At 73.9% G+C, this 115,343-nt stretch carries 83 protein-coding genes, 1 rRNA gene and 2 pseudogenes (1 of these 86 running past the window's edge); 65 read left to right on the top strand and 21 right to left on the bottom strand.

Going from position 1 to position 115,343, the window contains the following annotated elements:
- Nucleotides 1-9: 9 nt before the first annotated feature.
- Nucleotides 10-125: ribosomal RNA gene (gene rrf, locus AB0Q99_RS20665) — 5S ribosomal RNA — on the top strand.
- Nucleotides 126-186: 61 nt separating this feature from the next.
- On the top strand, nucleotides 187-1,032 hold the full coding sequence (locus AB0Q99_RS20670; RefSeq protein ID WP_363573820.1) for a phosphatase PAP2 family protein: 846 nt from the start codon (nucleotides 187-189) through the stop codon (nucleotides 1,030-1,032).
- A gap of 12 nt (nucleotides 1,033-1,044) precedes the next feature.
- Here AB0Q99_RS20670 and AB0Q99_RS20675 read toward each other — a convergent pair whose 3' ends face one another.
- On the bottom strand, nucleotides 1,045-1,608 hold the full coding sequence (locus AB0Q99_RS20675; protein WP_363573822.1) for a GPR1/FUN34/YaaH family transporter: 564 nt from the start codon (nucleotides 1,606-1,608) through the stop codon (nucleotides 1,045-1,047).
- Between the two features lie 258 nt (nucleotides 1,609-1,866).
- Entirely contained in the window at nucleotides 1,867-4,428 is a 2,562-nt protein-coding gene (locus AB0Q99_RS20680; protein WP_363573824.1) for a SpoIIE family protein phosphatase, read from the bottom strand.
- A gap of 511 nt (nucleotides 4,429-4,939) precedes the next feature.
- Here AB0Q99_RS20680 and AB0Q99_RS20685 point away from each other — a divergent pair.
- The 9 genes from AB0Q99_RS20685 to AB0Q99_RS20725 all read left to right on the top strand — a co-directional run bounded on the left by AB0Q99_RS20685 (nucleotide 4,940) and on the right by AB0Q99_RS20725 (nucleotide 18,268).
- Nucleotides 4,940-9,520 (top strand): HAMP domain-containing protein, encoded by a 4,581-nt coding sequence (locus AB0Q99_RS20685; protein ID WP_363573978.1) that lies wholly within the window; start codon nucleotides 4,940-4,942, stop codon nucleotides 9,518-9,520.
- Between the two features lie 329 nt (nucleotides 9,521-9,849).
- Complete coding sequence (locus AB0Q99_RS20690) at nucleotides 9,850-10,488, top strand: response regulator (RefSeq protein ID WP_363573980.1); 639 nt, start codon at nucleotides 9,850-9,852, stop codon at nucleotides 10,486-10,488.
- A 147-nt stretch (nucleotides 10,489-10,635) separates the two neighbouring features.
- Complete coding sequence (locus AB0Q99_RS20695; protein WP_363573826.1) at nucleotides 10,636-13,314, top strand: DNA translocase FtsK; 2,679 nt, start codon at nucleotides 10,636-10,638, stop codon at nucleotides 13,312-13,314.
- A gap of 299 nt (nucleotides 13,315-13,613) precedes the next feature.
- Nucleotides 13,614-14,477, top strand: coding sequence for a RodZ domain-containing protein (locus AB0Q99_RS20700; RefSeq protein ID WP_363573828.1), 864 nt, complete (start codon nucleotides 13,614-13,616; stop codon nucleotides 14,475-14,477).
- A gap of 97 nt (nucleotides 14,478-14,574) precedes the next feature.
- Nucleotides 14,575-16,080, top strand: a complete 1,506-nt coding sequence (gene rimO, locus AB0Q99_RS20705) for a 30S ribosomal protein S12 methylthiotransferase RimO (RefSeq protein ID WP_363573830.1) — start codon at nucleotides 14,575-14,577, stop codon at nucleotides 16,078-16,080.
- The gene (gene pgsA / locus AB0Q99_RS20710) at nucleotides 16,077-16,715 is read left to right on the top strand and encodes a CDP-diacylglycerol--glycerol-3-phosphate 3-phosphatidyltransferase (RefSeq protein ID WP_363573831.1); all 639 of its coding nucleotides are present in this window, start codon (nucleotides 16,077-16,079) and stop codon (nucleotides 16,713-16,715) included. The genes rimO and pgsA overlap by 4 nt, the downstream gene beginning before the upstream one ends.
- Before the next feature lie 37 nt (nucleotides 16,716-16,752).
- Entirely contained in the window at nucleotides 16,753-17,226 is a 474-nt protein-coding gene (locus AB0Q99_RS20715) for a CinA family protein (RefSeq protein ID WP_363573982.1), read from the top strand.
- Between the two features lie 318 nt (nucleotides 17,227-17,544).
- Complete coding sequence (locus tag AB0Q99_RS20720; protein WP_049660741.1) at nucleotides 17,545-17,913, top strand: helix-turn-helix transcriptional regulator; 369 nt, start codon at nucleotides 17,545-17,547, stop codon at nucleotides 17,911-17,913.
- A gap of 55 nt (nucleotides 17,914-17,968) precedes the next feature.
- A complete protein-coding gene (locus tag AB0Q99_RS20725; RefSeq protein WP_363573834.1) occupies nucleotides 17,969-18,268 on the top strand; it encodes a hypothetical protein in 300 nt (99 codons plus the stop codon).
- Nucleotides 18,269-18,367: 99 nt separating this feature from the next.
- On the opposite strand, the gene AB0Q99_RS20730 is transcribed toward AB0Q99_RS20725, so the two are convergent.
- On the bottom strand, nucleotides 18,368-23,134 hold the full coding sequence (locus AB0Q99_RS20730) for a DEAD/DEAH box helicase (RefSeq protein WP_363573836.1): 4,767 nt from the start codon (nucleotides 23,132-23,134) through the stop codon (nucleotides 18,368-18,370).
- A gap of 246 nt (nucleotides 23,135-23,380) precedes the next feature.
- On the opposite strand from AB0Q99_RS20730, the gene AB0Q99_RS20735 reads away from it, so the two are divergent.
- From AB0Q99_RS20735 to rny, 6 genes are all read left to right on the top strand, one after another.
- A complete protein-coding gene (locus AB0Q99_RS20735) occupies nucleotides 23,381-24,934 on the top strand; it encodes a S8 family serine peptidase (RefSeq protein WP_363573838.1) in 1,554 nt (517 codons plus the stop codon).
- 121 nt (nucleotides 24,935-25,055) lie between these two features.
- Nucleotides 25,056-25,250: a DUF3046 domain-containing protein gene (locus AB0Q99_RS20740; RefSeq protein ID WP_363573840.1), complete on the top strand. Its 195-nt coding sequence runs from the start codon at nucleotides 25,056-25,058 to the stop codon at nucleotides 25,248-25,250.
- Nucleotides 25,251-25,458: 208 nt separating this feature from the next.
- Entirely contained in the window at nucleotides 25,459-26,592 is a 1,134-nt protein-coding gene (locus AB0Q99_RS20745; protein WP_363573984.1) for an AI-2E family transporter, read from the top strand.
- A 195-nt stretch (nucleotides 26,593-26,787) separates the two neighbouring features.
- Nucleotides 26,788-27,900 (top strand): recombinase RecA, encoded by a 1,113-nt coding sequence (gene recA, locus AB0Q99_RS20750; RefSeq protein ID WP_363573842.1) that lies wholly within the window; start codon nucleotides 26,788-26,790, stop codon nucleotides 27,898-27,900.
- A 4-nt stretch (nucleotides 27,901-27,904) separates the two neighbouring features.
- Entirely contained in the window at nucleotides 27,905-29,032 is a 1,128-nt protein-coding gene (gene recX, locus AB0Q99_RS20755) for a recombination regulator RecX (RefSeq protein WP_363573844.1), read from the top strand.
- A gap of 139 nt (nucleotides 29,033-29,171) precedes the next feature.
- Nucleotides 29,172-30,662 (top strand): ribonuclease Y, encoded by a 1,491-nt coding sequence (gene rny, locus AB0Q99_RS20760; protein ID WP_363573846.1) that lies wholly within the window; start codon nucleotides 29,172-29,174, stop codon nucleotides 30,660-30,662.
- A gap of 36 nt (nucleotides 30,663-30,698) precedes the next feature.
- Here rny and AB0Q99_RS20765 read toward each other — a convergent pair whose 3' ends face one another.
- The 5 genes from AB0Q99_RS20765 to AB0Q99_RS20785 form a co-directional block, all read right to left on the bottom strand.
- Entirely contained in the window at nucleotides 30,699-32,504 is a 1,806-nt protein-coding gene (locus tag AB0Q99_RS20765) for an FAD-dependent monooxygenase (RefSeq protein ID WP_363573848.1), read from the bottom strand.
- Nucleotides 32,505-32,626: 122 nt separating this feature from the next.
- Nucleotides 32,627-33,478, bottom strand: coding sequence for an amino acid ABC transporter permease (locus AB0Q99_RS20770; protein ID WP_363573850.1), 852 nt, complete (start codon nucleotides 33,476-33,478; stop codon nucleotides 32,627-32,629).
- A complete protein-coding gene (locus tag AB0Q99_RS20775; protein WP_363573852.1) occupies nucleotides 33,475-34,125 on the bottom strand; it encodes an amino acid ABC transporter permease in 651 nt (216 codons plus the stop codon). The genes AB0Q99_RS20770 and AB0Q99_RS20775 overlap by 4 nt, the downstream gene beginning before the upstream one ends.
- Before the next feature lie 50 nt (nucleotides 34,126-34,175).
- On the bottom strand, nucleotides 34,176-35,081 hold the full coding sequence (locus AB0Q99_RS20780) for a glutamate ABC transporter substrate-binding protein (RefSeq protein ID WP_363573854.1): 906 nt from the start codon (nucleotides 35,079-35,081) through the stop codon (nucleotides 34,176-34,178).
- 119 nt (nucleotides 35,082-35,200) lie between these two features.
- Nucleotides 35,201-35,974, bottom strand: coding sequence for an amino acid ABC transporter ATP-binding protein (locus AB0Q99_RS20785; RefSeq protein ID WP_363573856.1), 774 nt, complete (start codon nucleotides 35,972-35,974; stop codon nucleotides 35,201-35,203).
- 391 nt (nucleotides 35,975-36,365) lie between these two features.
- On the opposite strand from AB0Q99_RS20785, the gene AB0Q99_RS20790 reads away from it, so the two are divergent.
- Nucleotides 36,366-37,124 (top strand): response regulator transcription factor, encoded by a 759-nt coding sequence (locus tag AB0Q99_RS20790; protein ID WP_363573858.1) that lies wholly within the window; start codon nucleotides 36,366-36,368, stop codon nucleotides 37,122-37,124.
- Nucleotides 37,125-37,130: 6 nt separating this feature from the next.
- Nucleotides 37,131-38,555: a HAMP domain-containing sensor histidine kinase gene (locus AB0Q99_RS20795; RefSeq protein WP_363573860.1), complete on the top strand. Its 1,425-nt coding sequence runs from the start codon at nucleotides 37,131-37,133 to the stop codon at nucleotides 38,553-38,555.
- Nucleotides 38,556-38,645: 90 nt separating this feature from the next.
- Here AB0Q99_RS20795 and AB0Q99_RS20800 read toward each other — a convergent pair whose 3' ends face one another.
- Complete coding sequence (locus AB0Q99_RS20800) at nucleotides 38,646-39,665, bottom strand: TAXI family TRAP transporter solute-binding subunit (protein ID WP_363573862.1); 1,020 nt, start codon at nucleotides 39,663-39,665, stop codon at nucleotides 38,646-38,648.
- Nucleotides 39,666-39,862: 197 nt separating this feature from the next.
- Between AB0Q99_RS20800 and miaB the strand changes: the two genes are divergently transcribed.
- Nucleotides 39,863-41,365, top strand: coding sequence for a tRNA (N6-isopentenyl adenosine(37)-C2)-methylthiotransferase MiaB (miaB, locus tag AB0Q99_RS20805; RefSeq protein ID WP_363573864.1), 1,503 nt, complete (start codon nucleotides 39,863-39,865; stop codon nucleotides 41,363-41,365).
- A 78-nt stretch (nucleotides 41,366-41,443) separates the two neighbouring features.
- Entirely contained in the window at nucleotides 41,444-42,142 is a 699-nt protein-coding gene (locus AB0Q99_RS20810) for a class III extradiol dioxygenase subunit B-like domain-containing protein (RefSeq protein ID WP_363573866.1), read from the top strand.
- Between the two features lie 56 nt (nucleotides 42,143-42,198).
- On the opposite strand, the gene AB0Q99_RS20815 is transcribed toward AB0Q99_RS20810, so the two are convergent.
- Entirely contained in the window at nucleotides 42,199-42,444 is a 246-nt protein-coding gene (locus tag AB0Q99_RS20815; RefSeq protein ID WP_363573867.1) for an antitoxin, read from the bottom strand.
- Between the two features lie 218 nt (nucleotides 42,445-42,662).
- On the opposite strand from AB0Q99_RS20815, the gene miaA reads away from it, so the two are divergent.
- The 5 genes from miaA to hflX all read left to right on the top strand — a co-directional run bounded on the left by miaA (nucleotide 42,663) and on the right by hflX (nucleotide 49,419).
- Nucleotides 42,663-43,607, top strand: coding sequence for a tRNA (adenosine(37)-N6)-dimethylallyltransferase MiaA (gene miaA / locus AB0Q99_RS20820; protein WP_363573869.1), 945 nt, complete (start codon nucleotides 42,663-42,665; stop codon nucleotides 43,605-43,607).
- A 227-nt stretch (nucleotides 43,608-43,834) separates the two neighbouring features.
- Nucleotides 43,835-44,347 carry a hypothetical protein gene (locus tag AB0Q99_RS20825; RefSeq protein ID WP_363573871.1) on the top strand — a complete coding sequence of 171 codons (513 nt, stop codon included), beginning with the start codon at nucleotides 43,835-43,837 and terminating at the stop codon, nucleotides 44,345-44,347.
- Nucleotides 44,348-44,405: 58 nt separating this feature from the next.
- A complete protein-coding gene (gene dapF, locus AB0Q99_RS20830; RefSeq protein WP_363573985.1) occupies nucleotides 44,406-45,287 on the top strand; it encodes a diaminopimelate epimerase in 882 nt (293 codons plus the stop codon).
- Between the two features lie 192 nt (nucleotides 45,288-45,479).
- Nucleotides 45,480-47,711, top strand: coding sequence for an HD domain-containing protein (locus AB0Q99_RS20835; RefSeq protein WP_363573873.1), 2,232 nt, complete (start codon nucleotides 45,480-45,482; stop codon nucleotides 47,709-47,711).
- A gap of 205 nt (nucleotides 47,712-47,916) precedes the next feature.
- Entirely contained in the window at nucleotides 47,917-49,419 is a 1,503-nt protein-coding gene (gene hflX / locus AB0Q99_RS20840) for a GTPase HflX (RefSeq protein WP_363573875.1), read from the top strand.
- A gap of 93 nt (nucleotides 49,420-49,512) precedes the next feature.
- Here hflX and AB0Q99_RS20845 read toward each other — a convergent pair whose 3' ends face one another.
- Both AB0Q99_RS20845 and AB0Q99_RS20850 read right to left on the bottom strand, forming a co-directional pair.
- Entirely contained in the window at nucleotides 49,513-50,631 is a 1,119-nt protein-coding gene (locus AB0Q99_RS20845) for a hypothetical protein (RefSeq protein WP_363573877.1), read from the bottom strand.
- Nucleotides 50,632-50,703: 72 nt separating this feature from the next.
- Entirely contained in the window at nucleotides 50,704-51,906 is a 1,203-nt protein-coding gene (locus AB0Q99_RS20850) for a hypothetical protein (protein WP_363573879.1), read from the bottom strand.
- 614 nt (nucleotides 51,907-52,520) lie between these two features.
- Here AB0Q99_RS20850 and AB0Q99_RS20855 point away from each other — a divergent pair.
- The 5 genes from AB0Q99_RS20855 to AB0Q99_RS20875 all read left to right on the top strand — a co-directional run bounded on the left by AB0Q99_RS20855 (nucleotide 52,521) and on the right by AB0Q99_RS20875 (nucleotide 60,404).
- Nucleotides 52,521-54,311, top strand: coding sequence for an IucA/IucC family protein (locus AB0Q99_RS20855; RefSeq protein ID WP_363573987.1), 1,791 nt, complete (start codon nucleotides 52,521-52,523; stop codon nucleotides 54,309-54,311).
- Nucleotides 54,203-54,883 (top strand): GNAT family N-acetyltransferase, encoded by a 681-nt coding sequence (locus AB0Q99_RS20860; RefSeq protein WP_363573989.1) that lies wholly within the window; start codon nucleotides 54,203-54,205, stop codon nucleotides 54,881-54,883. Before AB0Q99_RS20855 ends, AB0Q99_RS20860 begins: the two co-directional genes overlap by 109 nt.
- A gap of 141 nt (nucleotides 54,884-55,024) precedes the next feature.
- On the top strand, nucleotides 55,025-56,476 hold the full coding sequence (locus AB0Q99_RS20865; protein ID WP_363573881.1) for a SidA/IucD/PvdA family monooxygenase: 1,452 nt from the start codon (nucleotides 55,025-55,027) through the stop codon (nucleotides 56,474-56,476).
- The gene (locus tag AB0Q99_RS20870; protein ID WP_363573883.1) at nucleotides 56,454-58,277 is read left to right on the top strand and encodes an IucA/IucC family siderophore biosynthesis protein; all 1,824 of its coding nucleotides are present in this window, start codon (nucleotides 56,454-56,456) and stop codon (nucleotides 58,275-58,277) included. Before AB0Q99_RS20865 ends, AB0Q99_RS20870 begins: the two co-directional genes overlap by 23 nt.
- Before the next feature lie 12 nt (nucleotides 58,278-58,289).
- Nucleotides 58,290-60,404, top strand: a complete 2,115-nt coding sequence (locus tag AB0Q99_RS20875; protein ID WP_363573885.1) for an ATP-dependent DNA helicase — start codon at nucleotides 58,290-58,292, stop codon at nucleotides 60,402-60,404.
- A gap of 149 nt (nucleotides 60,405-60,553) precedes the next feature.
- On the opposite strand, the gene lexA is transcribed toward AB0Q99_RS20875, so the two are convergent.
- Nucleotides 60,554-61,435 (bottom strand): transcriptional repressor LexA, encoded by an 882-nt coding sequence (gene lexA, locus AB0Q99_RS20880; RefSeq protein WP_363573887.1) that lies wholly within the window; start codon nucleotides 61,433-61,435, stop codon nucleotides 60,554-60,556.
- A 341-nt stretch (nucleotides 61,436-61,776) separates the two neighbouring features.
- Between lexA and nrdR the strand changes: the two genes are divergently transcribed.
- From nrdR to AB0Q99_RS20945, 13 genes and pseudogenes are all read left to right on the top strand, one after another.
- Entirely contained in the window at nucleotides 61,777-62,277 is a 501-nt protein-coding gene (gene nrdR, locus AB0Q99_RS20885) for a transcriptional regulator NrdR (RefSeq protein WP_350523372.1), read from the top strand.
- A 209-nt stretch (nucleotides 62,278-62,486) separates the two neighbouring features.
- Nucleotides 62,487-65,360 carry a vitamin B12-dependent ribonucleotide reductase gene (locus AB0Q99_RS20890; RefSeq protein WP_363573889.1) on the top strand — a complete coding sequence of 958 codons (2,874 nt, stop codon included), beginning with the start codon at nucleotides 62,487-62,489 and terminating at the stop codon, nucleotides 65,358-65,360.
- Between the two features lie 206 nt (nucleotides 65,361-65,566).
- Nucleotides 65,567-65,803: an RNA polymerase subunit sigma-70 gene (locus AB0Q99_RS20895; protein ID WP_363573891.1), complete on the top strand. Its 237-nt coding sequence runs from the start codon at nucleotides 65,567-65,569 to the stop codon at nucleotides 65,801-65,803.
- A 401-nt stretch (nucleotides 65,804-66,204) separates the two neighbouring features.
- Nucleotides 66,205-68,010, top strand: a complete 1,806-nt coding sequence (locus AB0Q99_RS20900; RefSeq protein ID WP_363573893.1) for an ATP-binding protein — start codon at nucleotides 66,205-66,207, stop codon at nucleotides 68,008-68,010.
- The gene (locus AB0Q99_RS20905) at nucleotides 68,010-68,516 is read left to right on the top strand and encodes a roadblock/LC7 domain-containing protein (RefSeq protein ID WP_363573894.1); all 507 of its coding nucleotides are present in this window, start codon (nucleotides 68,010-68,012) and stop codon (nucleotides 68,514-68,516) included. The genes AB0Q99_RS20900 and AB0Q99_RS20905 overlap by 1 nt, the downstream gene beginning before the upstream one ends.
- The gene (locus AB0Q99_RS20910) at nucleotides 68,513-68,881 is read left to right on the top strand and encodes a DUF742 domain-containing protein (protein ID WP_363573896.1); all 369 of its coding nucleotides are present in this window, start codon (nucleotides 68,513-68,515) and stop codon (nucleotides 68,879-68,881) included. Before AB0Q99_RS20905 ends, AB0Q99_RS20910 begins: the two co-directional genes overlap by 4 nt.
- Entirely contained in the window at nucleotides 68,862-69,569 is a 708-nt protein-coding gene (locus tag AB0Q99_RS20915) for an ATP/GTP-binding protein (RefSeq protein ID WP_363573898.1), read from the top strand. The genes AB0Q99_RS20910 and AB0Q99_RS20915 overlap by 20 nt, the downstream gene beginning before the upstream one ends.
- A gap of 44 nt (nucleotides 69,570-69,613) precedes the next feature.
- Nucleotides 69,614-70,804 (top strand): annotated as a pseudogene (locus AB0Q99_RS20920) (cytochrome P450); the annotation flags it as partial.
- A gap of 103 nt (nucleotides 70,805-70,907) precedes the next feature.
- Nucleotides 70,908-72,122 carry a cytochrome P450 gene (locus AB0Q99_RS20925; protein WP_363573900.1) on the top strand — a complete coding sequence of 405 codons (1,215 nt, stop codon included), beginning with the start codon at nucleotides 70,908-70,910 and terminating at the stop codon, nucleotides 72,120-72,122.
- Nucleotides 72,123-72,444: 322 nt separating this feature from the next.
- Nucleotides 72,445-73,779, top strand: coding sequence for an ABC transporter substrate-binding protein (locus AB0Q99_RS20930; RefSeq protein WP_363573902.1), 1,335 nt, complete (start codon nucleotides 72,445-72,447; stop codon nucleotides 73,777-73,779).
- 216 nt (nucleotides 73,780-73,995) lie between these two features.
- A complete protein-coding gene (locus AB0Q99_RS20935; RefSeq protein ID WP_363573904.1) occupies nucleotides 73,996-75,033 on the top strand; it encodes a sugar ABC transporter permease in 1,038 nt (345 codons plus the stop codon).
- Nucleotides 75,030-76,094: a carbohydrate ABC transporter permease gene (locus tag AB0Q99_RS20940; RefSeq protein ID WP_363573906.1), complete on the top strand. Its 1,065-nt coding sequence runs from the start codon at nucleotides 75,030-75,032 to the stop codon at nucleotides 76,092-76,094. Before AB0Q99_RS20935 ends, AB0Q99_RS20940 begins: the two co-directional genes overlap by 4 nt.
- Nucleotides 76,095-76,284: 190 nt before the next feature.
- Nucleotides 76,285-78,045, top strand: coding sequence for a DUF4153 domain-containing protein (locus AB0Q99_RS20945; protein ID WP_363573907.1), 1,761 nt, complete (start codon nucleotides 76,285-76,287; stop codon nucleotides 78,043-78,045).
- 141 nt (nucleotides 78,046-78,186) lie between these two features.
- On the opposite strand, the gene AB0Q99_RS20950 is transcribed toward AB0Q99_RS20945, so the two are convergent.
- A complete protein-coding gene (locus tag AB0Q99_RS20950) occupies nucleotides 78,187-79,734 on the bottom strand; it encodes an MFS transporter (protein ID WP_363573991.1) in 1,548 nt (515 codons plus the stop codon).
- A 508-nt stretch (nucleotides 79,735-80,242) separates the two neighbouring features.
- Between AB0Q99_RS20950 and AB0Q99_RS20955 the strand changes: the two genes are divergently transcribed.
- The 3 genes from AB0Q99_RS20955 to AB0Q99_RS20965 all read left to right on the top strand — a co-directional run bounded on the left by AB0Q99_RS20955 (nucleotide 80,243) and on the right by AB0Q99_RS20965 (nucleotide 82,456).
- Complete coding sequence (locus tag AB0Q99_RS20955) at nucleotides 80,243-80,794, top strand: TetR/AcrR family transcriptional regulator (RefSeq protein WP_363573909.1); 552 nt, start codon at nucleotides 80,243-80,245, stop codon at nucleotides 80,792-80,794.
- Between the two features lie 181 nt (nucleotides 80,795-80,975).
- Entirely contained in the window at nucleotides 80,976-81,674 is a 699-nt protein-coding gene (locus AB0Q99_RS20960) for a ribonuclease HII (RefSeq protein ID WP_363573911.1), read from the top strand.
- A 101-nt stretch (nucleotides 81,675-81,775) separates the two neighbouring features.
- Nucleotides 81,776-82,456 carry a hypothetical protein gene (locus AB0Q99_RS20965; RefSeq protein ID WP_363573913.1) on the top strand — a complete coding sequence of 227 codons (681 nt, stop codon included), beginning with the start codon at nucleotides 81,776-81,778 and terminating at the stop codon, nucleotides 82,454-82,456.
- 228 nt (nucleotides 82,457-82,684) lie between these two features.
- Here the strand turns inward: AB0Q99_RS20965 and AB0Q99_RS20970 are convergent, their stop codons facing one another.
- Together AB0Q99_RS20970 and AB0Q99_RS20975 are read right to left on the bottom strand one after the other, a co-directional pair.
- Complete coding sequence (locus AB0Q99_RS20970; RefSeq protein ID WP_363573915.1) at nucleotides 82,685-83,401, bottom strand: hypothetical protein; 717 nt, start codon at nucleotides 83,399-83,401, stop codon at nucleotides 82,685-82,687.
- A gap of 366 nt (nucleotides 83,402-83,767) precedes the next feature.
- Nucleotides 83,768-85,963 carry a RecQ family ATP-dependent DNA helicase gene (locus tag AB0Q99_RS20975; protein ID WP_363573917.1) on the bottom strand — a complete coding sequence of 732 codons (2,196 nt, stop codon included), beginning with the start codon at nucleotides 85,961-85,963 and terminating at the stop codon, nucleotides 83,768-83,770.
- A gap of 228 nt (nucleotides 85,964-86,191) precedes the next feature.
- On the opposite strand from AB0Q99_RS20975, the gene AB0Q99_RS20980 reads away from it, so the two are divergent.
- Nucleotides 86,192-87,724: a DUF4192 family protein gene (locus AB0Q99_RS20980; protein WP_363573919.1), complete on the top strand. Its 1,533-nt coding sequence runs from the start codon at nucleotides 86,192-86,194 to the stop codon at nucleotides 87,722-87,724.
- A gap of 31 nt (nucleotides 87,725-87,755) precedes the next feature.
- Here AB0Q99_RS20980 and AB0Q99_RS20985 read toward each other — a convergent pair whose 3' ends face one another.
- The gene (locus AB0Q99_RS20985; RefSeq protein WP_363573921.1) at nucleotides 87,756-89,069 is read right to left on the bottom strand and encodes an alpha/beta fold hydrolase; all 1,314 of its coding nucleotides are present in this window, start codon (nucleotides 89,067-89,069) and stop codon (nucleotides 87,756-87,758) included.
- A 783-nt stretch (nucleotides 89,070-89,852) separates the two neighbouring features.
- Between AB0Q99_RS20985 and AB0Q99_RS20990 the strand changes: the two genes are divergently transcribed.
- The 8 genes from AB0Q99_RS20990 (at nucleotide 89,853) to AB0Q99_RS21025 (ending at nucleotide 100,404) form a co-directional block, all read left to right on the top strand.
- Nucleotides 89,853-91,937: a glycogen debranching N-terminal domain-containing protein gene (locus tag AB0Q99_RS20990; RefSeq protein ID WP_363573992.1), complete on the top strand. Its 2,085-nt coding sequence runs from the start codon at nucleotides 89,853-89,855 to the stop codon at nucleotides 91,935-91,937.
- Nucleotides 91,938-92,130: 193 nt separating this feature from the next.
- On the top strand, nucleotides 92,131-92,889 hold the full coding sequence (locus AB0Q99_RS20995; RefSeq protein WP_363573922.1) for an NUDIX domain-containing protein: 759 nt from the start codon (nucleotides 92,131-92,133) through the stop codon (nucleotides 92,887-92,889).
- Nucleotides 92,890-93,102: 213 nt separating this feature from the next.
- Nucleotides 93,103-93,381 carry a hypothetical protein gene (locus AB0Q99_RS21000; RefSeq protein WP_363573924.1) on the top strand — a complete coding sequence of 93 codons (279 nt, stop codon included), beginning with the start codon at nucleotides 93,103-93,105 and terminating at the stop codon, nucleotides 93,379-93,381.
- Nucleotides 93,382-93,635: 254 nt separating this feature from the next.
- Nucleotides 93,636-95,147 (top strand): ATP-binding cassette domain-containing protein, encoded by a 1,512-nt coding sequence (locus AB0Q99_RS21005; RefSeq protein WP_363573925.1) that lies wholly within the window; start codon nucleotides 93,636-93,638, stop codon nucleotides 95,145-95,147.
- Between the two features lie 3 nt (nucleotides 95,148-95,150).
- The gene (locus AB0Q99_RS21010; protein WP_363573927.1) at nucleotides 95,151-96,056 is read left to right on the top strand and encodes a hypothetical protein; all 906 of its coding nucleotides are present in this window, start codon (nucleotides 95,151-95,153) and stop codon (nucleotides 96,054-96,056) included.
- A gap of 157 nt (nucleotides 96,057-96,213) precedes the next feature.
- Nucleotides 96,214-97,146: a FadR/GntR family transcriptional regulator gene (locus tag AB0Q99_RS21015; protein ID WP_363573929.1), complete on the top strand. Its 933-nt coding sequence runs from the start codon at nucleotides 96,214-96,216 to the stop codon at nucleotides 97,144-97,146.
- 471 nt (nucleotides 97,147-97,617) lie between these two features.
- A complete protein-coding gene (locus tag AB0Q99_RS21020) occupies nucleotides 97,618-99,258 on the top strand; it encodes an RNA polymerase sigma factor (protein ID WP_363573931.1) in 1,641 nt (546 codons plus the stop codon).
- A 249-nt stretch (nucleotides 99,259-99,507) separates the two neighbouring features.
- A complete protein-coding gene (locus tag AB0Q99_RS21025) occupies nucleotides 99,508-100,404 on the top strand; it encodes a serine protease (protein ID WP_363573933.1) in 897 nt (298 codons plus the stop codon).
- A 272-nt stretch (nucleotides 100,405-100,676) separates the two neighbouring features.
- On the opposite strand, the gene AB0Q99_RS21030 is transcribed toward AB0Q99_RS21025, so the two are convergent.
- Nucleotides 100,677-100,910, bottom strand: a complete 234-nt coding sequence (locus tag AB0Q99_RS21030) for a hypothetical protein (RefSeq protein WP_363573934.1) — start codon at nucleotides 100,908-100,910, stop codon at nucleotides 100,677-100,679.
- Nucleotides 100,911-101,449: 539 nt separating this feature from the next.
- Between AB0Q99_RS21030 and AB0Q99_RS21035 the strand changes: the two genes are divergently transcribed.
- The 6 genes and pseudogenes from AB0Q99_RS21035 to AB0Q99_RS21060 all read left to right on the top strand — a co-directional run bounded on the left by AB0Q99_RS21035 (nucleotide 101,450) and on the right by AB0Q99_RS21060 (nucleotide 108,790).
- On the top strand, nucleotides 101,450-103,561 hold the full coding sequence (locus AB0Q99_RS21035) for a DNA topoisomerase IV subunit B (protein WP_363573936.1): 2,112 nt from the start codon (nucleotides 101,450-101,452) through the stop codon (nucleotides 103,559-103,561).
- Nucleotides 103,562-103,716: 155 nt separating this feature from the next.
- Entirely contained in the window at nucleotides 103,717-104,202 is a 486-nt protein-coding gene (locus AB0Q99_RS21040; protein ID WP_363573938.1) for a DUF1453 domain-containing protein, read from the top strand.
- An 85-nt stretch (nucleotides 104,203-104,287) separates the two neighbouring features.
- Nucleotides 104,288-105,463 carry a histidine kinase gene (locus AB0Q99_RS21045; RefSeq protein ID WP_363573940.1) on the top strand — a complete coding sequence of 392 codons (1,176 nt, stop codon included), beginning with the start codon at nucleotides 104,288-104,290 and terminating at the stop codon, nucleotides 105,461-105,463.
- Nucleotides 105,460-106,152 (top strand): response regulator transcription factor, encoded by a 693-nt coding sequence (locus AB0Q99_RS21050; RefSeq protein WP_363573942.1) that lies wholly within the window; start codon nucleotides 105,460-105,462, stop codon nucleotides 106,150-106,152. Before AB0Q99_RS21045 ends, AB0Q99_RS21050 begins: the two co-directional genes overlap by 4 nt.
- 494 nt (nucleotides 106,153-106,646) lie before the next feature.
- Nucleotides 106,647-106,958 (top strand): annotated as a pseudogene (locus AB0Q99_RS21055) (DUF485 domain-containing protein); the annotation flags it as partial.
- Complete coding sequence (locus AB0Q99_RS21060) at nucleotides 106,955-108,790, top strand: cation acetate symporter (RefSeq protein ID WP_363573944.1); 1,836 nt, start codon at nucleotides 106,955-106,957, stop codon at nucleotides 108,788-108,790. The pseudogene AB0Q99_RS21055 and the gene AB0Q99_RS21060, both read left to right, overlap by 4 nt.
- Before the next feature lie 99 nt (nucleotides 108,791-108,889).
- Here AB0Q99_RS21060 and AB0Q99_RS21065 read toward each other — a convergent pair whose 3' ends face one another.
- Together AB0Q99_RS21065 and AB0Q99_RS21070 are read right to left on the bottom strand one after the other, a co-directional pair.
- Nucleotides 108,890-109,576: a response regulator gene (locus AB0Q99_RS21065; RefSeq protein ID WP_363573946.1), complete on the bottom strand. Its 687-nt coding sequence runs from the start codon at nucleotides 109,574-109,576 to the stop codon at nucleotides 108,890-108,892.
- The gene (locus AB0Q99_RS21070; protein ID WP_363573948.1) at nucleotides 109,576-111,183 is read right to left on the bottom strand and encodes a sensor histidine kinase; all 1,608 of its coding nucleotides are present in this window, start codon (nucleotides 111,181-111,183) and stop codon (nucleotides 109,576-109,578) included. The genes AB0Q99_RS21065 and AB0Q99_RS21070 overlap by 1 nt, the downstream gene beginning before the upstream one ends.
- Before the next feature lie 333 nt (nucleotides 111,184-111,516).
- On the opposite strand from AB0Q99_RS21070, the gene AB0Q99_RS21075 reads away from it, so the two are divergent.
- Genes AB0Q99_RS21075 through AB0Q99_RS21085 form a run of 3 tightly spaced genes read left to right on the top strand, consistent with a single transcriptional unit; the run spans nucleotide 111,517 to nucleotide 114,315 of the window.
- The gene (locus AB0Q99_RS21075; RefSeq protein ID WP_363573950.1) at nucleotides 111,517-112,341 is read left to right on the top strand and encodes an ABC transporter ATP-binding protein; all 825 of its coding nucleotides are present in this window, start codon (nucleotides 111,517-111,519) and stop codon (nucleotides 112,339-112,341) included.
- Complete coding sequence (locus AB0Q99_RS21080; protein WP_363573952.1) at nucleotides 112,331-113,200, top strand: ABC transporter permease; 870 nt, start codon at nucleotides 112,331-112,333, stop codon at nucleotides 113,198-113,200. Before AB0Q99_RS21075 ends, AB0Q99_RS21080 begins: the two co-directional genes overlap by 11 nt.
- A gap of 38 nt (nucleotides 113,201-113,238) precedes the next feature.
- Nucleotides 113,239-114,315: an ABC transporter substrate-binding protein gene (locus AB0Q99_RS21085; RefSeq protein WP_363573953.1), complete on the top strand. Its 1,077-nt coding sequence runs from the start codon at nucleotides 113,239-113,241 to the stop codon at nucleotides 114,313-114,315.
- A gap of 139 nt (nucleotides 114,316-114,454) precedes the next feature.
- On the opposite strand, the gene AB0Q99_RS21090 is transcribed toward AB0Q99_RS21085, so the two are convergent.
- Nucleotides 114,455-115,343: the 3' portion of a sucrase ferredoxin gene (locus AB0Q99_RS21090; RefSeq protein WP_363573954.1), read on the bottom strand. It continues 14 nt past the right edge of the window; only the last 889 of its 903 coding nucleotides appear in the window; its start codon lies beyond the right edge, outside the window; its stop codon occupies nucleotides 114,455-114,457.

Consider the following 115,343-nt stretch of genomic DNA (forward strand, 5'->3'; position numbering starts at 1 on the left):
TCATAGTGTTTCGGTGGTCATAGCGTGAGGGAAACGCCCGGTTACATTCCGAACCCGGAAGCTAAGCCTTACAGCGCCGATGGTACTGCAGGGGGACCCTGTGGGAGAGTAGGACGCCGCCGAACAATCATTCCAAAAAGCCCCCTTCCCATTCGGGAGGGGGGCTTTTTGCGTTAACCTCTGCCAATGCAGAACCTGACCCTGACCTGGCAGTCCGCCGGGGGCGCCGCCGCCGGCCTCTACGCGGGCGCGTACGTCGCGTCGAGGGTTCGGAAGCCGTCGCTCTCGGCGTTGTTCCGGGAGGCCGGCACGCTGCTGGCGCTGTTCGCGCTCTGGCAGCTGGTCGGGCACCTGTCGGTGATGAGCACGGACCACGCGCTGGACCGGGCGAGCTGGATCCACCACACCGAGCAGGTGATCGGCTTGCCCGACGAGGCCTCCTGGCAGGCGGCGGTGATGCCGTACCCGGTCCTGGTGCGGCTGGCGAACTACTACTACGCGATCATGCACTTCGCGGTGATGCTGGCCGTCCTGCTCTGGGTGTTCGTGCGGCACCGCGAGCGGTACGCGTGGGTGCGGAACACGGTGGTGATCACGACCGCGGTCTGCCTGCTGGTGCAGTTCATCCCGGTGGCACCACCCCGGATGCTGCCGGAGAGCGGCTTCGTCGACGTGGCCGCGGAGTACGGGCAGTCGGTGTACGGGGGCGCGGTCGGCGGCATGGTGGTGGCGGACCAGTTGTCGGCGATGCCTTCGGTGCACGTCGCCTGGTGCGTGCTGGCCGCGGTCGCGGTGATCCGGGTGTCGCGCAGTTCGCTGCGGTGGGTCATGGTGCTGCACCCGGTGCTGACGGTCGCGGTGGTCGTCGTGACGGCCAACCACTTCTGGACGGACGGCATCGTCGCCGTCGCCATCCTCCTCTTCGCCTACGCCGTCCTGGCGTTGGCGGCACGCCGACGGGGTCGGGTCTCCGTCTCGACGGAGACCCGACCCCGCGGCGCCGCCGAGGAGCGGTTGGAGCAGGTCGGTTGAGCCGTCAGCGGCTCACTTGACCGGCAGGGCGAGCTTTCCCCAGGCGCCGTTGCTCAGCGCGGAGGTGGCCCAGTACCAGGCGGAGAGCCCGGAGACGGCCGCGACCCAGCCGGCGAGCTTGGCCAGACCGCCGTAGCCGCCGAAGGTGGCGATGGCGGAGAGCAGCAGGGACAGGGTCAGCAGGCCGTAGACGGCGCGGCCGAGCAGACCGGCGCCCCAGCTCGCCGCAGTGAGGGTGAGGGCGAGCAGGGCCCACAGCAGCAGGAACAGACCGGCGGCGTTCTTGCCTGCTCCGCCCGCCGCCGACCAGGTCGCCCAGAAGGCGCCGAGGCTGGTGAAGGCGGTTCCGGTGAAGCCCTCGCCGCCGCGGAGCTGCCAGAGGCCCGCGATGAAGAGGGTGACGCCGCCGAGCAGATGGGCGAGGTGGGCCGCGTCCCCGGCTCCGGCGCCGTGCAGGAGGCCGGTGGAGAGCAGACCGTAGGCGAGTAGTGTCAGGCCGAGGGCGAGGTAGCCGAGGTTACCCGCGTCGGCTCCGGTGGAGCGGGCGTTCGTTGCCCCGGTAGCGTCGTTGCTCACCGGAGGCTCCTTTCACTCTGGGCGCGCGCAGGGCGCAGTGACGCCTGTGGCGTGGTGTCGGTGAGTGGATGCGCGCGACCGCGCCGATGGCGCACGGCTGTGAGCGTGCGTGGGCCGCGGTCGGAAGTGATGGGCCAACGGAGAGCCCGCTGGTCACGTCCCCGCCGGGTGGATTCCCCGGTGGGATCGGTTTACCCGGCGTCGGGCGCTTGTACCCTTGTGAAGATAACAATTTGTGACTGCGTCAGCCGGGAACGCTCACGGCTGGCGCTGGTCGGGCACCCGCAGGGTCAGGATCGCCATGTCGTCGGACGGCGGCTCGGGGGCGAAGCGTTCGACCGCGCGCTGCACGCGGGCTGCGACGGCGCCGGCGGTGAGACCGGTGCAGCCGGTCAGCACCTCGGCGAGGCCGTCGTCACCCAGCATCCGCCGGCCCTCGCGGCGTTCGGTGACACCGTCGGTGACGCACAGCAGGACCTCGCCGGGGGCGAGCACCAGGTGCTCGGCGGTCAGGTCGAGGTCGTCCATGACGCCGAGCAGCGGCTGCGGGGTGGCGGCGCGGTCGACCCGGCCGTCGGTGCGCAGCCGCAGCGGCAGCGGGTGGCCGGCGCAGACCAGGGAGAGTTCGGTGCTGCCGTCCGGGCGCGGCGTCAGCTCGCCGTAGAGCAGGGTGAGGAAGCGGCTGCGCGAACCCTCGTCCAGGATGGCCGCGTTGAGGCGGCGGAGCACCTGCGGGGCGTCCAGGCCCTCGCGGGCGAGCAGCCGCAGCGAGTGCCGGGCGAGGCCGGTGACCGAGGCGGCCTCGGGGCCGGTGCCGCAGACGTCGCCGATGGCGAAGCCGTAGGTGCCCTCGCGGATGGTGAACAGGTCGTAGAAGTCCCCGCCGACCTCGTTGCCCTCGCCCGCGGCCTGGTAGTAGACGTCGACCTCGACGCCCGGGATCTCCGGCAGGTCCGGCGGGAGCAGGCTGCGCTGCAGGGCCTGGCTGGTGGCGGTGCGCTCGGAGTAGAGGCGGGAGTTGTCGAGGGCCAGGGCGGCCCGGCGGGAGAGGTCCTCGGCGAGTTCGAGGATCTCCTGGCGGAACCGGACACCGGCCGGGACGCCGAGCGCCAGCAGGCCGATGACACGGTTGCGGGCGGTCAGCGCGAGGACGACGGTCTCGCCGAGCAGGCCGGCGAGTTCGGGGTTGTCGGTGGGGCCGCCGGGCCCGGCGGTCTCGGCGGGCGCCGTCCAGAAGCGGACGCCGTGGCTGGGGCCGGCCTCGGGGACGGGGGTCTTGTCGAGCAGGTCGCGCAGCGGGTCGATGCGGTCCTCGTCCTCGTGCAGGACGAAGGCGAGCCGGGTCGGTGAGGTGTGGTCGGCGGTGGTGTAGACGGCGCACCAGGAGGCGAGGGTGGGGACGGCCATCTGGGCCATCAGGGCGAGGGTCTGCTCGTGTTCGAGAGTGCCGGCCAGCAGGTCGGAGGCCTCGACCAGGAAGGAGAGCGAGCCGCGGCGCAGTCGTTCGAGCTCGGTCAGCCGGGTGCTCTCGACGGCGAGGGCGACCCGGTCGGCGGCGAACTGCAGGCGCAGCGCGTCCTCGTTGTCGTAGCGGCCGGGCGCGGTGGCGGCGATGCCGAGCGAGCCGATCAGGCGGCCCTCGACCTTGAGCGGGACGGTGAGCAGGGAGCGCATGCCGCTGTCGGAGAGCAGGGGCAGGCCGGTGGGGCGGGCGGTCAGGTCCTCGTGCACGGAGGGCAGCCGGGCGGAGTCGTAGCGGTTGCCGGTCCCGACCGGGAAGCGGGTGTGCCGGCGGTGTCCGGAGGTGAGGCCGGTGGCGGCGCGGACCTCGAACTCGGTCTCGTCGTCGGTGGTGAGCAGCAGGTACGCGGCGTCGCCGTCGAGCAGGTCGCGGGCGCGTTCCACGGTGCGCTGCAGCAGGGTGTCGAGGTCGTCGGTGGCGACCGGGCCGGCCAGCAGGTCGAGCCGGGGGCCGGCCGGGTCGGGGCGCTCGCCGGGCAGGGCGCGTGCGGGGGAGCGCAGGACGGCGCGGTCGGGTTCGAGGACGAGCAGACAGAGCGCCGAGGGGATGCCCTCGGTGTCGCGCACGCGGACCTGGACGCCGTACACCTCCACCTCGCGGCCGTCCCGGTCGCGGATCCCGTAGCTGCCCTCCCAGCGGGCCAGCCGCAGGGTGTCGGTCAGGCCGAGGCCGCGGTCGGGGGAGTGCGGCCAGACGGCGAGGTCGGCCCAGGGGCGGCCGAGGACCTCGGCGGCGGGGTACCGGAAGAGGGCTTCGGCGTCCGGGTTCCAGGCCAGGACCCGGCCGTCCTCGTCGAGTTGGACGACGGCGACGTGCACCGGGCCGGCGCTGCTCGGCAGGTCGCTGCCGGGGGTGGCCGGGACGGCGTAGCGGGTGCCGACCACGTGCGCGGGCAGCTGGAGGCGGAACCAGACGGTCTTCCGGCCGGCCGCGTACTCGACGCCCCATCTCTCGGCGAGGGCGGAGCACATCAGCAGACCGCGGCCGCCCTCGCCGTCGGGGTCGGCGTAGCGGTCGGAGGCGGTGACCGGGCCGTCGCCGAGGGTGGGCAGGCCGCGCTCCGGGTGGTGGTCGGTGACCTCGATCCGGACGGTCTCCTCCTCGCGCAGGCAGCAGACCTCGGCGGCGGTGCCGGCGTGCACGACGGCGTTGGTGACCAGTTCGCTGACCAGCACGATCGCGTCGTCGACGACCTCGGGCAGGCCCCAGCCGAGCAGCGCGTCCCGGACGAAGCCCCGGGCGGCGGCCGCGGACCGGCCGTCGGGGTCGAAGGTGGCGGCTGCGCGCGCGGTGACCACGTTGCCACTTCTCCTCTGCTGCTCTTGCCTGGGCTGTCCGGGGTGCGGCGCCGAATTCCCCGTGCGCGCCGTCGGGGTGAGCGGCGGCGCTCGGTCGGGTCGTGGCCCGGTGCAGCGCTCCACCCTACTTTCCGCTTGGTTCCCCGTGGGGGCGGGGAGCCGAAACAGGCACCAGAGGGTGATTCTGCCCACCTGTTTCGGACGGTGCGGTGCCAACCGTGCGCAACCGGGCGTGCACCGGGCGCCAGTGCTGCCAGACTGGGGGGTCCGCGAGGACCGGTACGAGCAGTACGGTCGTGTGGGTGCCGGTGCGCCGAGGGTCGCCGGTACGCAGCCCAGCCGGGCCGGTGCCCGGGCGCGTGCCGCACCGGCACGCGCGGTCACCGGACAGTTCACGATGTGTGGGAGGGGCCCGTTGAGTTCGGCCACCAAGGACGCAACCGGTACGACGCCGCCCGCCCAGCGCGGCGGCCGCTCCGGGACCGCGCCGCGGAACGCGGCCGGCCGGCGAGTGAGCCACAACCGCGGCGCGGAGCCCGCCGAGCTGCGCAAGCTGCTGTCGGCGCTGACCGCGATGCGGGACGGCAACTTCCGCCGTCGGCTGACGGTGCCGGGTGACGGGCCGCTGGCGGAGATCGCCGCGGTGTTCAACGAGGTCGCCGAGCGCAACCAGCACCTGACCGGTGAACTGGCCCGGGTGCGGCGTGCGGTGGGCCGGGAGGGCCGGCTGAACGAGCGGCTGGAGACCGGTGCGGGCGAGGGCGCCTGGATGGCGGCGGTCGACAACTGCAACGCGCTGATCGACGACCTGGCCCGGCCGATGTCCGAGGTGGGCCGGGTGCTGGCCTCGATCGCCGAGGGCGACCTGGACCAGAAGATGGAGCTGCGCTCGCTGCACAGCAACGGGGTGAGCCACCCGCTGCGCGGCGAGTACCTGAAGATCGGGCGGACCGTCAACGGACTGGTGGACCAGCTCTCGGAGTTCACCGACGAGGTGACCCGGGTGGCCCGTGAGGTGGGCACCGAGGGCAAGCTGGGCGGTCAGGCCAAGGTCCGCAGCGTGTCGGGCAGTTGGAAGGACCTGGCGGACTCGGTCAACACCATGGCGGGCCGGCTGACCGCGCAGGTGCGCAACATCGCCCAGGTGACCACCGCGGTGGCCAAGGGCGACCTGTCCCGCAAGGTCACCGTCGAGGTGGCCGGCGAGATGCTGGAGCTGAAGAACACCGTCAACACGATGGTGGACCAGCTGAACGGGTTCGCCGCCCAGGTCACCGGGGTGGCCCGGGACGTCGGCACCGAGGGTCGGCTGGGCGGCCAGGCCCAGGTGCCGGGCGTGGCCGGGGTCTGGCGGGACCTCACCGACTCGGTGAACTTCATGGCCGACAACCTGACCGGCCAGGTCCGCAACATCGCCCAGGTGACCACCGCGGTGGCGCGCGGCGACCTCTCGCAGAAGATCGAGGTGGACGCGCGCGGCGAGATGCTGGAGCTGAAGAACACCATCAACACGATGGTCGACCAGCTCTCCGGCTTCGCCGAACAGGTGACCCGGGTGGCCCGCCAGGTGGGCACCGAGGGGCGGCTCGGCGGCCAGGCGCAGGTGCCCGGGGCGGCCGGGGTGTGGCGCGACCTCACCGACAACGTCAACTTCATGGCGAACAACCTCACCGATCAGGTGCGCAACATCGCGCAGGTGACCACCGCGGTCGCCAAGGGCGACCTGTCGCAGAAGATCCAGGTGGACGCGCGCGGGGAGATCCTGGAGCTGAAGAACACCATCAACACGATGGTGGACCAGCTGGGCGCCTTCGCGGACGAGGTCACCCGGGTCGCCCGGGACGTCGGCACCGAGGGCATCCTCGGCGGCCAGGCCAGCGTGCCCGGCGTGGCCGGCATCTGGAAGGACCTGACCAACTCCGTCAACCTGATGGCCAACAACCTGACCAGCCAGGTCCGCAACATCGCCGAGGTGACCACGGCGGTCGCCCGCGGCGACGTGTCGAAGAAGATCACCGTCGACGCCCGGGGCGAGATCCTGGAGCTGGTGACGACCGTCAACACCATGGTCGACCAGCTGTCGGCGTTCGCCGACGAGGTGACCCGGGTCGCCCGTGAGGTGGGCACCGAGGGGATCCTGGGCGGCCAGGCGCGGGTGCGCGGAGTGTCGGGCATCTGGAAGGACCTGACCGACAACGTCAACTTCATGGCGTCCAACCTGACCGGTCAGGTGCGCAACATCGCCGAGGTCGCCGGTGCGGTGGCCCGCGGCGACCTCTCCAAGAAGATCTCCATCGACGCGCAGGGCGAGGTGGCGGCGCTCGCCGCGACCCTCAACACGATGGTCGACCAGCTCTCCTCCTTCGCGGTGGAGGTGACCCGGGTCGCCCGCGAGGTCGGCACCGACGGCACCCTGGGCGGCCAGGCGAGCGTGCCGGGGGTGGCCGGCATCTGGAAGGACCTGACCGACAACGTCAACCTGATGGCGAACAACCTCACCGGCCAGGTTCGCAACATCGCGCTGGTGATCACCGCGGTCGCCCGCGGCGACCTCTCGCAGAAGATCGACGTCGACGCCCGCGGCGAGATCCTCCAGCTCAAGACCAGCATCAACACCATGGTCGACCAGCTCTCCGCGTTCGCCGACGAGGTGACCCGGGTGGCCCGTGAGGTGGGCACCGACGGACGGCTCGGCGGCCAGGCCCGGGTGCCCGGCGTGGACGGCACCTGGCAGGACCTGACCGAGTCGGTGAACGAACTGGCCAACAACCTGACCCGGCAGGTGCGCGCGATCGCGCAGGTCGCCACCGCGGTGACCAGGGGCGACCTGAGCCTGCGGATCGACGTGGACGCCGCGGGCGAGCTCGACGAGCTCAAGGACAACATCAACCAGATGATCGCCAACCTGCGCGAGACCACCCGCACCAACCAGGAGCAGGACTGGCTCAAGACCAACCTGGCCCGGATCTCCGGCCTGCTGCAGGGCCGCCGGGACCTGGAGGCGGTCGCCTCGCTGATCATGACCGAGCTGACCCCGGTGGTCTCCGCCCAGCACGGCGCCTTCTTCCTCGCCCAGCCGGCCGGCCGCACCGCCGAGCTGATCACCGAGGACGACGACGAGAACGACACCGTGCTGCGCCTGATCGGCAGCTACGGTTACCAGCGACGGGCGATGCCGACCACCTTCCGCCCCGGCGAGTCGCTGATCGGCCAGGCCGCGGTGGAGAAGCGGGCGATCATCCTCAAGGAGGCGCCGCCCGGGTACCTCAAGATCGCCTCCGGTCTCGGCGAGGCCTCCCCGGCGCACATCGTGGTGCTGCCGGTGCTGTTCGAGGGCCGGCTGCTGGGCGTGATCGAGCTGGCCACCTTCAGCTCCTTCACCACCGTCGCGCTGGACTTCCTGAACCAGATCGCCGACCTGATCGGCGTCACGGTCAACACCATCAGCGTCAACACCAAGACCGAGGGACTGCTGCTGGAGTCCCAGCGGCTCACTGCCGAACTCTCGATGCGATCGGCCGAGTTGGAGGCGCGCCAGGAGGAACTGGAGCGCACCAACGAGGAGTTGCAGGAGAAGGCCGAGCAACTCGCCCAGCAGAACCGCGACATCGAGATCAAGAACAGCGAGATCGAGGAGGCCCGGCAGGTCCTGGAGGAGCGCGCCGAGCAACTCGCCCTGGCCTCCCGCTACAAGAGCGAGTTCCTGGCCAACATGTCGCACGAGCTGCGCACCCCGCTCAACTCGCTGCTGATCCTGGCCAAGCTGCTCTCCGACAACAACGAGGGCAACCTCTCGCCCAAGCAGGTCGAGTTCGCCGACACCATCCACGGTGCCGGCTCCGACCTGCTCCAGCTGATCAACGACATCCTCGACCTGTCCAAGGTCGAGGCCGGGAAGATGGACGTCCGCCCGGCCCGGATCGCCCTGGTCCAGCTGGTCGACTACGTGGAGGCCACCTTCCAGCCGGTCGCGCTGGACAAGAACCTGGACTTCGCCGTCCGGGTCTCCTCCGCCCTGCCGGTCACCCTGCACACCGACGAGCAGCGGCTCCAGCAGGTGCTGCGCAACCTGATCTCCAACGCGGTGAAGTTCACCGACACCGGGGCGGTGGACTTCTCGATCCGCCCGGCCGGCCCGGAGGTCCCGCAGCACGTGCGCGAACGGCTGCTGGAGTCCGGCTCGATCCAGGACCCGGACGACGAGCTGATCGCCTTCTCGGTCTCCGACACCGGCATCGGCATCCCGGACAACAAGCTGCGGGAGATCTTCGAGGCGTTCAAGCAGGCCGACGGCACCACCAGCCGCAAGTACGGCGGGACCGGCCTCGGGCTGTCGATCAGCCGAGAGATCGCCCGGCTGCTCGGCGGCGAGATCCACGCCGAGAGCGAGTTGGGCAAGGGCTCGACGTTCACGCTCTACCTGCCGCTGCACACCGGGGCCCCGGACCCCGCAGGGGAGCCGCGCCCGGGCGAGCGGCAGTCCGCGCCGAACGCCCCGGCGCCGCGCGCCTCGGTCGGCGTGACCCCGGTGGGCCTGCCGGTGCCGGTCGGCGAGAACCCGGCCGACCACTGGGCGCAGGAGGTCCGCGAGCTGGCCGAGGAGCGCCGTCGCGGGGCGGTGGAGCGCCGCCGCACCGCGCTGGAGAGCGCCGCCGGGCCGCGGGTGGTGGAGCCCGTGCAGCCCCGGCCGGTCAACGGCGACCGGCGCTTCGACGGCCAGCAGGTGCTGATCGTGGACGACGACGTCCGCAACGTGTTCGCCCTCACCAGCGTGCTGGAGCAGCACGGGCTGACCGTCCTGTACGCCGAGAACGGGCGGGAGGGCATCGAGATGCTGGAGCAGCACGAGAACGTGGCGCTGGTCCTGATGGACATCATGATGCCGGAGATGGACGGCTACGCGACCACCGAGGCGATCCGCCGGATGCCCCAGTTCGCCGGTCTGCCGATCATCGCGCTGACCGCCAAGGCGATGAAGGGCGATCGGGAGAAGTCGCTGGAGGCGGGCGCCACCGACCACATCACCAAGCCGGTGGAGACCGACCACCTGCTGTCGGTGATGCACGAGTGGCTGAGCGGGGACCGCGCGTGAGCGGGCGGGGGCGGGCGGGGCGAGCCGGGCGCATGACGGGCCCGGAGGCGTGAACCCCGTCGTGGGCCCGGGGGTTCACGCCTCCCGGCCGGTCGGTTTGCTGGCGGACGGGCCCGGGAACCCGGTAGGGTCACCGATCGTTGCGAACAGTGACCGGACGGCGACGCCCTGCTGAGCGTGCGCCGGGGCACTGGCTGCGCGCCGTTCCGGATCGGGTCACGACGGGGCGGTGTGCCGGGCGAGGGGGTGCGGCTAGCATGACCGGGGTAGCGGTGGGCAGTACGCGGGTGCCGGCACCGGGCGGCAGGCAGGCGACAGGAGGGCGGGCCCTGATGCAGAAGGCGAAGATCCTCCTGGTCGACGACCGACCGGAGAACCTGCTGGCGCTGGAGGCGATCCTCTCGGCTCTGGACCAGACGCTGGTGCGCGCGGCCTCCGGCGAGGAAGCGCTCAAGGCGCTGCTCACCGACGACTTCGCGGTGATCCTGCTGGACGTGCAGATGCCCGGGATGGACGGCTTCGAGACCGCCGCCCACATCAAGCGCCGCGAGCGCACCCGGGACATCCCGATCATCTTCCTGACCGCGCTCAACCACGGCCCGCACCACACCTTCCGCGGCTACGCGGCCGGGGCCGTGGACTACATCTCCAAGCCCTTCGACCCGTGGGTGCTGCGCGCCAAGGTCTCCGTCTTCGTCGACCTGTACGTGAAGAACTGCCAGCTGAAGGAGCAGGCCGCGCTGCTGCGGCTGCAGTTGGAGGCGGGCGGCGGCGAGCCGGCCCTCGGCGGGGCGCTGCTGGGCGAGCTGTCGGCGCGGCTGGCGGCGGTCGAGGAGCAATCGGAGGCGCTCGGCAAGCAGCTGGACGGGGTCGAGGACGCCGGGGTGGCGGCGACCGCCGCGCACCTGGAGCGCAAGCTCGTGGCGCTGCGCCGGGCATTGGACGCGTTGCGCCCCGGAAGCTCCTGATCCGCTGCCGCACGTTCACCCGTCCGGGTGGTTCCGTGCGGCGGCCGGGTGAATCCCGGTCAGGGTGACGGTGTGTCTGCGACACGTCCGGGCGGCCCGGCTCGGGCACATGTGCACCGGTGGTCCACACCGGTAGGCTGCTGACCCATGGCCACTCGTACGCCCGGGAACGCAGCACGTAAGACGAGTCCGGGACCGTCCAAGAAGGCCGCGGCGAAAGCCCCGGGCAAGCCGCCCGTGAAGAAGGCGGCGGCGAAGAAGGCGGCTCCCGCGAAACGGGCGGCCGCCAAGGCGGCCCCGCCGGCGCCGCCGTCGAGATCGGTGCTGATGGGCGCCCTCAACGCGCTCGCGAGCCCGATCGCCGCGATCTTCCGGGGCTTCGGCGACGGGGCCAAGAACCTCGACCCGGCCCACCGCAAGGACGGGGCGGGCCTGCTGTTGTTCGGGCTCGCGCTGGTGACCGCCGCCGGCACCTGGTTCAGCCCGCAGGGCTGGTTGGGCGGGGCCGCCACCGCCGTGGTGTCCGGGCTGTTCGGCCGGCTCGACGTGCTGGTGCCGTTCCTGCTGGCGGCGATCGCGATCCGGCTCTGGCGCCACCCGGAGCTGCCGGAGGCCAACGGCCGGATCGTGATCGGGTTGAGCGCGCTGCTGGTCGGCGTCCTCGGCCTGGTCCACATCGGGTGCGGCGCGCCGATGATGGGCAGCGGCGCCTCCCGGATACGGGCGGCCGGCGGCATCCTCGGCTGGGCCGCGTCCACTCCGATGATGGCCGCCGCGGGGCCGGCCCTCGCCGTGCCGCTGCTCCTGCTGCTGGCCTTCTTCGGCCTGCTGGTGGTCACCGCCACGCCCGTCAACCGGATCGGCGAGCGGGTCCGGTGGGCCGGGATACGGCTCGGCGTGGTCGAGCCGGGCCCGGACGACGAGCTGCGCCGGGGGCGCACGCCGGAGCGCGAGCTGTCCACCGATCCGCCGGAGGACGCTGATCCGGACGCGCTGCCGTTCACCGTGGACACCGGTGGTGACGACCCGACGGACGAGGTGGCCGCCCGCCGACGCCGCCGCCGGCGCAGGCAGGCCGACCCGGAGGACCCGGCGGAGGCCGTCCGGGTCTCCCTGGACAAGGAGCCGCTGGACCCGTACGCCACCCGCGACCTCGCCGCCGGAGCGGCCGCCGACCTGGACGGTGCGCTGGTCTACGGCGTGCCCGCCTCCTCCGCGGTGGCGGACATGATGCACCAGGTGCAGGACCACACCGCACCGCCGGAGGAGCCCGCCGTCCCGGCCGCCCGCAACGGCGGTCCGGGCGCCCCCGAGGAGCACGGTCCGGCGCCGGCGCGGATGGAGCAGCTCCGGCTCGGCGAGGGCACCGGCTACGCGCTGCCCTCCCTGGACCTGCTGGAGCGCGGCGGCCCGGCCAAGGCCCGCAGCGCCCTCAACGACGAGGTGGTCGCCCAGCTCAGCGGCACCTTCGCCGAGTTCAAGGTGGACGCCAGGGTCACCGGCTTCACCCGCGGCCCGACGGTCACCCGTTACGAGGTCGAGCTCGGCCCGGCCGTCAAGGTGGAGCGGATCACCGCCCTCGCCAAGAACATCGCGTACGCGGTGGCCAGCCCGGACGTGCGGATCATCAGCCCGATCCCGGGCAAGTCCGCGGTCGGCATCGAGATCCCCAACCGGGACCGCGAGATGGTCAACCTCGGGGACCTGCTGCGCTCGCGCACGGCCGCCGAGGACACCCACCCGATGGTCGTCGGCATGGGCAAGGACGTCGAGGGCCACACCGTGATGGCCAACCTCGCCAAGATGCCGCACATCCTGGTGGCCGGCGCCACCGGCGCGGGCAAGTCGTCCTGCATCAACTGCCTGATCACCTCGATCCTCGCCCGGGCCACCCCGGACGAGGTGCGGATGGTGCTGGTCGACCCCAAGCGGGTCGAGCTGACCGCGTACGAGGGCATCCCGCACCTGATCACGCCGATCATCACCAACCCCAAGAAGGCCGCCGAGGCCCTCCAGTGGGTGGTGCGCGAGATGGACATGCGCTACGACGACCTCGCGGCGTACGGCTTCCGGCACGTGGACGACTTCAACGCGGCGGTGCGGGCCGGCAGGGTCACCCCGCCGCCGGGCAGCGAGCGGGAGCTGCGGCCGTACCCGTACCTGCTGGTGATCGTCGACGAGCTGGCCGACCTGATGATGGTCGCGCCGCGCGACGTCGAGGACTCGGTGGTCCGGATCACCCAGCTGGCCCGCGCGGCCGGCATCCACCTGGTGCTCGCCACCCAGCGGCCCTCGGTGGACGTGGTCACCGGTCTGATCAAGGCCAACGTGCCGTCCCGGCTGGCCTTCGCGACCTCCGCGATGGCCGACTCCCGGGTCATCCTGGACCAGCCCGGCGCGGAGAAGCTGATCGGCAAGGGCGACGCGCTCTTCCTGCCGATGGGCGCGAGCAAGCCGGTCCGGATGCAGGGCGCGTTCGTCACCGAGGCGGAGATCGCCAAGGTGGTGCAGCACTGCAAGGACCAGCTGGCCGCGGTCTACCGGGACGACGTGACGGTCGGCGGCGGGCCGAAGAAGGAGATCGACGAGGAGATCGGCGACGACCTGGACCTGCTGATCCAGGCGGCCGAGCTGGTCGTCTCCACCCAGTTCGGCTCGACCTCGATGCTCCAGCGCAAGCTCCGGGTCGGCTTCGCCAAGGCGGGCCGGCTGATGGACCTGATGGAGTCGCGCGGGATCGTCGGCCCCAGCGAGGGCTCCAAGGCCCGCGACGTCCTGGTGAAGCCGGACGAGCTGGACGGTGTGCTGGTGACCCTGCGGGGCTGACGCGCCGTGCCGTCCGCCGCCGCCCCGTGCGCCGGACGGTCCCGTGCCCCGGACGTGGTGTCACTCGTTCGGAGGAGGGTGGGCGGGCCCCCGGGAACCGAACGTCCGTACACCGCGTCACAGGCCGGAAAGCGACCACCGGGTCCCCCGCGTGCCGCTCGGCTGACGACCGGTCAGCCGGGTGGCGGGCCCCGGTCGGAGCAGGTGCGCGCATTCGGCCCGCTCCGCTTGAGAAACGATCCGTCCACGCCCCTAGACTGTTCCCCAGCAGGTGGCCATCCGCTCGAAAGGCGTGCCCCGTGACCATCGGCAAGTCCCCCGACCGCGAGAACGCCCCGTCGTCCGTCGAGCCGACCGACGACGCGGTGCAGGCGGCCGATGCCCCGAGCATCGGCCGGGTGCTGTCCGCCGCCCGGATCGACGCGGGGCTCACGGTGGACCAGGTGAGTACCGCCACCCGTGTGCGGGTGCCGATCGTCCATGCCGTCGAGCAGGACGACTTCGGCCGCTGCGGCGGCGACTTCTACGCCCGCGGGCACATCCGCTTGATCGCCCGCGCCGTCGGCGTGGACGGCGACGAACTGGTCGCCCGCTACGACGCCGCGCACGGCGGCCCGCCCGCCGCCAAGCGCCCGGCGGGCGGGCTGGTCGACAGCGGCCCGATCAAGGTGCCCAGCCGCGGCCGGCCGAACTGGGCGGCCGCCATGGTCGCCGCGATCGTCGTGGTGGTCGTCCTGATCGGCTTCAACCTGGTCAGCGGCAAGGGCGGGCACGGCACCACCGGATCCGCCAGCGCGCCGCTGCCCAGCGGCTCCGGCACCGGCTCGGTCGCCCCCGCCGCGACGCCCGACGTCCAGCCGCCGGCGCCCGCGCCGAGCGCCGCCGCCATCGCCGCCGTCCCGGCCGACAAGGTCACCGTGAAGCTGGTCGCCGAGGGCACCAGCTGGGTCTCGGCGACGAACAGCAGCGGCAAGTCGCTGTTCCAGAACAACATCAGCGACGGCCAGGACCAGACCTTCACCGACCCCAAGCAGATCAAGCTGGTGCTGGGCAACGGCGGGGCCGTGCACGCGTACGTCAACGGCAAGGACCTCGGCCTCCTCGGCAAGGACGGGCAGGTGGTGCACGTCACGTACACCCCCGGAGACCCGCAGGCGGGCTGACCACAGGGGTCGCCGAGGTCCGGCGACCACCGGCTGATGCGAGGCTCACGGCCTCCGGGGCGAACGGCACCGGAGGCCGCGCGTTAATCTTGGCCCTATGCCTGAACGCCGTACTGTCGCCCTTGTCACGCTCGGATGCGCCCGCAACGAGGTGGACTCCGAGGAACTCGCCGGGCGACTGGAGGCCGACGGCTGGTTGCTGGTCGACGACGCCGCCGAAGCGGACGTCGCCGTCGTCAACACCTGCGGCTTCGTCGAGGCCGCCAAGAAGGACTCCGTGGACGCCCTGCTGGAGGCCAACGACCTCAAGGGGCACGGCCGCACCCAGGCCGTCGTCGCGGTCGGCTGCATGGCCGAGCGGTACGGCAAGGAGCTCGCCGACGCGCTGCCCGAGGCGGACGGTGTGCTCGGCTTCGACGACTACTCCGACATCTCCGACCGGCTGCAGACCATCCTCTCCGGCGGCCACCACGCCCCGCACCTCCCGCGCGACCGCCGCAAGCTGCTGCCGATCAGCCCCGCCGAGCGGCAGACCGCCGCCGAGGCCGTCGCGCTGCCCGGCCACGGCGCCGAGGCCGCCGCCGAGCCGATCGCCGACCTGCCCGAGGGCCTCGCCCCGGCCTCCGGCCCGCGCACCCTGCGCAAGCGGCTGGACGACAACCCGGTCGCCTCGGTCAAGCTCGCCTCCGGCTGCGACCGGCGCTGCTCCTTCTGCGCCATCCCGGCCTTCCGCGGCTCCTTCATCTCCCGCCGCCCCTCCGACGTGCTGCACGAGGCCCGCTGGCTGGCCGAGCAGGGCGTCCGCGAGGTCGTCCTGGTCAGCGAGAACAACACCTCCTACGGCAAGGACCTCGGCGACATCCGGCTGCTGGAGACGCTGCTCGGCGAGATCTCCTCGATCGAGGGCGTCGAGCGGGTGCGGGTCTCCTACCTGCAGCCGGCCGAGATGCGCCCGGGCCTGATCGACGCGATGACCGGGACCACCGACGTGGTTCCCTACTTCGACCTGTCCTTCCAGCACTCGGCGCCCGCCGTGCTGCGCCGGATGCGCCGCTTCGGCTCCACCGACCAGTTCCTGGAGCTGCTGGGCACCATCCGGGACAAGGCTCCGCAGGCCGGCGCCCGGTCCAACTTCATCGTCGGCTTCCCCGGCGAGACCGAGGAGGACTTCGCCGAGCTGGAGCGCTTCGTCACGAACGCCGGGCTGGACGCGATCGGCGTCTTCGGCTACTCGGACGAGGACGGCACCGAGGCCGCGACCTACGACGGCAAGCTCCCCGAGGACGTCATCGCCGAGCGGCTGGACCGGCTGAGCCGGCTGGCCGAGGAGATGACCGCCCAGCGGGCCGAGCAGCGGATCGGCACCGAGGTCGAGGTGCTGATCGAGTCGGTCGAGGACGGGGTGGTCGAGGGCCGGGCCGCCCACCAGGCACCGGAGACCGACGGCCTGACCACCCTGGAGGGCGTCGAGGCCCCCGAGGTCGGGCAGTTCTGGCGGGCCAAGGTGGTCGCCAGCGAGGGCGTCGACCTGATCGCCGAGGCGCTGGAGCAGGTGCGACTGCCCAGGACTTCGGGGGCCGAGGCCCCGGGAGCCGGGGAATGACCAACGGGCCCGGCGCCCCGGCCGCGGCCCACCCGGGGAGACCGGCGGCCGCGGCGCCGTCGACCCCGGGGATCTGGAACATCGCCAACGTGCTCACGATGGTCCGGGTGCTGCTGGTGCCGGTCTTCGTGCTGCTGCTGTTCGCCGGCGGCGGGCACGACCCCAAGTGGCGCTCGGTCGCCTGGGCCGCGTTCGCCATCGCGATGATCACCGACCTGTTCGACGGTGAACTGGCCCGCCGCAAGGGCCTGGTCACCGACTTCGGGAAGATCGCCGACCCGATCGCCGACAAGGCGATCATGGGCGCGGCGCTGATCGGCCTCTCGCTGCTCGGCGACCTGCCCTGGTGGGTCACCGTGGTGATCCTGGCCCGCGAACTGGGCATCACGCTGATGCGGTTCTGGGTGATCCGCTACGGGGTCATCCCGGCCAGCCGCGGCGGCAAGCTCAAGACGCTGACCCAGGGCACCGCGGTCGGCATGTACGTCCTGGCCCTGACCGGCTGGCTGGCCACCGGGCGGGCCGTGCTGATGGGGCTGGCGGTGCTGCTGACCGTCGGCACCGCGCTGGACTACGTCGGACAGGCGCTGCGACTGCGCCGCGAGGGACGGGCCGCGGAACGCGCGGGCCGCTGAGCGACGGGGGAGACGGGTGGCGGAGCAGGATTACCGGCTGGCCGAGCGGGCGCACGCCGCGCTGCGAGCCGAGGGCGGCACGCTGGCCGTCGCCGAGTCGCTGACCGGCGGGCTGCTGGCCGCCGCGCTGGTGGACGTCCCCGGGGCGTCCGCGACCTTCCGGGGCTCGGTCACCGCGTACGCGACCGAGCTGAAGGCCTCCGTCCTCGGGGTGGACGAGGGACTGCTGGACGTGCACGGGCCGGTCCACCCGGTGGTGGCCCGGCAGATGGCCGAGGGCGTGCGCGGGCTGCTCGGGGCCACGTACGGGCTCGCGACGACCGGGGTGGCCGGTCCGGACCCGCAGGACGGGCAGCCGGTGGGCACGGTACACCTGGCGGTCGCCGGCCCGGGGGGAACTCTGGTCAGTTCGCCCCTGCTGTCGGGAGGGCGTGCCACAATCCGTCACGGAGCGGTGACCGCCGCACTGGAGCTGCTCGTCGGCTGGCTGGCACGACGGCCCGGACGATGACGGGCCCGCTCCGACGGATCTCCACCGAACCGAGATCTGCCGATCCGGCACACGGGGACGGTACAGCTGGAGGATCGTGTTACATCCGACAGCCTGGTTGGGCAGAAACCAGGTGGCGAACGAGTTGCGTGACGGTGGCCGGGTGGCCCGCGTCGGGTACCACGAGGGGCCCGAGAACCCGGGCAGGACACCGGAACGAGGAGGGGGACAGCCTTGCAGCCCAGAGTGAACACGACCAGGGTCCCCGCACGCGAAGCGGGCAAGGCGGTACGGTGGGGGCGTGACATCTCGATCCGCAGTCCGAGGAGGGAGGCACCGATGATCCTGCTCCGTCGCCTACTGGGCGATGTACTGCGTCGGCAGCGCCAGCGCCAGGGCCGCACACTCCGCGAGGTGTCGGCGGCCGCCAGGGTTTCGCTCGGGTACCTCTCCGAGGTCGAGCGGGGACAGAAGGAGGCCTCGTCGGAGCTGCTCTCCGCCATCTGCGACGCGCTCGACGTCCGGATGTCCGAGGTCATGCGCGAGGTCAGCGACGAACTGTCGCTCGCCGAACTTGCGGCGATGGCCACCCTCTCCGAAGGTGATCTGCTGAGGCCGGTACTCGAACCGGTTCCGCTGCCCGCCCCCGGCACCGACCGGGCGAACATGTCGCCCAAGGCCGCCGCGATGGACGTGGTCGCCGCCTGATCCCGGCCTCGACTCCCGGGCGCCCCTGCCCGGGGCGAGCGAAGGGAGGGCGGTCGTGCGGAGAGACGCGATGGTGCGCCCGGTGGCCCGAATACGGGCCCGGGCGCGGCTGTTGCTCCGGCCGCGGCGTCCGCTGCGGTGGGCCCTGGCGGCGGTGGCGGCCGGGCTCGCCTGGTGGCTCCTGGTGGTCCGGGGACAGCCGGCCGACGGCGCGGCGCTCGGGTTGCTCGCGGCCGGCGGCTGGGGGCTCGGTCTGATCCCGGTCCACGCCGACCGGAACGCGACCGGACCCGCCCGTGACCGGGGCGCCGAGGCGGTACGACCGCTGGAGGCGCAGCCGCCGCCGATCGGGTGAACGAGACGTGGCCGGAGGCCGCGGGGTGCACGACCCCGCGGCCTCCGGCGTGTCCGGGCGGCGGCGGGTGCGGGTGCGCGGTCGGCCCACGGGCTCGGCCTACGGGCGCAGGCGCAGACCGCGCGGGGTGGCGTGGAAGCCGGCCTCCTCCAGGGCGCGGCCGAGCTCCGAGCCGAGGGCGGGCTCGCCGTTGGCACGCTCCACCGTGACGCTGCCGAGCGCGCCCGCGCGGACGGCGCCGGCCAGTGCGCCGGCCGCGAGTGCCCGGGTCGCCCCGTCCTCCGGCCAGGCCAGCAGGGACTTGCCGCCGCGCTCGACGTACAGCGCCAGCTCGCCGTCCACCAGGACCACCAGCGCGCCCGCCTTGCGGCCAGGGCGGTGGGCCGTGGACTCCTTGCCGCCGGGGGCGGTGGGCGGCTCCGGCCAGGGCAGGGCGGCGCCGTAGGCGTTCGCCGGGTCGGCGGCTGCCAGCACCAGCGCCTGCGGCGGCTCGGTCGCCGGCGCGGCCGGCCACTCGGCGGCCCGGGCCCGCTCCAGCCGGCCGTTGACCGAGCGCAGCCGGTCGGCCGCGCCCTCCATGGCGAACTGGGCGCCGCCGAGGCCCTCGACGAAGTAGCCCCGGCGGGCCCGGCCGCGCTCCTCCATCGCGGCCAGCACCCGGTAGACCCCGGCGAAGCCGCCGGGCACCCGCTCGGCCGCCACCGTGCCCCGGGTGAGCAGGCCGTGCCGGTCCAGCAGGTTCTGCGCCCGGGCGGTGGCCCGGACCGTCGGGTCGGCGGCGAAGGCGGGCAGCAGCGACCAGCGCCCGGCCACCGTCGGCGGGCCGCTGCGCGGCGTGCCGCCGACCCGGCCGAAGGCCCGGCCGGCGCCGCCGTAGCGGCCGCGCGGGGTGGCCCGGGGCGCGCGGTGGGCGGTGGCGCCCGCCGTCCGTCCGGAGCCGAGCAGGGCGCGCAGCGGGGCGAGGGTGTCGTTGGTGACGTAGCCGGCCCAGACCAGGTCCCAGAGGGCCTCGACGACCTCGGGCTCGGGGGTCTCCGCCGGGAGCTGCTGGACGAGTTGGCGGAAGAACAGGCCGTAGCCGCCGGCCAGCGCGGACAGCAGGGCGCTGTGCAGCGGGGTGAGCGCGGGCGGGACGGGCTCGGGGCGCAGCAGGTGGGCGTTCTCCGCGAGGTGGAGGCTGAGCCAGCCGTCCTTGCCGGGCAGCGCGCCGGCCCCGCACCAGCCGATCTCGCCGGCCGCCGTCAACTCGTCCAGCAGGCCGGGGGAGTAGTCGGCGAGGCGGGCCGGGAGGACCAGCTTCTCCAGGGCGGAGGCGGGCAGCGCGGTGCCCTGGAGCTGTTCGACCACCCGCAGCAGTCCGTCCGGGCCGCGCAGCCGGTGGCCGGCCAGGTGCTGCCACTGCGGGAGGAAGGCGGCCAGGGCGCGCGGCGGGACCGGCTCGGCCTCCTGGCGCAGGGCGGCCAGCGAGCGGCGGCGCAGCCGGCGCAGCACCTCGGCGTCGCACCACTCGGGGGCGGTGTGGTTCTCGGCGGGCCTGAACTGGCCCTGGACCAGGCGGCCGGCGGCGGTGAGGCGGTGCAGGGTGCCGGTGACGACGGCGGTGCCGAGGCCGTAGCGGGCGGCGGCCTCGGCGGCCGTGAACGGGCCGTGGGTGCGGGCGTGGCGGGCGATCAGATCGCCCAGCGGGTCCTTGACCGGCTCGGTGAAGGCCTCGGGGACGCCGACCGGCAGCGGGGTGCCGAGCGCGTCGCGCAGCCGTCCGGCGTCCTCGATCGCGGCCCAGCGCCGCTCGCCGGCGATCCGGACCTGGATCACCCGGCGGGCCGCCTCCAGCTCCAGGGCCCAGAGCGGATCGGCGCCCCGGGCGGTCAACTCGGCCTCGGTGAGCGGGCCGAGCAGGCGCAGGGCGTCGGCGACGCCCTCGGCGTCCCTGACCCGGCGCTCGGGGGTGAGGCGCTGGAGTTCGGCCTCCAGCTCGGCGAGCACCCGGGGGTCGAGCAGTTCGCTCAGCTCGGCCTGGCCGAGCAGTTCGGACAGCAGCCGGGAGTCGAGGGAGAGCGCGGCGGCGCGTCGTTCGGCGAGCGGGGAGTCGCCCTCGTAGAGGAACTGGGCGACGTAGCCGAAGAGCAGGGAGCGGGCGAAGGGCGAGGGCTCGGTGGTGGTGACCTCGACCAGGCGGACGGCGCGGGACTCCAGGTCCCCCATCAGCTCGACCAGGCCGGGGACGTCGAACACGTCCTGCAGGCACTCCCGGACGGCCTCCAGGACGATCGGGAACGAGCCGTACTCGGAGGCGACTTCGAGCAGTTGGGCGGCGCGCTGGCGCTGCTGCCAGAGCGGGGTGCGGCGGCCGGGGCTGCGGCGCGGGAGCAGCAGGGCGCGGCCGGCGCACTCGCGGAAGCGGGAGGCGAACAGGGCGGAGCCGCCGACCTGTTCGGTGACCAGCTGCTCGATCTCGCCGGGGTCGAACAGGGCGGCGTCGGCGCCGACCGGGGCCTCGTCCGGGGCCGGGGCGGGGTGCGCGGAGGAACCGGGGTGCGCGGACGGGCCGCCGAAGTCGAAGTCGACGTCGGTGGCGAACAGGTCGGCGTCGGGCAGGCGCAGCACGATGCCGTCGTCGGCGTGCATCACCTGGGGGTCCAGGCCGTGCTTCTCGCGCAGCCGGGCGCCGAGGGCGAGCGCCCAGGGGGCGTGCACCTGGGCGCCGAAGGGGGAGTGGATGACGATCCGCCAGTCGCCGAGCTCGTCCCGGAAGCGCTCGACCACGATGGTGCGGTCGTCCGGGAGGTGGCCGCAGGCGGTGCGCTGTTCGGCGAGGTAGTCGAGCAGGTTGGCGGCGGCCCAGTCGTCCAGGCCGGCCCGCTTGAGGCGCTCGGTGGCCTCCTCGGGCCGGAGGGCGCCCAGTTCGCGGGTGAACGCGCCGAGCGCGCGGCCGAGTTCGAGCGGGCGGCCGAGGGCGTCGCCCTTCCAGAACGGGAGTCGGCCGGGGACACCGGGGGCGGGCGTGACGAGCACCTTGTCGTGGGTGATCTCCTCGATCCGCCAGGAGCTGGTGCCCAGGGTGAACACGTCGCCGACGCGGGACTCGTAGACCATCTCCTCGTCGAGCTCGCCCACGCGCCGCCCGCCACCGCCCTTCCCCGGCTTCGAACCGGAGTCGGTGGAGCCGGCGATGAAGACGCCGAAGAGGCCGCGGTCGGGGATGGTGCCGCCGGAGGTGACGGCCAGCCGCTGGGCGCCGGGGCGGCCGGTCACGGTGCCGGCCACCCGGTCCCACACCACGCGGGGGCGCAGCTCGGCGAAGGCGTCCGAGGGGTAGCGGCCTGCCAGCATGTCGAGCACGGCCTCGAAGGCGGACCGCGGCAGCGTGGCGAAGGGCGCGGCGCGGCGGACCACGGTGAGCAGGTCCTCCACCGACCAGGTGTCCAGGGCCGTCATCGCGACCAGCTGCTGGGCGAGCACGTCCAGCGGGTTGCGCGGGACGCGCAGCGCCTCGATCCGGCCGGCTCGCATCCGCTCGGTGACCACGGCGGACTGGACGAGGTCGCCCCGGTACTTGGGGAAGAAGACGCCGGTGGAGACGGCGCCGACCTGGTGGCCGGCCCGGCCGACCCGCTGCAGGCCGGAGGCGACCGAGGGCGGGGACTCGACCTGGACGACCAGGTCGACGGCGCCCATGTCGATGCCCAGCTCCAGGCTGGACGTGGCGACCACGGCGGGGAGCCGGCCGGCCTTCAGCTCCTCCTCGACCAGCGAGCGCTGCTCCTTGGAGACGGAGCCGTGGTGAGCCCGGGCGATGACCGCGGGGGCGCCCTTGGCGGCGCCCGAGCCGCCCATCAGCGCGGCCGGGGCGTGCGCCTCGGGGGCGGGGGTGCCGGTGGCGCGCTCGTGGGCGATCTCGTTCAGCCGGTTGCACAGGCGCTCGGCCAGGCGGCGGGAGTTGGCGAAGACGATGGTCGAGCGGTGTGCCTCGACCAGGTCGACGATCCGCTCCTCGACGTGCGGCCAGATCGAGGCGCCCCCGGCCTGGCGGCCGGGAGGTGCCCCCGGCCGCTGCGGGTCGCTGTCGGCGGCGCCGCCGGTGGCCGGGGCGGCGGGCAGGTCGTCCAGGTCGGGGACGGGGACGACCACCGAGAGGTCGAAGTCCTTGGCGGCGGGGGGCTGGACGACGGCGGCGCCGCGCCGCGGGCTGAGGAAGCGGGCGACCTCCTCGACCGGGCGGACCGTCGCGGACAGGCCGATCCGGCGGGCCGGGCGGTCCAGCAGCTCGTCCAGCCGCTCCAGGGTGAGCGCGAGGTGCGCGCCGCGCTTGGTGCCGGCGACCGCGTGCACCTCGTCCAGGATCACCGTGTCCACGCCGCGCAGCGCCTCCCGGGCGGCGGAGGTGAGCAGCAGGAACAGCGACTCGGGGGTGGTGATCAGGATGTCCGGCGGGTGGGTCGCGAAGCGGCGGCGGTCGGCGGCCGGGGTGTCCCCGGAGCGGATGGCGACCTGGACCTCCGGCTCGGGCAGGCCGAGCCGGACCGCGGCCTGGCGCAGGCCGGCCAGCGGGGCGCGCAGGTTCCGTTCGACGTCCACCGCGAGGGCCTTGAGCGGTGAGACGTAGAGGACCCGGCAGCGGTGCTTGGACTCGGCCGGGGGCGGGGTGCTGCTGAGCCGGTCGAGGGCGGAGAGGAAGGCGGCGAGCGTCTTGCCGGAGCCGGTGGGGGCGACCACCAGGACGTCCGTCTCCCGCCCGATGGCGCGCCAGGCCTCGGCCTGGGCGGAGGTGGGGGCGGAGAAGGCACCGGTGAACCAGGCCCGGGTGGCCGGGGCGAAGCCGGCCAGGGGGTCGTCGGTGGGCGGGGTCGGGTGCTGGGGCGCCATGCCCCCATGGTGCCGGGTGGGACCGACAACCGGGCGCGGGCCGCCGACGGTGCGGGTCGCCGACGGTGCGGTGCGGGACGGTGCGGGCGGGGCGAGGAGCTAGGGGCCAGGGACCAGGGGCGGTCCGGGTGGCGGTGCGGCGAGGGTGTACGCCGGGGGGCAGAAAAGACAATCCACTCATATGGTGATGATTCGGAAGCATGATCCACCCCGTGATCCACCGGACCGACGAGCGGAGGCCGTGCGATGGCTCAGGCGCACCCGTCGGGCAGGCCCGTCCGCGCCGCCCGGCGCCGCCGGGTCCGCGGGCCCGCCCGGGCGCTGCTCGCGATGCTGCTCACGGCCCTCGTGGTGGGCGGCGCCGTCCCGTACGTCGCCGGGCCCGGGCGGTCCTACCTCAGCTACCTGGTGCTGGCCGAGCGGGAGGACGCCGCCGGGGCGGCCCTGGCCGGGGCGGAGAGCCGGGCGGTGGGCGGGCAGGTGGTGCAGGAGTACCCGCAGATCGGGGCGGTCCTGGCGTACGCGACCGGGTCGTTCGCGGACAAGGTGCGGACCCGGCCCGGGATCACCGCCGTCGGTGCGACCCGGACCACGCCGGTGGTGGCGCCGCCCCGGGCGGTGGACGGCGCCGGGGACTTCACGGCGGGCGCGGACCGGGGCGGTCGCGGGACCGGCGGTGCCGACCGGGTCGGTACCGAGCGGGCGGACGGCGGGGCCGACACCGTGCCCGACCCGGCCGAGGGCGGCGCCTGGAACCTCGCCATGCTCGGCGCGACCGCCGCCCGCGGCGGTGACGCCCCTCCGGCACCGGCCGGCGCCCCCGCGATCGGTGTGCCCGACCCCGGGGCGCTGCACCGGGTGCTGGTCGCCGTGCTGGACTCCGGCGTGGACGACACCCACCCGGACCTGCGCGCCGCCGTCGACCCGAAGGCCTCCGCCTCCTGCGCCGACGGCCGGCCCGACGCCCGGACCGGCGCCTGGCGGCCCGACCCCGGCGTGGGCGAGAGCGGCCACGGCACCCACGTGGCCGGGATCGTCGGTGCCGCCCGGGACGGCCGCGGCGTCTCCGGGGTCGCGCCGGGCGTGCGGATCGCCGCCGTCCGGCTGCTCGGGCCGCTCGGGCAGTACTACGCCGAGAACATCGTCTGCGGGCTGCTCTGGGGCGCCGACCACGGGGCCAAGGCGATCAACAACAGCTACTTCGCCGACCCGTGGAAGTACAACTGCCCCGAGGACCGGGACCAGGCCGCGCTGATCGCCGCCGTCGGCCGGGCCGCCGGGTACGCCCGGCGCAAGGGCGCGGTGGTGGTCGCCTCGGCGGGCAACGACGGGCAGGACCTCGGCGGCCCCCGGATCGACGAGCGCAGCCCCAACGACCGGGCCTCCGGACCGCCGCAGACCCGTTTCCTGGGCGCCGAGTGCGTCCGGCTCCCCGGCGAACTGCCCGGCGTCCTCACCGTCACGGCGGTCAACCGGGACGGCCACCCGTCCGCCTACACCAACTACGGGCGCGGCCGGGTCTCGCTGGCCGCCCCCGGCGGCGACCCGGACGGCGGGCCGCAGAACGCGATCGTCTCGGACTGGCCCGGCGGGCAGTACGCGGCGCTGGCCGGCACCTCGATGGCGGCCGCGCACGTGACCGGCGCGGTCGCGGTGGCGGCGGCGCTGCACCCGGACTTCGGCTCGGACGCGCTGGCGGCACTGCTCGCGACCACGGCGGCGGCCGGCTGCCCGCCGGGGCCGTTCGGCTGCGGGGACCGGCAGTACGTCGGCGCGGGGCTGCTGACGCTGCCGCGGTGAGCCCGGGCGCCGGTCGGGGGCGGAGAACCGGGTGACCGGGGCCCGACGGGGTCGGGTACGCGCTGCCGGCCGGGCGGTGGCGGGCCCGCGAGGCCTACGCCGGGTCCGCGATACTTGAGCCATGAGGCTGACGGAGTTCTGGCGACGGATGCACGCGCACTTCGGCGAGGCGTACGCGGAGTCGTTCGCGTCCGACCACGTGATGAGCGAGCTGGGCGGGCGGACGGTGCGCCAGGCACTGGAGGCGGGCTGGGAGGCCAAGGACGTCTGGCGGGTGGTCTGCCAGACCCAGGGGGTCTCGACGCTGCTGCGCTGACGGCCGTGGTTCGCCCGGAATGGGACAGACTGTCCGGGTGACAAGCAGCGCGGAACAGACGAAATCGGACAGGTCGGTGCGGGCCGCCGACGGTGCGCGGGCCGACGGCGGGGCGGTCGACCACGACGGGCCGGTCGGCGGCGGCGGGCCGGCCGACGACGCGCGGGGCGGCGAGCGGGAGCGCGGCGGAATCCTGTGGGGCGGCGGGATGCCGCGCTGGCTCCCCCGGGCGATGGTGCTGTTCCTCGTCCTGGTCGGGCTGTTCCAGCTCGCCGACTGGGCCTTCCGGCAGCTGATCGACCTCTTCGTGATGCTGCTGGTGGCCTTCTTCCTCTCGCTCGCGCTGGAGCCGGCCGTCGACCGGATGGCGGCGCGCGGGGTGCGCCGGGGGGTCGGCACCTTCCTGGTGTTCGTCGCGGTCGGGGTCGCGGTGCTCGGCTTCCTCGCGGCGCTCGGCACGCTGCTGGTCGACCAGGTGGCGAAGATCGCCGAGGACCTGCCGCACCTGGTCGACAACCTGATCGGCTGGATCAACCGGACCTTCCATCAGGACCTGTCGCTGGGCGAGCTGCAGAAGAAGCTGCTCATGGACTCCGGCACCGTCGAGAACTACGCCCAGCAGGCCGCCGACAACGTCTGGGGCGTCTCCTCCACCGTGATCGGCGGGCTCTTCCAGGCCTTCACCGTCGGGCTGTTCACCTTCTACTTCACCGCCGAGGGCCCGCGGGTGCGTCGGACGGTCTGTTCGCTGCTGCCGCCCGCCAAGCAGGCCGAGGTGCTGCGGGCCTGGGAGATCGCGCTCGCCAAGACCGGTGGCTACCTGTACTCCCGCGCGCTGCTCGCGGTGGTGTCGGCCGCCGGGCACTGGGTGATGTTCGCGCTGCTGGACCTGCCGTACTCGGCGGCGCTGGCGATCTGGGTGGGCGTCATGTCGCAGTTCGTGCCGACCATCGGGACGTACCTGGCCGGGGCGCTGCCGGTGCTGGTGGCGCTGACCGTGGAGCCGGTGGACGCGCTCTGGGTGCTGGTCTTCGTGGTGGTCTACCAGCAGGTCGAGAACTACCTGCTGCACCCGAGGATCACCGCGCGGACGGTGGACGTGCACCCGGCGGTGGCCTTCGGCGCGGTGATCGCGGGCGCGGCGCTGCTCGGCGCGGTGGGCGCGCTGATCGCCATCCCGGCGGCGGCGACCCTGCAGGGCTTCGTCGGAACGTACGTGCGCCGCTACGAGGTGGCCACCGACCCCCGGATCGACCGCGGCGAGCAGCGCCGGGCCCGGCGGGAGCTGCGCCGGGAGGCGGGGCGGCGGCTGCGGCGGATGGTCGGCGGGGACGGGGAGTGAGGCCGGGGCGGCGCCCCGGGGCGGGACCCGGGGCGCCACCGCCCGGACGTGCGAGGCTTGAATCGAACAAATGTTCTTTGTACTCTCCGGCCAAGAGTTTTCCACAGGGCGAGCCTGGTGGGGCTCGTTTGTCAGTGGGACGCGCTAGCGTCGATGACGATGAAGCGCACAGCACAGAACCCGAGGGAAAAAGCCATGGCAGGTACGGACCGCGAGAAGGCCCTGGAAACCGCGCTCGCCCAGATCGAGCGGCAGTTCGGCAAGGGCTCGGTGATGCGCCTCGGCGAGAAGGCCAACGAGCCCGTCGAGGTGATCTCCACCGGGTCGACCGCCCTGGACGTCGCCCTCGGGGTCGGCGGCATCCCGCGCGGCCGAGTGGTCGAGATCTACGGCCCCGAGTCCTCCGGCAAGACGACCCTGACCCTGCACCTGGCGGCCAACGCCCAGCGGGCCGGCGGCACGGTCGCCTTCGTCGACGCGGAGCACGCGCTCGACCCGGAGTACGCGAAGAAGCTCGGTGTGGACACCGATGCCCTGTTGGTCAGCCAGCCGGACACGGGCGAGCAGGCCCTGGAGATCACCGACATGCTGATCCGCTCCGGCGCGATCGACCTGGTGATCATCGACTCGGTCGCGGCGCTCGTCCCGCGCGCCGAGATCGAGGGCGAGATGGGTGACTCGCACGTCGGTCTGCAGGCCCGTCTGATGAGCCAGGCGCTGCGCAAGATCGCCGGTGCGCTGAACCAGTCGAACACCACCGCGATCTTCATCAACCAGCTGCGCGAGAAGATCGGCGTGATGTTCGGTTCGCCGGAGACCACGACCGGTGGCCGGGCGCTGAAGTTCTACGCCTCGGTCCGGCTCGACATCCGCCGGATCGAGACCCTGAAGGACGGCACCGAGGCGGTCGGCAACCGCACCCGCGTCAAGGTGGTCAAGAACAAGGTCGCCGCGCCGTTCAAGCAGGCCGAGTTCGACATCCTCTACGGCGTCGGCATCAGCCGCGAGGGCGGCCTGATCGACATGGGCGTCGAGCACGGCTTCATCCGCAAGTCGGGCGCCTGGTACACCTACGAGGGCGACCAGCTCGGCCAGGGCAAGGAGAACGCCCGCAACTTCCTGCGGGACAACCCGCAGCTCGCCGACGAGATCGAGCGGAAGATCAAGGGCAAGCTCGGCATCGGCCCGAAGACCGAGGAGCCGGCCGAGGGCCAGGCGGACGCCGCCGCCGACGCCGGCGCGAAGCCGATCACCGCGACCGTCGCCAAGACGGCCGCGGCGAAGAAGACGGCGGCGGCCAAGGCCTGAGCCGTTGACGCAGCACGACACGGTGGGCGGCGGCCCGGCCGGCCCGGAGGACGACGACCACGGGCCGCCGGACTGGTTCGCCGCGGTCGCGGAGGAGCCGGAGCCCGGGCCGGAGCCCGCGCCGACGGCTCCCGCACCGTCGCGCTCCCGCCAGGGGCGCCGGGAGCGCCCGCCCACCGCGCAGAGGGCATCCGGCCGGGAGCCGGAGTTCGACCGGGCCCCGGTCCGGGCGGTGCGCGGCGCGGCGCCCGGACCGGGACCGGCGGAGGTCCCGGTCGAGGCGCTCGGGCTGGTCTCGGCCTCCGAGCTGCCGACCGGCCGTCGTCGTCGGCGTTCGGCCCTGGCGGCCGAGGAGCCGGCAGCGGGCCGGCCCGCTGCCGTACCGGCGGCGGTGGAGCACGGCTGGGGCGAGGCCGAGGCGGCCGGTCACGGGGGTGCGGCCGCCCCGACCTCCCGCGCCGGCGCGCGTCGCGGCCGCGGCACCCGGCGCGGGCGTTCCGCCGAGGCACTGCCGGACGGGGGTCTGGCGGGTGAAGGGTCCGAAGGGCTCCCCGAGGACGGGATCCGCCACGCGGCCGACGGTGCCGGTCGCACCTCCCGGAGGAAGCAGGCCGAGGAGTCGGTCGATCCGGAGACCCGGGCCCGGGACATCTGCCTGCGGCTGCTGACCGGCGCTGCCAAGACCCGCAAGCAACTCGCCGACGCCCTGCGCAAGCGGGAGATCCCGGACGAGGTCGCCGACGAGGTGCTCAGCCGGCTCGAAGAGGTCGGGCTGATCGACGACGCGGCCTTCGCGACGGCCTGGGTGGAGTCCCGGCATGCCGTCCGGAGCCTGTCCCGGCGGGCGCTGACCCAGGAGCTGCGCACCAAGGGGGTGGCCGCCGACCTGGTCGAGCAGGCCGTCGCCCAGGTCGACCACGACGACGAGACGGACGCGGCCCGGGCGCTGGTCGAGCGCAAGCTGCGGTCCACCCGCGGGCTGGACCGGCAGGTCCGCACCCGGCGGCTGGTCGGGATGTTGGCCCGGCGCGGCTACTCGGAGGGGCTGGCGTTCCGGGTGGTGCGCGCCGCCCTGGACGAGGCCGCCCTGGACGAGGAGGCCGGCGAAGCGTCGGACACCGCGTGGGAGTAGTGGCAGGAGTGGCAGTTTCGTACACCTCTTGGTGCGGACCAGGTCAAGTCTTGACCGTTTCGTGACCCCCGCCTAGCCTCGCCTTCAGCGCCCGGGCGCCGCCGGACGGCGGCCCGCGCAGGGACGGGGAGTGGGCGGCATGACGATCTCGGCGGGCGCCGGACCGAGCGGCTCGCTGCTGCCGATCGCCGGGGCCACGGCCGTCCTCCTGCTGCTGCTGGCGGTGCTCGCCGGGCTGGTGGTCGGACGGCTCCGGGCCGCCCGGCACCGTGCGGCGGCCGAGGTCGAGCAGGCCCGGCGGCAGGCCGAGGAGCGGACCGCCCGGCAGCGTGCCGAACTCGCCCGCCGCGAGGAGCAGGTGGAGGAGCGGCTGGCCGGGGAACTGCGCGGGCTCCGTCGGCGGGAGGACGAACTGGCCGAGCGCTCGGCCGCGTTGGAGCGGTCGCGGGCCGAGGCCGAGGCGCTGGTGATCCGCCGGGCGGCGGCCCTGGAGCGGGCCGCCGGGTTCTCCGCCGAGCAGGCCCGCGCCGAACTGCTGCGCGCGGCCGAGGCCTCGGCCCGGCTGGCGGCCGCGGTCACCGTCCGGGAGATCGAGCGCGCGGCCAAGGAGGAGGGCGAGCGCCGGGCCCGGGCTATCCTCGCCGGGGCCATCCAGCGGCTCGCGACGGAGCAGACCGCGGAGACCGCCGTCACCGTCCTCCGGCTGCCGAACGAGGACATGAAGGGCCGGATCATCGGTCGCGAGGGCCGCAACATCCGCGCCTTCGAGGCGGTCACCGGGGTGAACCTGATCGTCGACGACACCCCGGGGTCGGTGCAGCTGTCCTGCTTCGACCCGGTCCGCCGGGAGACCGCCCGGCTCACCCTGGAGCAGCTGGTCGAGGACGGCCGGATCCACCCGCCCCGGATCGAGCAGCTGCACGAGCGCAGCCGCGCGGAGGTCGAGCAGCGCTGCGTCCGGGCCGGCGAGGACGCCCTGCTGGACGCCCGGATCGGCGGGATGCACCCCGAACTCGTCCGCACCCTCGGCTCGTTGCGCTATCGGGCCTCGTACGGGCAGAACGTGCTCGGGCACCTGCTGGAGTCCGCGCACCTCGCCGGGATGATGGCGGCCGAGCTCGGCGTGGACCCGGAGCCGGTGCGCCGCGCCGCGCTGCTGCACGACATCGGCAAGGCGCTCACCCACGAGGTCGAGGGCAGTCACGCGGCGGTCGGCGCCGAACTCGCCCGGCGGTACGGCGAATCCCCGGAGGTGGTGCACGCGATCGCCGCCCACCACAACGAGGTGGAGCCCGACAGCGTGACGGCCGTGCTGACCCAGGCCGCGGACGCCTGCTCGGGCGGCCGGCCCGGGGCGCGCAAGGAGCCGCCGGAGCTGTACGTCCGCCGGCTGGCGCGGCTGGAGGAGATCGCCCGCTCGCACGAGGGCGTCGCCGAGGTCTATGCCATGCAGGCCGGCCGCGAGGTCCGGGTGATGGTCCGCCCGGACGCGGTGGACGACCTCGGCGCGGAGCTGATCGCCCGCGAGGTCGCCCGGCAGATCTCCGCCGAGCTGACCCACCCGGGGCAGATCCGGGTGACCGTGGTCCGGGAGAGCCGGGCCACGGCGGTGGCGAGCCCGCTGCACTGACCACGGAGGTCGGTGCATCGGCTCACGAACCGCGGCTCACGAACCGGGGCTCACGGGCCGGTGCAGCCGGCTCGGGGGGTCGACCTGCTGCGGGGCGTGCCGGTCGTCGTCCCGGGATCCGCCCCGGGAATCGGGTCCGGCCTCGGACCCGGGCCCGGACGCCGGTGCGGGTTCCGGCGCCGGGGTGAGGGTGGCCGGGCCGCCGCGGGCGCGGTCGGCGAGGGCGAGGAGGTCCTCCGCGACGGCGCCCTGGGTGACGCCGACCAGGTGGCCGTCGGGGCGGATCAGCAGGACGGAGTGCGGGCCGGCCCCCGGGTAGTCCTCGGTGACCAGCACCTCGGCGGGGACCGGCAGGGCGGCGGCCACCTCGGCGAGCCGGGGCATCAGACCGGCGCCGAGCCAGTGCTCGGAGGACCAGACGGCGGTGCCGGGCGCGACGAGCAGCAGCAGGAAGGTGGCGCCGAGCCGGGCGTGCAGGTGGTCGGGGGTGCCGTCGGTGGCCAGCACCGGCAGGTCCGGGACGAGCACCCCCGGGGCGGTGGCGGGCAGCAGCTCGCTGAGCGAGGTGGTGCCGCGCGCGCCGCGCTGGACCGGGACCCGGCCGGGGACGCCCGAGGGCGCCGCCGGGTAGGCGGGAGCGCCGCCGAACCGGCCGGTGCCGAGCTGGCCGTCGGCGAGCAGCGGGGCGTGCTTGCGGAAGCCGCCGACCAGCAGCGAGCGGCGGGTCTGCTGCCAGCCGCGCAGCGGGCGCAGCAGCGGCATGGACTGGTCGACGGCGCGCAGCCGGGCGCCGACCGCGCCGCGCCGCTCCGCCTCGTAGCCGTCCAGCAGCGAGCCGCCGGGCTGCGGGCCGCCGGAGTGGAGGTGCCAGGCGAGGGCGAGCCGCCAGGCGAGGTTGTCGGCGTCGCGCAGCCCGTCCGTGAGGTTCTGCATGCCGAGCGCGCCGTGCAGGTGGGCGGCGTCGCCGGCCAGGAAGCAGCGGCCGATCCGGAACCGGGCGGCGAGGCGCTGCTGGGCGGTGTGGTCGGCGGCGGCGAGCAGTTCGAAGCGGGGGAGTTCGCCGCACCAGCCGGTGAGGGTGGAGGTGACCCGGGTGAGCAGGGTGTCGCCGGTGACGATGCCGGGCCAGGTGGCGTGCGGGTCGACCGGCTCGGTGGCGGCGGGGCGGCCCGGGGGCAGCCGCCAGTCGAGCCGCCAGACGCCGTCCGGCAGCGGACGGGCGGAGGCCTCGCGGTCGCCGCGCCACGGGGGCTCGCGGTGCAGCCGGGCGCCGTCGAAGGGCAGGTCGACCCGGACGGTGGCGATGGCGTTGCGGTCGACCGCCGGTCGGCCGGGGAAGCGGATCTTCAGGAGCCTGCGGACGGTGGATCTCGCGCCGTCGCAGCCGACCAGGTGGCTGCCGCGCCACCAGGTGGTGGCACCGCTCTGGGTGCCCGTGGTGCGGAGGCTGACGCCGTCCCGGTCCTGTTCGAGCTCGACGACCCGGTGCAGCGGGACCAGCTTGATCAGCGGGGTGCCGGTCAGGGCGTCGCGCAGGCCGCGCTGGAGGCGGTGCTGGGGGAGGTGGAAGGTGGGCGAGTCGGTGAGGTCGATCCGCAGCACCTCCTGGCGGCGCCGCCAGATGGTGAAGGAGTCCCACAGGGCGGAGTCGGAGACGGCCCGCGGGTAGCCGATCCGGGTCAGGAAGGCGGCGGTGTCGGCGCCGATGACGAGGCTGCGCGGGCCCTCGGGGCAGAGCCCGGAGCCCTCGTCCAGGACGATGGTCGGCACCTCGTGCCGGGCCAGGGCGAGGGCCAGGGCCAGACCGACCGGTCCGGCCCCGACCACGATCACCGGGTCCATGAGGGGACCTCCGGGCACGAACCGGCCGATGGGCCGGCGTCAGTTACCGCTGCCGCATATGCCGCGTGGATGCTCCCGGGAGGTGTCACGAAGAGCAATGCAACAGTTCACCTGCGTGTGCGTCAAGCAGCAGCTGAAGTGCGCCGGTTCGCGCCGCGACGGCCGCGTGCCTCGATCCACCGCGCGAGCGCGGTCAACAAGAGGCACATGGCGATGTAGATCGGGCCGATCACGAGCACCACGGGGATGTAGGGGAAGCCGGCGGCGTTGATCGGCTGGCTGGCGATCTTCTTGCCGATGAACAGTAGCTCGTTGTAGGTGATGATGTAGCCGAGCGAGGTGTCCTTGAGGGTGACGACCAGCTGGCCGATCATCGTGGGCAGCATCGAGCGGACGGCCTGCGGCACCAGGATGCCGTTCATCACCTGGGTCTTGCGCATGCCGAGGGCGTACGCCGCCTCGCCCTGCCCGCGCGGGACGGCGTTGACGCCGCTGCGGATGATCTCCGCCTGCACCGAGCCGTTGTAGAGGGTGAGCCCGAGCACCAGGGCCCACATCGGCTGCTTGGCGAAGAAGGCGTAGTAGAGCGCGACGATCAGGATCAGCAGCGGCATCGCCCGGAAGAACTGGACGAAGCCGACGCAGAGCCAGCGGACCGGCTTGTGGTCGGAGAGCTGACCGGCGGCCAGCAGCGCGCCCAGGGTCAGCGAGAACGCCGCCGCCAGGCCGAAGGCCTTCAGGGTGGCCAGCAGGCCGTCCAGGATCATCTGCTGGACGGTGTTGTACTGGAAGGCGTCCCACATGTCCGCGTCGAACTGGCCGTTGTCGGCGAGCGCGGTGACGGCGTACCAGAGGAGGCCGGCGACGCCGATCAGGGAGAGGACGCCGAACAGGCGGTAGCGGGCGCGAGCCCTGGGGCCGGGGGTGTCGTAGAGGACACTGGCGCCCGCAGCGGGGCGGTTGAGGATGGTCATCGGGCCACCGCCAGTCGGAATTCCAGGAAGCGGAAGAGCGTGGCGACCGTCGCGCTGATCAGCAGGTAGGCGCAGGCCACCCAGAAGAAGATCGCGAAGATCGAGTAGCCGCGCTCGGAGAAGGTCTGCTGGGAGCTGTACAGCTCGGCGACGCTGAACGCGCCGGCGATCGCCGAGTTCCTCGGCAGTGCGATGAACACGCTGCTCATCGGGGCCAGGACGGTCCGGGCGGCCTGCGGCAGGACGACCATGGTGAGGGTCTGGCCGAAGGTCATGCCGAGGCTGCGGGCAGCCTCCGCCTGGCCGAGCGGCACGGTGTTGATGCCGGAGCGGATCACCTCGCAGACGAACGAGGCGGTGTACCCGCCGAGCGCCAGCACCGCGAAGGTCAGGTGGCTGAAGTGCACGCCGAGCGGCGGCAGTCCGAAGGTGACGGCGAAGAACAGCAGGGTCAGCGGGGTGTTGCGGAACAGCGTCACCCAGGTGGTGCCGAAGGCGCGCAGGACCGGCACCGGGGAGACCCGGAAGGCCGCCAGCAGGGTGCCCAGCAGCAGGGCGAGCAGGGCGCTGAGGGCGCTCAGCTCGATCGTCTGCAGGAAGCCGTCGCGGAACAACGCGAAGTTGTCGTCCTCGAACAGGAACCCCATCCGGCGGCCCTCCTCTCAATCAGGGTCGGAAGTGTCGTGCGGAGGACGGATCAGTAGCGGTCGAGGGCCGGGACGTCCGGCGCGGCGGAGCCGGAGGCGCCGAGGGTCGCGTCGTAGGCCTTCTTCCAGTCGCCGTTGTCCTCGTGGGCCTTCAGGGCGTCGCTGATCGCGTCCCGCAGCGTCTTGTCGTCCTTGTTGAGGCCGACGCCGTAGTTCTCCTTGGTGAAGGGCTTGCCGACGACCTTGAGCTTGCCGGCGTACTTGGAGGCGTAGCCCTTGAGGATGGCGTCGTCGGTGGTGACGGCGTCGACCTCGCCGGAGAGCAGCTTCTCGACGCAGGCCGAGTAGGTGTCGAACTGGGTGATCTTCGGGTTGTACTGCTGGATGTTCTTGATCGAGGTCGAGCCGGTGGCGGTGCAGACGTTCTTGCCGCTCACGCTCTCCGGGCCGGTGATCGAGGTGTTGTCCTGCTTCACCAGCAGGTCCTGGCCGGCGATGTAGTACGGGCCGGCGAACGAGACGGTCTTCTTGCGCTCGTCGTTGATGCTGTAGGTGCCGACGTAGAAGTCGATCTGGCCCTTGGCGATGGCCGGCTCGCGCTGCGAGGAGACCAGGGTCTGCCACTTGATCTGCTGCGGGGTGAAGCCGAGGTCGGCGGCGATCATCTTGGCGACCTCGATGTCGAAGCCGCTGCGGTCGCCGCTGGTGACGTCCTCCCAGCCGAGGTTCGGCTGGTCGGCCTTGGCGCCGATGATCAGCTGGCCGCGCTTCTTGGCCTCGGCGATGATCGGGGAGTCGACCTTGGCGTCGGTCTTGACCGTGTAGGTCGGGAGCTTCGGGGCCGCGCTCGCGGTGGACGCGGCGTCGGCGCCGGGGGTGCCGTCCTTTCCGCAGGCGGCGGTGGCGGTGAGCGCGACGGCACAGAGCGCGACGGCGAGGGTGCGGGAAGTCCTCATGAGGGTTGTTCTCCTGGGGCTGGGCCGCGGTTTCCACCGGGCTCTGGCGTCTGGAAGTCGTGCACGGGCAGGGCCGACCGGCACCGTTGCCGGAGGTGGTCCCGCGTGGTCGTGGAACGTCAGTGGTGGAGGATCTTCGAGAGGAAGTCCTTGGCGCGGTCCGAGCGCGGCGCGGTGAAGAAGGCGTCGGGGGTGTTCTGCTCGACGATCCTGCCGTCGGCCATGAAGAGCACGCGGTTGGCGGCGGACCGGGCGAAGCCCATCTCGTGGGTGACCACGACCATCGTCATGCCGTCCGCGGCCAGCCGGCGCATGACCTCCAGCACCTCGTTGACCATCTCCGGGTCGAGTGCGGAGGTGGGCTCGTCGAAGAGCATCACCTTGGGCTTCATCGCCAGCGCCCGGGCGATCGCCACCCGCTGCTGCTGGCCGCCGGAGAGCTGGGCCGGGAACTTGTCGGCCTGCGCGCCGACGCCGACGCGCTCCAAGAGCTCCCGGGCGGTCTGCTCGGCCTGCGGCCGGGGCACCTTGCGCACCTTGACCTGGCCGATGACCACGTTCTCCAGCACGGTCTTGTGCGCGAACAGGTTGAAGCTCTGGAACACCATGCCGACCTCGGCGCGCAGCCGGGCCAGCTCCTTGCCCTCGGCGGGCAGCGGACGGCCGTCGATGGTGATCGTCCCGGAGTCGATGGTCTCCAGCCGGTTGATCGTCCGGCAGAGCGTGGACTTGCCCGAGCCGGACGGGCCGATCAGCACGACCACCTCGCCCTGGGCGATCCGGAGGTCGATGTCCTGCAGCACGTGCAGCGCGCCGTAGTGCTTGTTGACGTTGCTCAGCACGACCAGCGGGGCGGCTGCGGGGGTGGAGTCCTGGACCGGGCTCTCGGTCATCGCGCCTGCTCCCTCTGTATCGAAATCGTGCCTGCCGGGGAAGTCTCAACTCCCTTGGGAGGCAATGGTGGTGCGAATCCGGGAGCCGCGACCGGCGGAGCCGCGGCCCCCGGTGGGCCGACCATAGGAGCCCTGACCGCACGCCGTCAGCCGATCTGAGCGGAACTTGAGGATCACGAAACGGCCACACGTCGGGCGCGTACTGTTCGCACGGGCGCCGACGGGGCATGTCACAGCGGGAATCCGCACCGGTGCGCCCCGTCCCCCACGAGCCCGGTGCGCGGTCGAACCTGGCGCCGCGCCGTTCACTGGCCCATACTGCGCAGGACCGGGACCGGACCGATCGGTCCGGCGATCATCGGTGATCACGTGGGGGAAGGAGGAGAACAGGATGCGACTGCTGCTCGTCGAGGACGACGAACGCGTGGCCGCCGCGCTGGTCGCGGTGCTGGGCCGGCACGGCTTCCAGGTGCGGCACGCCCGCAGCGGGCACGAGGCGCTGGACGCCCTGGTGCCGGACGGCAACGAGCCGTACCGGGTGGTGCTGCTCGACCTCGGGCTGCCCGATCGTGACGGCTTCGAGGTGTGCAGCCGGATCAGGGCCGGCAGCGGCGTACCGGTGATCATGGTCACCGCCCGCGCCGACATCCGCTCCCGGATCCACGGCCTCAACCTCGGCGCCGACGACTACGTCACCAAGCCGTACGACATGGGCGAACTGCTCGCCCGCATCCACGCGGTGGCCCGCCGCGGCGCCGCCCCCTCCTCGGTGGCGGTGCCCGCGCCCGACGCCGTGCCCCAGCAGCGCGGCCCGCTGGAGTCCCGCGGCATCCGGATCGACCGGGAGCGCCGCCGGGTCAGCGTGGACGGCCGTGACGTGCCGCTCACCCGCAAGGAGTTCGACCTGCTCGCCCTGCTCGCGCAGAGCCCGGGCGTGGTCTACCGGCGCGAGCAGATCTTCAGCGAGGTCTGGCGCAGCGGCTGGGAGGGCAACGGGCGCACCCTGGAGGTGCACATCGGCTCGCTGCGCAACAAGCTGGCGCTGCCCGGCCTGGTCGAGGCCGTCCGCGGCGTCGGCTACCGGCTGATCCCCGAGTCCCCGGCGCCCGCCGTGGCGGACCCGGCCCCGAACGCCCCCGCGGAGCACTGACCGCACGTGCGCACCCGCCTGCTCGGCATCCTGATCGCCCTCATGCTCTGCGTCCTGGCCGCCCTGGGGCTGCCGCTCGCGGCGGCGGTCGCGGCGGCCGAGCAGACCACGGTGGTCGTCGACCGGCTCGACGACGCCGCCCGCTTCGCCCAGGACCTGCCCACCTCCGGAGCCGCCGACTCCGCGCGCAAGGGCGATCCGGGGCCCGCCCCCGGCGACCTCAGCCGGCAGCACTCGATCGACGCCGAGGTCCGCCGCTACTTCGACCTGTACGGCGTCCGCCTCGGCATCTTCCAGCGCGACGGCCTGCCGATCGCCGCCGCGCCCGCCGACTGGCGGGTGCCGGTCGGCGGCTGGGGCGCCCAGGCGTTCCAGGAGGCGCTGGACGGGCGGCGCAGTCACAACCCGCCGCAGGTCTGGCCCTGGACGTCGGACCGCACGATCACCGTCGCCGCCCCGGTGGTGCGCGACGGCGACGTGGTCGCGGTGGTGCTGAGCGAGTCCCCGACCGGGGCGCTGCGCACCCGGGTGCTGCACAAGTGGCTGGTGCTGGTCGCCGGCGAGGCCGCCGCGATGATCGTCGCCGTGCTGCTGGCCGTCCGGCTCACCGAGTGGGTGCTGCGCCCGGTGCGCACCCTGGACCGGGCCACCCACGACATCGCCACCGGCCGGATGGCCGCCCGGGTCGCCCCCGGCGGCGGACCGCCCGAACTGCAGCGGCTGGCCCGCTCGTTCAACGAGATGGCGGACCACGTGGTGCTCGCCATGGACCAGCAGAAGGCCTTCGTCGCGGACGCCTCGCACCAACTGCGCAACCCGCTCTCGGCACTGCTGCTGCGGGTCGAGGTGCTCGGGCTGGAACTGCCCGAGGGGCACGAGGAGGAGCTCAGCGGCGTACGGGAGGAGGGCGTCCGGCTGGCCCGGGTGCTGGACGACCTGCTCGGGCTGGCCACCGCCGAGCACGCCCGCCCGGAACCGGAGCGCACCGATCTCGCCGAGCTCACCCTGGCCCGGATGGACGCCTGGCGGCCGGTCGCCGAGCAGCGCGGGATCGAGCTGCGCTGGGACGGACCGGCGCTGGCGGTCGGCATGGCGGACCCGATCGGCTTCGGCTCGGCCCTGGACGCCGTGGTGGACAACGCGCTCAAGTTCGGGCCGGCCGGCAGCGAGGTGCGGCTGCGGGTCGCGGTGCGCCGGGACGAGGTGGCGGTGACCGTCGTCGACGCCGGGCCCGGCCTCGCCGAGGACGAGCTGTCCCGGGCCGGCGACCGGTTCTGGCGCAGCCCGCGGCACCAGAACGTGGACGGCTCCGGCCTGGGCCTGTCCATCGCCCGCACCCTGCTGGCGGCCGGCGGCGGCTCGATCGGCTTCGCGCCGGTGAAGCCGACCGGGCTCGCGGTGACGCTGGCGGTGCCGCGGCCGGAGGGGTGACGGCCCCGGCGGGCGGAGAGGTGACGGCCCCGGGCCCGGCGGGCGGGCGTCCGACGACGCCGGGCCCTACGACCGGCTCCGCGCCGGGCCCTACGGCTTCACCGAGCGGTAGTAGCGCGCCGCGCCCGTGTGCAGCGGGAGCGGGTCGGTGTAGACGGCGGTGCGCAGGTCGACCAGCTGGGCGGCGTGCACCTGGGCGCCGATCTGGTCGCGGCTGTCGATCACCGCGCGGGTCACGCCCTCGACCAGGTCCGGGTCCACGTCGTCCCGGGTGATCAGCAGGTTGGGCACGGCCACCGTGGCGACCGCGTCCTTCGGCTCGGCGTTCGGGTAGGTGCCCTTGGGCATGGTGGCCGCCCGGTAGGCGTCGGTGCCGCCGCCCTCGGCCTTGTGCAGGGCCTCGGACAGGTCGCCCAGCGGCACGACCCGGATCGGGACGTGGTCGGAGAGGTCGGTGAGCGCGCTGGTGGGCAGGCCGCCGGACCAGAAGAAGGCGTCCAGCCGGCCCGCGCGCAGCTCGTCGGCGGCGTCGCCGACCCCGGCCGGGACCGGGACCACGTCGCGGTCCGGGTCCAGCCCGGCCGCCGCCAGCAGCCGCTTGGTCACCAGGTTCACCCCGGACTGCGGCAGGCCGACACCGACCCGCAGGCCCTTGAGGTCGGCGGTGCGGCGCACCGGGGAGGAGGCCGGCACGACCAGCTGCAGGTAGTCGTCGTAGAGCCGGGCGATCGCCCGCAGCCGGTCCTTGCCGGGGCCCTGGTAGTCGGCGACCGCGTCGGCGGTGGCGATCGCGAAGGTGTCCCGGCCGGTGATCACCCGGGTGAGGTTGTCTATCGAGCCCTCGGTGTTGTCCAGGGCCAGCCGCACCCCCGGCATCGTCCCGGAGACGTGCGTCCGCAGCAGCTGCCCGTACCGGTCGTAGACGCCGCGCGGCACCCCGGTGGCGAAGCGGACCTCCCCGCGCGGGTACCCGGGCGAGCGGCCCGCCGACAGCCACCAGCCGCCGAAGCCGGCGACCAGCAGCACCAGCACCAGCACCGTCCGCCACAGCGGGCTGCGGGCCGCGGTGCGGACGGCGGCACCGAGACGGGACGGGTTGGTGGGGGTCATGCAGGGATACTGCCAGGCGCTCCGGCCGAACGGGAGTGGAACGGGACGGGGAAAGTCCTGTGAAGGGGACGGGAAAGATCGGGGAACGGCACGCGGAGGTCCCCGGGAGGCCCCCGGGAACCGGGGCGGCGGGCCGCCGGGACCGGCACCGGGAAGCTCAGGGAAAAGCGCTTCGCGGCTGCCCGTACCCTGGTCTGGTGAGCGGTGAGAGCGGATTGAAGAGCTACAAGGTCGTCACGCACGGCTGTCAGATGAACGTCCACGACTCCGAGCGGCTGTCCGGGCTGCTGGAGGAGGCGGGCTACGTCAAGGCCGGGCCCGAGGGCGACCCGGACCTGGTGGTGTTCAACACCTGCGCGGTGCGCGAGAACGCCGACAACAAGCTGTACGGCAACCTCGGCCAGCTGGCGCCGGTCAAGACCCGCCACCAGGGCATGCAGATCGCCGTCGGCGGCTGCCTGGCCCAGAAGGACCGCGACACCATCGTCAAGCGCGCCCCCTGGGTCGACGTGGTGTTCGGCACCCACAACATCGGGCACCTGCCGGCCCTGCTGGAGCGGGCCGCGATCGAGCGGAAGGCCCAGGTCGAGATCCTGGAGTCGCTGGAGACCTTCCCCTCCACCCTGCCGACCCGGCGCGACTCCGCGTACGCCGCCTGGGTCTCGATCTCGGTCGGCTGCAACAACACCTGCACCTTCTGCATCGTCCCCGCGCTGCGCGGCAAGGAGGAGGACCGCCGCCCCGGCGACGTCCTCGCCGAGATCGAGGCGCTGGTGGACGAGGGCGTCATCGAGGTGACCCTGCTCGGCCAGAACGTCAACGCCTACGGCTCCGACCTGGGCGACCGCGAGGCCTTCTCCAAGCTGCTGCGCGCCGCCGGGCAGATCGAGGGCCTGGAGCGGATCCGCTTCACCTCGCCGCACCCGCGCGACTTCACCGACGACGTGATCGCCGCGATGGCCGAGACCCCGAACGTGATGCACCAGCTGCACATGCCGCTGCAGTCCGGCTCCGACCGGGTGCTCAAGGCGATGCGCCGCTCCTACCGGCAGGACCGCTTCCTCGGGATCATCCGGAAGGTCCGCGAGGCGATGCCGGACGCGGCGATCTCCACCGACATCATCGTCGGCTTCCCCGGTGAGACCGAGGAGGACTTCGAGGAGACGATGCACGTCGTCCGCGAGGCCCGCTTCACCAACGCCTTCACCTTCCAGTACTCCAAGCGCCCCGGGACGCCGGCGGCGGAGATGACGGACCAGGTGCCGAAGGAGGTCGTCCAGGCCCGCTACGACCGGCTGATCGCCCTCCAGGAGGAGATCTCCTGGGAGGAGAACAAGAAGCAGGTCGGCCGGACCCTGGAGATCCTCGTCGCCGAGGGCGAGGGCAAGAAGGACGACCGGACCCAGCGGCTCTCCGGCCGGGCGCCCGACAACCGCCTGGTGCACTTCAGCAAGCCGGACGAGCCGGTGCGCCCGGGCGACACGGTGACCGTCGAGATCACCTACGCCGCCCCGCACCACCTGCTGGCCGAGGGCCCGGTGCTCTCGGTGCGCCGCACCCGGGCCGGCGACGCCTGGGAGAAGCGTCAGGCCAAGCCCGCCGACAAGCCGGCCGGCGTGATGCTCGGCCTGCCGTCCATCGGCGCCCCGGCCGCGCTGCCGCTCGCCGCACCGGCGGGCGGGGCCTGCTGCGGCGACTGACCCGCACGCCCGGCGGACGGCCCGGTGGGAGCTCCGGCTCCCGCCGGGCCGTTCGGCTTCCGGGCTAGAGTGATCCACATGCTGGTAGCCGCCGCCGTGTGCCCCTGTCCGCCGCTGCTCGTCCCGGAGGTCGCCGCGGGGGCGGCGGCCGAACTGGACGCGCTGCGCGCCGCCTGTGACGAGGCGCTGGCGGCACTGGTCGCGGCCGGGCCGCAGCTGGTCGTGGCGGTCGGCACCGGGCCGGTGGCCGAGGTGTGGACCGAGGGCGGGGCCGGTTCCTTCCGCCGCTACGGGGTGCCGCTGGTCGCCAAGCTGCCCGGCGACCGGGTCGAGGGCCCGGAGCTGGCGCCCTCGCTGACCGTCGGCGCCTGGCTGTTGGAGCGCGCCGGGGTGACCCTGCCGACGCACGCCTGCGCGGTGCCCGCCGACGCCCCGGCCGACCGGATGCTCGGTCTCGGCCAGGGCCTGGCCGGGCTCGCCGACCGGGTCGCCCTGCTGGTGCTCGGCGACGGCAGCGCCTGCCGCTCGGTGAAGGCCCCCGGCTACCTCGACGAGCGGGCCGAGGACTTCGACGCGGCGCTGGCCGACGCCCTGGGCTCGGCCGACCTGCCCGCCCTGGCCGCGCTGGACCCGGGCCTGGCCGCCGAGCTCAAGGCCGAGGGGCGGGCGCCCTGGCAGGTGCTGGCCGGCGCCGCCGAGGGCGCCGGCCTGACCGGGCGGCTGGGCTACCGGGAGGCGCCGTACGGGGTCGGGTACTTCGTGGCCTCCTGGTCCTAGGAGGTCCAGGAGGTCCAGGAGGTCCCGGGACGTCCCGGGACGGGGTCCGGCAGCGGTCAGGACCGCGGGGGCCGGCCGTCCCCGCCCGGCCCGGGCTTGTGGGCGAAGTCGCCGACGGCGTCCTTCGCCTTGCCGGCGCCGTGTTCGATCCGGTCGCTGTACTTGCCCTTGGTCGCCTTGTCGATCGCGCCTCCGGCCTTGTCCACGGCCTTCTCGATCTGGTCGCTGTGCTTGGCCGCGAGCTCGCCGGCCTTCTCCTTGAGCTCCTCGGCCTTGCCCTTGAGGTTGTCCATCAGACCCATGGCGGTCCCAGCCTTCCCTGTCGTCCGTCCGTCCCCGTCCCCTGCACAACGTCCGTGCCCGGCGAAGCGTTCGCCCCCCGGCCGTTCCTCCCGCCGACCGGGGGAGCGGCGGGAGGAACGGCCGGGAACGGCCGCGGTGGCCGTCGTGCTCCCCGGGCCGGCGCGGGCGAGCGGCAGCCCGGTCTCCGGTGCGGCGCGGGTTTTGGGAGACTGGAACGGTGAGCAGCCTCCGTACCCCGCGCGTCGTCTCGATCGTCGGCGCGACCGCCGCCGGAAAGTCCGACCTGGCCGTCGCCATCGCCCGCAGCCTCGACGGCGAGGTGATCAACACCGACTCGATGCAGCTGTACCGGGGCATGGACATCGGCACCGCCAAGCTCACCGTGGCCGAGCGCGGGGGAGTGCCGCACCACCTGATGGACGTCTGGGACGTCACCGAGGCGGCCAGCGTGGCCGAGTACCAGCGGCTGGCCCGGGCCGAGATCGACCGGTTGCTCGCCGCCGGGCGCACGCCCGTCCTGGTCGGCGGCTCCGGGCTGTACGTCCGGGCCGCGATCGACGAGATGGAGTTCCCGGGCACCGACCCGGCGGTCCGGGCCCGGCTGGAGGCGGAGTTGGCGGAGGCCGGCCCGTACGCGCTGCACCGGCGCCTCGCCGAGCTGGACCCGGCGGCCGCCGAGGCGATCCTGACCGGCAACGGGCGCCGGATCGTCCGCGCGCTGGAGGTCATCGAGATCACCGGGCAGCCGTTCACCGCCAACCTGCCGAGCAACACCGCCGTGTACGACGCGGTGCAGATCGGCGTCGCCGTGCCGCGTCCCGAGCTGGACGAGCGGATCACGCTGCGGGTCGACCGGATGTGGGAGGCCGGCCTGCTGGACGAGGTGCGGGCGCTGGAACTGGTCGGGCTGCGCGAGGGGAAGACCGCCTCCCGGGCGCTCGGCTACCAGCAGGTGCTCGCCCACTTCGCCGGCGAGTGCACCGAGGACGAGGCGCGGGCCGAGACCGTCCGGGCGACCAAGCGCTTCGCCCGCCGTCAGGAGTCCTGGTTCCGCCGCGACGACCGGATCCACTGGCTCTCCCGACCGGCCGGCACCGACCCCGTCGAGCTGCTGGAGAACTCCCTCGAACTGATCGACCGTCAGGCGGTTCCGGCCGTATAGGACGGGTTCCGGCCAATTCGGCGGTGCACCTGCGCGCGCAGGTGACCGTGCAGGGCGCACCGGCGGTCACGGCCCGATCACGTGATGGCCACGGATCACCCGTCGACCCCGGTCAGGCCCGGAACGACCCTCTGGACATGCCATCATCGATGCCATAGGAGTCGGCCGAACGGGCCGACCGTGCCCGGCCGCGAGTCCGCTCGTGTCGAACAGTCAGGGGAGGCCGTGTGTCGACGGGTACCGGCCCCGAGCCCGGCCAGAGCGGGAGCGTCACCGCGCCGGCCGAGCAGTTCGACGAGTCGACGATGGGTGACCTCCCCGTGCTGACCGGACTGGAGGCGCCGACCTCGTACGCGGTCGCGCTGCCCGCCCTCGACACCCGCACCCCGCCCGGCGGCGCGGTGCACGAGCGGGAGATCCGCCCGCTGCGCCGGCTGCGCTGGTGGCAGACGCTGCCGATCGCCCTGCTCGGCACCCTCGGCTCGCTGATGTTCGCCTTCCCGCTCGCCTTCGGCTCGGCCGGGGCGCGCGCCACCATGGTCGGGATGCTCGGGCTGCTGCTCACCGCCGCCTCGGTCGGCTGGGGCGCGATGGCCGCCCGGCACGCCGGCTACACCTGGCCGGGTCTGCCGCGCCGGGGCTCCGGACAGCGGGCCGGCTGGAAGGCGATCGTGGTCTACACCCTGATCGCGCTGGCCGCCTGCGCGCTCGCCGTCTGGCGGGTCGCCTACCTGCGCTGACCGGCCCCCGGCTCAGTACCATCGGGGGGTGAGCGCATCCTCTCCCCAGCAGGGCGGCATCCCCTTCTTCAAGGGGCACGGCACCCAGAACGACTTCGTCATCGTCCCGGACCCGGACGGCGCGCTGGAGATCGGTCCTGCGACCGTCGCCGCGCTGTGCGACCGGCGGGCCGGCATCGGCGGGGACGGCCTGCTGCGCGTGGTGCGCTCGGCCGCGGACCCGGCCGCCGCGGGGATGGCCGACCGGGCCGAGTGGTTCATGGACTACCGCAACTCCGACGGCAGCGTCGCCGAGATGTGCGGCAACGGCCTGCGGGTCTTCGCCCGCTTTCTGGTCGAGTCCGGCCTGGCCGAGCCCGGTGAGCTGGCCGTCGCCACCCGTTCCGGGGTGCTCACCGCGACGGTCGCCGAGGCCGCCGAGGACGGTGCGCCCGGCGACGTCACCATCGACATGGGCCGCGCCCGGCTGCCCGGACCGGACGGCATCGAGGTCGCGGTCGGCGAGCGGCGCTGGCCGGCGCTGAACGTCAACATGGGCAATCCGCACGCGGTGGCGTTCGTGGAGAGCCTGGACCACGCCGGCGACCTGTTCGCCGCGCCGCTCACCAGCCCCGCGGGCGCGTACCCGGAGGGCGTCAACGTCGAGTTCGTGGTGGACCGCGGGCCGCGGCACGTCGCGATGCGGGTGCACGAGCGGGGCTCGGGCGAGACCCGCTCCTGCGGCACCGGCGCCTGCGCCGTCGCGGTGGCGGCCATCCGCCGGGACGGCGTCGACCCGGCCGTCACCGGCGAGGCCGTCGCCTACACCGTGGACGTGCTGGGCGGCCGCCTGGTCGTCACCGAGCACCCGGACGGCCGGGTGGAGCTGGCCGGGCCGGCGGTGATCGTGGCCGAGGGACGGCTGGACGAGCGCTGGTGGGAGTCCGTACGCCAGGGCTGACGGCCCGGTTTGCCCAATTCGTGCGGTGACGAATCCCCCCGATCGGGTGATACCGCTCGCGGACGGGAACCACGGCGTCGCGGAACGTGCTCTGCTCGGTAGCATGGACCACCGGGTCGATCACCCCTGGGAGGGGTAGCACGATCACCCCCTCTGGAGGGGCCGCGCCCGGCGACGTTGCCGGAGGTGCCGATGACCATCGAAGCCGGGCAGTCCCTGACGGGACAGCCGACGACCGTACGGCAGGCCGGGGCCAGGAGGCCCCTCGGAGAGCTGGGCCGGGCCGCCCTGGGCCGGGCCGGCCGGGCCGCGTTACTGGCCACCGGCCGGCCGCTCGTGCCGGACGCCCTGGAGCCGCTCGTCCGGGTCCACCGCCTGCACCACCCGCAGGCCGACCTCGGCCTGCTCGCCCGGGCGTACCGGCTCGCCGAGGCCAGCCACCGCGGCCAGAAGCGCAAGAGCGGCGAGCCGTACATCACCCACCCGCTGGCCGTGACCATGATCCTGGCCCAACTCGGCGCCGGGACCACCACACTGGTCGCCTCGCTGCTCCACGACACCGTCGAGGACACCGAGTTGACGCTGGACCAGGTCGGCGCCGGCTTCGGGCCCGAAGTCGCCTACCTGGTCGACGGGGTGACGAAACTGGAGAAGGTCGACTTCGGCGCCGCCGCCGAGGCCGAGACCTTCCGCAAGATGCTGGTCGCCACCGGGGACGACGTCCGGGTGATGGTGATCAAGCTGGCCGACCGGCTGCACAACATGCGCACCATCCGGCACATGAAGCCGGCCAGCCAGGTGCGGATCGCCAAGGTCACCCGGGACGTGCTGATCCCGCTCGCCGAGCGGCTCGGCATCCAGGTGCTCAAGGCGGAGTTGGAGGACATCGTCTTCGCCACCCTGCACCCGGAGGAGCACGCCCGCACCCGCGCCCTGGTGGCGGCTCACGAGACCGAGCCGGGCACCGTGCTGGAGCCGTTCGCCCGGCAGTTGGCCCGGCAGCTGACCGAGGCCGGGGTGGCCGCCGAGGTGACCGTGCGGCCCCGGCACTGCGTCTCGCTGCACCGGGTGCTGCTCAAGCGGTCCGGCGTGCCCGGGCCGGACGGTCGGCCGTCGGGGCCGCGGCCGGCCGACTTCGGGCGGCTGCTGGTGGTGGTCGAGGAGAACGCCGACTGCTACGCCGTGCTCGGCGAACTGCACACCTGCTGGACGCCGCTGCCCGGGGAGTTCAAGGACTTCGTGGCCGCCCCCAAGTTCAACCTCTACCAGTCGCTGCACACCGCCGTGGCGCTGAGCGGCGGCGCGGTGGTCGAGGTGCTGGTCCGCACCCGCCGGATGCACGAGGTCGCGGAGACCGGGGTGGTCGCCCTGGGCGACCCGTCCCCGGCCGCCGCCGCCCAGGACACCGACGAGCTGGACCGCACCGACCCGGCCCGGCCGGGCTGGCTCAGCCGGCTGCTGGAGTGGCAGCAGGAGACGCCCGACCCGGACGCCTTCTGGTCCACGCTCACCGCCGACCTGGCCGGCGACCGCGAGATCACCGTGGTGACGGAGAGCGGCGAAACGCTTCAGCTGCGGGCCGGCGCCACCTGTGTGGACGCCGCCTACCTGCTCGGCGAGGAGACCGGCCACCGGTGTATCGGCGTCCGGGTCAACGGACGGCTCAGCGCGCTCTCCACCGTGCTGGAGGACGGCGACCTGATCGCGGTGCTCACCGAGACCCTCCCGGCCGGCGGCGGACAGCCCTCCGGCCCCGCCCCGGAGTGGCTGGCGCACGCCCGCACCCCCGCCGCCCGGCTGGCCATCGAACGCTGGCTGGCCGACCCGCCGGCCCGGCTGCCCGCCGTCCGCACCGGTCCGGCCGCGGCCCAGCCCGCCCCGCCCGGCCGCCGCACCGCCGAGAAGCGGGCCGCCCCGGTCACGGTGACCGGACGGCCCGGGGCGGCCGTACGGCTGGCGCGCTGCTGCACGCCGGTCCCGCCGGACGAGGTGGCCGGCTACCCGATCCGCGGCGGCGCGGTGGCCGTGCACCGCACCGGCTGTCCCGCGGGGGAGCGGATGCGGGCGGACGGGCGGGCCGCGCTGGAGGTCCACTGGCGGCCGCAGGACGCCCCGGCGGCCGGGCACCGGGTCACCCTGCGGGCCGAGGCGCTGAACCGGCCCCGGCTGCTGGCCGACCTCACCGCGGCGATCTCCGCCGCGGGCGTCGGCATCGTCTCGGCCGAGGTCGAGCCGCCGCAGGAGTCGAGGGTCCGGCACACCTACACCGTCGAACTGCCCGAGCCGCGCGCGCTGCCGCGCCTGATGCGCGCGATGCTGCGGGTCTCCGGGGTGTACGACGTCGACCGCCCGCACGCCCCGGAGGGCGGCCCGACCCCGCCCCGCCCGGCCGCGGCCCGGCCGTCCGACCGGAAATGGGGATGACCGGCCCGCGCCGGGCGTGCGACCATCATGGGGAATTCACGGCCGGTCCACGGCGTTCCAGGGCACAGGTGCCCCGGTGGCACCGAGGACCCGAGGGGTAGCTCACCCCGCCCGGCGGTAAACCGGGGCGGCAGCTGGGCAGACTCCGCAGGGGACCGCCCGGCGGTCCCCGAAGGCCACCCGTACCAGCGAGCCAAAGGACAGAATGACCTCCACGTTCGACACCCGCGACCACGCCGACGCTCCGCGCCGCTTCGACGGTCAGCGGGCGGAAGCCCTCATGGACGAGGACCTCGCGGCCATCGACGAGGACCTCGGCCACCACTACGACGGAGACCAGTACGACCGCAGCGAGCGCGCCGCCCTGCGCCGGGTCGCCGGTCTCTCCACCGAACTCGAGGACGTCACCGAGGTCGAGTACCGCCAGCTCCGCCTGGAGCGCGTAGTGCTCGTCGGCGTCTGGACCGACGGCACGCTGGAGGAGGCGGAGAACTCCATGGCGGAGCTCGCCGCGCTCGCCGAGACCGCCGGCTCCGAGGTGCTGGACGGCGTCATCCAGCGCCGCGACAAGCCCGACGCGGCCACCTACATCGGCTCCGGCAAGGCGCAGGAGCTGCGCGACATCGTCGCCTCCACCGGCGCCGACACCGTGGTCTGCGACGGTGAGCTCACCCCGGGCCAGCTGATCCACCTGGAGGACGTGGTCAAGGTCAAGGTCGTCGACCGGACGGCCCTGATCCTGGACATCTTCGCCCAGCACGCCAAGTCCCGGGAGGGCAAGGCGCAGGTCTCGCTCGCGCAGATGCAGTACATGCTGCCGCGCCTGCGCGGCTGGGGTCAGTCGCTGTCCCGGCAGATGGGTGGTGGTGGCTCCGGCTCGTCCGGCGGCGGCATGGCCACCCGCGGTCCCGGTGAGACCAAGATCGAGACCGACCGGCGCCGGATCCGCGAGAAGATGGCGAAGCTCCGCAAGGAGATCGCCGACATGAAGAAGGGCCGCGACACCAAGCGCCAGGAGCGCCGGCGCCACCAGGTGCCGTCGGTGGCCATCGCCGGGTACACCAACGCCGGCAAGTCGTCCCTGCTCAACCGGCTCACCGGCGCGGGCGTGCTGGTGGAGAACGCGCTGTTCGCCACCCTGGACCCGACCGTCCGCCGGGCCCAGACCCCGAGCGGGCGGGTCTACACCCTGGCGGACACCGTCGGCTTCGTCCGGCACCTGCCGCACCACCTGGTCGAGGCCTTCCGCTCGACCATGGAGGAGGTCGCCGACGCGGACCTCATCCTGCACGTGGTGGACGGCTCGCACCCCGAGCCGGAGACCCAGCTGGCCGCCGTCCGCGAGGTCATCGTCTCGGTCGACGCGCAGACCGTGCCGGAGATCGTAGTGATCAACAAGGCGGACGCCGCCGATCCGCACGTGCTGCAGCGGCTGCTCCGCCGCGAGCCGCACGCCATCGTGGTGTCGGCCCGCAGCGGCGCGGGCATCGAGGAGCTGCTCAAGCTCATCGACGACGAGCTGCCGCGACCGGCCGTCGAGGTGCGGGCCCTGGTGCCCTACACCCAGGGCGCGCTGGTCTCCCGGGTGCACGCGGAGGGCGAGCTGCTCTCCACCGAGCACACCGGCGAGGGCACGCTGCTGCACGCCAAGGTGCCGGCCGAGCTGGCCGCCGAGCTGGAGCACTTCACGGTGGCCCTGCAGGGCTGAGGCCGTCCGAGCGGTGCGAAGGGCCCCCGGGACCGGTTCCCGGGGGCCCTTCGCATGCGTCTCCGCGGGGCCGCGTCGCGGGGTCGGCGCGGCTCAGCGGACGTTCTTGGCGAAGTAGTCGAAGGCCTGTTTCGCCTGGTCCTGCAGCGAGGGGCCGGCCTGGTACCCGGCCGGGCCGCGGTCGCCGATCGCGCCGACGCTGATCAGGTTGGGCTTGCCGTCCCTGGTGACGAACCAGCCGCCGCCGCTGGAGCCGGCGGTCATGGTGCAGCCGATCACGTACATCGGCGGGCGGGTCCGGTCGAAGGAGAGCCGGGCGGGCGGGACCGGGGAGTCGCAGTGGTTCAGCTCGGTGCCGTCGAAGGGCCGCTCGGCCGGGTAGCCGTAGGCGGCGGCCGAGGTGATCTGGTCGCGCGGGGCGTTGAACCAGACCGGGACCGAGCCGCCGACCGTCTCCTCCAGGGACGGGCCGGCGTCGCCCTCGGCGCGCACCCGCAGGATGCCGTAGTCGAACTGGTTGTGGGCGCCGACGCCGCTCTCCTGGAGCCAGGTCGGCGACACCAGCGCGCGCACCGCCGTCCACCGGCCGTACGGGGCGGCCTGGGCGTCGGGGTACGGCTTGCCGTGGTTCGCCCGGCCGTCCCGGTTGAAGCCGGGCACGAAGACCAGGTTCTTCAGCCAGCCGCCGCCCTTGCCGTCGTGCAGGCAGTGCGCGGCGGTGTAGACGAGGTTGCTGCGGCCGGGGTTGACCGGGTCGGCGACCACGGTGGCGGAGCAGGCCGCGTCGCCCTGCAGGGTGGTCGCGAAGAGCCGGCCGACCAGGGCGGTGGCCTGGCCGTACGGGTGCGGCTGCGGCGCGGCCGGGACGGCGGCGGGCGGGGCGTCCCGTTCGACTCCGGGGGCCGCGGGGGAGGCGAGCGAGTACTCCGGGGTGGGCCGGGGCTTGGCGGCGTCCATCCGGGCGGCCGACCAGTAGCCCCGGGCCGTGTCGTTGGCGAACCTGCTGTCCGCGAGGTACTTCGTCCAGTCCTCCAGCTTCCAGCCGGTCAGGTCGCCCAGGCTGGTGGGCGCGGACTTGGGGAGGGCGGGGGGCGGGGTGGCCGGCCTGGCGGGACCGTCCGGGCCGCAGGCCGCCGCGGCGAGGGCGGTCAGGGCGAACAGCGCGGCGCCGGCCGGCCGGGCCCGGCGCCCCCGGTCGGTGGTCCTCGGCATGCTGCATCGTCCCCCGTGCTGTGCTGGTGTTCCCGTCCGGCCGCCCCCCGATGGCGGCCACTGCTCCGACGGCTACTGCTTCCTGGAGATCCAGTCCAGGGCCTGCTTGGCGACCGACTCCAGGTACGGGCCGCTGAGCGAGGTGTGGTCCTGGGTGCCGATCGAGGTGTTGCTGACCAGGGCGGTCTTCCCGTCGGGCATGGTGGCGAACCAGCCGCCGCCGCTGGAGCCCTGGGTCATGGTGCAGCCGATGGTGAGCATCGAGGGCCGCTTGGCGTCGAAGGAGAGCCGGGTCGGCTTGCCGCCGTCGCACTTGTACAGCTCCTGGCCGTCGAACGGCTTGAGCAGCGGGTAGCCGACGGCGGACACGCCGAGCTTGTCGCGCGGGGCGTCGAACCACACCGGGACGGCCGAACCGACCGTCTCCTCCAGGGACTTGCCGGTGTCGTTCTGGTTGTGCACGCGCATCACGGCGAAGTCGTACTGGTTGGCGGCGTCGCCGGTGCCGCCGCCCTCGACCATCCACTGCGGCGAGGTGGTGACCTGGTCGGCCCACCAGGTGCCGAGCGGGGCCAGGTCGGACAGCGGCGCGCGCTTGCCGCCGCTGGAGGCGCCCGAGTTGTTGTAGGCGGGCACGAACACCAGGTCCTTGTAGTAGCTCCCGCCCTTGCCCTCGTGCACGCAGTGGCCGGCCGTCCAGACCAGGTTGCTCTTGCCGGGGTGCTGCGGGTCGGCGATCACCGTCGCCGAGCAGTTGCCGCGGCCGCCCTTGGCGGAGAAGAACACCTTGCCGGAGGGCTGCTTGGTGTACGGGCGCGGCACCGCGACGGCCTTGACCACCGGCGGCTCGGGGTCGGTCACACCGTCGTCCGTGGCGGGTGAGGGGGTGGCCGGGGCGGGCTTGACGGCGGGCGGGGCCGGGTCGGCGGGCTTGGAGTCGCCCATCGTGTCCGGGTCCCAGAAGTCCTTCACCACCGGGTTGTTGAAGACGTGCTTGGAGGCCCAGCTGTCCCAGTCCTCGAACTTCCACTTCTTCAGGCCGTCCCAGGTCTTCGGCAGGCCCTCCAGCAGGCTGGTCGGCAGGCCGGACGGGAGGGTGATCCCGCCGATCACGCCGCCTCCGCCGGTGGCGCCGCTCGCCGCGGCCGAGGCGGGCGGCGGCGCGGCGCTGCCCCCGCCGTCGCCCGCCGGGCCGTCAGGCCCGCAGGCGCTCACGGCGAGCAGGCTCCCCGCGACCACGGCGGCGGCCAGGGCTGACCGGTGGATCGTAGGCATCTGTGCGCTTCCCCCTGTGCTCGGTCTGTGCTGGGTCGGTCTGTGGCTGGGTCGGTCCGTGCTGGGCCGGTCGGCGCCGGTCGGCCGGTGACGGGTCGTCCGTGCGCGGCCGGTCCGTGGTGCGGCGGCCCGCTGCCCTGGAGTCTTCCACCGCGGAGGAGGACGGCCGTGCCCGCCCCCCGGGTTGCGGTACCGGCCGGGGGTCACCGATCCGTGACGCGGGCCCGGTCGACTCGTGGGCGCAGCAGGGCCTTTCGCCCCGTTGGTGGACAATGCCCGATCTTCACCCGGACGAGTGAGTCGTCCTTGTGATCACCCCTCAGGGATAGGTAACCCTTACCTGACGCGACGGTGCGAGTGCCCGCCGACCCCTCCACCACAGTGCGCGTCCGCACCCCCACGCGCCCCAAGGAGCAGCCTTGAGCACCGCCCTCACCGGAGCCCCGCCCGAACCGCCGCAGCCCACGGAGCCCCCTCGGGAACCGGCGGCAGCGCCGACGCCCGGAGCGACGAGCGACCAGCGCACGGTGGGGGCGCCCCCGGCCGAAGGCGGGCGGAGGGCCCCGGAGGGCGGGCCGCTCCGGCCCGCGGACGGGCCGGGAGGACAGGTGCCGGTGCAGGTTCCGGTGCCTGCGCTGGTGCCGGGCCCCGAGCACCCCGACCCGCTGCTGCACCCCGACCCCGCCGTCGCCGCCGAACAGGCCGCCGTGGAAGCCCTGTTGCGCTGCTGGACGCGGGAGACCGGAGCCCGGCCCGGGCCGGACGCCCGGCTGCGGATCGCCGTCCTCGGCGGCGCCGCCCGGCTCACCGCGCCGGTCCGCTACTGGTCGCCCGGCGGCTGGCACCGCTTCGGACCGGCCACCCTCGCGGCCGGGGAGGGCGGTGTCCTGGGAGAGGGGGCCGACGCCCCGGTGGACGCCGTCACCGCCGCCGCGCTGCTCGCCGCCGCGGCCGCCGACCGGCCCGACCCCGGGCAGGTCGCCGACCTCGCCGCCCGGGTCGCCGACTCGGTCGTCCGCACCGCCGAGATCCTCGCCCACCGCCGTACCGGCGCCGTGCCCGGCGGCCCGGAGCGCTCGCACTTCCTGGCCGCCGAGCAGTCCCTCCTGCTCGGCCACCCGTTGCACCCCACCCCGAAGAGCCGCGACGGCCTCGGCCCGGCCCAGAGCGCCGCCTACTCGCCCGAACTGCACGGCTCCTTCCGACTCCACTGGTACGCGGTGTCCCACGAGCTGCTCGCGGCTGGCTCCGCCGTCTCCGAGAGCGCCGAACGGCTCACCGCCGGCCTGCTCGCCGGAGCCCTCGCGCTGCCGCCCGGCACCGCCGCCCTGCCGCTACACCCCTGGCAGGCCCGCGAACTCGCCCACCGCCCGGCCGTCGCCGCACTGCTCGCCGACGGGCTGCTGCACGACCTGGGGCCGGCCGGCGAGCCCTGGCACCCCACCTCCTCGGTGCGCACCGTCTACCGGCCCGGCACCCCCTGGATGCTCAAGCTCTCGCTCGGCCTGCGGATCACCAACTCCCGCCGGGAGAACCTGCGCAAGGAACTGCACCGCGGCCTGGAGATGCACCGGCTGCTGGAGAGCGGGCTGTCCGCCGAGTGGCGGGCCGCCCACCCCGGCTTCGACATCGTCCGCGACCCGGCCTGGATCGGCGTCGACCACCCGGACCTCGGCGACCCGGGCGGCCTGGACACCGTATTGCGCGCCCAGCCCTTCGCACCCGCCGAGCGCGCGCTGTGCGTCGCCGGGCTGGTCGCCGAGCAGCCGCTCGGCACCGGGGACACCGTGCCGTCCCGGCTCGGCGACATCCTGCGGGCGCTCGCCGCGCGGTGCGGGCGCCCGCTGTGGACCGTCGCCGCCGAATGGTTCCTGCGCTACCTGGACGCCGTCGTCCTGCCCGTCCTGTGGCTGGACGGCCGGGGCGGCATCGCCCTGGAGGCGCACCAGCAGAACAGCCTCGTCCTGCTGGACGACGACGGCTGGCCGAGCGGCGGCCGCTACCGCGACAACCAGGGCTACTACTACCGGGAGAGCGCCGCCGAGCGGCTCACCGCCCGGCTGCCCGGGCTCGGCGCCGACAGCGACACCTTCCTGCCGGACCCGGTGATCGACCACCACTTCGCCTACTACCTGGGCATCAACCACGTCCTCGGCCTGATCGGCGCCTTCGGCTCCCAGCGACTGGCCGACGAAACGGTGCTGCTGGCCGCGCTGCGGCGGTTCCTGGCCGGACCGCGGGCCGCCGCCACCGGCTCGGCGCTGCCCGGGCTGCTGCTGGACGCGCCCACGCTGCCCTGCAAGGCCAACCTGCTCACCCGGATCAACGGCATGGACGAGCTGGTCGGCCCGGTCGCCGGCCAGTCCGTCTACGTGGACATCCCCAACCCGGTGGCGGGCGACTGATGTGGGACGACCTGCCCGGGTGGGGCGCGATCCCCACCCCGGCCGGCGAGTTCCGGCTCGGCCCGGTCCGGCTGCCCGCCGACCTGGAGCTGCTCGCCGGGTGGATGAACGACCCCGAGGTCGCCGCCTTCTGGGAACTCGCCGGGCCGCCCGAGGTCACCGGCCGGCACGTGCGGGCCCAGCTGGACGGCGACGGCCGCAGCGTGCCCTGCCTCGGCCTGCTCGACGGGGAGCCGATGAGCTACTGGGAGGTCTACCGCGCCGACCTCGACCCGCTGGCCGCGCACTACCCGGCCCGGCCGCACGACACCGGCCTCCACCTGCTGCTCGGCCCCTCCGCCAGCCGCGGGCGGGGGCTGGGCGCCGTCCTGCTGGCCGCCCTGACGGAGCGGATCCTGCGCCGCCGGCCGTCCTGCGAACGGGTCGTCGCCGAGCCGGACGTCCGCAACCGGCGCTCGGTCCGGGCCTTCGAACGGGCCGGGTTCCGGGTGGCGGCCGAACTCGACCTGCCCGACAAGCGTGCCGCGCTGATGGTGCGGGCCCGAGCGCCCCGGGCCGCCTGCGCACCCTGAGTCCCCTGAGCTGCTCGAGCCGTTTGAGCCGTTTGAGCCGCGCCGGCGTGGCCCGCCCGACCCGCCCGACCCGCCTGATCCGTCCGATCCCGACCGGCCCGACCCGGCCGACCCCGACCCGCGCCTGACGAGGACTACCCCGTGAACACCCCAGCATCCCCGCCGCCCTACGACCTGCTCGGCGTCGGCATCGGACCGTTCAACCTCTCGCTCGCCGCGCTCGCCGAGCCCGTCCCCGGCCTGCGCACGCTCTTCTGCGACCAGCGGCCGGAGTTCCGCTGGCACCACGGGATGCTGGTGGACGGGGCCCGGATGCAGGTGCCGTTCCTCGCCGACCTGGTCTCGCTGGTGGACCCGACCAACCCGTGGTCCTTCCTCAACTACCTGCGCGAGCAGGACCGGCTGTTCCCGTTCTACTTCGCCGAGCGCTTCCAGCTGCCGCGCCGCGAGTACGACCACTACTGCCGCTGGGCCGCCGAGCGGCTGGCCAACTGCCGCTTCGGCACCGAGGTCACCGCCCTGCACCGGGAAGGCTCCGGCTACCGGGTCGAGTTGACCGACACCGCGACCGGGCGGCGCTCCTCGGTACGGGCCCGCAACCTCGCCCTCGGCGTCGGAACCCGCCCCGTGCTGCCCGAGGCCTTCGCGGGGCTCGCCGGCCATCCGCGGGTCTTCCACTCCGCCGACTACCTGGACCGCCGCGCCGACCTGGCCGGTGCCCGGGACCTCACCGTGGTCGGCAGCGGACAGTCCGGCGCCGAGGTCTTCCTCGACCTGCTCCGCCGCCACGAGGGCGACGGCGTCCGGCTGCGCTGGCTCACCCGCACCCGGGCGCTCGCGCCCATGGAGTACTCCAAACTCGGCCTGGAGCACTTCACCCCCGACTACACCCGCTACTTCCACGGCCTGCCCGGTCCCGTCCGGGACGCCCTGGTCACCGCCCAGTGGCAACTGCACAAGGCAGCCAGCGCCGAGACCCTCGCGGAGATCCACGACCACCTCTACGAGCGCACCATCGGCCGCCCGATCGACGCCGCCCCGGTCGAGATCACCCCCGGCACCGCCGTCACCGACGCCCGCCCCGGCCCCTGCGGCGGCCTCGAACTGCACTGCCGACACACCGACTCCGGCGCCGAGCACGTCCTGCGCACCGACGCCGTGGTGCTCGCCACCGGCTACCGGGCCGCCCGCCCGGCCGCGCTCGAACCGCTCGCCGACCTGATCGACTGGGACGAGCACGGGCGCTACCGGGTCGACCTCGACCACCGGGTCGCCACCCGGCCCGGGCTCACCGGCGGCCTCTACGTCCAGAACGCCGAGCTGCACACCCACGGTGTCGGCACGCCCGACCTCGGGCTCGGCGCCCACCGGGCCGCCGTGATCCTCAACGCCGTCACCGGGCGGACCGTCCACCGGCTGCCCGGCCGCACCGCCTGGACCGGCTTCGCGCCGCCCGTCGCGGCGCCGGCCAACCAGGCGTCGGCCAACCAGGCACCGGCCGCCCAGGCACCGTCGGTCCCCGCGTCCCCCGAGCAGACCCCCGTCCTCCCCCGCCCCCAGGAGCTGACCCGTGCCGCAACAGCCGGCCGCTGAACCGCCGCTCTACCTGCCCCCTCACCTCACCGCCGGGCACTGGCAGCGGGCCGGCCGCGCCCTGCTGGCCAAGATGCTCGGCGAGTTCGCCTACGAGGAGCTGCTCAAACCCGTCCCCGGGGCCCTCGACGGCGAGTACCTGCTGAAGCTGCCGGAGGCCGAGTACCGCTTCACCGCCCGGCGCGGCGCCTACGACGGCTGGCAGGTCGACCCGGAGTCGATCCGCTGCTCCCGCCCGGACGGCCTGGACCCGCTGCGCTTCCTCCCGTACGCCCGCGAGACCCTCGGGATGCGCGGCGAGACCACCGCCCACCTGATCCGCGAGCTCTCCGCCACCCTGACCGCCGACGCCCGCCAGCTCGCCACCGCGCTCACCGCCGCCGAACTCGCCGAACTCGACCACGCCGCGCTGGAGGGCCGCCAGGGCGGCCACCCGTGGATCGTCCCCAACAAGGGCCGGATCGGCTTCTCGGCCGGCGACGCCGCCCGCTGGGCCCCGGAGGCCCGCAGCCCCCGCCCGCTGCCCTGGATCGCCGTGCACCGCCGGCTCGCCCAGTACCGCGGCGTGCCCGGCCTGGAGCGCCCCGAGCAGCTGTACGCCCGCGAGCTGGACGACCCGGACGCACTGCGCGCCGCGCTCGGCCCGGACGCCGACGACTACCTGCTGCTGCCCGTCCACCCCTGGCAGTGGGACGAGACGGTCCTGCCGCTGTTCGCGCCCTGGATCGCCTCCGGCGAGATCGTCCCGCTGCCCTCCGACGGCGACCCACGGCTGCCCCAGCAGTCCATCCGCTCCTTCTTCAACACCGCCCGCCCCGAGCGCTGCACCGTCAAGCTGCCGCTGTCCATCCTCAACACCCTGGTCTGGCGCGGTCTGCCCACCGAACGCACCCTCGCCGCGCCCGCCGTCACCGCCTGGCTGCACGGCCTGCGCGACGCCGACCCGTTCCTGCGCGACGAGTGCCGGGTCGTCCTTCTCGGCGAGATCGCCTCCGTCACCGTCGACCACCCGTTGTACGGGGAGATGCCCGAGGCGCCCTACCAGTACAAGGAACTGCTCGGCGCGATCTGGCGCGAACCGCTCGGCCCCTTCCTCGACGACGGCGAGCGCGCCCGCACCCTGGCCGCCCTGCTGCAGACCGGCTCCGACGGGCGGGCCCTCGCCGCCGAGCTGATCGCCCGCTCCGGGCTCACCCCCGCCGAGTGGACCGGCCGGCTGTTCGCCGCGATGCTGCCGCCGTTGCTGCACTTCCTCTACCGCTACGGACTGGTCTTCTCCCCGCACGGCGAGAACGCCATCGTGGTCTTCGACGAGCGGGACACCCCGGCCCGGCTCGCGGTCAAGGACTTCGTGGACGACGTCAACCTCAGCTCGCACGACCTCCCCGAGCTGCGCGACCTGCCCGCCGAGGTGGCCGACGTGCTGCTCCGGGAAGGCGCGCAGGGGCTCTGCCAGTTCATCCACTCCGGGCTGTTCATCGGCGTCTTCCGCTACCTCGCCCCGCTGCTGGAGGCGCACACCGGACTGCCCGAGGCCGAGTTCTGGGCCCTGCTGCGGGCCGGGATCCGCCGCCACCAGGACCGCTTCCCCGAGCTGAGCGAGCGCTTCGAGCTGTTCGACCTGTTCCGGCCCCGGATCGACCGGCTCTGCCTCAACCGCAACCGGCTGCTCCTGGACGGCTACCAGGACCGCCCGCACCGCCCGCACGCCGCCCGGTTCGGGACCGTGCCGAACGCGCTGGTGGAGGTGGACGTGCGGCCGTCCGCGCGAGGGGCCCGGATTGTCACCCCCGCCCCGTAGGGTGGGAGCGTCATGACGAACGACTCCGAATCCCAGCTCGCGGCGGACCACGGCGAAGACGCCGACGAGCCCGTCGCCGTCCCGCGCTCGCGGATCCCCGACCTGCTGCACGCCGCCGTGGCGGCCGTCGGCGGCGTCGAGCGCCCCGGTCAGGTCCGGATGGCCGAGGCCGTCGCCGACGCCGTCGACCACGGCGAGCACCTGCTCGTCCAGGCCGGCACCGGCACCGGGAAGTCCCTCGCCTACCTGGTGCCCGCGCTCGCCCACGGGGACCGCGTGGTGATCGCCACCGCCACCCTGGCGCTGCAGCGCCAGCTGGTGGAGCGGGACCTGCCGCGCACCGTCGAGGCGCTGCACCCGGCGCTGCGCCGCCGCCCGCTGTTCGCGATGCTCAAGGGCCGCTCCAACTACCTGTGCCTGCACCGGGCCAACGAGGGCACCCCGAGCGACGAGGGCGAGGGCCTGTTCGACCCGGTGGACGCGCTCGGCGGGCCCACCGGCAAGCTCGGGCAGGACGTGCTGCGGCTGCGCGACTGGGCCGAGGAGACCGACACCGGGGACCGCGACGACCTCAGCCCCGGCGTCTCCGACAAGGCCTGGGCCCAGCTGTCGGTCACCTCCAAGGAGTGCCTGGGCGCCACCCGCTGCGCGTACGGGCAGGAGTGCTTCGCCGAGAAGGCGCGGGAGCGGGCCAAGCTGGCCGACGTGGTGGTCACCAACCACGCGATGCTCGCGATCGACGCGATCGAGGGCGCGCCGGTGCTGCCCGAGCACGGACTGCTGATCGTCGACGAGGCCCACGAGCTGGTCAACCGGGTCACCGGCGCGGCCACCGCCGAGCTGACCGTCGGCGCGGTCAACCGGGCCGTGAAGCGGGCCGCCCGGCTCGCCAACGAGAAGGCCGTGGACGCCCTGCAGGCCGCCGCCGAGAACTACCACGGCCTGATGGAGACCGCCCAGCCCGGCCGGGTCGAGGAACTGCCCGAGTACCTGGCGTACGCGGTCACCGCGATCCGGGACGCCTCCCGCCAGGTGATCACCTCGCTGGGCGAGACCAGGGACAAGGGGCTCAGCGACGAGGACGCCGTCCGCAAGCAGGCGATGGCCTCGGCCGAGACGCTGCACGAGACCGCCGAGCGGCTGCTGGAGGACTCCGAGTACGACGTGGTCTGGATCGAGCGCAGCGACCGCTACGGGCTGGGCACCGCCTCGCTGCGGGTCGCCCCGCTGAGCGTCTCCGGGCTGCTGCGGGAGGGGCTGTACAAGGAGCGCTCGGTCGTCCTCACCTCGGCCACGCTCAAGCTCGGCGGGGACTTCAACGGTGTCGCGGCCTCCGTCGGCCTGCCCTCCGAGACCCGGCTGCCGGACGTCCGCACGGCCGGGGACAATCCGGAGCCCGGCCCGGGGTTCGGCGAGGACGCGGTGCAGTACTGGCGCGGGATCGACGTCGGCTCCCCGTTCAAGTACCCCAAGCAGGGCATCCTGTACGTCGCCAGGCACCTGGCCGATCCCGGGCGCGATCCCGAACGGCCGGACATGCTGGACGAGTTGGCCGAACTGATCGGCGCGGCCGGCGGGCGGACGCTGGGGCTGTTCTCCTCGATGCGCGGCGCCCAGACGGCCGCCGAGGCGATGCGCGAGCGGCTGGACCAGCGGATCCTGCTCCAGGGGGAGGACACCCTGGGCGAGTTGATCCGGGACTTCGCCGCGGACGCGTCCACCTGCCTGTTCGGCACGCTCTCGCTCTGGCAGGGCGTGGACGTGCCCGGCTCGTCCTGCCAGCTGGTCGTGATGGACCGGATCCCGTTCCCGCGGCCGGACGACCCGCTGATGAGCGCCCGTCAGAAGGACGTCGAACAGCGCGGCGGGAACGGCTTCATGGCGGTCGCGGCGACGCACGCGGCGCTGCTGATGGCGCAGGGCGCGGGCCGGCTGGTGCGCGCGGCGGACGACCGGGGCGTGGTCGCGGTGCTCGACCCGCGGGTGGAGACCAAGCGGTACGGGGGCTTCTTCCGCTCCTCGATGCCCGAGTTCTGGTACACCACGGACCGCAACCAGGTGCGCCGCTCGCTGGCGGCGATCGACGCCTCGGCGGCGCCGGTGCGGCCGGTGGAGAAGCGCGGCTGAGGAGGAACGCCGGAACGGCAACGCCGGAGCGGCAAACGCCGGAGGGGCTCCCCGCGGGTGCGGTGGAGCCCCTTCCCGGTGTCCGTGGCCCGGTCCGTGTCCGGCCGGGTGCGCCGCCCCGTGCCGTGCGGGCGGCAGGCGGCGGGCGCTCAGAGGCGGCGCAGGACCGCGACGACCTTGCCCAGGATGGTCGCGTTGTCGCCGTTGATCGGCTCGTACGCCGGGTTGTGCGGCATCAGCCAGATCCGGCCGTCCTCGCGCTTGAGCCGCTTGACGGTGGCCTCGCCGTCGATCATCGCGGCCACGATGTCGCCGTTCTCGGCGACCGGCTGGCGGCGCACCGTGACCCAGTCGCCGTCGCAGATGGCGGCCTCGATCATCGAGTCGCCGCGCACGGTGAGCGCGAACAGCTCGCCCTCGCCGACCAGCTGGCGGGGCAGCGGGAAGACGTCCTCGACCGTCTGCTCGGCCAGGATCGGCCCGCCGGCCGCGATCCGGCCCACCAGCGGCACGTAGGAGGTGGACGGCCGGCCGGCCGTCTCGGCGGTGTTGGGACGGGCCACCTCGACGCCGCGGACCTCGTAGGCGCGCGGACGGTGCGGGTCCCGGCGGAGGAAGCCCTTGCGCTCCAGGGCCATCAGCTGGTGGGCCACCGAGGAGGTGCTGGACAGGCCGACGGCCTGGCCGATCTCGCGCATGGACGGCGGGTACCCCCGGCGCTGGACGGAATCCCGGATGACCTCGATCACCCGGCGCTGGCGCTCGGTGAGGCCGGCCTCGTCGGTCCGGATGCCGGGGGGGCGGCCGGGCGTCGCGCGGGCCGGCGCGGGGTGGGCGTCATCCAGGGCGGGGGAGTGTTCGATCGGCTGGTCGGGCACCCGGTTCGAGCCGGAAAGGGCCGTGCCGGAGAGCCGGTGGTCTTCGCTGCGGTCCATGCTGATGTCCACACTCTGCTGATTCGTGGTGCGCTGCCCCACCTTGAACTGGGAGTGTTCCTGCACCGGGATGGTGTTGCTTTCGATCGTGTTCACGGCGGCCCCTCTCGACGGCTGTCCTCTCCCTTTTCCAGCCCAACGCACCGCCTATCGAAAGGTTGCGCCAAACACACGTTCGAGTGAATTATTCGGGAGTTGGCTGACTCGATCAAGGCTTTGTTGTACATCGAGTAAATGTTCGACCGGAAGTCGACTCCGGCAGTCTAATCGGCGTCGACACGCCAGGGGTGGTGCTTCCCCCGAAGGCCTAGATGTAGTGGCTACAGTCCTCTCCGTGCCCAGTACTAGTGGTCGCCCGCATGATCGGCTTGCCGAGAGCGGGGGCACATCGCTTAGACTCGACCGGTCCGCACGATCTGCCAGGGAGGGATCCCGAGGTGCACTGCCCCTTCTGCCGGCACTCCGACAGCCGCGTTGTCGACAGCCGGACCACCGAGGACGGCAGCTGTATCCGGCGCCGCCGGCAGTGCCCTGACTGCGGCCGCCGCTTCACCACGGTGGAGACGGCCGCGCTGATGGTCATCAAGCGCAGCGGCGTCACCGAGCCGTTCTCCCGGCAGAAGGTCATCACCGGCGTCCGCAAGGCCTGCCAGGGCCGACCGGTCACCGAGGACGCGCTGGCCCAGCTCGGCCAGCGAGTCGAGGAGTGCGTGCGCGCCAGCGGCAGCGCCGAGCTGACCACCCACGACGTGGGCCTGGCCATACTCGGCCCGCTCAAGGAACTCGACGTGGTCGCGTACCTGCGCTTCGCCAGCGTGTACCAGGCCTACGACGGACTGGAAGACTTCGAGGCCGCCATCGCGGAACTCCGCGCCGAACGGCCCCGCACCCCGGAGACGGACGACGCCCGCGTGTCCGTCTCCGCCGCCGCGCCCTAGGAGGCGCCGGCCCATCGGCCCCGATCGGGGTCCGGCCGCACCACACCGGCCCCACGGGGCCCCGGCGTGCCCGGAAACGGGACGCAGAACACTACAAACCGTGCGCAAACAGGCAGGGTCTCCGCCTGCCCGCACACCGGAAGAACGAACCAGCGGTGCCCGGATTTTTCAGGGCACTTCGGGCGTTTGCCCAGGAGGAGGAGCGAGAAGTGACAGACACCACGAGCGGTTCCGCACGCGGGTCGAAGTCCGAGAAGGCCGCGGCCAAGGGCACGAAGGCCTCGAAGGGCGGTCTCCGGACGGAGCGCATCTACACCACTCCTGGCGTGCACCCGTACGACGAGGTCCGCTGGGAGCGTCGCGACGTCGTCATGACCAACTGGCGTGACGGGTCGATCAACTTCGAGCAGCGCGGCGTCGAGTTCCCCGACTTCTGGTCGGTCAACGCCGTCAACATCGTCACCTCCAAGTACTTCCGCGGCGCGGTCGGCACCCCGCAGCGCGAGTGGAGCCTCAAGCAGATCATCGACCGCGTGGTGCTCACCTACCGCGCGGCCGGCGAGAAGCACGGCTACTTCGCCACCCCGGACGACGCCGAGATCTTCGAGCACGAGCTGACGCACGCCCTCCTCCACCAGGTGTTCAGCTTCAACTCGCCGGTCTGGTTCAACGTCGGCACCAAGCAGCCCCAGCAGGTCAGCGCCTGCTTCATCCTGTCCGTCGACGACTCCATGGAGTCGATCCTCGACTGGTACAAGGAAGAGGGCATGATCTTCAAGGGCGGCTCCGGCGCCGGCCTCAACCTCTCCCGGATCCGCTCCTCGAAGGAGCTGCTGTCCTCCGGCGGCAACGCCTCCGGCCCGGTCTCCTTCATGCGCGGCGCCGACGCCTCGGCCGGCACCATCAAGTCCGGCGGCGCCACCCGCCGGGCGGCCAAGATGGTCGTGCTCGACGTCGACCACCCGGACGTCGAGGCCTTCATCGAGACCAAGGTGAAGGAGGAGGAGAAGATCCGCGCCCTGCGCGACGCGGGCTTCGACATGGACCTCGGCGGGGACGACATCACCTCCGTCCAGTACCAGAACGCCAACAACTCGGTCCGGGTCTCCGACGAATTCATGACCGCCGTCGAGAACGGCACCGAATTCGGCCTGCGCGCCCGGATGACCGGCGAGGTCATCGAGACCGTCGACGCGAAGAAGCTCTTCCGCAAGATGGCCGAGGCCGCCTGGGCCTGCGCCGACCCCGGCATCCAGTACGACTCCACCATCAACCACTGGCACACCTGCCCGGAGTCGGGGCGCATCAACGCCTCCAACCCCTGCTCCGAGTACATGCACCTGGACAACTCCAGCTGCAACCTCGCCTCGCTCAACCTGATGAAGTTCCTGCGCGACGACGACTCCTTCGACGCGGCGACCTTCGCCAAGGTGGTCGAGCTGGTCATCACCGCGATGGACATCTCCATCTGCTTCGCCGACTTCCCGACCGAGAAGATCGGCGAGACCACCCGGGCCTACCGCCAGCTCGGCATCGGCTACGCCAACCTCGGCGCCCTGCTGATGGCCACCGGCCACGCCTACGACAGCGAGGGCGGCCGCGCCCTGGCCGGCGCCATCACCTCGCTGATGACCGGCACCGCCTACCGCCGCGGCGCCGAACTCGCCGGTGTGGTGGGCCCGTACGACGGCTACGCCCGCAACGCGGCCGCGCACCAGCAGGTCATGAAGCAGCACGCGGACGCCTCGCTCGACGCCGTCTCGGTGGACGAGCTGGACGCCCCGGTCCGGCTGGCGGCCAACCGCACCTGGCAGGACGTCGTGCGCCTCGGCGCGCAGAACGGCTTCCGCAACGCCCAGGCCTCGGTGCTCGCCCCGACCGGCACCATCGGCCTGATGATGGACTGCGACACCACCGGCGTCGAGCCCGACCTGGCCCTGGTCAAGTTCAAGAAGCTCGTCGGCGGCGGCTCGATGCAGATCGTCAACGGCACCGTTCCGCGGGCCCTCAAGCGCCTCGGCTACCAGGACGAGCAGATCGAGGCGATCGTCGCCCACATCGCCGAGCACGGCAACGTGGTGGACGCGCCGGGCCTGAAGTCCGAGCACTACGAGGTGTTCGACTGCGCGATGGGCGAGCGCTCCATCTCCCCGATGGGGCACGTGCGGATGATGTCGGCGATCCAGCCGTGGATCTCCGGCGCCATCTCCAAGACCGTGAACATGCCGGCCACCGCGACCGTCGAGGACGTCGAGGAGATCTACTTCGAGGCGTGGAAGATGGGCGTCAAGGCGCTCGCCATCTACCGCGAGAACTCGAAGGTCGGCCAGCCGCTCTCGGCCAAGAAGAAGGACTCCGAGGCCAAGGCCGAGCAGGCCGCCGCCCCGGCCGCGGTCGAGAAGGTCGTCGAGTACCGCCCGGTCCGCAAGCGCCTGCCGAAGGGCCGTCCGGGCATCACCACCTCCTTCACGGTCGGTGGCGCCGAGGGCTACATGACCGCCAACTCCTACCCGGACGACGGCCTGGGCGAGGTCTTCCTGAAGATGTCCAAGCAGGGCTCGACCCTCGCGGGCATGATGGACGCCTTCTCGATCGCCGTCTCGGTCGGCCTGCAGTACGGCGTCCCGCTGGAGACCTACGTCTCGAAGTTCACCAACATGCGCTTCGAGCCGGCCGGTCTGACCGACGACCCGGACGTGCGGATGGCGCAGTCGATCGTCGACTACATCTTCCGCCGCCTCGCGCTGGACTTCCTGCCGTTCGAGACCCGCTCGGCGCTCGGCATCCACTCCGTCGAGGAGCGCCAGCGCCACCTGGAGACGGGCTCGTACGAGCCGCTGGAGGCCGAGGAGCTCGACACCGAGTCGCTCGCCCAGTCGGCCCCGGTGGTCGTCCAGCCGGTCCCGGTCGTCGAGGCGCCCAAGGCGGCCCCGAAGCAGGCCCACAACTCCACGGAGCTGATGGAGATCCAGCTCGGCCTCAACGCCGACGCCCCGCTCTGCTTCTCCTGCGGCACCAAGATGCGCCGTGCCGGCAGCTGCTACCTCTGCGAGGGCTGCGGCTCCACCAGCGGCTGCAGCTGACCCTGTTCGACCCGGTCTTCACCCTGAGGTGAAGACCTGAGGCGGGGCGAGGACTTCACGTCCTCGCCCCGCCTCTTTGCCGTTCCCGGAACCATCGAGGACGCGGGGCGAAGCGGAGGTGGCGCGGGGGTCGAGGTCCGGGACCGTGAAACCGAGGCTGTCAACCGGGGTTGACAGGCGGGCGGGTGTCAACCAAGGTTGACGACATGAGTGAGAGCGGAGAACTCGCGGCCGCGGCGAGCAGTCGTGACCCCGCGGTGGGGCTCCGGGCGGTCCGGGCCCTGCGTGATCTGGCGGACCGGCTGGAGGGCCTGCAGGTGGGCAGCGCCCGGTCGCAGGGCTGGTCCTGGCAGGACATCGCGGTCTGTCTCGGGGTGACCCGGCAGGCCGTGCACAAGAAGTACGCGAAGCGCGGTACCCGTGGCGACCAGGACGGAGGCTGAGAGATGTTCGAGCGTTTCACCGACCGGGCCCGGCAGGTGGTGGCCGCCGTCCTGGTCGGGGCGGGCCTGGACCGGGAGGTCGCGCGGCGGGCGGTCGAGCGGGCGCTGGGCTGAACCCTCCGGCCGGGTGCCGACTGTGAAGCGGGCCGCTCGGTCGTGCGGGGGTTGCGTCGCCAATCGGTGTGCGGCTCGTGGATGGAGGAGACTGCCCGTCAACTGGCCGCTTGAGGCCAATGTCTGAATCGATATGATCGGCCGAAAGCGTGAACCGATCAGCCGCCCGGAGACGTTTGGCTACGTCCCGGGCGGTCTGATATGCGCCCGACCAGCTGTCGGCGGTCGCGATCGTCGCCGACCCGCCGCCGTGCCGCCGCCCGCCGACGTTGCCGAGGACCGCACCGATGAGAGAAGCCACCAGCCCCGACGGCCCGCCGCGCCGACGGCCCGCGCCGCGCACCGTCGCCCTGACGGCCGCCGCCGTCCTGCTGGCGCTGGTCGCCGCACCGGTCGGCGTCACCCGGGCCCTGGGCGCGAACCAGCCGCTCACCGCCCTCGCCGTGGGCGCCGTCACCGTCCTGTGGCTGATCGCCGTCGGCCTCGCGGCGACCGGCGCCGAGCGCTCCCGCCGGCTCGCCGAGGACGTGGAGGAGCAGCACCAGGAGGCGATGACGGCGCTGGTCGTCGCCGGCTCCGCCCGGCAGGCCGAGACGGCGGCCAAGGGGCGCGCCGCCGCCGCGGAGGCCGAGCGGGACGCCGCCCGCGCGGGGCAGGCCCGCGCCGAGGCGGACGCCGAAGCCGCGCGCGCCGAGCTGGACCGGGTGCGGGCCGAGCTGGACGCCGAGCGGGCCGTGGCCGAGGCGGAGCGGGCACGGGCCGGGGCCGAGCGCGCCGAGCTGGACCGGATCGCCGAGGGCGTGCTGCCCGAGGTGGTGAAGAAGCTGCGCGACGGCGCGGCCGTGGACAGCGCGCTGGCCGCTCACCGCAAGCACCCCCAGTACGCGCTGCTGCGCGCGGTCGGCGAGGAGATCGGCCGGGGCGAGCGGCTGCGGGCCGCCGCGCTCGCGGTCTGCGCGACCGCCGCCGGGCGGGTCCAGGCGCTGGCCACGAGCATGCACGCCGAACTGCGCGAGATGCAGCACCGGCACGACGAGGAGGTCCTCGGCGACCTGCTGAGCCTGGACCACTCGACCGCCCAGGCGGGCCGGATGGCCGACAGCATCGCGGTGCTCACCGGTGCCCGCTCGGGCCGCCGCTGGGCCAAGCCGATCGCGGTGGAGTCGGTGCTGCGCGGCGCGCTCGGCCGGATCGGCGCCTACCAGCGGGTGCGGCTGCACAACGCCAGCACCGCCTCGGTCGCAGGCTACGCCGCCGAGGGCATCATGCACGCGCTGGCCGAGCTGCTGGACAACGCCACCAACTTCTCCGCCCCGCCGGCCGAGGTGCACGTCTACGTCGAGGAGGTGCCCGCCGGGCTGGTGGTCACCGTCGAGGACAGCGGGCTCGGGCTGGGCGAGAGCTGGCTGCGCCGGGCCGAACGGGCCGTCTCCGCCGATCCGTTGGACCTCACCACACTGTCCGCCGGGACCCGGCTTGGGCTCGCGGTGGTCGGCGTCCTGGCGCGCAAGCACGGGCTGCAGATCTCCTTCCGGCCGTCGGCGCGCGGCGGTACGGGGGTGGTGATGCTGATCCCCCAGCAGCTGGTCTCGCACCCGGCGCCGGCCGCGGCGCCTGTTCCGGCAGCCGGCTCGGCGTCCGTGCCGGCGTCCATGCCGGCGTCCGTGTCGAGGCAGGCGCCGGGCGCGGAGTCCGTGCGCCCCGCGCTCACTCCCGCCCGCCCGGCTCCCGCTCGTCCGGCTCCCGCGCCGCTGCCGCCGGCGGCCCCCGCGCCGACCGCGCTCACCGCTCCGGCCGCTCCCGCGGGCGTCACCGCAGCCGCTCCCGCCGCCCCCCTGCCGCCCGCGCCCACCCGGATGACCGACAGCGGCCTGCCGCAGCGTCGGCGCGGGCAGACGCTGACCACCGCCCCGGCGGCGGACCGGGCCGCGAAGCCCGTCCGCACCGACGCGGTGAGCGCGGCCGCCCGGTTCGGCGCGTTCCGCCGGGCCGCCGCCCGGCCGGTGGAGGGCGAGCAGGGCTCCACCGCCACGCCGACCACGGCACCCGACACCACACCCGACGCTTCCCCCGCCACCGAGAAGGACACCTGATGAGCAGCGCCCCCGATCGCGACCTCGACTGGCTGTTGGAGAACCTGCTGGCGGCTACCCCCGGCACCCGGCACGCCCTGGTTCTCTCCGCCGACGGCCTCAAGCTCTGCCACACCGCAGGGCTGAGTACGGACCGGGCCGACCAGCTGGCGGCGATCGCCTCCGGTCTGCAGAGCCTGGCGCACGGCGCCTCGATCGAGTTCGGCGACGGAAGCGGCGGCGTCCGGCAGTCGATGACCGAGTTCCACGGCGGCATCCTGTGCATCGTGGCGGCCGGCGAGGGCGCCCACCTCGCGGTGGTCACCGACGACGACGCGGACGTGGGCGTGGTCGGCCACAACATGCACGGTCTGATCGAGCAGATCGGCGTCCACCTCAGCGCCCCGGCCCGCGGCTCGGCGGACGGTGGGGAGGACGGCGCGGAGCACGGCGCCGGGGCGGAGGAGCGGGCCGCGGACGGGGCCGCCGACGGGAGCGCCGCCACACCGGAGGGCGCGGGGATATGACGGACGGGCCGGTGCTGCCGGGCCGTGACGACGACCCGGACCGCCTCTACACCATCACCAAGGGTCGCAGCCGCGCCCCGGAGAACGCCTTCGACCTGGTCACCCTGATCGTCGCCGAACGGCAGCCGGCGCCCGGGATGCAGTCGGAGCACGTCCGGATCCTGCGGATGTGCGAGGCCCCGACCGCCGTCGTGGAGGTGGCGGCGGAGCTGGCGCTGCCCATCTCGGTGGTGAAGATCCTGCTCGGCGACCTCCTGGAGTCCGGGGCGGTCACCGCCCGCCACCCCCGGTTCGCGCCGAACAAGGCCCGGCTGCCCGACCTCGACACGCTGAAGCAGGTGCTGCATGGCCTCCAACGGCTCTGACGTCCGGCCGGCCGCCGCGCGCACCCCGCTGCGGGCGACCGCCGACAACGCGCTCAAGATCGTCGTGGTCGGCGGCTTCGGAGTGGGCAAGACCACCCTGGTCGGTTCGGTCAGCGAGATCCGTCCGCTGAACACCGAGGAGGTGATGACCCGGGCGGGGGAGGGCATCGACCCGGCCGGTTCCTGGGGCAAGCGCTCCACGACGGTCGCCTTCGACTTCGGCCGGATCACCCTCTCCGAGCGCCAGGTGCTGTACCTGTTCGGCGCGCCCGGGCAGGAGCGCTTCTGGTTCCTCTGGGACCGCCTGTTCAGCGGCGCCCTGGGGGCGGTCGTCCTGGTGGACACCCGGCGGCTGGAGGACTCCTGGTACGCGATCGACCGGCTGGAACACCACGGCACCCCGTTCATCGTGGCCCGCAACAACTTCGGCGAGCCGACCCACAGCCTGGAGCAGGTCCGCGAGGCGCTGGACCTGTCGGCCGAGGTGCCGCTGGTGGACTGCGACGCGCGTGACCGCGAGTCGGGCAAGCGGGTGCTGATCGGGCTGGTCCACCACCTGGCTGCCCTGGCCGGAGCCGACGCGGCCGACCTGGCCCACCTGGCTGACCCGGCCGACCCGACCGGCTCCGACGTGGCTGCCGCCCCGGCAGCGGCCCCCACCGCGATGTACGAGGAGAGCACCCCGTGACCGAGCCCGCCGTCACCCCGCCCCCGGGCTGCCCGGCGCACGCCGGCGCCACGCCGCTGTACGGGCCGCGCTTCCAGACCGACCCGGCCCAGCTTTACCGCGAGCTGCGCGCCGCGCACGGCCCGGTCGCCCCGGTCGAGCTGGCCGGCGGCGTGCCGGCCTGGCTGGTCATCGGCTACCGCGAGCTGCAGCTGGTGACCGGTCAGCCGCAGCTGTTCGGACGTGACTCCACTCGCTGGAACGCCTGGGAGTCGCTGCCCGCCGACTGGCCGCTGAAGCCGATGATGGCGCCCGTCCCCTCGATCATCTACGCCGAGGGCGAGGAGCACGTCCGGCGCTCGCGCGCGGTCACCGACGCGCTGGCCGCGATCGACCCGTACGAGCTGCGCAAGCACTCCGAGGAGATCGCCGACCGGCTGATCGACGAGTTCGCCGGCCGCGGTGAGGCGGACCTGGTCGCCGAGTACGCGCACCGGATGCCGCTGCTGGTGCTCTGCCGGGTGCTCGGCCTGGACGAGGAGCAGGCGCCGCAGCTGATCGCCGCGCTGCTGTCGATGCTGGACGGCGGCCCCGACGCGCCGGCCGGCGCCCAGCGGCTGCTGGAGCTGATGCTCGCCCTGGTCGAGGAGAAGGCCGAGCACCCGGGCGCCGACGTGGCCTCGCGGATGCTGGAGCACGAGGCCGGGCTGACCCACGACGAGGTGATGCGCGACCTGCGGGTGCTGCTGATCGCCGGCCACCAGCCGTCCTCGTACTGGATCTCCAACGCGCTGCGGCTGATGCTCACCGACGAGCGGTTCGCCGCTTCGCTGGCGGGCGGGCGGCGCAGCATCAGCCAGGCGCTCAACGAGGCGCTCTGGGAGGACACGCCGACCCAGATCTTCGCCGGGCGCTGGGCGATCCGGGACACCCAGCTGGGCGGCCAGCGGATCGGCGCGGGCGACATGCTGCTGCTGGGCTTCGCCGGGGCGAACGCGGACCCGTCGGTCCGGCGGGCCGACGGCCGCCCGGCCGAGGGCAACCGGGCGCACATGAGCTACTCGTACGGCGAGCACGGCTGCCCGTTCCCGGCCCAGGAGGCGGCCGAGGTGATCGCGACCACCGCGATCGAGGTGCTGCTGGACCGGCTGCCGGACCTGCGGCTGGCGGTGGCCGAGCACGCGCTGGTGTGGCGGCCGTCGGCCTGGGTGCGGGGGCTGGTGGCGTTGCCGGTCGCGTTCACTCCGGGCCACTAGGCCTGATCCGCCGGTGGCCGCCTGCCCGGTGTCCGTGCCCGCCGGCGCCCGTGCCTGCCGGTGGCCGGGCCCGTCGATCCCCGTCGTCCGAAGGAGAGTTGCGATGACCGCTGTCCCGGCCCCGATCGTCCTCGACCCGCTGGCCCGTGACAACGCGGCCGAGGGTGCCCTGCTGCGGGCCGCCGGCCCGGTGGTGCCGGTCGAGCTGCCGGGCGGCGTGGCCGCCTGGGCGGTGACCCGGCACGCGGAGGCGCGTGCCCTGCTGACGGACGCCCGGCTGGTGAAGGACGCCGCGCACTGGGGGGCCTACCAGCGCGGCGAGGTGCCGACGACCTGGCCGCTGATCGGCCTGGCGCTGCCCGGTCCGAGCATGGTGACGACGGACGGCGCGGAGCACCGCCGGCTGCGGGCGCTGGTCGCGCAGGCCTTCACCCCGCGCCGGGTGGAGCTGATGCGTCCGCGCGTCGAGGAGGTCACCCACGCGCTGCTGGACGCGCTGGCGGCGGGTGAGCCGGAGGTCGACCTGAAGACGGCCTTCGCCTTCCCGCTGCCGATGACGGTGATCTGCTCGCTGCTGGGCGTCCCGGAGTCGGACCACGGTGTGCTGCGCGACCTGTACGAGCGGTTCTTCGGCATCAAGCCGAACCCGGAGGGCATCCAGGCGACCGTCGCCGGGCTGAACGCCTTCGTCAACGACCTGGTGGCGCAACGCCGTTCGGCCCCCGGCGAGGACCTGGCGAGCGCGCTGCTGGCGGCTGACACCGAGGGCGGGGCGCTGACCGACGCGGAGGCGGCGGCCACCCTGCGGGTGATCATCGCGGCCGGCCACGAGACCACGGTGAACCTGATCGGCAACGCGGTGCGGGCGCTGCTGGCGCACCCGGACCAGCTGGAGCTGGTGCGCGCGGGGCGGGTGTCGTGGGACGCGGTGGTCGAGGAGTCGCTCCGCTGGACGCCCCCGACCAGCAACTTCCTGTTCCGCTTCACCGCCGCGGAGGTCCCGGTCGGGGACCTGGTGATCCCGGCGGGCGAGCCGGTGCTGGTCTCGTACAACGCGATCGGCCGCGATCCGCTGCAGCACGGGGTGACGGCGGAGCTGTTCGACATCACCCGGGACCCGTCCCGCCACCTGTCCTTCGGGCACGGCCCGCACGTCTGCCCGGGCTCGCCGCTGGCACGGCTGGAGGCGGGGGTCGCGCTGCCGGCGTTGTTCGAGCGGTTCCCGGAGCTGGCGCTGGCGGTGCCGGACGCCGAGCTGCGGCCGAGCGGGTCGCTGGTGGTCAACAGTCTGCTGGAGCTCCCGACCCGGCTGTTCTGATGTGACGTCATGACACCTGCCCCGTACGGACTTTCGGGCGGGGCCCTCGGATCCCGGCAGTCGCGGCCCGCATCGCGCCGGTCGTGGGTCACGGTCGGGACACCGGCTCGTGAAGGGCGAACGCGGACCTTGGCGGAGGGCTGCCGCTGCGTTAACGTCTTCGATCAGTTCGGTCGCCGTCCGTCCGCGATCCCTGTGGGCCCATTTCCGGTACAGCGCAATGTCGTTCAGCCACCGTCGGCAGCACGCCCTGGCGAGGAGGACCACATTGACTCCCAACCCGACCGCGCCGCACCCGAGTCACCGTCGACGATGGGTCGCCGTGCCCGCCCTGGTGGCGGCACTGACGCTGACCGCCGCCTGCTCCAACAGTTCCGGCGGTTCGAGTGACGGCGGAGGCGGCGCAGCCCCGTCGCTGTCCGGCGACTGCGCCAAGTACCAGCCGTACGCCGGTCATTCGGGCACGACCGTGACGATGTTCGCCTCCATCCTGAGCCCGGAGTCGGACAACCTGGAGAAGTCCTGGGCCGAGTTCAGCACGTGCACCGGGATCAAGATCCGCTACGAGGGTTCGAACGACTTCGAGTCACAGCTTCCGGTCCGGGTGGCCGGCGGCAACGCCCCCGACTTCGCGATCATCCCGCAGCCGGGCCTGCTGGCGCAGATGGTGAAGAGCGGCAAGGTGGTGAAGCCACCCGCGGGGACCGTCGCGAACCAGGACAGGTGGAGCCCGATCTGGAAGACCTACGGCTCGGTCAACGGCACCTTCTACGCGGCCCCGATGAGCGCCAACATGAAGTCGCTGGTCTGGTACTCGCCGAAGGCCTTCAAGGCGGCCGGTTACGAGACGCCGAAGACCTGGGCGGACCTGATGGCGCTCAGTGACCGGATCGCCAAGGCGGGCGGCCCCAAGCCGTGGTGCGGCGGCATCGCCTCCGGGACGGCCACCGGCTGGCCGGCCACCGACTGGCTGGAGGAGGTGGTGCTGGGCAGCTACGGCGGCGAGGTGTACGACCAGTGGGTCGGCCACCAGGTGAAGTTCTCCGACGAGAAGATCACCACGGCGATGAAGACGGTCGCCGGCTGGATGCAGAACCCGGCCTGGGCCAACGCGGGCTTCGGCGACGTGAAGTCGATCGCCACCACCACCTTCCAGGACGCGGGCACGCCGGTCCTGAGCGGGAAGTGCATGATGCTGCAGCAGGCGTCGTTCTACGAGGCGCAGTGGCCCAAGGGCACCAAGGTCGGCCCGGACGGGGACGTCTTCGCCTTCCACCTGCCCGCGGTGAACCCCTCCGTCGCCAACCCGGTCGAGGGCGGCGGCGAGTTCCTGGCCGCCTTCGCCGGCCGGCCCGAGGTGCAGGCGGTGCAGAACTACCTGTCCAGTTCGGACTGGGCGAGCAGCCGGGTGCGGACCGCGAGCGGCTGGGTCTCGGCCAACCAGGGCGTGGACAAGAGCCTCTACACCGACCCGATCGACAAGCTGTCGGCCGACGCGCTGACCGACCCGGCGGCCACCTTCCGGTTCGACGGCTCCGACCTGATGCCGGCGGCGGTCGGCGCCGGGCAGGAGTGGAAGTCGCTGACCGCCTGGTTCGCCGAGGGGCAGTCGATCCAGAAGACCGCCGCCGACATCGACGCGGCCTGGCCGCAGTAGCGGGGCGGGGCAGGCCGGGGCCGGCGTAGCGGTTCGTGTCGGCCGTCCGTTCCGCCGTCCGTTCCGCCGTCCGTTCCGCCGTCCGTTCCGCCGTCCGTTCCGTCCGGCCGCACGGCGGGGCCGGACCCACCAGGACCACCTGTCGAGGGCGGTGCGGGGCCACCCACCCGCACCGCCCGCCCCCCTTCCCGTCGCACCCGAAGGGACGCGCAGACATTGTCCGTACCCGGATACCCGTCACCCGCCGTCGCACCGGCCGCCGAGACCCTGGCGGTCGGCTCCTGGGGCGACGCGGCGGTCAAGTTCGGCAACACCCTCGGCGCCGTCGCGGGCTTCCTCGGCATCCTGCTGGTGGTCTTCCTGGTCGCCGGCCGGGCCCGCGGCCGGCTGGCCCGCCCGCTGGCCGTCGCGGTGTTCCTCGGCCCGGCGGCGCTGCTGCTGGCGGTCGGCCTGGTGGTGCCGCTGGTCCGCACCGGCTACCTGAGCCTGCAGAACGACGACGGCACCCGGTTCGTCGGCGGCGAGAACTTCGGCTGGGCCCTCACCACCGACTCGGTGCAGAAGGTGCTGCTCAACACCCTGCTGTGGCTGGTGGTCGCACCGCTGGCGGCGACCGGGCTGGGGCTGCTGCTGGCGCTGCTGGTGGACCGGATGCGCGGCCAGTCGGTGTACAAGTCGCTGATCTTCATGCCGATGGCGATCTCGCTGGTCGGCGCCTCGATCATCTTCAAGTTCGTCTACGAGTCGCGCGGGCCCGGACAGCCGCAGATCGGCCTGCTCAGCCGAGTCGCCGTCGCGCTGGGCTGGGACGACCCGCCGAACTGGATGCTCTCGCAGCCGCTGAACACCTTCCTGCTGATGGCGGTGATGGTCTGGGTGCAGACCGGCTTCGCGATGGTGGTGCTGTCGGCGGCGATCAAGGCGATCCCGGGCGAGGTGGTGGAGGCGGCCCGGCTGGACGGCGCGAGCGGGGTGCGGTTGTTCTGGTACGTCACCGTGCCGATGATCCGCACCACGGTGATGGTGGTGCTGACCACCGTCATGATCATCACGCTGAAGGCCTTCGACATCGTCCGCACCATGACCGGCGGCAACTTCGGCACCCAGGTGCTGGCCAACGAGATGTACTCGCAGTCCTTCGTGCAGTTCAACTCCGGGCGGGGCGGGGCCCTCGCGGTGATCCTCTTCCTCGCGGTGCTGCCGCTGGTGGCCTACAACATCGTCCAGCTGCGGAAGGAGCGTGAGGTGCGGTGAGCCCGCTGTGGAAGCGCTCGGACTCGGAGCCGTCCGACTCGGGGCCCTCGGACTCGAAGCCGTCCGACTCGGGGCCCTCGGACTCGAAGCCGTCCGACGCCAAGCCCGCGGAGTCGAAGCCGGTCCTCGTGAAGGCGGCCCCGCAGGTGGCCGGAGGTCCCGGGAACCCGGTTCGCAAGGCCTTCAGCAGCCCGCTGGCCTCGGTGTTCGTGATCGCGATGACCGTGCTCTGGACGATCCCGACGCTGGGCCTGCTGGTGACCTCGCTGCGCCCCAAGCAGGACGTGACCTCCAGCGGCTGGTGGAGCGCCCTGCTCCACCCGGACTTCGGCCTCGGCAACTACCACTCGGTGCTGTTCGAGGGCGGTCCCGGCGTCTCGGCCGGCCTGATGCCGTTCCTGGTGAACTCGCTGGCGATCAGCGTCCCGGCGACCGTCTTCCCGCTGGTGCTCGCGGCGATGGCGGCCTACGCGCTCGCCTGGGTGCGGTTCCGGGGGAGCGACGCGGTGTTCTTCACGGTGTTCGCGCTGCAGGTGGTGCCGCTCCAGATGGCGCTGATCCCGCTGCTGCGCCTGTTCTCCAGCGGCGCGCACCTGGGTTCGCTGACCGTGATCCCGGCGGTGGACCTGAAGGGCAGCTACGCGCCGGTCTGGTTGGCGCACACCATGTTCGCGATGCCGCTCGCGGTGTTCCTGCTGCACAACTTCATCGCCCAGCTGCCGCGCGACCTGATGGAGGCGGCGGTGGTGGACGGCGCCTCGCACTTCAAGATCTTCCGTTCGATCGTGCTGCCGCTGAGCGCGCCGGCGCTGGCCTCGTTCGCGATCTTCCAGTTCCTCTGGGTCTGGAACGACCTGCTGGTCGCGCTGACGTTCGCGGGCGGCACGCCGGAGGTGGCGCCGATGACGGTGCGCCTGGCCCAGCTGTCGGGCTCCCTCGGCGGGCGCTGGGAGCTGCTGACGGCCGGGGCGTTCCTGTCGATCATCGTGCCGCTGATCGTCTTCTTCAGCCTGCAGCGGTACTTCGTCCGGGGGCTGCTGGCGGGGTCGGTGAAGGGGTAGTCGGAGGGCGTGCCGGAGGGATGGCCGGAGGGATGGCCGGTGGCGAGCTGGTTCTGAACGCGTTCAGAACCAGCTTTTGAACCTGTTCAGAATGGTCTACAGTCGGCGGTGACGGCGGTGCCGAGCGCGCCTGCCGGCGGACTGCCCAGAGGGCGGCTTCCGCATGCTCGTCGACCACTGAGGGGGCCCCATGTCCGGTCTGTCCGCGCCCGCCCCGGCCGATCCGCCACCTGTGTCGGGGCCGGGGCCGAAGCCGGGGCCGGGGCCGGGGTCGGGGCCGCAGAGCCCGGACGACCCGCAGGGGCCGTCGGGTCCGCAGGCGCCGGCCGGGCCGTACGCCTCCTGGGACCTGTACCGGGCGGCCGGACCGTCGGGCGCGGAAGCCCCGTACGGCGTGGCCGGTCCGCACGGTCCGCACGGTCCGCAGGGTTCGACGGGTGCGAGCTGGCTGCGCCGCAGCGACCCCGAGCGCCGGTCCGGGGCCACGCCCCGGGTCGTCCTGGCCGCTCTGCTCACCGGCCTGTTGACGGCCTGGCTGCTGTACGACGGCCTGGGGGCCAACCTGCTGATCTGTGGGGCCGCCACCGCGGTCGGGGCCGGATTCGCCGCCCGGGTGGCGGGCCGCCGGATCCGGCCCTGGACGGCCGGGTGGAGCCTGCTCTCGCTCGCCCTGCTCGCCGTCCCGGCCTGGTGGGACGCCGGTTGGCCCGCCCTGCTGGCCGTCGTGGGCGCGCTCGGCCTGGCCTCGCTGGCCCTGCACGGCGGCCGCCGTTGGCCGGGCGTCCTGTTCGCCCTGCCCGGGCTCCTCTGGCAGCTCGTGCCCGCCGTGGGGTGGGCCTGGATGAGCATGGAGGGGCGACCGCTGCCCGGCCGCGGCCGGATCGTCCCGGTGCTCAAGGCGATCGCGGTCGCCGTCGTCCTGCTGACCGTCTTCGGCCTGCTGTTCGCCAGCGCCGACGCCGCCATGGCGGACCTGCTGGGCAACCTCGGTCCGGACCTCGACCTCGGCCAACTCCCGGCGCGCGGCCTGCTGTTCGTACTCGGGACGCTCACCGTGCTCGGCTTCGCCCGGATCGCGGCCGGCCCGCGTCGCTGGGACCGGACGGTGATCCGGCCGGGCCGTGAACGGCGGCGACTGGAGTGGGCGCTCCCGCTGGTCGCGCTCGACCTGATGTTCGGCGTCTTCGCGGTGATCCAGGCCGTGGTGGTGCTCGGTGGGGCGGACGCGGTGCTCGGCAACACCGGTATGAGCCGCTCCGCGTACGCCCGGCAGGGCTTCTGGCAGTTGAGCGTGATCACCGTGCTGACGCTGGCCGTGGTGGCGGTCGCCAAGCGCTGGGCGCCGCGCACCACCGAGGCCGACCGCCGGGTGGCGCGGATCCTGCTCGGCCTGCTCTGCGTGCTCGCGCTGGCCGTGGTCGCCTCGGCACTCGGCCGGATGTGGTTCTACGTGGACGCCTCCGGGCTGACCCGACTGCGGCTCTGGGTGCTCGTGGTCGAGGTCTGGCTGGGCGTCGTCTTCCTGCTGCTGATCACCGCAGGGCTGACCCGGGGCGCCGGCTGGCTGCCGCGCGTCGTCGTCCTCAGCGGGATGCTCGCCGTCGCGGTGTACGGCCTGATGGGCCCGGACGCGATCGTCGCCGACCAGAACGTCGGCCGGTACGAGCGGGCCCTGCGGACCGATCCGCACACCGCGAGCATCGACCTGCGCAACGTCCGCCTGCTCTCGGCGGACGCGGTGCCCGCCCTGGACCGACTCCCCGAGCCGCAGCGGAGTTGCGCGCTGGAGCTGATCGGACAGGACCTGGACCGGGAGTCGAAGCCCTGGTACGCGACCAACCTGGCGGCCGCCCGGGCCCGGCAGGTGCTGGCGGAGCGGCCGCTGCGGGACTCGGCGGTGATCGGTCGCAGTGCCTGCGACCGGGCCGGGTTGCCGTACGGGGCCCGATAGCCCGACGGCGCGGGGGACCGCTGCCGATGGCGCGGCGGCAGCGGCAGCGGCAGCGGCGGCGGCAGGGCCGGCCGGGAGCGTGCTGCTCCCGGCCGGCCCTGGGCGTCGTGGCGTTGCCGTGCCGTGGCGTCAGCGCCGGTGTCAGTGCATGGCGACGGGGGAGGCGTCGCCGCTCGGCAGGTCGCTGGCCTTGGCCTTGATCACGAGGACCGCGACCACCAGGGCGACCGCCGCGAGCCCGGCGCCCGTGATGAAACCGTGCGAAATGCCCTGGGTGAGCACGGTGTTGGCGGCGTCCGTACCCGGCGGGAACTCGTGGTGCTGCTGCAGGTAGGCCAGCTGCTCCGGATTCGCGCTCTGCATGAACTTCGGCAGCTGCGTGGCGGCCTCGGCCGTGGCGTAGTGCGCGAAGACCGTGGTCAGGATCGACAGACCGAGCGAACCGCCGATCTGCTGCATCGAGTTGAGCAGGCCGGAGGCGGCGCCGGTCTCCTCGCCCGGAACTCCCGCGACGGCGAGCAGCATCACCGGGACGAAGATCAGACCCATGCCGAAGCCGAACAGCACCGTGGGGCCGAGCACCCCGTCCACGTAGCCGCTGTCCTTGCTCATCTGGGTCAGCCAGCTGAGGCCGATGGTGACCAGCAGCGCGCCGCTCACCATGAACGGCTTCGGGCCGTACTTGGTCTGGAGGTTGGACGCGAGCTGCGCGGCGATGATGATCGAGACGCTGATCGGCAGGAAGGACACGCCGGCCATCAGCGGGCTGTAGCCGAGCGGGCCCTGCACGAACAGCACCACGTAGAAGAAGATGCCGAACATGGCCGCAGCCAGGCAGAGCATCATCACCAGGCCGCCGGTGCGGTTGCGGTCGGCGAACAGGTGCATCGGGGTGATCGGCTGGTCGGTGCGGTTCTCCACCACGAGGAAGGCGGCCAGCAGGATCGCGCCGGCCGCGAAGGAGCCGAGCGTGAGGCTGTCCGACCAGCCGTCCGAGGCGGCCCGGATGAACCCGTAGACCAGGCCGACCAGGCCCAGCGTCGAGGTGAGCGCGCCGGGCAGGTCGAAACGGCCCGGGTGGCGCTCGGACTCGGCGATGTAGCGCGGCGCGGCGATCGCGATCATGATCGCGATCGGCACGTTGACGAAGAACACCCAGCGCCAGTTCAGGTACTCGGTGAGCAGGCCGCCGGCCAGCAGGCCGATCGCGGCGCCCGAGCCGGCCACCGCCGAGAACACCCCGAACGCCTTGTTGCGCTCGGGCCCTTCCTCGAAATTGGTGGCGATCAGCGCGAAGGCCGTCGGTGAACAGATCGCGCCACCGATGCCCTGGAGTGCGCGGGCGGCCAGCAGCATGCCGCCGTCCTGGGCGAAACCGCCGAGCAGCGAGGCCAGGCCGAACAGCAGGGTGCCGAAGATGAACACCCGGCGCCGACCGAGGATGTCCCCCGCGCGACCGCCGAGCAGCAGCAGCCCGCCGAAGGTCAGCGTGTAGGCGTTGATGACCCAGGACAGGTCGGTGGTCGAGAAGTTCAGCGCGTTCTTGATGTGCGGCAGTGCGATGTTCACGATGGTCGAGTCGAGCACCACCATGAGCTGGGTGGCCGCGATGACGGTCAGGGTGATGCCCTTGCCCCGCCCCTTCGCGGCCTGCGGTGGTGGTGCGTTCTTGCTGAGCGTGTCGGAGATAGCCACGAATGTGCCCCCTGCTGGCCATGTGCCCTGGTGCTGTGGACAGCGGCGGTCCGCCGGTGCCCGGGTACGGCGCTGCGCCCTTGCGCAGACCGGGAAGGAACGGGATCGTTCACTAATCCGGACGATAACCTGGCTTTGATTGTGAACGCAAGCGTTCCTTAAGGAGGTGGCGATGGAGCGGTTGGTGCGACGCCTGGTGACGGACCGGTCCGGTCGGTCGTCGGGGCGGTCGACCGGCAGGTCGGCGGGCGGGCTGGCCTCGGCGGCGGGAGCGGCGGCGTCGGGAGTTCCGGTGGTCCCGGGAGCTCCGGCCGTCCCGGGCACCCCCGTGGCCCCGGGAGTCCCGGATGCCTCGGGTGTCCCGGGCGTGGCGGGTGGATCGAGTGTTCCGGGGGTCGAGTCGGGTGCGGCCGGTCCGCAGTCGGGTGCCGGACCGGCCCCCTGCCCGGTGTGGACCGCCCGTCAGGCCCTGACCGGGCCCGGGAGGCGCCGGGGGAAGGAGTTGGAGAACGCGATCTTCGAGGCCACGCTCGACCAGCTCACCTCCGGCGGGTACGCGCGGCTGACCATGGAAGGGGTCGCCGGTGCGGCGCGGACCGGGAAGGCCGCGCTCTACCGGCGCTGGGCGTCCAAGGACGAACTCGTCATCGATGCCCTGGACGCCACTCTTCCACGCCCTTACGACACCCCCGACCTCGGGTCCGCCCGGGACGAACTCCTCCAACTCGTCGAGGCGTTCGCGGCCGCGGTGACCTCCCGGGTGGGTGCGGCCCTCCACGCGCTGATGGCCGAGATCGACCAGGAACGGGCCGAGGTCTTCAAGGGCTTCCTCGACGACCGGGTCATCGGGCCGACCGCGGCGACCATCCTGGTGATCCTCCAGCGCGGCGCGGGGCGTGGTGACGTGCGGCCCGGCGCGGCAACCCCGCTGGTGGCCGACGTGATCCCGGCGATGCTGCTCTACCAGGCCAAGATCCGCGGATTCCAGGACCTGGGGCCGGACTTCGCCACCAGGCTGGTGGAGGAGGTGCTGCAGCCGATCATCCGGGCCTGAGGCCTGAGGGCTGAGGGCTGAGGGCTGAGGATTGAGGGTCGAGGGCGGGGCCGGGTGTGGTGCGGGCGCGAGCCCGAGTGTGGGTCTCGGTGCCGAACTCGGTGCGGGCCGGAGGGCGGCGGATCCGGCGGGCGCGGGGCGGGCTTAGGCTGGAGGCTGCCCCAGTTGAACGGAAGCCGCCATGCCCATCGTCCCGCCGACGCACTCCGTCGAACGCTCGCTCCGCCGGGCCGGCGCCAGGACCGTGGTCGGCCTGGACGAGGTCGGGCGCGGCGCCTGGGCGGGACCGGTCACCGTGGGCGCGGCCGTCACCGGCCTGCGCAAGGCGCCGGAGGGGCTGACCGATTCCAAGCTGCTCACCGAACTGCGCCGCCGCGCGCTCGCCCCGGTCCTCGCCGACTGGGTCACCGCGTACGCCCTCGGGCAGGCCTCGGCGCAGGAGTGCGACGAACTCGGCATGACGGCGGCGCTGCGACTGGCCGCCGTGCGTGCCCTGGAGGCGCTGCCGGTCGAGCCCGACGCCGTGATCCTGGACGGCAAGCACGACTACCTCGGCGGCCCCTGGCGGGTGCGCACGGTGATCAAGGGCGATCAGTCCTGCATCTGCGTCTCGGCCGCCTCGGTGCTCGCCAAGGTCCACCGCGACGGCCTGATGGCCGAATTGGGCGAGGGGTGCCCGGAGTACGGCTTCGCCGACAACGCCGGCTACCCGTCCCCGGTGCACCGTGCCGCGCTGGAGGAACTCGGGCCCACCGAACACCACCGGGTCTCCTGGGCGTACATGGACGGGCTGCCGAAGTGGCGTCACCTCAAGCGCGTTCGCGAGGGCGTGGGCGAGGCCCGGGGATCCGCCGACGAACAGTTGACGCTCGGTTTCTGACGATCCGTCTGGAATTGTCCCGAGTGGGGGTCGTGGGTGTTCGGCGCCCAATGGGTGGGGTGCCCGTGCGCGTTCGACCGGCATTTGATAGATATCCGGGTATGCCTGTCTTCCCCGAGGAGCCGGAGATTCACGAGAGCCTCCCGGGCCCCGGCGTTCCCTTCCCCCGAGAGTCGGACGCACAAGCCCTCCGCGCGCCTGCCACCGGCGGCGTGCCCACCATCACACCCACCACCGTCGCCGCCCCGGCCACGGTGCCCGGCCCCCGCCCGGCGCCTCCGCGTCCGGCCCCGCCGCGCGCCGCCCGGCCCGGTCCGCCGCGGTCGGTCCCCAAGCCCGGTCCGGCGCCGCGCCGCCCGGCCGCCGCCGCGCCGCAGGTGGAGGTCCGGCGGATCGCCGCCACCCCGGCCCAGGCGCTGGAGCGCGCCGACGAGGCGGTCGACCTGCTGTTGGACTCCGGTCGCGATCCGGCCGGGATCCTGGTCCTGACGGTCGGCGAGGCGCACCCCTGGCAGCAGCACGAGCTGTCCTTCGGCGAGGAGCGCTACTGGGCGCAGCTCGCTGACGGCGGTGACGTGTTCTACGCGGACGCCGCGCTGACCCGTCCGGCCCGCCGTGAGGCGGTCGTCCTGGTGGTCAACGGCGGAACGCCCGCCCGGGCCGCCGCGGCGTACACCGAGGCGCTCGGCCGTGCGACCGCCCTGCTGGTGGTCTGCGGCGACGCCGGCCCGGCGGCCGCGGAGGCGGCCGGAGCCGCGTCCGGGCGCCCGGTCACGGCCTGACCGCAGCCCTTCCGCCTCCGGGCCCGGTGCCGTTCGACGGTGCCGGGCCCGAATACCTTTCCCGTGGCGGAAAGCCGTCGCCGGGCCGGAGCCCGCCCTGCGGCGGGTGGAGGCGCGTCCGGGCGCGTCGGGGTGCCAGGCGTCGGGCCGGCGTGCTCGCTTTCCGTCCGCCTGCACGTCCGCCGCTCGCCCGCTCGCCCGCTCGTCCGCCCGGCTGGTTCGGCCGGCTCAGCGGGTGCCGGTACGGCGGGTCGGCTCGGTCGTCGCGACCCGCGCCGGGACCCACGGGGGCTCGGACTGCGGGGAGCGCAGCACATCGGCGCCGTGGTCGGCCTGCGCCGCCGCCTGCAGGCGGGCACGCTGGCCGCGCGAGGTGTCGAGCACCGAGCGCGGTGGCAGCTCCGTCACGGTGTGCACCGGCCCGTCCGTCCACGACCCCGCGTGCGGATTGCGTCCGCCCCGGCCGTCCCCGAGGACCTGCCAGCCCGCCGGAGTGAGACCGATGTACGAGCCGCAGCGCAGTCCGTGCAGCACGGCCGCGTCCCGCAGCGCCCACATCCAGGCGCCGTCCTGTTCCGTCCAGCCGGGTGCACCGTCGCGGCAGCGCAGCAGTACGGCCGTGCGGGTCGGCTCGGGCAGCCGCAGGTCGTGCGGGACGATCCGGCGCAGGTGCGCCAGCAGGGCGTTCCGGTGCTGCCAGCCGTCGGTGTCGTGCGGCCAGGGGGTGAAGGACGCCGAGGCGACCAGGTGGTGGAGCGCGTCCAGGACGGCGACCACGACCGTGCCCGGCTGGGGCAGGTGGCGCTGGTGCAGCTCCAGGACGAACTCGCGCGGATCGCGCAGCAACGGGATCCCCGAGGCGGCCCAGGTCTCCAGGTCCAGCACCCGTCTTTGTGCCGAACTCCCGGAGAGGGGATTCTGACCTCGGTCGATGCCGTTGATCACGATCCTCCTTCCTGACCCGTGGCTAGGCGGGTGCCTGGGTACGCCGAGGAGCGGGTCCGGCGGACCGAGTTTCGGGTACCCCCCGATTCTCGGGGCATCGGGGGCGGAGCGGCAACGATGAAATGACGATCGCCACCCGATAGCCCATGGTCTGTCGGATATGTTCCACTGTCACCCGTGCATCGCCGCGGTGTGGCCAGGTCTTGATCCACAACGCCCGAAGCGCGAGGTGAGCCGTCGTCGGCACGGTGACCACCTCCTTTGGGCGTCGGCCGACCGGTGTGATCGAAATCGCTTGGCTTGATCCTTTCTGTTAGGCCATTCGAGTGATGACCGGTGTTCCCCCGACGACGTTCGGTCCTCCCGTCACCCCTGTACGGCCAACACCAGCGGCAGCACCGCGCCCGCCCCGGCCCGGCGCAGCAGCCGGGCGGCCACGGTGACCGTCCAGCCCGAGTCGACGAGGTCGTCCACCAGCAGCACCGGTCCGCCGGCGGCCGCCACCGCCTGCTCCACCTCGGGCGGCAGGACCAGCGCCCCGGCCAGCGAGTGCAGCCGTTGGGCGCTGTTGCTGCGGGCCCCGTGCGGCGGCAGCCCGCCCGCGTACTCGATCCGGCCGAGCAGCGGCAGCCGCCCGATCTCGGCGATCCGCGCACCGAGGCTGCCGACCAGTTGGGGACGGCGCGAGGAGGCCATGGTCACCACGCCGACCGGCCGGTCCAGCCGGGAGCCCTCCGCCGTCGCGGGCCCGGCCCAGCCGCCCGGCCCGCGGGCCCAGTCGGCGAGCACCGCCACCAGCGCGTCCACCGCCTCGCCGGGCACCGGCACGTCCGGCGCCTGCTCGGCGAGCAGGGTGCGCAGCCGGTTGCCCCAGCCGATGTCGGACAGCCGGCCGAGCGCCCGGCCGGTCTCGGCCTGCTCGCCCGCCGGGATCCGGCCCTTGAGCGGCACCCCGAGCGCGTCCATCCCGGTCGGCCAGAGCCGGCGCGGCTCGAAGCTCACGCCCGGCCGGCCGAGCGCGGCCCGGGCGGCGGCCAGTGTCCCGGCGGAGACGTCCGGGCTGTGCAGCGGCCCCGCGCAGTTGTCGCACCGCCCGCACGGCACGGCCTGCTCGTCGTCCAGCTGCCGGCGCAGGAACTCCATCCGGCAGCCGGTGCCCGCCGCATATTCGCGCATCGCCCGCTGTTCCGCCTCCCGGGAGGCGGCGACCTTGGCGTAGCGGGCGGTGTCGTACGCCCAGCTCTGTCCGGTGGCCGTCCAACCGCCCTTGACCCGGCGGACGGCGCCGTCCACGTCGAGCACCTTGAGCATGGTCTCCAGCCGGGCCCGGCGCAGGTCCACCCGGGGCTCCAGGGCGGCGGTGGAGAGCGGGCGGCCGGCCTCGGCCAGCGCGTCGATGGTGCGCCGCACCTGCTCCTCCGGGGGGAAGGCCAGCGAGGCGAAGTAGCGCCAGATCGCCTCGTCCTCGCGCCCGGGCAGCAGCAGCACCTCGGCCCGGTCCACGCCGCGCCCGGCCCGGCCGACCTGCTGGTAGTAGGCGATCGGCGAGCTGGGCGAGCCGAGGTGCACGACGAAGCCGAGGTCCGGCTTGTCGAAGCCCATGCCCAGCGCGGACGTGGCGACCAGGGCCTTGACCCGGTTGGCCAGCAGGTCGGCCTCGGCGGTGCGGCGCTCGGCGTCCTCGGTGCGGCCGGAGTAGGAGGCCACCGGGAAGCCGCGTTCGCGCAGGAAGGCCGTCACCTCCTCGGCCGCGGCCACCGTCAGGGTGTAGACGATGCCCGAGCCGGGGAGCCGGTCGAGGTGGTCGGCCAGCCAGGCGAGCCGGTGTGCCGGGTCGGGCAGCGCCAGCACGCCCAGGGTGAGGCTCTCCCGGTCGAGCGGTCCGCGCAGCACCAGGGCGTGCTCGTCGGAGGTGCCGGTGCCGAGCTGCTCGGCGACGTCCGCGGTGACCCGGGCATTGGCCGTGGCGGTGGTGGCCAGCACCGGGACGCCGGGGGGCAGCTCCGCGAGCATGGTGCGCAGCCGGCGGTAGTCGGGGCGGAAGTCGTGCCCCCAGTCCGAGATGCAGTGGGCCTCGTCGACCACCAGCAGGCCGGTGGAGGCGGCGAGCTTGGGCAGCACCTGGTCGCGGAAGTCCGGGTTGTTCAGCCGCTCGGGGCTGACCAGCAGGATGTCCACCTCCCCGGCGGCGACCTCGGCCTGGATCCCGTCCCACTCGTCGGTGTTGGCCGAGTTGATGGTGCGGGCGTGGATGCCGGCCCGGGCCGCCGACTCGACCTGGTTGCGCATCAGGGCGAGCAGCGGCGAGACGATCACCGTCGGCCCGGCGCCGCGGGCCCGGAGCAGGGCGGTGGCGATGAAGTAGACCGCGGACTTCCCCCAGCCGGTGCGCTGGACGACCAGGGCACGGCGGTGGTCGACCACGAGGGCCTCGATGGCCGTCCACTGGTCCTCGCGCAGGACGGCGACGGGGCCGGCGAGCTCGCGCAGGACGGCCTCGGCCCGCGCCCGGACCTCGGCTCGGTCGGCGGTGGCGGTGGTGTGGGTGTCGGGCTGCTGCATGGCGTCCATGTAACCCCGTAGTGCCGACAAGCGGCGAATGCCGGGGCGGGGAGTGAGTGTACGGCGGGGTGTATTTCATCCGCTGTTCCGCTGAACGGTAGTCAAAAACCACTCCACGGAGGGCGTGTCGCTTGCTCCGAATGGGCGAAGGGAAATTCGGAGGCCGAGTTATCCACAGAAAAAAGTCGGGTCCGGCGCCGTTCGCGGATCGCGTCCACTCTTGCGGTCATGAACGCGATGAACAACGAAAACGTCATTCTGTCCCTCGGCCCGGCCTCCGAGCACCGGCCGGTCGTCATGCGCGGTCCGGCCGACATGGCCGAGCTGTTGCCCTACTTCCTGGGGTTCTACCCCGACGACAGCATCGTGGCGGTCGGCCTCCAGGGCCCCGACCTGCACCAGGGCGGGCTGATCCGGGCGGACCTGCCGGACTCGCCCGCGCAGTGGCCGGCCGCCGCGGAGGAGACGGCCGCCCTGCTGGTCGCCCTCTCCGAGCGGAACGGCGCCCGGCCGCTCCAGGTGCTCCTCTACCTCTGCCAGGATCCCGGCGCGCCGCACGCCCCGCCGGTGGTGGACGGCCTGCGTCCGCTGGCGGACGACCTCCGGGCCGCCTTCGGACGCCGGGGCGTCGTGGTGAAGGAGTCGCTGTGCGTCTCGGACGGCCGCTGGTGGTCCTTCCTCTGCCGCGGCACCGGCTGCTGTGACCCGGCGGGCAATCCGGTGCGGCGCGGTCCGGGCCCGGCGGCCGCCGCCGCGACGGTCGCCGGACTGGTGCCGCGCGGCAGCCGGAAGGCGATCCTCGGTGGGCTGGTCCCGATCGGCCCGCCGGAGGACGCCGCCCGGCGCGAGGCACTCGCGCGGGCCGAGTCGACCGCGGACTCCTGCTCCCGGGAGCAGGGCATCGGGCTGCTCGACCAGGCCGTCGCCGAGTTCGCGGCCGGCGCCCGGGAGCTCGACCCGGACCGGACGGCCCGGCTGCTGTTCGCCCTGCGGGACCGGACCGTCCGGGACCGCGGCGTCGAGTACGCCCGGCCCGCCGAGCTGGCTCCCGCCGAGCGCCTCTGGCGGTTCCTCGCCCGGAGCGCCGTCCCGCCGTACGAGAGCTGCGCGGTGGCCCCGCTCACCCTGCTGGCCTGGGCCTCCTGGGTCGCCGGGGACACGGCGACGGCCCGGGTCGTGCTCGGCCACGTCCTGCGGCTCGCCCCGGACTGCCTGCTGGCCGAGCTGCTCCACGAGTCGCTCAACGACGGCATGACGCCGGGGGCGCTGCTGGCCGCCGTCGAGGCTCAGCGGCGGCGGCGCGAGCAGCGGCCCGCGCCGGCGCCGGCCGACGACCCGCCGCCCTCCGCCGACGGTGCGGGTCCGGCGCCCGCGTCCCCGGCGGACGAGCTCCCCGGTGAGGAGCCCGGCCGGGCCTCCGGCGGTCGCCGACGTCGCCGGGGAGCCCGGCGGAAGGGCTCGCCCGCGGCGCCGGCACCGGCCTCGGCTCCGCACGGCCCGGGCGGACCCGACGGTCACACCGGCCCGGGTGGACCGGCGCCGGACGGGAGCGCCGCAGGGCCGCCGGCCGCTCTGCAGCCCGCGCCGGGCCAGGCCCCGGCACCCGGGCGCGGTCGGCCGGCCGGGGAACGGCCCGCCCGGGGCGGCCTGCGGCTCGGCCGGGCGGTGGCGGGAGCGCACGCCGCCGTCCGCGCCGGGAGCGGACTGCACCGGTGCCGCGGGGGCCGGCGGGCGGCCAGAGGAGGCCGCCGTGCCCACTGAGCCGCTCGCCGCCGCACCGGCCGACCGCCCGCTACGCCTCGCCGTGCGCCATCGCGATCAGGCGGTCCAGCACCTTGCCGCCGCTCACCCGCAGGCCGTCGTGCTCCCACTCGTTGGTGATCCAGGTCCGCAGGCCGCGCACCGCGCGGGCGGTCTCCAGCGAGTCGGCGGTGTCCACGTACATGTCGTCGTGGTACACCGCCGCCACGACCGGCACGCGGTTGGCGGCCAGGCGCGCCCGGTCGTACAGGTCGGGCCAGTCGGTGCGGGCGGCGAGCAGCTCCGCGGTCTCCTTCAGCGGGCGCAGGGCCGGGTCGGTGTCGAACATCCAGGGGTAGATCATCTCCCCGGTGAACAGCACCGGTGCGTCGGACTCCAGCGCGGCCCGGGCGTCGAACTGCGGGAACTCCTCGCGGAGCCGCTCGGCCGACCAGGCGGTGCCGCCCTGGTCCACCGACCGCTGGCCGTAGATCGACTCGTGCAACACCGCGTACAGCGGGCCGCCCGCGAAGGAGAGCTGGGCCTGGGCGCCGGCCAGGAAGGTGTCGGAGAGCTCGGGTCCGGCCGCGCCCTCCACCCAGGCCTCCTCCAGCAGGTAGTGCAGGACGCCGGAGCCGTTGCCGCCGCCGAGCAGCATCCCGAGGGCCTGGAACGCCTCGACGGTGAGCATCCCGCCGTCCGGCAGGGCCGCGGGGGAGTCCGCGAGGTGGGCGGCGATCCGCCGCACCGCTTCGACGTCCTGCGGGAACCGGGCGTAGTGGTCCTCGTTCTTGCGGACCACACGCGGGTAGGCGGCGCGGTAGACGTCGTCGGCCGAGCTGCCGAGGCCGGCCAGGCCGCCGGTGACGAAGGCCTCGGTCAGGCCCTCGGGAGCGATGGAGAGGTAGGTGAGGGTGCAGAAACCGCCGAAGCTCTGGCCGAGCACGCTCCAGCGCCGGTCGGCGCCGAGCAGCCGGGTGCGGATCAGCTCGGAGTCCCGGACGATCGAGTCCGCGCGGAAGTGGGCCAGGTAGTCCGCCTGCTCCTGCGGGCCGCCGCGGCGGGCGAGGGTCTGCCGGGTCGCGGGAGTGGACCGCCCGGTGCCGCGCTGGTCGAGCAGGAGCACCCGGTAGTCGTCCAGGGCGCGCTCCAGCCAGGAGTCCCGGCCGAGTGGGCGGGCGGCCTTGCCGCCGGGGCCGCCCTGGAGGAAGAGCAGCCAGGGCAGGTCGTCCCGCTCGCGGCGGACGGCCACCACCTCGCGGGCGTACACCTCGATCTGCTCGCCCTGCGGGGCCGCGTGGTCGAGGGGGACCTGGAACACGTGGTCGGTCGTGACGATCCCGGGCAGCCGGCTGACGGTGGACATGGGACTCCTCGGTCTCTGCTGGTCACAGTGGTGGCGTCGCGGTTCACGGGGTCACCGGGTGCGGGGCCGCGACCCCCGCACCGTATCCTGGCGGCGATCGAGCGCCGGTTCGACCGTCCCGGTACGCCCGATCGAGCGGTCGACCCCGGCCGGCCCGGTCAGGGCAGTGCGGCCGACGGGCCGAGAAGCCCGGCACGAGGCCTCGGCCGCGGACGGCGAGGGACCCGCGGCAAAGCCCCGGCGGCACTCCGGCGGAGGCGGCACGACCGCCCGGCGGGGAGGGCCCCGACCAGGGGCGGTCGCGGCGGGGCGTGACCTGGCGGCGGTGCGCGGCGTTCACCCCGGGGGCCCTGTGCCCGGACGGAGACCGACCGGTGCCCGCCCGGCCGGGCCGTCCGACCGGTGGCACCGGACCCGGACGCCCCGGGCACCGGCGGCGGTCGGCGGCCACGAGCGGCAGCCGGGGCCGGTCGCCGTGAGGGGCCGGTCGGCCCTGCGGGTGCGGGCCACGGGTCAGGCGTCACCGGCGGTCCGGGAAACCGGACCTGACGGTGTGCCGGGTGCGGTGGCGGGCCCGGCGCGAAGGCGCGGCGAGCCGGTACCCGCCCGGGGTACCGGGCACCGCATGGCACGACCCGCCACCGGGTACGGCCAGACACGGCACACCCGCCGACGGGAAACCCCGCCGGCCTGGCACCATCAGCACGCGATCGAGCATGCTCGCGGCCCACCGGCCTGACCCGGCCACCGGACCGCCGAGGGGAGGAGAGTCCGGTGACCGCCATGAGGCCACCACAGGCCATGCCGGCCGAGAGCGTGGTCGGAGCGCCGAGACCGGTCGGACGTCCCGACCTGGTCCCGCCCGCCGCCCCGCCGCGCCCGCAGCCCCCCGCGGTCCACCACGCGGTGATCTGTGTCAACGCTCCGGCGATGGCCGCCTCCGGCCCCGACGGCCAGCTGCGCGGCCACGGCCTGCACGGCTTCTACCGCAACGGCGTCCGGGCGCTCGCCCGGATGGAGGTGCGGCTGGGCGGTATGGAGCCGCTGCCGCTCCAGGGCGCACTGACCAGCACCGCCCAGGCCCGTTTCCTCGGGGCCGTCCGGGTCCCCGGCGACCTCGACCCGGACCCTGCGCTCACCGTGGAGCGGCTGCGCCACGCGGACGGCGTGGAGACCGTCGTCGTGCGCAACACCGGCCCACGGCCCGCCCGGCTGCCGCTGGAGATCGCCGTCGGCACGGATCTCGGCCCGGTCGCCGAGATCGCCGCCGGGCACCGTCCGCCCGACCTGCCGGGCCAGGTGCAGTCCGCCGGGCTGCGCTGGACGGGCCCCGTGCACAGTGCCGTGGTCAGCGCCAAGCCCTCCCCGCACGCCGTCCTGGCCGGCGCCGGGGTGCTCCGCTGGGACCTGGAGGTCCAGCCCGGCGCCCGTTGGTCGGTCGAGCTGCGCACCGAGCTGGAGAGCGTCGCCACCGGCCCGCGCCCGCCCGGTGGGCGCGGCACCGGGGTCCCGTTGCCCTGGTCCGCGCCGGAGGTCCGCAGCGACGACTCCCGGGCCGCCCCGCTGGTCTCCCGCTCCCTGGACGCCCTCGGCGGGCTGCTGTTCGCCGATCCGGACCGCCCGACCGACCTCTACCCGGCCTCCGGCGCGCCCTGGCGCTTCGGCCTCGCCCCGGCCGACGCGCTCTGGGCCGCCCGGCTCACCCTGCCGCTCGGCACCCGGCTGGCCGCCGGCACGCTGCGGGCACTGGCCCGCCGCCAGCAGCTCTCCCCCGCCCCGGGCCGTACCGAGGGGCTGCTGCCCGGCGGTCTGCGGCACGGCGGCCCGGAACTGCCGCCCACCTGCACCGCCACCGAGGCCACCCTGCTGTTCGTCACCGTGCTGGCCGAGGCCTGGCGCTGGGGCCTGCCGAGGGCGGAGGTCGCCGAGCTGCTCCCGGCCGCCGAGCGGGCCCTGGCCGCCCTGCGCGACGGGCTGGTCGACGGCTTCGTCACCGACCTGAGCCGCCCGGCCGAGGAACGCTCGGCCCACCCGGTCGCCGCCCGCGCCGAGGTCCAGGCGCAGGCCCACCGCGCCGCCCTGCACGGCGCCGAGCTGCTGGAGGCCTTCGGCCGCCCGGGCGCCGAGGCCTGGCGGACCTGGGCCGCCGGCCTGCGCGGGCGCTTCCGCGAGCGGTTCTGGGTCGACGACCTCTCCGGCGGCCGCCCCGCCGCCGGGCTGGTCCCCGGCGGCCAGCCGCTGCCCGCCGTCGCCTCCTGCCTGGTGCACCTGCTGGACACCGGGCTCGCCGCCGACGGCGGCCGGCACGAGAGCCTGCTGGACCGCGAGCAGACCCGGCTGCTCGCCCAGCGCCTGGTCGCCCCGGAACTGGACAGCGGTTGGGGCCTGCGCACCCTCAGCGCCAAGTCCCCCCGGTTCAACCCGCTGGGCCACCGCGGCGGCGCGGTACGGGTCCACGAGACCGCGCTGGCGATCGCCGGACTGGCCGAGGCCGGCCACGAGAACGAGGCCGGCGCCCTGCTGGAGGGCCTGCTCGCCGCGGCCGCCCACTTCGAGGGGCGGCTGCCGGAGATGTACGCGGGGGAGCAGCGCACCCCCGGCTGTCCGCCGGTGCCGCACCCGGCCGCCTGCCGCCCGGCGGCGGTCTCCGCGGCCGGCGCCGCGCACGCGGTGTTCGCCCTCGCCGGGGTGCGGCCCGACGTTCCGGGCGGCCGGGTGCTGGTCCGCCCGGCCAGCACCGCGCCGCTCGGCGAGCTGGAGCTGACCGGGCTGCGGGTGGCGGGCGAGCCCTTCTCGGTCCGGGTGAGCCGGATCGGCGTGGCGATGGTCGAGGAGGCTTCCGCGGACCTGCAGCTCGTCGCCCGCTGACCGCGACCCCGGCTCCGGCTCCGGCCCGGCGACCCCGCTCCCGGTGGTGGGCGCCCGTGCACCGGACCCGGGAGCCGCCGCCCGCCCGTGCGCGAACCGTGCCGGGCGGGTGGGTGAGCGGCCCCTACGGGCCGCGTGCGCACCGTGCGCAAGGCCTGTGCTTATCGTCAGAGAGACGACTATGATCGTCGCCATGTCGCGTTACGATCCGTCGGCCTTCCCCCCGTTCGCTGTCACGGTTGACCTGGTGGTGCTGACGGTGCGCGACCACGCGCTCTGCGCCCTGCTGGTCAGACGCGGCGAGCCGCCGTTCCAGGGGTACTGGGCGTTGCCCGGCGGCTTCGTCCGGCCGGACGAGGGCCTGGCCGAGGCCGCCTCCCGGGAGCTGGCCGAGGAGACCGGCCTGCGCGCGCACTCGGCCCCGGGCCACGAAGCGGTCGGCCCCGGCGCGGCCGGAGCCCACCTGGAGCAGCTCGCCACCTACGGCCACCCGCAGCGCGACCCCCGGATGCGCGTGGTGAGCGTGGCCTACCTGGTGCTCGCCCCCGACCTGCCGACGCCCCGGGCCGGCGGCGACGCCAGCAGCGCCCGCTGGGCCCCGGTCGGCGAACTCCTCGGCGAGAACCCGGCCGATGGCGTCCCGCTCGCCTTCGACCACGGACTGATCCTCGCCGACGGCGTGGAACGCGCCCGTTCCAAGATCGAGTACTCCTCGCTCGCGACCGCCTTCTGCCCGACCGAGTTCACCGTCGGCGAGCTGCGCCGGGTCTACGAGGCGGTCTGGGGCGTGGTGCTGGACCCGCGGAACTTCCACCGCAAGGTCACCGGCACCCCCGGCTTCCTGCTGCCCTCCGGCGGCACGACGACCCGTCAGGGCGGCCGCCCCGCACAGCTGTTCACCGCCGGCGGCGCGACCGTCCTCAACCCGCCCATGCTCCGTCCGGAGTCCTGAGCACCACCGCACGGGCCCGGGCCGCGCACCACCCCGCGCGTCCGGGCCCAGCGCACCGCACCCCGCGTCGCGCGTCGCGGGCCGGTCCCGGCGGACGGTCCAGGGCTACCGAATGGCCCGGCCTGGCTGCGGCCGCGCGGGCACCGGCGCAGAGTGTCGGTGGACGCTCCGGCCGCCGGGCCGGAGGCCTTCCGGACCTCCAGGAGCCCTGCGATGGCCCTCAAGGACTGCGCCCACCAGCGATTCCTCATCGAGGGGCTGGTGGCCGACTACAAGAGCCTCGACCCGACCACCACCGCCACGGAGAAGGAACTGGCCGTGCTGCAGGCCGAGCAGGCCGCGCCCGAGACGATCGTGGGCGTGCAGGAGAGGCTGGCCGCCGAGCGCGAGCAACTCGGCCAGATCGCCGTCGAGGGCCAGGCCGCCGTCGACGAGTTCCGGGCGGTCTGCGGCGATGAGAAGCTCCCGGAGCTGCCCTGGCCGTCCCGGTAGGACGGGCGACCAGGAGCCCTCGAAGCCCCGGCCCGTGCCTCCGCGGCGCGTGGTCCCGTGAATCGCAGGATCGGATTTTCCCCTGATCGGGTGAGGTGGGCAGTCGGCGGGCCCGTGCCGTTCCCGCAATGCCCGGAATCGCCGCCGCAGCCCCCTAATGTGCTGGCGCGGAGCCGTGCGGCGGGTGCGACGCCGGCCCATCAGGGGGCGCTCCGCGTCGCGCAGGTCGGCCGAGGGCACGGGAGCAGCCAGCGATGATCCAGATCACCGGACTGACCAAGGTCTACCGCAAGGGCGCGCCGCCCGCCTTGCTGGACCTGACCTTCGACGCTCGGCCCGGCACGGTGACCGCCATGCTCGGCGCCGAGGGAGCGGGCAAGTCCACCGCGTTGCGGCTGATGCTCGAACTCGAGCGCGGCCAGGGCGTCACGCTCTTCGACGGCCGCCCCTACCGCCGGCTCCGTCGCCCCGAGCGCGAGGTCGGCGTGCTGCTGCCCGGTCCGGGCGGTGGCGCGGCCGCGGTGGCCGGGCACCCGGGACGCAGGGCGAACGGCCACCTGCGGATGCTCGCGGCGGCCGTCGGCGTCCCGGCCCGGCGGGCCGACGAACTGCTGGAGCAGACCCGGCTGGCCGCCGTCGCCGGGCAGCGGCTGCGCACCTTCTCGCCCGGGATGCACCGCCGACTGGCCCTGGCCGCCGCCCTGCTGGGCGACCCCGGCACACTGCTGCTGGACGCGCCGACCGAGGGCCTGTCGCCGCGCAACGTCGAGTGGTTCCACTCCTTCCTACGCTCGTTCGGCGTCGCCGGCGGGACGGTCCTGGTGACCACCCGCACCCCGCAGGAGGCCGCGCAGCTCGCCGACCGGGTCGTCACCCTGGACCGCGGCCGACTGGTGGCCGACCAGCCGGTCGCGGAGTTCCGACGGACCCGGCTCAGCCCCGAAGTGGCCGTCCGGGGGCCGCAGATGGCGCGGCTGGCGGACCTGCTGGTCAAGCAGGGCGCCGAGGTCCGCCGGGACGGCAGCGTGGGCCTCGCGGTGGCCGGCATCGGCCGCACCGAGATCGGCGAACTCGCCTACCGCCACGGGATCCTGCTGCACGAGCTGGCCGACCGGGTGGTCGAGCAGCCCGTGCCCCGGGTCGTCCTGCCGGCCGCCTCCGGCCGCTCCGGTCACCTCCGCGTCCGCCCCGCTCGGGACGCGAGCCCGGACGCGAAGTCGAACGCGGAGCCGGACGTCGGACCGGGCCCCGAACCGGACCCCGGAGCCCCGGCCGAGGCAAAGGCCACCGGTCCCGCCACCGGTACCGCCGTCGCGTCCGCCGCCACCTCGGCCGCCGCGCCCGCCATCGACCCGGCCACCGAGCCCGCCGCAGCCGCCACCCCGCGGCGCCGGGCCGAGCGCGCCCAGGACGACGCCTCGCTGCCCACCCGGGCGCTGCCCGTCGCCGTGGTCGCCGCCGCCCTCCCCGCCGTCGGCAGGCCCGCCCAACGGGCCGCGTCCGCCCGCCCGGCCCGGCCCGCCGGGCACACCGGGGCCGGTGAGCCGGCGCCCACCGTCTCTGTCGACCGGCTGTACCGCGACGACCCGGCCCCGGCCGGGGAAGCCGGCCGGGCCAAGCCCCCGGGCCGCCGCGAGAACACCGACCTGCGCGCCGGCGACACCGTCCGGCTCCGCCGCCTCGCCTCGGGCGCGTCCGCCGCCCCCGCCCCCGCCCCCGCCCCGACCCCCGCCCCCGCCACCACCGACGACCACCGGAGCGAGTGAATCGTGCGTGTCCTGGCCTACGAGCTGCGCCGCCTGCGCGGCCTGCGTTCCACCTGGCTGCTGCTCGCCGCCGTACTGCTCGGCGATGCCGCGGTGGCCGCCGTCCTGGCGAGCCAGACCCCGGCCGGCCCGCTGGCCGCGCCCGCCGGGGTGCGGCTGCTGACCGCCACCGTCCCGCTGATCCCGCTGCCGTTCGCGGCCCTCGGCGCCGGCGTGCTCGGCGCGCTCTCGTACGGGCACGAGGTGCGCCACCCGGGGCTGCCTGCCTCGTCGGTGTCGTACCCGCGCCGGGTGCGGCTGCTGCTGGCCAAGCTGCTGGTGGCCGGCCCGGTGGCGGCGCTGCTGGCGCTGGCCACCCTGCTGCTCGACACGGTGGCCGTGCACCTCGCGCTGCCGGACGGGGTGACGGTGACGGCCTGGGCCGAGCCCGCCGCGCTGTCGGCGCGGGTGTCCGAAGCGGTGGGCGGCGCCGGGCTGTCCGGACTGTCCGACCTGCCGGGCGCCCTCGCCCCGCTGGCGCTGGTGGCCGGCCACGGGGTGCCGGCCGCGCTGCTGGCGTTCGTCCTGCTGACCGTCGTGGCAGCCTGGACCGGTGTGCTGACCGCGTCGCTGACCCGCAGCGCCGCCGCCGGGGTGCTGCTGCTGTGCGCGCTGCCGCCGCTGCTGGAGTCCGGCGTCGCCCTTCTGCTGCGCCGGACCGGTCGGCCGTGGCTGGCGCGGGCGGCCGAGCTGCTGCCCTTCCAGTCCGGCATCGAGTGGGCCTACGGCTGGGTGTACGGCGGCGCGCGCGGGGCGGTGGCCGGGAGCGCGGCGCTGACGGACCCGGCGCTGCTCGCGGCGGTCGCGGCCCCCGCCGCCGTGCTGCTGCTCGCCGCGCTGCTCGTCCAGGCCCGGCGCCGCGCGCTGTAGGGCCAGGTGCCGCGCGCTGTAGGGCGCGTCGCCGCGGGCGACGGGGTGTCGGCGTGTCGACGGTCCCGAAGAACCAAGATCGACCAGCAGTGGCCGGAATGCGCGGTTCTTCCTGATAAGAAGTCAATTATCCAGTCACGGTCGATCACCCTTTCGTGTGCTTTTCACGAGAATTCTCAAGCCACGCCTGCCGATCGCCGACAAAGGAGGCGTGAGTACCCTTGCGCACCCCACCATGACCCCCGCCCGTTCCGCCGATGGGTCGATCCACGGCCCCGGCGACCTGGACCGCTTCTCGTACGCCGACCGGCCGACCCCGCCGGCGCCCCGCTGGGAGGGCGCCGAGTCCGATATCTCCCGGGTCGGCCGCAAGACCACCAGCAGCCGCGGCCGCGGTCTGCACGGCCAGCTGGTCCAGCAGCTCGGCCAGATGATCGTCTCCGGTGACCTCGGCGCCGACCGCCCGCTGGTGCCGGAGGAGATCGGCCAGCGCTTCGAGGTCTCCCGGACCGTCGTCCGCGAGTCGCTGCGCGTGCTGGAGGCCAAGGGCCTGGTCAGCGCCCGGCCGAACGTCGGCACCCGGGTCCGTCCGGTCGGCGACTGGAACCTGCTGGACCCCGACATCATCGAGTGGCGGGCCTTCGGCCCGCAGCGGGACGAGCAGCGCCGGGAGCTGTTCGAGCTCCGCTGGGCGATCGATCCGCTGGCCGCCCGGCTGGCCGCCGGTCACGGCCGGGAGGACGTCCAGCAGCGGCTGGTCGAGCTGGTCGAGATCATGGGCCACGCCGCCGCCCAGGCCGACCTCTCCACCTACACCCGGGCCGACGCCGAGCTGCACAGCCTGGTGCTGCAGATGGCCGGCAACCGGATGCTGGAGCACCTGTCCGGGATCGTCGCCTGCGCGCTGCAGGTCTCGGGCGGCCCGGCGATCTCCTGCGAGCGGCCCTCCGAGTCCTCGGTCGGCCTGCACGCCCGGCTGGTGGACGCGCTGGGGGCCAGCGACGGCGCCGCGGCCGAGGTCGCGATGCGGGCGCTGCTCACCGTCCACCCCGAGATCGAGCCGTCCGTCCCCGCGCCCCGGGAGCACTGAGCGGGCTGTTCCCACGAGCGGAGGCGCCGGGCCCGGCGGTCCGCTCCGCCAGGCCCTCCGGCCGCACCGCGCGGCGCAGCCGGAGGGCTTCCGCATGCGGACGGTCCTCCGGGGGCGGGTCATCCGGCCGTCGACGATCCACCTGGACATGACAAAGTGCTTCGGCGCGAGTGCGCGATGATGGAACCCGGCCCGGTGGCCGCGGGCGCCGTGTGGTGTGACCCGCGACACGAAGGCCATGCGTAACACTTGACGAGTAGCAGCGATGTCTCCTGAGCGGGAGCAGCTCCGGAATACTCCAACATGTCAGAATGCTGTGTTGGTCCGCGGCGCTGCTGCCGTCCTGCAAACCCAGTCCTCAAGCCCGAGTCGGTCGGAATCGACACCGCGCGTCCGGCGCGCGATCTCCTTCCCCGCCCGCTCGGGCGGCCGGTACGGGTTCGAGTCCACTCATCGTCCGAGAGGTTGTTCGTGTCGGCCAGCACATCCCGTTCGCTTCCCCCCGAGATCGCCGAGTCCGCAGCTCTGCTGGCGCTCATCGAGCGGGGCAAGGCCCAGGGGCAGATCGCCGGTGACGACGTGCGCCAGGCGTTCGAGGCGGACCAGATCCCGGTCACCAAGTGGAAGAACGTCATGCGCAGCCTCAACCAGGTGCTGATTGAGGAGGGGGTGGACCTCATGGTCAGCGCGGCCGAACCGGCCGGCGCCAAGCGCAAGAGCGTTGCTGCCAAGAGCCCCACCAAGCGCACCGCCACCAAGGCTGTCACCACCCGGACCCCGGCCGCCTCGTCGGCCCCGACCAAGCCGCCCGTGCGGATCGCCCCCGGCGCTCCCGTCGCGGCTCCGGCCGTCGCGGCCGCCGTCGCGGCCCCGGCCCCCGCCGTCTCCGCCGACATCACCGCGGAGACGACCTCCGTCGCCACCGAGGTGAAGGCGGTCGCGGCGAAGAAGGCGGCCCCGGCCAAGAAGGCCGCAGCCAAGAAGACCGCCGCGCCGGCCAAGAAGGCCGCCGCCAAGAAGACCGCCACCACGAAGTCCGGCAAGGGCGACGAGGAGCTGCTCGGCGAGGAGGAGCTGCTCGAAGAGGTCGCGCTTCCCGGTGACAAGGCCGAGGCCGAGGGTCCGGAGGAGGAGTCGGAGGGCTTCGTCCTCTCCGACGACGACGAGGACGACGCGCCGGCCCAGCAGGTCGCCGTCGCCGGTGCCACCGCCGACCCGGTCAAGGACTACCTGAAGCAGATCGGCAAGGTCCCGCTGCTCAACGCCGAGCAGGAGGTCGAGCTCGCCAAGCGCATCGAGGCCGGCCTGTTCGCCGAGGACAAGCTCTCGGCCGCCGACAAGCTCGCCCCCAAGCTCAAGCGCGAGCTGGAGATCATCGCCGAGGACGGCCGCCGGGCCAAGAACCACCTCTTGGAGGCCAACCTCCGCCTGGTGGTCTCGCTGGCCAAGCGCTACACCGGCCGCGGCATGCTCTTCCTGGACCTGATCCAGGAGGGCAACCTGGGCCTGATCCGTGCGGTCGAGAAGTTCGACTACACCAAGGGCTACAAGTTCTCGACCTACGCCACCTGGTGGATCCGCCAGGCGATCACCCGCGCCATGGCCGACCAGGCCCGCACCATCCGTATCCCGGTGCACATGGTCGAGGTCATCAACAAGCTGGCCCGCGTCCAGCGCCAGATGCTCCAGGACCTGGGCCGCGAGCCCACCCCGGAGGAGCTGGCCAAGGAACTCGACATGACCCCCGAGAAGGTCATCGAGGTCCAGAAGTACGGCCGCGAGCCGATCTCGCTGCACACCCCGCTGGGCGAGGACGGCGACAGCGAGTTCGGTGACCTGATCGAGGACTCCGAGGCGGTCGTCCCGGCCGACGCGGTCTCCTTCACCCTGCTCCAGGAGCAGCTGCACTCGGTGCTGGACACCCTGTCCGAGCGCGAGGCCGGTGTGGTCTCGATGCGCTTCGGTCTCACCGACGGCCAGCCTAAGACGCTGGACGAGATCGGCAAGGTGTACGGGGTCACCCGTGAGCGCATCCGCCAGATCGAGTCGAAGACCATGTCGAAGCTGCGCCACCCGTCGCGCTCCCAGGTGCTGCGCGACTACCTGGACTGATCGGCGGCGATCGTCGAAGCGAGGGCCCGGAGCCGTACGGCTCCGGGCCCTCGTGGCTTTCCGTACCTTCGATGTCTTCCGGGCCTTTGCCGCCTTCGGGGCATTCGACGCCTTGCGGGCCCGAGCGCGTCAGCGTCCGGGTGGTGGTTGTCGCTCGTCCGGGTGGCGGCGTGACGGGAATCGGTCGCACAGCGTAGTCGATCCCCTACGCTGTGGCGGTTGCCTGCTGCCGAGCCCTCTGGAGTCACGGTGCCGACCGAGCCGGACCGCACTGACCTGCCGACCCCCGCCCCGCCCGCGGCCGACCCGGTCGTCGCCCGGGCGAACCGCCGTCGCCGGGCGGCCGTGCTGGCGCTGCTCGCCGCCGCACCCGTCCCGCTGGTCGCCCTCGGCGCGGCGGCACCGGCCGAGGCGCAGCGCCGGGTGGTCGGCGGCGATGCCGTGAGCACCGCCGACCGGCCGTGGATCGTGGCGCTGGCCAGTCGCCAGCAGTTCGGCAGCGGCCGCTCGGGCCAGTTCTGTGGGGGCGCGCTGGTCGGTCCGACCAAGGTGGTGACGGCCGCGCACTGCTTCTACGACGAGGCCAAGGGTCGGGTGGAGCGGCCGGGTCTCAAGGTGATCGTCGGCCGGGACGACATGCGCGGCACGTCCGGCCGGGAGGTGGCGGTGCAGTCGGTCTGGATCCACCCCGACTACTCCTTCGCCGCCAACATGGACGACGTGGCGGTGCTCACGCTCGCCGAGCCCCAGAGCTCCCGGCCGGTGGTCGAGCTGGTCGGCCAGGGCGAGACCGTGCCGTACGAGGCCGGGACCGCCGCGCGGGTGTACGGCTGGGGTGACACCACCGGGCGGGGTGACTACTCGCCGGTGCTGCGCGGGGTGGACGTGTCGATCGTCCCGGACCAAACCTGCGCGCACGCCTACCCGGGCGGGCCGGACGGCACGTTCGACGCCCGGGGCATGGTCTGTGCGGGCGAGGAGAAGGGTGGCAAGGACGCCTGTCAGGGCGACAGCGGTGGCCCGCTGATCGTCGGCGGGCGGCTGGCCGGCCTGGTGTCCTGGGGGACGGGCTGTGCCGAGGCGGCCCACCCGGGCGTCTACACGCGGATGTCCTCGGTCGCGGACGCCGTGCACTCGGTGCTGTGAGCGGCTGCGAGCGACTGTGCGCGGTCGTGGGCAGCCGTGGACGGTCGGCAGTCGGCGCCGGAATCGCGGTGAGTGATGCGCCGGTCACGTCCTGACGCCGCGTCGGGCCGGTCGGGCCGGGGCGGGCGAACACGGGGGAGCCGTCCGGAGAACAGCTCGGGGAAACAGCAGAGCCGGGCGACCGGCCCCGAGGGGTCGGTCGCCCGGCTCACCGGTCGCGCGCGGTGCGCGGCCGGACACAGCTCGACGTCGGCTGCCGGAAGCGCCGGGAATCAGCGCTCGTCGTCGTCGGCCGTCGCGGTGGTGGTGGTGCTGAGACGGCCGCTCTCGTCCTGTATCTCCACGGCGATCTTCTTGAGCTCGGGCTCGAACTTCCGGCCGTGGTGGGCGCAGAAGAGCAGCTCTCCGCCGCTGGCGAGTACGACGCGCAGGTAGGCCTGGGCGCCGCAGCGGTCGCAGCGGTCAGCCGCGGTGAGCGGGCTCGCAGGTGTCAGAACAGTAGTCACGTCGCCTCTTCTCTAGCTCGACGAGCTGTCGTACCAGGGTCAACATCCAACCAGGCCGAAAACGTTCCCGCTCGTGGCTTTTCTTCTCTGAGGATTCTGCTGTGTTGATGAGGACGTGCCCCGGGCGCCGGCGGTTCATGCGTGCCGAGATCCCGGGATCCGCCCGTCGCTCGAACGTCCGATCGGGATCGGGTTCGAGGTCCGCGTAGCATAATCCTCTGCCGGGTTGGAGCATAAGCCCCGTCCCGGGCCCCGGTAGCCTGCATAACGGCAGTTCCGGAGCCTGTGCCGGGCCCCACGGACCGCCAGGACCGGTGGTACCGGGAGGATATGGCGCCCCCGGGGCCCACACCCGGGCACGGCCCTTGTTCGCGCAGCGCGTACAAGCTGCGCGGGGCCGGGCCGACGTGCTGCGCACCCGGCGGAGGGGTGCGGGTACGCAGAGCGACGGATGTCGGTGCGGCGTGCTGCACTGGCGTTTGGTCCGGATCCGTCCGGATGTGACCGATGAGACAGAACTTCACCGAGGAGAGTGCCGCGTGAGTGCCGAAACGACCGTGCCGTCCGCGCTGCTGGCCGGCGACGACGGTTCCAACTACACCGCGCGGCACCTGCTCGTCCTGGAGGGTCTGGAGGCGGTCCGCAAGCGCCCCGGCATGTACATCGGCTCGACCGACAGCCGCGGCCTGATGCACTGCCTCTGGGAGATCATCGACAACTCCGTCGACGAGGCGCTCGGCGGCTACTGCGACCGCATCGACGTCGTGCTGCACCCGGACTCCTCGGTCGAAGTCCGCGACAACGGGCGCGGCATCCCGGTCGACGTCGAGCCCAAGACCGGGCTGTCCGGCGTCGAGGTCGTGATGACCAAGCTGCACGCCGGCGGCAAGTTCGGCGGTGGCTCCTACGCGGCCTCCGGCGGTCTGCACGGCGTCGGCGCCTCGGTGGTCAACGCGCTCTCCGCCCGGCTGGACGTCGAGGTCGACCGCGGCGGCCACACCCACGCGATCAGCTTCCGCCGCGGCACCCCCGGCATCTTCACCGAGACCAGCCCGGACGCGCCCTTCGAGCCCGCCAACGGCCTGACCAAGGCCCGCAAGGTCCCCAAGACCCGCACCGGCACCCGGATCCGCTACTGGGCCGACCGGCAGATCTTCCTCAAGGACGCCAAGCTTTCCCTGGAGCACCTGCACAGCCGCGCCCGGCAGACCGCCTTCCTCGTCCCCGGGCTGACCATCGTCGTGCGTGACGAGCGACTGACCGAGAGCGACCAGATCGACGAGTCGGTCTTCCGCTACGACGGCGGCATCGCCGAGTTCTGCGAGTTCCTGGCCCCCGACAAGCCGGTCTGCGACGTGCTGCGGCTGCGCGGCGAGGGCACCTTCAAGGAGACCGTGCCGGTCCTGGACGAACTCGGCCACATGACGCCCACCGAGGTCACCCGCCACCTCGGCGTGGACATCGCGCTGCGCTGGGGCACCGGTTACGACACCACCCTGCGCTCCTTCGTCAACATCATCGCCACTCCCAAGGGCGGCACCCACGTCACCGGCTTCGAGCGCTCGCTGGCCAAGACCGTCAACGAGGCGCTGCGGGCCGGCAAGCTGCTGCGCGTCGCCGAGGACGACATCACCAAGGACGACGCCACCGAGGGCCTCACCGCGGTGGTCACCGTCCGGCTCGCCGAGCCGCAGTTCGAGGGCCAGACCAAGGAGGTGCTCGGCACCTCGGCGGCCAACCGGATCGTCGCCGCCGTCGTCGCCAAGGAGCTGAAGGCCTTCCTCACCTCGGCCAAGAAGGACGAGAAGCTCCAGGCCCGGGCCGTCCTGGAGAAGGTCGTCGCGGCCGCCCGCACCCGGGTCGCCGCCCGCCAGCACAAGGAGGCCCAGCGCCGCAAGACCGCGCTGGAGACCAGCTCGCTGCCCGCCAAGCTGGCCGACTGCCGCAGCGACGACGTCGACCGCAGCGAACTCTTCATCGTCGAGGGCGACTCCGCGCTCGGCACCGCCAAGCTCGCCCGCAACTCCGAGTTCCAGGCGCTGCTGCCGATCCGGGGCAAGATCCTCAACGTGCAGAAGGCGTCGGTGAGCGACATGCTCAAGAACGCCGAGTGCGCCGCGATCATCCAGGTGATAGGGGCCGGTTCGGGCCGCACCTTCGACATCGACCAGGCCCGCTACGGCCGCGTCATCTTCATGGCCGACGCCGATGTCGACGGCTCGCACATCCGCACCCTGCTGCTGACCCTCTTCCACCGCTACATGCGGCCGATGGTCGAGCAGGGCCGGGTCTTCGCCGCCGTGCCGCCGCTGCACCGGATCGAGCTCACCAACCCCAAGCGCGGCCAGGAGAAGTACCACTACACCTACTCCGACGCCGAACTGCGTTCCACCCTCCTGGAGTTCCAGCGCAAGAACCTGCGCTGGAAGGAGCCGGTGCAGCGCTACAAGGGCCTGGGCGAGATGGACGCCGACCAGCTCGCCGAGACCACCATGGACCCGCGCCACCGCACGCTGCGCCGGATCAACCTGGGCGACCTGGAGCAGGCCGAGCGGATCTTCGACCTGCTGATGGGCAACGACGTCGCCCCGCGCAAGGAGTTCATCGTGGACTCGGCGGCCACCCTGGACCGCTCCCGCATCGACGCCTGACGCACCCCGTCCGGCCGGGCGCTCCACCCACGGGTGGAGGGCCCGGCCGGTTCCGTTCCACCCGAGGTCCACCCCGGCTCCGATCAGCGGGAACGTCCCGGTCCGTAGCGTCGGAGAGGTCAGCAGAAGCCTTCCGTCGGGACGGAGCACCCTCGATGAGTTCCCTCGCCAACCTCCTCGTCATCGCCGCGGTGGTGGTCCTGGTGGTCCAGCGCCAGATGCGCGTCCAGCGCCTGGACTCCGAGCGCCGGTTCTGGCTCCTGCCGCTGATCCTGGGCGTGTTCGCGCTGCGGGACCCGCAGATCATCGACCAGCAGCACTCCGGGCCCTCGGTCGCCCTGCTGGTCGCCGGGCTGCTGACGGTGGTCGTGATGGGCACCGTCTGGGGCCGGACCGTCCGGCTCTGGCGGGACGCCGACGGCACCGTCCTGGCCAAGGGCACCAAGGCCACCGTGGCCGCCTGGGTCGGGACGATCGTCATCCGGCTCGGGCTGCACGGGATCGGTTCGGTGCTGCACGTCCACCAGTCCGGCAGTGCGCTGATGCTCGGCATGGCGGTCATGCTGCTGGGCCGGTCGTCCGTGGTGAACTGGAGGGCCCGGATGCTGCAGCCCGTGGCGCGGACCGCCGTACCGCGGTGACCCGTCGGCCCACCGAAGCGACCGTAGGCCAACCGCGGTGATCCCGCCGGTGGGCCCCGAGCCCGTGAGCACCGAGGAGGCACCCGTGGCCGGGTGGTACTGGACCCGCTGGCCGTCCCGCGAGGGGCTGGAACGGGACGCCGGGAGCCGACCGCGGCGGATCCTCACGGTGCTCGGGCGGGTCGTCATGCTGATCGCCGTCTGCTGGGGGACGTTCGCCGACGGCCGGTACGCCGGGTGGGCGCTGGGCGCCGCGGTGGCCGGGCTGACCGTGGCCGTCGGCCTCGGCGTGGCCTTCCTGCGCGCCACCCGGGCGCAGCGCCCGGTGCCCTCGTTCGCCCTCGCCGCCGGGGTGTTCGCGGCCGGCTGGCTGGCCCACCGGGCGCAGGCCACCACGCTCGCCGACCTGCTCTGGTTCGGGCTGGCAGTGATCTCGCTGGTCCGGGTGCCGCTCGCCCCCGCGGTGGTCATCGCGGCGGCCGCCATGGGCTCGTACGCGGCGGTCAATCCGGCGGACTGGTTGGGCGTCGGCGCCACCGTGGTCGGGATCGGCCTGCTCGGCTACCTGCTGCGGCTGGACCTGGAGGCGCGCGGCACCGCGCGCCGGCTGCTCGAACAGGAGCGGGCCGCCCGGGCCGCCGAGGCGGAGAGCGCGGCACTCGCCGAACGGGCCCGGATCGCCCGGGAGATCCACGACGTGCTCGCCCACAGCCTCTCCGCGCAGCTGGTCCACCTGGAGGCGGCCCGGCTGATGCTGGAGCGCGGCACCGACCGCGAGCAGATCCGCGAACGGGTCGTCGCCGCGCGGCGGATGGCGCAGGACGGACTGGTCGAGACCCGGCAGGCGCTGTCCGCGCTGCGCGGCGAGTTCACCCCGGTCGGGGAGTTCCTGGTCGAGCTCACCGGCCGGGAGCGGGCCGCCCTGGTCGTGGTCGGCACGCCCCGGCCGCTCGCCGCCGAGTGCGCCCTCGCGGTGCGGCGCACCGCGCAGGAGGCGCTGACCAATGTGCGCAAGCACGCGCCCGGCGCCCGCTGTTCCGTCGAACTGCGCTACCTAGACGGGGCGGTGGAGCTGGAGGTGCGCGACATGCGCCCGTCGCGCGGCCGGTCCGCAGGCGATCCGACTCCGGGGGAGCTGGCCGGCAGTGGCAGCGGGTACGGTCTGCTGGGAATGCGCGAACGCGCGGAACTGCTCGGTGGCACGCTGGTGGCGGGCCCGGAGGACGGAGGGTGGCGCGTGCTGCTGCGGGTGCCGGCATGACGGCGGTGGTCACCAGGGTGCTGGTGGCGGACGACCAGACGGTGGTGCGCGAGGGCATCGTGATGCTGCTGGGGCTGCTGCCCGGCATCGAGGTGGTCGGCGCGGCGGGTGACGGGGAGGAGGCCGTCGCCCTGGTGGAGTGGCATCACCCGGACGTGGTGCTGATGGACCTGCGGATGCCGCGTTGCGACGGCGTCGAGGCGACCCGGCGGATCCGGGCGGCGCACCCGGAGACCGAGGTCGTGGTCCTCACCACCTACGCCGACGACGACTCGCTGTTCCCGGCGCTGCAGGCCGGGGCGCGCGGCTACCTGACCAAGGACGCCGGTGCCGAGGAGATCGCCCGGGCCATCGCGGACGTCCGCGCGGGCGCGGCCGGGCTCTCCCCGCAGGTCCAACTCCGTTTGCTGGAAAGGCTGTCGGAGCAGCCGGCCCGGTCCGCGGCGGCGCCCGAACGGCCCGCCGCCCGGTCGGGGGAACTACCCGACGGGCTGACCGCCCGGGAGGCCGAGGTGCTGGCACTGATCGCGGAGGGGCTCTCCAACGCGGAGATCGCCCAGCGGCTGTTCGTCAGCCAGGCGACCGTGAAGACGCACATCAACAACCTGTTCGCCAAGACCGCGGTGCGGGACCGGGCGCAGGCGGTCGCGTACGCGTTCCGACACGGGATCACCGGTACGCAGCAGTAGTCGGATGAGTGTCTGTCGGATGATCGATCACCTCATCGAGTGAACGTATCTGCGATGGTCCGAGGGGCTGTCCGGTGGCCTCCATCATGGTTCGGGTCAGAACGTCCGGCCGTTCAGGAGCAGCAGTGCCACAGCAGCAGACGAGCAGTCCCGGCCAGGGACAGCGATTCGACTGGTGGGCCGCTGCGGCCGCCGCCACTCCCGTCGACACGCCCTCCGGCCCTCCGCTCGACACCCCCTCCGGTGGTGCTCCGCTCGGCGGTCCGCCCGGTGTCCCGTCCGACGGGACACCGGGCGTCCCGGCCGAGCCGGCGGCGGCGCACCGCCGAAGGGCCGTACCGGCGCAGCCCGCCGCCGCCCGTCCGGCTCCCGCCCGTACGGAGCAGCCGGCACCGGCCGAGCCGGCGGCCGTCGCCGCGCCGCTCGACCGGCCCGTCGCCCCGCCGGTCCGGCCGGCCGCCGAGGCCGCCGCGGCCGTCCCGGAGGCCGTCGACAGCACCGAGGTCTACCGGGCCGTCCAGGCCAGCGCGGCCTTTCAGGACATCCGCCGCAGCTACCGGTCGTTCGTCTTCCCGGTCACCGGGGCCTTCCTCGGCTGGTACCTGATGTACGTCGCCGCCCAGGCCGCCGCCCCCGGCCTGATGCGCACCCGGGTGGCCGGACCGTTCAACGTCGCCTGGCTGCTCGGCCTGCTGCAGTTCGCCTCCACCTTCCTGCTCACCTGGCTCTACGCCCGCAACGCCCGGACCAAGCGCGACCGCGCCGCCCTGGGCCTGCGCTGGGACACCCAGGACCAACTGCGATGACGAGCGTGATGACCACCCTGATGACCGGTGCGGTGCGGAACACGGTGACGACCGTGCTGACGACCGCCACCCCGCCCCCCGTCGCCCCCGCCGGCGACCACCACTCGCTCGCGATCGCGCTGTTCGCCGTCGTCGTCCTGGTCACCCTGGGCATCACCCTCTGGGTCGGCCGCCAGGGCAACGCCGCCGAGGACTTCTACGCCGGCGGCCGCGACTTCACCCCGCTGCAGAACGGCTTCGCCCTCTCCGGCGACTACCTCTCCGCCGCCTCCTTCCTCGGCGTCGCCGGGCTGATCGCCCTGTACGGCTACGACGGCGTGCTCTACAGCATCGGCTTCCTGGTCGCCTGGCTGGTGGTGCTGATGCTGGTCGCCGAACTCGTCCGCAACGCCGGCCGGTACACCCTCGCCGACGTGCTCGCGCTGCGGCTGCGTCGCCGCAAGGTGCGGGCCGCCGCCGGTGGCGCCAGCGTCGTCGTCACCCTGCTCTACCTGGTCGCCCAGATGGTCGGCGCCGGTTCGCTGGTCGCCCTGCTGCTCGGCACCGACAGCCCGCACGCCCGGACCTGGACCATCATCGCGGTCGGCGCCCTGATGATCGTCTACGTCACGATCGGCGGGATGCGGGCCACCACCTGGATCCAGATCATCAAGGCCTTCCTGCTCACCGCCGGCTCGGTGCTGCTCACCGTGCTGCTGGTGGTCCGCTTCCACGGCGACCTCGGCGAGCTGATGCGCCAGGCCGCGCAGCACAGCGGCGCCGGGCGCCGCTACCTGGAACCCGGACTCAAGTACGGCCACGGCTTCACCAGCCGAATGGACTTCTTCAGCCTCGGTCTCGCCCTCGTGCTCGGCACCGCCGGCCTGCCGCACATCCTGTCCCGCTTCTACACCGTGCCCACCGCGCGGGCCGCGCGCCGCTCCACGATGTGGGCGATCGGCCTGGTCGGCGGCTTCTACCTGATGGCCATCGTGCTCGGCCTCGGCGCCACCGCGCTGGTCGGCTCGGCCGAAGTGCGGCACGCCAACCCGGCCGGGAACACCGCCGTGCCGCTGCTCGCCCTGGTGCTCGGCGGCGGCAACGGCAGCACCGGCGGGGTGGTCCTGTTCGCGCTGATCTCGGCGATCGCCTTCGCCACCATCCTCGCGGTGGTCGCCGGGCTGACCCTGGCCTCCTCGGCGGCCTTCGCCCACGACATCTGGGCCGGGGCCTGGCGCAACCGGCCGCGGCGGGCACGCGCCGGGGCCCATGCCCGGGCCGGCGCCCGCGTCCGGGCACTGCGCGAGCGGGGCCGCGGCCGTCGGGCCGAGGCCGTCCCGGCGTCCCGGTCTGCGGCGGGCGTCACGGCCGCTCGGGCGGCGGAGGAGCCGGGGCCCGGGGCCGGTGAGCAGCAGGAGGTGGTCGTGGCCCGGATCGCGGCCGCCGGGATCGGCGCGGCGGCGATCGTGATCAGCCTCTACGCCCAGCAGTTGAACGTCGCCTTCCTGGTCGGCCTGGCCTTCGCCGTCGCCGCCTCCGCCAACCTGCCCGTCCTGCTGTACAGCCTGTTCTGGTCGCGGTTCACCGTCCGGGGCGCGGTCTGCTCGGTGTACGGCGGGCTGGTCCCGGCGATCGTGCTGGTGTTCTTCTCGCCGGTGGTCTCCGGGAGCAAGGTGGCGCTGTTCCCCGGCGTCGACTTCCACTGGTTCCCGCTGGAGAACCCCGGCATCGTCTCCATCCCGCTCGGCTTCCTGGCGGGCTGGATCGGGACGGTCACCTCGCCCGAGCCGGCCGACCCGGACCGCTTCGCCGAGCTGGAGGTCCGTGCCCTCACCGGTGCGGGCGCGGCCTGAGCCGTCGCGCCCGGGGAACCCCGGCGGGCCTGGGGCCGCCGGGGTTCCCTCACGTCCACGGTGCGTGCGGGGGAGGGGGCTACGCCCGGGCAGGAGGGGCTACGCCCGGGCCGCGAGCCCGTACCGGTGCTCCGGGCGGCCGGTGTCGCCGTAGCGCAGGGTCAGCCGCAGCCGGCTGTCCCGCTCCAGCTGTTTGAGGTAGCGCTGCGCCGTGGAGCGGCTCAGCCCGGTGGCGTCCGCGACCTCCTGGGCGGACAGCGGCCGGCCCGCCCGGCGCAGCACCCCCAGCACCAGGTCGGTGGTCGGTGCCGAGTGCCCCTTGGGCAGCGTCCCGGCCGGGGCGGCGGCGCTGCGCAGGGTCGCGAACAGCCGGTCCACCTCGTCCTGGCCGGCCTCCCGGGCCGGTGCGGCCAGCGCGCGCCGCAGCTGCGCGTACGCCGTCAGCTTGTCCCGCAGCCCGGCGAAGGTGAACGGCTTGACCAGGTACTGCAGCGCGCCGTGCTGCATCGCGGCGTGCACCGTGGACACGTCCCGGGCGGCGGTCACCATCATCACGTCACAGGCCACCTGGCGTTCCCGCAGCCGGCGGACCAGGGCCAGACCGGTCTCGTCGGGCAGGTGGTGGTCGAGCAGCAGCAGGTCCACCGGCCGGTGCTCCAGCGAGGCCAGCGCCTCCCCGGCCGAGTGCGCGGTGCCGGTGACCCGGAAGCCCGGCACCCTGGCCACGTACGCGGCGTGCACGTCGGCGACCCGGAAGTCGTCGTCCACCACGAGTACGTCGATCATCACGCCTCCACGAGCCGTTCGGTGAGCAGGGCCTCGGGCAGCTCGACCGTGAACCGGGCGCCGCCCGTCGGCCCGGTGTCGAGCACGATCCGGCCGCCGGTCCGCTCGACCAGCCGCCGCACCATCGCCAGCCCCAGCCCGCGCGGACGGTGCGCGGGTGCGTCCTTGCTGGTCCACCCCTCCTCGAAGACCTGCTCGCGCAGTTCCTGCGGCACGCCCGGGCCGCTGTCCGCGACCTGCAGCAGCAGGGTGGATCCGGCCGCCGCCAGGCTGACCTCCACCCGGCCGCCCCCACCCGGCGTCACCGCGTCCACGGCGTTGTCGATCAGGTTGCCCAGCACCGTCACCAGCGCCCGCGCGTCCACCACCGCGTCCGGCAGGTGCGCCGCACGCGCCAGGGCCAGCCGGACCCCGCGCTCGCCCGCCACCGCCGTCTTGCCCGCCAGCAGCGCCGCGACGTGCGGATCCTGCACCTGCTCGGCGATCCGGGCGGCGACCACGGCGTGCGAGCCGGACTGCTCCGAGATGAACGCCACCGCCTGCTCGTGACGGCCCAGCTCCAGCAGGCCCAGCAGGGTGTGCATCCGGTTGGCGTGCTCGTGGTCCTGGGCGCGCAGCGCCTCGGTCAGGCTGCGGGTGGTGTCCAGCTCGCGGACCAGTGACTCCAGCTCGGTGCGGTCGCGCAGCGTGACCACCGCGCCGCCCGCGGGCCCGTCCGTGGCGGTCGCCATCCGGTTCACCACCAGCACCCGGTCGTCCCGGACGGCCGGCAGGTCGGTGCCGGTGATCCGCCCGGTCAGCACGTCGGCCAGCCGCCCCGGCGGCAGCACGTCGGCGATCGGGCGGCCGGTGCAGTCCGCGGGCAGGCCGAGCAGCCGGACCGCCTCGTCGTTGGCCAGCCGGATCCGGTCGCGCTCGTCCAGCGCCACCATGCCCTCGCGGATGCCGTGCAGCATCGCCTCCCGCTCCACCAGCAGCGCGGCGATGTCGGCCAGCGCGATGTTGTGGGTGCGGCGCTTGAGGCGGCGGGCCAGGGCGAGGGTGGCGACCGTGCCGGCGGCCAGGCCGGCGCCCGCGCACAGCAGGATCCCGGTGAGCATCGTCAGCAGCCGGCGGCGGATCGAGTCGTCGCTGATGCCCACCGACACCTCGCCGACGATCCGGCCGTCCGACATCCGCAGCGGCACCTTGCCGCGCGCGGTGCGGCCCAGGGTGCCCTGCTGGATGGCGGTGACGCTGCGGCCGCCCAGCGCCGGCTCCGGGTCGGTGCTGACCCGTTGGCCGATCCGGCCCGGGTCGGTGTGCGAGAGCCGGATCCCGTCCAGGTCGGTGACCACCACGAAGCTGGCGCCGGTGGCCAGGCGGATCTGCTCGGCGTTGCGCTGCGCGGTCACCACGTCGCGGGTGTCGGCGGCCCGGGCGATCGTCTCGTCGGTGGCGGTGACCTGGGCGATCGACAGCGCCCGCTGCATCGCGTCGTGGTCCAGCTCGCTGCTGACCGGGGCCAGGAACAGTCCGGCGGTCACGACCGTGACACCGACGGTGACGACGGTCTGGCTCAGCAGCAGCTGGGCGAAGACCCGGCGGGGCCAGTGGGGGAGCTTCATCCGGGCCTCCTCTCGGCGGCGTCGGGGGGTTCTGCGGGGGCGTTCCGCGGCGGGGTGCCGTACGGGGGGTGCCGTACGGGGGGTGTCGTGCGGCGGGTGCCGTACGGGGAGGTGGGGGAGGTGGGGGAGGTGGGGGTCGTTCCGCGGGGGTGGGGGTCGGGACACCCTACGTTTCCGGCGTGTTTCTGTCAGCCGCGTCCCCGCAGTTGTAGCGGAAGCAAAACGAGCAGAACACCCCTCAACGCGGAGAAGCCGCACTACGCGGAGAAGGCTCCCGCCGGGGCCGGGGCCGCTCCTACCTTTCCGGGGCAAGCACTGACCCGGGAGGAACGAATGAGCAAGACCCCGGCGATCGAGCTGACCGGCGCGACCAAACGGTTCCGCACCCCGTCCGGGGCGCTGCACACCGCCGTCCGCGATCTCGATCTGACCGTCGCCCAGGGCGAGTTCGTCGCCGTCGTCGGGCCCACCGGCTGCGGCAAGTCGACCACGCTGACGCTGGTCAGCGGTCTGGAGGAGCCCACCGAGGGCGAGGTCCGGGTGTACGGCGAGCCCGTCACCGGGATCGACCCGCAGGTCGGGTTCGTCTTCCAGCAGGACGCCGTCTTCCCCTGGCGCACCGTGCTGTCCAACGTGATGGCCGGTCCGCGCTTCCGCGGCGTGCCCGTCGCGGAGGCCAAGGAGCGGGCCCGGGACTGGCTGGGCCGGGTCGGCCTCGCCGCCTTCGAGGACCGCTACCCGCACCAGCTGTCCGGCGGCATGCGCAAGCGCGTCGCGCTCGCCCAGACCTTCGTCAACGACCCGGCGATCCTGCTGATGGACGAGCCGTTCTCGGCCCTGGACGTGCAGACCCGCGCGCTCATGTCGGACCAGCTGCTGGAGCTGTGGGCCGGTACCGGTTCCGCGGAGAACGCGGCGTCGGTCGTCTTCGTCACCCACGACCTGGACGAGGCCATCGCGCTCGCCGACCGGGTCGTCGTGATGACCGCCGGACCGGCCACCGTCAAGGAGGTCTTCACCGTCGACCTGCCACGACCGCGCACCGTGGAAGCCGTCCGGCTGGAACCGAGGTTCATCGAGCTGTACCGCGAGATCTGGGCTTCGCTCGGCGAAGAGGTGCGCATCACCCGGGAGAGAGGAGCGGGTCGTGCCGCGTGAGACCGCGTCCGCCGTCGCCGGGCCGCCCCCGGCCGTCACCACGAGAACCGCGGCCCGCGAACGGGCCGCCCGCAACCGGAAGGTGGGCGTCCACGGCGCCCGGGTCGCGGTCCTGGCCGCCTTCCTCGGATTCTGGGAGGTCTGCGCCCGTACCGACGTCATCGACCCGTTCAACTTCTCGCAGCCGTCGAAGATCTGGGACCAGATCCAGCAGTGGGTCACCCACGGCACCGCGCAGGGCTCGCTCGGCGAGCAGATCGGCTACACCCTCTACGAGGCGCTCACCGGCTGGGTGATCGGCGTGGTCGGCGGTGTGCTGCTGGGCATCGCGCTCGGCCGGATCCGCTTCCTGGCCGACGTGTTCGGGCCGTACATCAAGGTGCTCAACGCCATCCCGCGCATCGTGCTCGCGCCGATCTTCCTGATCTGGTTCGGTCTCGGCCCGGCCTCGAAGGTCGCCTCCGCCGTGGTGCTGGTGTTCTTCCCGGTGTTCTTCAACGCCTTCCAGGGCGCCCGCGAGGTGGACCGCAACCTCGTCGCCAACGCCCGCATCCTGGGCGCCGACAACCGCAGGGTCACCCTCCAGGTGGTCATCCCCGCCGCCACCACCTGGATCTTCACCAGCCTGCACGTCAGCTTCGGCTTCGCGCTGATCGGCGCCATCGTCGGCGAGTACATCGGCGCCACCAAGGGCCTCGGCCTGCTCGTCGCGGCCGCCCAGGGCACCTTCAACGCGGCCGGCGTGTACGCCGCCATGACCATCCTCGCCGTCGTCGCGCTGCTCACCGAGGGGCTGCTGACCTTCGCCGAGAAGAAGCTGTTCCGCTGGAAGCCCGCCGACGCGGGCGACGGCCGCTGACACCCCCTGCCGGAAAGAAGAGAGAGGCACCCCCACCCATGCGCCGCAACTCCACTGGCAGAGCCGCTGCCGCCGCCCTCGCCGCCGTCCTGCTCGTCCCGCTCTCCGCCTGCGCCAACGACGCCGCCACCGTCGGGCACGGGTCGGTCGCCGCCCCGGCCGGGCAGCAGGTCGACGGACCCAAGGTCAAGATCATGGTCGGTGGCCTGGACAAGGTCATCTACCTGCCCGCGGTGCTCGCCCAGCGGCTCGGCCACTTCGCCGAGGCCGGCGTCAACGTCGAGCTGATGACCGAGCCCGCCGGCGTCAACGCCACCACCGCCCTGCTCGCCGGGGACGTCCAGGGCGCCGTCGGCTTCTACGACCACACCATCGACCTGCAGGCCAAGGGCAAGAACGTCGAGTCCGTGGTGCAGTTCGCCCAGGCGCCCGGCGAGGTCGAGGTGGTCTCCACCAAGCAGGCCGACGCGGTCAGGTCCGGCGCCGACTTCAAGGGCCGCAAGCTCGGCGTCACCAGCATCGGCTCCTCGACCGACTTCCTCACCAAGTACCTCGCGGTCAAGAACGGCACCGCGGTCAGCGAGTTCAGCCCGATCGCGGTCGGCGCCGGCCAGACCTTCATCGCCGCGCTCCAGCAGGGCAGCATCGACGCCGGGATGACCACGGACCCGACCGTCGCCACCATCCTGGACAAGGGCCTCGGCAAGGTCCTGTACGACCTGCGCACTCCCGAGGGCTCGCGCCAGGCGCTCGGCGGGCTGTACCCGTCGTCCTCGCTCTACATGAACACCGACTGGGTGGAGAAGAACCGGGACACCACCCAGAAGCTCGCCAACGCCTTCGTGAAGACCCTCAAGTGGATGTCCACCCACACCCCGGAGGAGATCGCCGGGAAGATGCCCGCCGACTACGCGCAGGGCGGCGCCGAGCAGTACGCGGCGGCGATCAAGGCGACGCTGCCGATGTTCACCACGGACGGCGTCATGCCGGCCGACGGGCCGAAGACGGTGCTCGCGGTGCTCGCGGCGTTCCACCCGGACGTCAAGGGCAAGGAGGGGTCGATCGACCTGTCCCGGACGTACACCGGCGAGTTCGTCGGCAAGGCCACCGGCTGATCCGGCCCGCATGCCGCCGCGGTCCCGCGCTCACCCCCACGGGCGCGGGGCCGCCGCGGTCCGTTCGTCGGGCCTCGGTCCGTTCGTCCGGCCGCGGCTCGTTCGTTCGGTCCCGGTCGGTTCCTCCGGTCCCGGCGGCTCAGACCCCGCGTACGGACAGCACGTCCATCCGCGACGGCGACCCCGCCGCCTTGCCGCAGCTCTCCGGACGCGGCGGCTCGCTCACCGACTCGATCACGTCCACCTCCCAGGCCCGGCCGTCCCGGTGCAGCACCGTCACCAGCCAGCGGCCCCCGCCGTCCGGCCGCTGGGTGAGCGTCAGCGCGTCCACCCCGGTCTCACCGGTCGCCAGCCGCACCGCGTGCTCGGCCGCCTGACCCGGACGCTCCCAGCCCGAGCAACCCCGCGACCACTCCGGCACCATGTGCCCGGCCGCCGTCGCCGCCAGCACCTCCTTGGCGCTCTCCGCCGTCAGCCGCCCGTACGCGTAGCCGTACGGCAGCACGAGCATCGTGGGGGAGAAGCGGTGCCCGCCCAGGTGGGTCACCTCCCACACCTCGCTGTGCCCGGCCGCCGCCAGCTCGGCCGCGAGCGGACGGCCCAGCAGCGCGCAGCAGCGGTCCCGCCGCCCGTTGGTGCACACCAGCGCCACCGGACCGCCGACGTGCTCCGCGCCGAAACCCGTGTGGTCGCCGCTCCCCAGCGCCGCGAAGTCCAGCCCCAACAGCTCCGCCGGGTCCGTCACCTGCGCCCGGCGCACCCAGCCGCGGCCCGGCACCGTGTGCGCCACGATCACCTCGTGCCGGGCCGTCGGCAGGCAGTCCGCGTGCCGGCCCGGCCGCCGGACCAGGGCCACCCGCACGCCCGTCCCCGCCGCAGCCTCCTCCAGCGCCCGCCCGACCGCCGCGTCCAGATGGCTCTCGCGCAGCGCCTTCGCACCCCACGGCCCGTTCTGCTCCACCAGCAACCAGGTGCTCGCCACCGCCGCGGTCGCGGCCAGCGGCTCCGAAAGTTCACGCGACAAGGTC

Source organism: Kitasatospora sp. NPDC086791 (genome assembly GCF_040685975.1).
Taxonomy (GTDB): Bacteria; Actinomycetota; Actinomycetes; order Streptomycetales; family Streptomycetaceae; genus Kitasatospora.

Excerpts from the sequence above, each read along its gene's own strand:
- AB0Q99_RS20670 (WP_363573820.1), top strand. The coding sequence starts at position 187 with ATGCAGAACCTGACCCTGACCTGGCAGTCCGCCGGGGGCGCCGCCGCC.
- AB0Q99_RS20695 (WP_363573826.1), top strand. The coding sequence starts at position 10,636 with ATGGCCACTCGTACGCCCGGGAACGCAGCACGTAAGACGAGTCCGGGA.
- rimO (WP_363573830.1), top strand. The coding sequence starts at position 14,575 with ATGCCTGAACGCCGTACTGTCGCCCTTGTCACGCTCGGATGCGCCCGC.
- pgsA (WP_363573831.1), top strand. The coding sequence starts at position 16,077 with ATGACCAACGGGCCCGGCGCCCCGGCCGCGGCCCACCCGGGGAGACCG.
- AB0Q99_RS20720 (WP_049660741.1), top strand. The coding sequence starts at position 17,545 with ATGATCCTGCTCCGTCGCCTACTGGGCGATGTACTGCGTCGGCAGCGC.
- AB0Q99_RS20730 (WP_363573836.1), bottom strand. The coding sequence starts at position 23,134 with ATGGCGCCCCAGCACCCGACCCCGCCCACCGACGACCCCCTGGCCGGC.
- AB0Q99_RS20735 (WP_363573838.1), top strand. The coding sequence starts at position 23,381 with ATGGCTCAGGCGCACCCGTCGGGCAGGCCCGTCCGCGCCGCCCGGCGC.
- AB0Q99_RS20740 (WP_363573840.1), top strand. The coding sequence starts at position 25,056 with ATGAGGCTGACGGAGTTCTGGCGACGGATGCACGCGCACTTCGGCGAG.
- AB0Q99_RS20745 (WP_363573984.1), top strand. The coding sequence starts at position 25,459 with ATGCCGCGCTGGCTCCCCCGGGCGATGGTGCTGTTCCTCGTCCTGGTC.
- recA (WP_363573842.1), top strand. The coding sequence starts at position 26,788 with ATGGCAGGTACGGACCGCGAGAAGGCCCTGGAAACCGCGCTCGCCCAG.
- rny (WP_363573846.1), top strand. The coding sequence starts at position 29,172 with ATGACGATCTCGGCGGGCGCCGGACCGAGCGGCTCGCTGCTGCCGATC.
- AB0Q99_RS20765 (WP_363573848.1), bottom strand. The coding sequence starts at position 32,504 with ATGGACCCGGTGATCGTGGTCGGGGCCGGACCGGTCGGTCTGGCCCTG.
- AB0Q99_RS20770 (WP_363573850.1), bottom strand. The coding sequence starts at position 33,478 with ATGACCATCCTCAACCGCCCCGCTGCGGGCGCCAGTGTCCTCTACGAC.
- AB0Q99_RS20775 (WP_363573852.1), bottom strand. The coding sequence starts at position 34,125 with ATGGGGTTCCTGTTCGAGGACGACAACTTCGCGTTGTTCCGCGACGGC.
- AB0Q99_RS20780 (WP_363573854.1), bottom strand. The coding sequence starts at position 35,081 with ATGAGGACTTCCCGCACCCTCGCCGTCGCGCTCTGTGCCGTCGCGCTC.
- AB0Q99_RS20785 (WP_363573856.1), bottom strand. The coding sequence starts at position 35,974 with ATGACCGAGAGCCCGGTCCAGGACTCCACCCCCGCAGCCGCCCCGCTG.
- AB0Q99_RS20790 (WP_363573858.1), top strand. The coding sequence starts at position 36,366 with ATGCGACTGCTGCTCGTCGAGGACGACGAACGCGTGGCCGCCGCGCTG.
- AB0Q99_RS20800 (WP_363573862.1), bottom strand. The coding sequence starts at position 39,665 with ATGACCCCCACCAACCCGTCCCGTCTCGGTGCCGCCGTCCGCACCGCG.
- AB0Q99_RS20810 (WP_363573866.1), top strand. The coding sequence starts at position 41,444 with ATGCTGGTAGCCGCCGCCGTGTGCCCCTGTCCGCCGCTGCTCGTCCCG.
- AB0Q99_RS20815 (WP_363573867.1), bottom strand. The coding sequence starts at position 42,444 with ATGGGTCTGATGGACAACCTCAAGGGCAAGGCCGAGGAGCTCAAGGAG.
- AB0Q99_RS20835 (WP_363573873.1), top strand. The coding sequence starts at position 45,480 with ATGACCATCGAAGCCGGGCAGTCCCTGACGGGACAGCCGACGACCGTA.
- hflX (WP_363573875.1), top strand. The coding sequence starts at position 47,917 with ATGACCTCCACGTTCGACACCCGCGACCACGCCGACGCTCCGCGCCGC.
- AB0Q99_RS20845 (WP_363573877.1), bottom strand. The coding sequence starts at position 50,631 with ATGCCGAGGACCACCGACCGGGGGCGCCGGGCCCGGCCGGCCGGCGCC.
- AB0Q99_RS20850 (WP_363573879.1), bottom strand. The coding sequence starts at position 51,906 with ATGCCTACGATCCACCGGTCAGCCCTGGCCGCCGCCGTGGTCGCGGGG.
- AB0Q99_RS20875 (WP_363573885.1), top strand. The coding sequence starts at position 58,290 with ATGACGAACGACTCCGAATCCCAGCTCGCGGCGGACCACGGCGAAGAC.
- AB0Q99_RS20895 (WP_363573891.1), top strand. The coding sequence starts at position 65,567 with ATGAGTGAGAGCGGAGAACTCGCGGCCGCGGCGAGCAGTCGTGACCCC.
- AB0Q99_RS20900 (WP_363573893.1), top strand. The coding sequence starts at position 66,205 with ATGAGAGAAGCCACCAGCCCCGACGGCCCGCCGCGCCGACGGCCCGCG.
- AB0Q99_RS20905 (WP_363573894.1), top strand. The coding sequence starts at position 68,010 with ATGAGCAGCGCCCCCGATCGCGACCTCGACTGGCTGTTGGAGAACCTG.
- AB0Q99_RS20910 (WP_363573896.1), top strand. The coding sequence starts at position 68,513 with ATGACGGACGGGCCGGTGCTGCCGGGCCGTGACGACGACCCGGACCGC.
- AB0Q99_RS20915 (WP_363573898.1), top strand. The coding sequence starts at position 68,862 with ATGGCCTCCAACGGCTCTGACGTCCGGCCGGCCGCCGCGCGCACCCCG.
- AB0Q99_RS20925 (WP_363573900.1), top strand. The coding sequence starts at position 70,908 with ATGACCGCTGTCCCGGCCCCGATCGTCCTCGACCCGCTGGCCCGTGAC.
- AB0Q99_RS20945 (WP_363573907.1), top strand. The coding sequence starts at position 76,285 with ATGTCCGGTCTGTCCGCGCCCGCCCCGGCCGATCCGCCACCTGTGTCG.
- AB0Q99_RS20960 (WP_363573911.1), top strand. The coding sequence starts at position 80,976 with ATGCCCATCGTCCCGCCGACGCACTCCGTCGAACGCTCGCTCCGCCGG.
- AB0Q99_RS20965 (WP_363573913.1), top strand. The coding sequence starts at position 81,776 with ATGCCTGTCTTCCCCGAGGAGCCGGAGATTCACGAGAGCCTCCCGGGC.
- AB0Q99_RS20975 (WP_363573917.1), bottom strand. The coding sequence starts at position 85,963 with ATGCAGCAGCCCGACACCCACACCACCGCCACCGCCGACCGAGCCGAG.
- AB0Q99_RS20980 (WP_363573919.1), top strand. The coding sequence starts at position 86,192 with ATGAACGCGATGAACAACGAAAACGTCATTCTGTCCCTCGGCCCGGCC.
- AB0Q99_RS20985 (WP_363573921.1), bottom strand. The coding sequence starts at position 89,069 with ATGTCCACCGTCAGCCGGCTGCCCGGGATCGTCACGACCGACCACGTG.
- AB0Q99_RS20990 (WP_363573992.1), top strand. The coding sequence starts at position 89,853 with ATGAGGCCACCACAGGCCATGCCGGCCGAGAGCGTGGTCGGAGCGCCG.
- AB0Q99_RS20995 (WP_363573922.1), top strand. The coding sequence starts at position 92,131 with ATGTCGCGTTACGATCCGTCGGCCTTCCCCCCGTTCGCTGTCACGGTT.
- AB0Q99_RS21000 (WP_363573924.1), top strand. The coding sequence starts at position 93,103 with ATGGCCCTCAAGGACTGCGCCCACCAGCGATTCCTCATCGAGGGGCTG.
- AB0Q99_RS21005 (WP_363573925.1), top strand. The coding sequence starts at position 93,636 with ATGATCCAGATCACCGGACTGACCAAGGTCTACCGCAAGGGCGCGCCG.
- AB0Q99_RS21040 (WP_363573938.1), top strand. The coding sequence starts at position 103,717 with ATGAGTTCCCTCGCCAACCTCCTCGTCATCGCCGCGGTGGTGGTCCTG.
- AB0Q99_RS21050 (WP_363573942.1), top strand. The coding sequence starts at position 105,460 with ATGACGGCGGTGGTCACCAGGGTGCTGGTGGCGGACGACCAGACGGTG.
- AB0Q99_RS21060 (WP_363573944.1), top strand. The coding sequence starts at position 106,955 with ATGACGAGCGTGATGACCACCCTGATGACCGGTGCGGTGCGGAACACG.
- AB0Q99_RS21065 (WP_363573946.1), bottom strand. The coding sequence starts at position 109,576 with ATGATCGACGTACTCGTGGTGGACGACGACTTCCGGGTCGCCGACGTG.
- AB0Q99_RS21070 (WP_363573948.1), bottom strand. The coding sequence starts at position 111,183 with ATGAAGCTCCCCCACTGGCCCCGCCGGGTCTTCGCCCAGCTGCTGCTG.
- AB0Q99_RS21075 (WP_363573950.1), top strand. The coding sequence starts at position 111,517 with ATGAGCAAGACCCCGGCGATCGAGCTGACCGGCGCGACCAAACGGTTC.
- AB0Q99_RS21085 (WP_363573953.1), top strand. The coding sequence starts at position 113,239 with ATGCGCCGCAACTCCACTGGCAGAGCCGCTGCCGCCGCCCTCGCCGCC.